This is a genomic window from Streptomyces sp. NPDC048644 (assembly GCF_043199105.1).
GTDB lineage: Bacteria > Actinomycetota > Actinomycetes > Streptomycetales > Streptomycetaceae > Streptomyces.
The window spans coordinates 57,672-170,575 of the sequence record NZ_JBICVO010000015.1; the positions used below are offsets into that span (position 1 = coordinate 57,672).

Annotated in this window: 100 protein-coding genes, 5 pseudogenes and 1 riboswitch (1 of these 106 only partly in view); of the genes and pseudogenes, 56 read left to right on the forward strand and 49 right to left on the reverse strand. The window is 71.8% G+C overall.

What is annotated here, in order from left to right; translation table 11 throughout:
- The first annotated feature begins 39 nt into the window (after positions 1–39).
- Entirely contained in the window at positions 40–1,827 is a 1,788-nt protein-coding gene (locus ACGFNI_RS27935; protein ID WP_393687436.1) for a DUF5691 domain-containing protein, read from the forward strand.
- A gap of 109 nt (positions 1,828–1,936) precedes the next feature.
- Here ACGFNI_RS27935 and ACGFNI_RS27940 read toward each other — a convergent pair whose 3' ends face one another.
- Positions 1,937–2,395, reverse strand: coding sequence for a cobalamin B12-binding domain-containing protein (locus tag ACGFNI_RS27940; RefSeq protein ID WP_393687437.1), 459 nt, complete (start codon positions 2,393–2,395; stop codon positions 1,937–1,939).
- Between the two features lie 418 nt (positions 2,396–2,813).
- On the opposite strand from ACGFNI_RS27940, the gene ACGFNI_RS27945 reads away from it, so the two are divergent.
- Both ACGFNI_RS27945 and ACGFNI_RS27950 read left to right on the forward strand, forming a co-directional pair.
- The gene (locus tag ACGFNI_RS27945) at positions 2,814–3,626 is read left to right on the forward strand and encodes an esterase/lipase family protein (RefSeq protein WP_393687438.1); all 813 of its coding nucleotides are present in this window, start codon (positions 2,814–2,816) and stop codon (positions 3,624–3,626) included.
- A gap of 259 nt (positions 3,627–3,885) precedes the next feature.
- Positions 3,886–5,601: a peptidoglycan DD-metalloendopeptidase family protein gene (locus ACGFNI_RS27950; protein ID WP_393687562.1), complete on the forward strand. Its 1,716-nt coding sequence runs from the start codon at positions 3,886–3,888 to the stop codon at positions 5,599–5,601.
- Positions 5,602–5,677: 76 nt separating this feature from the next.
- On the opposite strand, the gene pcrA is transcribed toward ACGFNI_RS27950, so the two are convergent.
- Positions 5,678–8,137: a DNA helicase PcrA gene (gene pcrA / locus ACGFNI_RS27955; protein WP_393687439.1), complete on the reverse strand. Its 2,460-nt coding sequence runs from the start codon at positions 8,135–8,137 to the stop codon at positions 5,678–5,680.
- Positions 8,138–8,436: 299 nt separating this feature from the next.
- Positions 8,437–8,621: riboswitch (cyclic di-AMP (ydaO/yuaA leader) on the forward strand.
- Positions 8,622–8,628: 7 nt separating this feature from the next.
- On the opposite strand from pcrA, the gene ACGFNI_RS27960 reads away from it, so the two are divergent.
- Complete coding sequence (locus ACGFNI_RS27960; RefSeq protein WP_393687440.1) at positions 8,629–9,813, forward strand: NlpC/P60 family protein; 1,185 nt, start codon at positions 8,629–8,631, stop codon at positions 9,811–9,813.
- Between the two features lie 211 nt (positions 9,814–10,024).
- On the opposite strand, the gene ACGFNI_RS27965 is transcribed toward ACGFNI_RS27960, so the two are convergent.
- The gene (locus tag ACGFNI_RS27965; RefSeq protein WP_393687441.1) at positions 10,025–10,378 is read right to left on the reverse strand and encodes a hypothetical protein; all 354 of its coding nucleotides are present in this window, start codon (positions 10,376–10,378) and stop codon (positions 10,025–10,027) included.
- 190 nt (positions 10,379–10,568) lie between these two features.
- Here ACGFNI_RS27965 and ACGFNI_RS27970 point away from each other — a divergent pair, with 190 nt between their 5' ends.
- Entirely contained in the window at positions 10,569–11,366 is a 798-nt protein-coding gene (locus tag ACGFNI_RS27970) for a GNAT family N-acetyltransferase (RefSeq protein WP_393687442.1), read from the forward strand.
- A gap of 27 nt (positions 11,367–11,393) precedes the next feature.
- Here ACGFNI_RS27970 and ACGFNI_RS27975 read toward each other — a convergent pair whose 3' ends face one another.
- The 4 genes from ACGFNI_RS27975 to ACGFNI_RS27990 all read right to left on the reverse strand — a co-directional run bounded on the left by ACGFNI_RS27975 (position 11,394) and on the right by ACGFNI_RS27990 (position 16,886).
- The gene (locus ACGFNI_RS27975) at positions 11,394–12,518 is read right to left on the reverse strand and encodes an alpha/beta hydrolase-fold protein (protein ID WP_393687443.1); all 1,125 of its coding nucleotides are present in this window, start codon (positions 12,516–12,518) and stop codon (positions 11,394–11,396) included.
- 223 nt (positions 12,519–12,741) lie between these two features.
- The gene (locus ACGFNI_RS27980; RefSeq protein WP_393687444.1) at positions 12,742–13,512 is read right to left on the reverse strand and encodes a LuxR C-terminal-related transcriptional regulator; all 771 of its coding nucleotides are present in this window, start codon (positions 13,510–13,512) and stop codon (positions 12,742–12,744) included.
- Between the two features lie 175 nt (positions 13,513–13,687).
- The gene (locus tag ACGFNI_RS27985; RefSeq protein WP_393687445.1) at positions 13,688–14,965 is read right to left on the reverse strand and encodes a PspC domain-containing protein; all 1,278 of its coding nucleotides are present in this window, start codon (positions 14,963–14,965) and stop codon (positions 13,688–13,690) included.
- Between the two features lie 157 nt (positions 14,966–15,122).
- Positions 15,123–16,886, reverse strand: a complete 1,764-nt coding sequence (locus ACGFNI_RS27990; protein WP_393687563.1) for a serine/threonine-protein kinase — start codon at positions 16,884–16,886, stop codon at positions 15,123–15,125.
- 310 nt (positions 16,887–17,196) lie between these two features.
- Between ACGFNI_RS27990 and ACGFNI_RS27995 the strand changes: the two genes are divergently transcribed.
- Together ACGFNI_RS27995 and ACGFNI_RS28000 are read left to right on the forward strand one after the other, a co-directional pair.
- Positions 17,197–18,756, forward strand: coding sequence for a PspC domain-containing protein (locus ACGFNI_RS27995; protein ID WP_393687446.1), 1,560 nt, complete (start codon positions 17,197–17,199; stop codon positions 18,754–18,756).
- Positions 18,756–18,962 carry a hypothetical protein gene (locus ACGFNI_RS28000; protein ID WP_393687447.1) on the forward strand — a complete coding sequence of 69 codons (207 nt, stop codon included), beginning with the start codon at positions 18,756–18,758 and terminating at the stop codon, positions 18,960–18,962. The genes ACGFNI_RS27995 and ACGFNI_RS28000 overlap by 1 nt, the downstream gene beginning before the upstream one ends.
- Positions 18,963–19,284: 322 nt before the next feature.
- Here ACGFNI_RS28000 and ACGFNI_RS28005 read toward each other — a convergent pair whose 3' ends face one another.
- Positions 19,285–20,835, reverse strand: a complete 1,551-nt coding sequence (locus tag ACGFNI_RS28005) for a hypothetical protein (protein ID WP_393687448.1) — start codon at positions 20,833–20,835, stop codon at positions 19,285–19,287.
- A 387-nt stretch (positions 20,836–21,222) separates the two neighbouring features.
- On the opposite strand from ACGFNI_RS28005, the gene ACGFNI_RS28010 reads away from it, so the two are divergent.
- Complete coding sequence (locus tag ACGFNI_RS28010; RefSeq protein WP_393687449.1) at positions 21,223–21,567, forward strand: hypothetical protein; 345 nt, start codon at positions 21,223–21,225, stop codon at positions 21,565–21,567.
- Between the two features lie 110 nt (positions 21,568–21,677).
- Here the strand turns inward: ACGFNI_RS28010 and ACGFNI_RS28015 are convergent, their stop codons facing one another.
- Together ACGFNI_RS28015 and guaA are read right to left on the reverse strand one after the other, a co-directional pair.
- Positions 21,678–22,553, reverse strand: coding sequence for a 2-hydroxy-3-oxopropionate reductase (locus tag ACGFNI_RS28015; protein ID WP_393687450.1), 876 nt, complete (start codon positions 22,551–22,553; stop codon positions 21,678–21,680).
- Between the two features lie 227 nt (positions 22,554–22,780).
- Positions 22,781–24,367, reverse strand: coding sequence for a glutamine-hydrolyzing GMP synthase (guaA, locus tag ACGFNI_RS28020; RefSeq protein WP_393687451.1), 1,587 nt, complete (start codon positions 24,365–24,367; stop codon positions 22,781–22,783).
- 252 nt (positions 24,368–24,619) lie between these two features.
- Here guaA and ACGFNI_RS28025 point away from each other — a divergent pair, with 252 nt between their 5' ends.
- Entirely contained in the window at positions 24,620–24,961 is a 342-nt protein-coding gene (locus ACGFNI_RS28025) for a chorismate mutase (protein WP_393687452.1), read from the forward strand.
- A gap of 384 nt (positions 24,962–25,345) precedes the next feature.
- A complete protein-coding gene (locus ACGFNI_RS28030; RefSeq protein ID WP_393687453.1) occupies positions 25,346–25,531 on the forward strand; it encodes a hypothetical protein in 186 nt (61 codons plus the stop codon).
- An 87-nt stretch (positions 25,532–25,618) separates the two neighbouring features.
- On the opposite strand, the gene ACGFNI_RS28035 is transcribed toward ACGFNI_RS28030, so the two are convergent.
- From ACGFNI_RS28035 to ACGFNI_RS28050, 4 genes are all read right to left on the reverse strand, one after another.
- Entirely contained in the window at positions 25,619–27,475 is a 1,857-nt protein-coding gene (locus tag ACGFNI_RS28035; protein WP_393687454.1) for a GMC family oxidoreductase N-terminal domain-containing protein, read from the reverse strand.
- A gap of 41 nt (positions 27,476–27,516) precedes the next feature.
- The gene (locus tag ACGFNI_RS28040) at positions 27,517–29,205 is read right to left on the reverse strand and encodes a succinic semialdehyde dehydrogenase (protein WP_393687455.1); all 1,689 of its coding nucleotides are present in this window, start codon (positions 29,203–29,205) and stop codon (positions 27,517–27,519) included.
- 170 nt (positions 29,206–29,375) lie between these two features.
- Positions 29,376–30,104 (reverse strand): hypothetical protein, encoded by a 729-nt coding sequence (locus ACGFNI_RS28045; protein WP_393687456.1) that lies wholly within the window; start codon positions 30,102–30,104, stop codon positions 29,376–29,378.
- Between the two features lie 30 nt (positions 30,105–30,134).
- Positions 30,135–32,165, reverse strand: a complete 2,031-nt coding sequence (locus ACGFNI_RS28050; RefSeq protein WP_393687457.1) for a protein kinase — start codon at positions 32,163–32,165, stop codon at positions 30,135–30,137.
- Between the two features lie 380 nt (positions 32,166–32,545).
- On the opposite strand from ACGFNI_RS28050, the gene ACGFNI_RS28055 reads away from it, so the two are divergent.
- The 3 genes from ACGFNI_RS28055 (at position 32,546) to ACGFNI_RS28065 (ending at position 35,853) form a co-directional block, all read left to right on the forward strand.
- A complete protein-coding gene (locus tag ACGFNI_RS28055; protein ID WP_393687458.1) occupies positions 32,546–33,649 on the forward strand; it encodes a hypothetical protein in 1,104 nt (367 codons plus the stop codon).
- A 306-nt stretch (positions 33,650–33,955) separates the two neighbouring features.
- Positions 33,956–34,618 carry a response regulator gene (locus ACGFNI_RS28060; RefSeq protein ID WP_393687459.1) on the forward strand — a complete coding sequence of 221 codons (663 nt, stop codon included), beginning with the start codon at positions 33,956–33,958 and terminating at the stop codon, positions 34,616–34,618.
- 2 nt (positions 34,619–34,620) lie between these two features.
- Entirely contained in the window at positions 34,621–35,853 is a 1,233-nt protein-coding gene (locus ACGFNI_RS28065) for a sensor histidine kinase (protein WP_393687564.1), read from the forward strand.
- A gap of 28 nt (positions 35,854–35,881) precedes the next feature.
- On the opposite strand, the gene ACGFNI_RS28070 is transcribed toward ACGFNI_RS28065, so the two are convergent.
- The gene (locus ACGFNI_RS28070; protein WP_393687460.1) at positions 35,882–36,256 is read right to left on the reverse strand and encodes an STAS domain-containing protein; all 375 of its coding nucleotides are present in this window, start codon (positions 36,254–36,256) and stop codon (positions 35,882–35,884) included.
- A gap of 435 nt (positions 36,257–36,691) precedes the next feature.
- Between ACGFNI_RS28070 and ACGFNI_RS28075 the strand changes: the two are divergent.
- Positions 36,692–37,264: pseudogene (locus ACGFNI_RS28075) on the forward strand (sigma-70 family RNA polymerase sigma factor); the annotation flags it as partial.
- A 131-nt stretch (positions 37,265–37,395) separates the two neighbouring features.
- On the forward strand, positions 37,396–38,964 hold the full coding sequence (locus ACGFNI_RS28080; protein WP_393687461.1) for a zf-HC2 domain-containing protein: 1,569 nt from the start codon (positions 37,396–37,398) through the stop codon (positions 38,962–38,964).
- A 57-nt stretch (positions 38,965–39,021) separates the two neighbouring features.
- On the opposite strand, the gene purU is transcribed toward ACGFNI_RS28080, so the two are convergent.
- Together purU and ACGFNI_RS28090 are read right to left on the reverse strand one after the other, a co-directional pair.
- Positions 39,022–39,930 carry a formyltetrahydrofolate deformylase gene (purU, locus tag ACGFNI_RS28085; protein WP_393687462.1) on the reverse strand — a complete coding sequence of 303 codons (909 nt, stop codon included), beginning with the start codon at positions 39,928–39,930 and terminating at the stop codon, positions 39,022–39,024.
- A 32-nt stretch (positions 39,931–39,962) separates the two neighbouring features.
- Positions 39,963–40,412: a hypothetical protein gene (locus ACGFNI_RS28090; protein WP_393687463.1), complete on the reverse strand. Its 450-nt coding sequence runs from the start codon at positions 40,410–40,412 to the stop codon at positions 39,963–39,965.
- Positions 40,413–40,592: 180 nt separating this feature from the next.
- On the opposite strand from ACGFNI_RS28090, the gene ACGFNI_RS28095 reads away from it, so the two are divergent.
- On the forward strand, positions 40,593–41,945 hold the full coding sequence (locus ACGFNI_RS28095; protein WP_393687464.1) for an ABC transporter substrate-binding protein: 1,353 nt from the start codon (positions 40,593–40,595) through the stop codon (positions 41,943–41,945).
- Between the two features lie 33 nt (positions 41,946–41,978).
- Here the strand turns inward: ACGFNI_RS28095 and ACGFNI_RS28100 are convergent, their stop codons facing one another.
- Positions 41,979–43,883, reverse strand: a complete 1,905-nt coding sequence (locus ACGFNI_RS28100; protein ID WP_393687465.1) for a hypothetical protein — start codon at positions 43,881–43,883, stop codon at positions 41,979–41,981.
- A 181-nt stretch (positions 43,884–44,064) separates the two neighbouring features.
- A complete protein-coding gene (locus ACGFNI_RS28105; protein WP_393687466.1) occupies positions 44,065–45,456 on the reverse strand; it encodes a transcriptional regulator in 1,392 nt (463 codons plus the stop codon).
- 468 nt (positions 45,457–45,924) lie between these two features.
- Between ACGFNI_RS28105 and ACGFNI_RS28110 the strand changes: the two genes are divergently transcribed.
- From ACGFNI_RS28110 to ACGFNI_RS28130, 5 genes are all read left to right on the forward strand, one after another.
- The gene (locus ACGFNI_RS28110) at positions 45,925–46,596 is read left to right on the forward strand and encodes a bifunctional DNA primase/polymerase (protein WP_393687467.1); all 672 of its coding nucleotides are present in this window, start codon (positions 45,925–45,927) and stop codon (positions 46,594–46,596) included.
- 132 nt (positions 46,597–46,728) lie between these two features.
- Positions 46,729–47,604 (forward strand): ABC transporter ATP-binding protein, encoded by an 876-nt coding sequence (locus ACGFNI_RS28115; RefSeq protein WP_393687468.1) that lies wholly within the window; start codon positions 46,729–46,731, stop codon positions 47,602–47,604.
- A complete protein-coding gene (locus ACGFNI_RS28120) occupies positions 47,601–49,220 on the forward strand; it encodes a transporter (RefSeq protein ID WP_393687469.1) in 1,620 nt (539 codons plus the stop codon). Before ACGFNI_RS28115 ends, ACGFNI_RS28120 begins: the two co-directional genes overlap by 4 nt.
- A gap of 106 nt (positions 49,221–49,326) precedes the next feature.
- On the forward strand, positions 49,327–51,552 hold the full coding sequence (locus ACGFNI_RS28125) for a hypothetical protein (protein ID WP_393687470.1): 2,226 nt from the start codon (positions 49,327–49,329) through the stop codon (positions 51,550–51,552).
- Positions 51,542–52,867: a hypothetical protein gene (locus ACGFNI_RS28130; RefSeq protein ID WP_393687471.1), complete on the forward strand. Its 1,326-nt coding sequence runs from the start codon at positions 51,542–51,544 to the stop codon at positions 52,865–52,867. The genes ACGFNI_RS28125 and ACGFNI_RS28130 overlap by 11 nt, the downstream gene beginning before the upstream one ends.
- A 67-nt stretch (positions 52,868–52,934) precedes the next feature.
- Here the strand turns inward: ACGFNI_RS28130 and ACGFNI_RS28135 are convergent, their stop codons facing one another.
- On the reverse strand, positions 52,935–53,375 hold the full coding sequence (locus ACGFNI_RS28135; protein ID WP_393687472.1) for a hypothetical protein: 441 nt from the start codon (positions 53,373–53,375) through the stop codon (positions 52,935–52,937).
- Positions 53,376–53,713: 338 nt separating this feature from the next.
- On the opposite strand from ACGFNI_RS28135, the gene ACGFNI_RS28140 reads away from it, so the two are divergent.
- Together ACGFNI_RS28140 and ACGFNI_RS28145 are read left to right on the forward strand one after the other, a co-directional pair.
- Positions 53,714–54,970, forward strand: coding sequence for a sensor histidine kinase (locus ACGFNI_RS28140; protein ID WP_393687473.1), 1,257 nt, complete (start codon positions 53,714–53,716; stop codon positions 54,968–54,970).
- Positions 54,955–55,602: a LuxR C-terminal-related transcriptional regulator gene (locus tag ACGFNI_RS28145; protein WP_393687474.1), complete on the forward strand. Its 648-nt coding sequence runs from the start codon at positions 54,955–54,957 to the stop codon at positions 55,600–55,602. The genes ACGFNI_RS28140 and ACGFNI_RS28145 overlap by 16 nt, the downstream gene beginning before the upstream one ends.
- 89 nt (positions 55,603–55,691) lie before the next feature.
- Here ACGFNI_RS28145 and ACGFNI_RS28150 read toward each other — a convergent pair whose 3' ends face one another.
- The 3 genes from ACGFNI_RS28150 to ACGFNI_RS28160 form a co-directional block, all read right to left on the reverse strand.
- Complete coding sequence (locus ACGFNI_RS28150) at positions 55,692–58,082, reverse strand: PQQ-binding-like beta-propeller repeat protein (protein ID WP_393687475.1); 2,391 nt, start codon at positions 58,080–58,082, stop codon at positions 55,692–55,694.
- Between the two features lie 166 nt (positions 58,083–58,248).
- Positions 58,249–59,121 carry an alpha/beta fold hydrolase gene (locus tag ACGFNI_RS28155; RefSeq protein WP_393687476.1) on the reverse strand — a complete coding sequence of 291 codons (873 nt, stop codon included), beginning with the start codon at positions 59,119–59,121 and terminating at the stop codon, positions 58,249–58,251.
- A gap of 769 nt (positions 59,122–59,890) precedes the next feature.
- Positions 59,891–60,583 carry a metal-dependent transcriptional regulator gene (locus ACGFNI_RS28160; protein ID WP_393687477.1) on the reverse strand — a complete coding sequence of 231 codons (693 nt, stop codon included), beginning with the start codon at positions 60,581–60,583 and terminating at the stop codon, positions 59,891–59,893.
- Positions 60,584–60,829: 246 nt separating this feature from the next.
- On the opposite strand from ACGFNI_RS28160, the gene ACGFNI_RS28165 reads away from it, so the two are divergent.
- Positions 60,830–61,588 carry an SIS domain-containing protein gene (locus tag ACGFNI_RS28165; RefSeq protein ID WP_393687478.1) on the forward strand — a complete coding sequence of 253 codons (759 nt, stop codon included), beginning with the start codon at positions 60,830–60,832 and terminating at the stop codon, positions 61,586–61,588.
- A 19-nt stretch (positions 61,589–61,607) separates the two neighbouring features.
- Here ACGFNI_RS28165 and ACGFNI_RS28170 read toward each other — a convergent pair whose 3' ends face one another.
- Positions 61,608–63,086 (reverse strand): PAS domain-containing protein, encoded by a 1,479-nt coding sequence (locus tag ACGFNI_RS28170; protein WP_393687479.1) that lies wholly within the window; start codon positions 63,084–63,086, stop codon positions 61,608–61,610.
- Between the two features lie 410 nt (positions 63,087–63,496).
- Positions 63,497–64,120 (reverse strand): pyridoxamine 5'-phosphate oxidase, encoded by a 624-nt coding sequence (gene pdxH / locus ACGFNI_RS28175; RefSeq protein ID WP_393687565.1) that lies wholly within the window; start codon positions 64,118–64,120, stop codon positions 63,497–63,499.
- A gap of 521 nt (positions 64,121–64,641) precedes the next feature.
- Between pdxH and ACGFNI_RS28180 the strand changes: the two genes are divergently transcribed.
- Entirely contained in the window at positions 64,642–65,739 is a 1,098-nt protein-coding gene (locus ACGFNI_RS28180; protein ID WP_393687480.1) for a citrate synthase 2, read from the forward strand.
- Between the two features lie 65 nt (positions 65,740–65,804).
- Here ACGFNI_RS28180 and ACGFNI_RS28185 read toward each other — a convergent pair whose 3' ends face one another.
- On the reverse strand, positions 65,805–66,419 hold the full coding sequence (locus tag ACGFNI_RS28185; RefSeq protein ID WP_393687481.1) for a TetR/AcrR family transcriptional regulator: 615 nt from the start codon (positions 66,417–66,419) through the stop codon (positions 65,805–65,807).
- The gene (locus ACGFNI_RS28190) at positions 66,407–67,222 is read right to left on the reverse strand and encodes an enoyl-CoA hydratase family protein (RefSeq protein ID WP_393687482.1); all 816 of its coding nucleotides are present in this window, start codon (positions 67,220–67,222) and stop codon (positions 66,407–66,409) included. Before ACGFNI_RS28190 ends, ACGFNI_RS28185 begins: the two co-directional genes overlap by 13 nt.
- A gap of 451 nt (positions 67,223–67,673) precedes the next feature.
- On the opposite strand from ACGFNI_RS28190, the gene ACGFNI_RS28195 reads away from it, so the two are divergent.
- From ACGFNI_RS28195 to ACGFNI_RS28205, 3 genes are all read left to right on the forward strand, one after another.
- A complete protein-coding gene (locus ACGFNI_RS28195) occupies positions 67,674–68,351 on the forward strand; it encodes a carbamoyltransferase N-terminal domain-containing protein (protein ID WP_393687483.1) in 678 nt (225 codons plus the stop codon).
- Between the two features lie 6 nt (positions 68,352–68,357).
- Positions 68,358–69,392: a carbamoyltransferase C-terminal domain-containing protein gene (locus ACGFNI_RS28200; protein WP_393687484.1), complete on the forward strand. Its 1,035-nt coding sequence runs from the start codon at positions 68,358–68,360 to the stop codon at positions 69,390–69,392.
- Positions 69,393–69,497: 105 nt separating this feature from the next.
- The gene (locus ACGFNI_RS28205; protein ID WP_393687485.1) at positions 69,498–70,160 is read left to right on the forward strand and encodes an HAD family hydrolase; all 663 of its coding nucleotides are present in this window, start codon (positions 69,498–69,500) and stop codon (positions 70,158–70,160) included.
- Here the strand turns inward: ACGFNI_RS28205 and ACGFNI_RS28210 are convergent.
- Entirely contained in the window at positions 70,141–71,331 is a 1,191-nt protein-coding gene (locus ACGFNI_RS28210) for a transcriptional regulator (protein WP_393687486.1), read from the reverse strand. The two genes, ACGFNI_RS28205 and ACGFNI_RS28210, sit on opposite strands and share 20 nt — an antisense overlap.
- 359 nt (positions 71,332–71,690) lie before the next feature.
- Between ACGFNI_RS28210 and ACGFNI_RS28215 the strand changes: the two genes are divergently transcribed.
- The 3 genes from ACGFNI_RS28215 to ACGFNI_RS28225 all read left to right on the forward strand — a co-directional run bounded on the left by ACGFNI_RS28215 (position 71,691) and on the right by ACGFNI_RS28225 (position 72,758).
- Positions 71,691–72,068: a DUF6415 family natural product biosynthesis protein gene (locus ACGFNI_RS28215; protein ID WP_393687487.1), complete on the forward strand. Its 378-nt coding sequence runs from the start codon at positions 71,691–71,693 to the stop codon at positions 72,066–72,068.
- A complete protein-coding gene (locus tag ACGFNI_RS28220) occupies positions 72,065–72,460 on the forward strand; it encodes a hypothetical protein (protein ID WP_393687488.1) in 396 nt (131 codons plus the stop codon). Before ACGFNI_RS28215 ends, ACGFNI_RS28220 begins: the two co-directional genes overlap by 4 nt.
- 85 nt (positions 72,461–72,545) lie before the next feature.
- Positions 72,546–72,758 (forward strand): hypothetical protein, encoded by a 213-nt coding sequence (locus ACGFNI_RS28225; RefSeq protein ID WP_393687489.1) that lies wholly within the window; start codon positions 72,546–72,548, stop codon positions 72,756–72,758.
- A gap of 443 nt (positions 72,759–73,201) precedes the next feature.
- On the opposite strand, the gene ACGFNI_RS28230 is transcribed toward ACGFNI_RS28225, so the two are convergent.
- The 3 genes and pseudogenes from ACGFNI_RS28230 to ACGFNI_RS28240 all read right to left on the reverse strand — a co-directional run bounded on the left by ACGFNI_RS28230 (position 73,202) and on the right by ACGFNI_RS28240 (position 75,664).
- Positions 73,202–73,726: a hypothetical protein gene (locus ACGFNI_RS28230; RefSeq protein ID WP_393687490.1), complete on the reverse strand. Its 525-nt coding sequence runs from the start codon at positions 73,724–73,726 to the stop codon at positions 73,202–73,204.
- A gap of 245 nt (positions 73,727–73,971) precedes the next feature.
- A pseudogene (locus ACGFNI_RS28235) lies at positions 73,972–74,889 on the reverse strand (AMP-binding protein); the annotation flags it as partial.
- Positions 74,890–74,968: 79 nt separating this feature from the next.
- On the reverse strand, positions 74,969–75,664 hold the full coding sequence (locus tag ACGFNI_RS28240; protein ID WP_393687491.1) for a hypothetical protein: 696 nt from the start codon (positions 75,662–75,664) through the stop codon (positions 74,969–74,971).
- A 5-nt stretch (positions 75,665–75,669) separates the two neighbouring features.
- Here ACGFNI_RS28240 and ACGFNI_RS28245 point away from each other — a divergent pair, with 5 nt between their 5' ends.
- Both ACGFNI_RS28245 and ACGFNI_RS28250 read left to right on the forward strand, forming a co-directional pair.
- On the forward strand, positions 75,670–76,407 hold the full coding sequence (locus tag ACGFNI_RS28245) for a hypothetical protein (protein ID WP_393687492.1): 738 nt from the start codon (positions 75,670–75,672) through the stop codon (positions 76,405–76,407).
- 11 nt (positions 76,408–76,418) lie between these two features.
- Entirely contained in the window at positions 76,419–77,798 is a 1,380-nt protein-coding gene (locus ACGFNI_RS28250; RefSeq protein ID WP_393687493.1) for a hypothetical protein, read from the forward strand.
- Between the two features lie 70 nt (positions 77,799–77,868).
- Here the strand turns inward: ACGFNI_RS28250 and ACGFNI_RS28255 are convergent, their stop codons facing one another.
- Positions 77,869–78,225, reverse strand: a complete 357-nt coding sequence (locus tag ACGFNI_RS28255; protein ID WP_393687494.1) for a hypothetical protein — start codon at positions 78,223–78,225, stop codon at positions 77,869–77,871.
- Positions 78,226–78,539: 314 nt separating this feature from the next.
- Here ACGFNI_RS28255 and ACGFNI_RS28260 point away from each other — a divergent pair, with 314 nt between their 5' ends.
- Genes ACGFNI_RS28260 through ACGFNI_RS28270 form a run of 3 tightly spaced genes read left to right on the forward strand, consistent with a single transcriptional unit; the run spans position 78,540 to position 79,790 of the window.
- Positions 78,540–79,268, forward strand: coding sequence for a GH25 family lysozyme (locus tag ACGFNI_RS28260; RefSeq protein ID WP_393687495.1), 729 nt, complete (start codon positions 78,540–78,542; stop codon positions 79,266–79,268).
- Positions 79,269–79,278: 10 nt separating this feature from the next.
- Positions 79,279–79,539 carry a hypothetical protein gene (locus ACGFNI_RS28265; protein WP_393687496.1) on the forward strand — a complete coding sequence of 87 codons (261 nt, stop codon included), beginning with the start codon at positions 79,279–79,281 and terminating at the stop codon, positions 79,537–79,539.
- Positions 79,536–79,790, forward strand: a complete 255-nt coding sequence (locus tag ACGFNI_RS28270) for a hypothetical protein (RefSeq protein ID WP_393687497.1) — start codon at positions 79,536–79,538, stop codon at positions 79,788–79,790. The genes ACGFNI_RS28265 and ACGFNI_RS28270 overlap by 4 nt, the downstream gene beginning before the upstream one ends.
- A gap of 62 nt (positions 79,791–79,852) precedes the next feature.
- On the opposite strand, the gene ACGFNI_RS28275 is transcribed toward ACGFNI_RS28270, so the two are convergent.
- Positions 79,853–80,329 (reverse strand): hypothetical protein, encoded by a 477-nt coding sequence (locus tag ACGFNI_RS28275; RefSeq protein WP_393687498.1) that lies wholly within the window; start codon positions 80,327–80,329, stop codon positions 79,853–79,855.
- A 23-nt stretch (positions 80,330–80,352) separates the two neighbouring features.
- A complete protein-coding gene (locus tag ACGFNI_RS28280; RefSeq protein ID WP_393687499.1) occupies positions 80,353–81,624 on the reverse strand; it encodes a helix-turn-helix domain-containing protein in 1,272 nt (423 codons plus the stop codon).
- A 166-nt stretch (positions 81,625–81,790) separates the two neighbouring features.
- Here ACGFNI_RS28280 and ACGFNI_RS28285 point away from each other — a divergent pair, with 166 nt between their 5' ends.
- The 7 genes and pseudogenes from ACGFNI_RS28285 to ACGFNI_RS28315 all read left to right on the forward strand — a co-directional run.
- A complete protein-coding gene (locus ACGFNI_RS28285; protein WP_393687500.1) occupies positions 81,791–82,198 on the forward strand; it encodes a DUF6415 family natural product biosynthesis protein in 408 nt (135 codons plus the stop codon).
- Positions 82,198–82,740, forward strand: a complete 543-nt coding sequence (locus tag ACGFNI_RS28290; protein WP_393687501.1) for an NUDIX hydrolase — start codon at positions 82,198–82,200, stop codon at positions 82,738–82,740. The genes ACGFNI_RS28285 and ACGFNI_RS28290 overlap by 1 nt, the downstream gene beginning before the upstream one ends.
- A gap of 56 nt (positions 82,741–82,796) precedes the next feature.
- Positions 82,797–83,009 carry a hypothetical protein gene (locus ACGFNI_RS28295; protein WP_393687502.1) on the forward strand — a complete coding sequence of 71 codons (213 nt, stop codon included), beginning with the start codon at positions 82,797–82,799 and terminating at the stop codon, positions 83,007–83,009.
- A complete protein-coding gene (locus ACGFNI_RS28300; RefSeq protein WP_393687503.1) occupies positions 83,009–83,215 on the forward strand; it encodes a hypothetical protein in 207 nt (68 codons plus the stop codon). The genes ACGFNI_RS28295 and ACGFNI_RS28300 overlap by 1 nt, the downstream gene beginning before the upstream one ends.
- A 164-nt stretch (positions 83,216–83,379) precedes the next feature.
- Positions 83,380–83,919: a CYTH domain-containing protein gene (locus ACGFNI_RS28305; protein ID WP_393687504.1), complete on the forward strand. Its 540-nt coding sequence runs from the start codon at positions 83,380–83,382 to the stop codon at positions 83,917–83,919.
- A gap of 61 nt (positions 83,920–83,980) precedes the next feature.
- On the forward strand, positions 83,981–85,084 hold the full coding sequence (locus ACGFNI_RS28310) for a radical SAM protein (RefSeq protein ID WP_393687505.1): 1,104 nt from the start codon (positions 83,981–83,983) through the stop codon (positions 85,082–85,084).
- Positions 85,081–85,197, forward strand: a pseudogene (locus ACGFNI_RS28315) (RNA-binding protein); the annotation flags it as partial. The gene ACGFNI_RS28310 and the pseudogene ACGFNI_RS28315, both read left to right, overlap by 4 nt.
- A 96-nt stretch (positions 85,198–85,293) precedes the next feature.
- Here the strand turns inward: ACGFNI_RS28315 and ACGFNI_RS28320 are convergent.
- The 9 genes and pseudogenes from ACGFNI_RS28320 to ACGFNI_RS28360 all read right to left on the reverse strand — a co-directional run.
- Positions 85,294–85,914, reverse strand: a pseudogene (locus ACGFNI_RS28320) (AMP-binding protein); the annotation flags it as partial.
- A gap of 124 nt (positions 85,915–86,038) precedes the next feature.
- The gene (locus ACGFNI_RS28325; protein ID WP_393687566.1) at positions 86,039–87,238 is read right to left on the reverse strand and encodes an acyl-CoA dehydrogenase family protein; all 1,200 of its coding nucleotides are present in this window, start codon (positions 87,236–87,238) and stop codon (positions 86,039–86,041) included.
- Between the two features lie 75 nt (positions 87,239–87,313).
- The gene (locus ACGFNI_RS28330) at positions 87,314–89,260 is read right to left on the reverse strand and encodes an acetyl/propionyl/methylcrotonyl-CoA carboxylase subunit alpha (RefSeq protein WP_393687506.1); all 1,947 of its coding nucleotides are present in this window, start codon (positions 89,258–89,260) and stop codon (positions 87,314–87,316) included.
- Positions 89,261–89,268: 8 nt separating this feature from the next.
- A complete protein-coding gene (locus ACGFNI_RS28335; RefSeq protein ID WP_393687507.1) occupies positions 89,269–90,867 on the reverse strand; it encodes an acyl-CoA carboxylase subunit beta in 1,599 nt (532 codons plus the stop codon).
- Positions 90,864–92,573, reverse strand: coding sequence for an acyclic terpene utilization AtuA family protein (locus tag ACGFNI_RS28340; RefSeq protein WP_393687508.1), 1,710 nt, complete (start codon positions 92,571–92,573; stop codon positions 90,864–90,866). Before ACGFNI_RS28340 ends, ACGFNI_RS28335 begins: the two co-directional genes overlap by 4 nt.
- Positions 92,570–93,388 (reverse strand): TIGR03084 family metal-binding protein, encoded by an 819-nt coding sequence (locus ACGFNI_RS28345; RefSeq protein ID WP_393687509.1) that lies wholly within the window; start codon positions 93,386–93,388, stop codon positions 92,570–92,572. The genes ACGFNI_RS28340 and ACGFNI_RS28345 overlap by 4 nt, the downstream gene beginning before the upstream one ends.
- 348 nt (positions 93,389–93,736) lie before the next feature.
- A complete protein-coding gene (locus ACGFNI_RS28350; protein WP_393687567.1) occupies positions 93,737–94,615 on the reverse strand; it encodes a DMT family transporter in 879 nt (292 codons plus the stop codon).
- Between the two features lie 521 nt (positions 94,616–95,136).
- Positions 95,137–95,424: pseudogene (locus tag ACGFNI_RS28355) on the reverse strand (hypothetical protein); the annotation flags it as partial.
- Positions 95,425–95,556: 132 nt separating this feature from the next.
- Entirely contained in the window at positions 95,557–96,087 is a 531-nt protein-coding gene (locus ACGFNI_RS28360; protein ID WP_393687510.1) for a flavoprotein, read from the reverse strand.
- 360 nt (positions 96,088–96,447) lie between these two features.
- On the opposite strand from ACGFNI_RS28360, the gene ACGFNI_RS28365 reads away from it, so the two are divergent.
- The 5 genes from ACGFNI_RS28365 (at position 96,448) to ACGFNI_RS28385 (ending at position 99,769) form a co-directional block, all read left to right on the forward strand.
- Positions 96,448–97,089 carry an HAD family hydrolase gene (locus tag ACGFNI_RS28365; protein WP_393687511.1) on the forward strand — a complete coding sequence of 214 codons (642 nt, stop codon included), beginning with the start codon at positions 96,448–96,450 and terminating at the stop codon, positions 97,087–97,089.
- A gap of 213 nt (positions 97,090–97,302) precedes the next feature.
- On the forward strand, positions 97,303–98,484 hold the full coding sequence (locus tag ACGFNI_RS28370) for a helix-turn-helix domain-containing protein (RefSeq protein WP_393687512.1): 1,182 nt from the start codon (positions 97,303–97,305) through the stop codon (positions 98,482–98,484).
- Between the two features lie 79 nt (positions 98,485–98,563).
- The gene (locus ACGFNI_RS28375) at positions 98,564–98,968 is read left to right on the forward strand and encodes a DUF6415 family natural product biosynthesis protein (RefSeq protein WP_393687513.1); all 405 of its coding nucleotides are present in this window, start codon (positions 98,564–98,566) and stop codon (positions 98,966–98,968) included.
- Entirely contained in the window at positions 98,965–99,363 is a 399-nt protein-coding gene (locus tag ACGFNI_RS28380) for a hypothetical protein (protein WP_393687514.1), read from the forward strand. The genes ACGFNI_RS28375 and ACGFNI_RS28380 overlap by 4 nt, the downstream gene beginning before the upstream one ends.
- Positions 99,356–99,769, forward strand: coding sequence for a hypothetical protein (locus ACGFNI_RS28385; protein ID WP_393687515.1), 414 nt, complete (start codon positions 99,356–99,358; stop codon positions 99,767–99,769). The genes ACGFNI_RS28380 and ACGFNI_RS28385 overlap by 8 nt, the downstream gene beginning before the upstream one ends.
- 465 nt (positions 99,770–100,234) lie before the next feature.
- Here ACGFNI_RS28385 and ACGFNI_RS28390 read toward each other — a convergent pair whose 3' ends face one another.
- Entirely contained in the window at positions 100,235–103,222 is a 2,988-nt protein-coding gene (locus ACGFNI_RS28390) for an FAD-binding and (Fe-S)-binding domain-containing protein (protein ID WP_393687516.1), read from the reverse strand.
- Between the two features lie 225 nt (positions 103,223–103,447).
- On the opposite strand from ACGFNI_RS28390, the gene serC reads away from it, so the two are divergent.
- The gene (gene serC, locus ACGFNI_RS28395) at positions 103,448–104,566 is read left to right on the forward strand and encodes a phosphoserine transaminase (protein WP_393687517.1); all 1,119 of its coding nucleotides are present in this window, start codon (positions 103,448–103,450) and stop codon (positions 104,564–104,566) included.
- Positions 104,567–104,751: 185 nt separating this feature from the next.
- Positions 104,752–105,231, forward strand: coding sequence for a PPOX class F420-dependent oxidoreductase (locus ACGFNI_RS28400; protein WP_393687518.1), 480 nt, complete (start codon positions 104,752–104,754; stop codon positions 105,229–105,231).
- Positions 105,232–105,258: 27 nt separating this feature from the next.
- On the opposite strand, the gene ACGFNI_RS28405 is transcribed toward ACGFNI_RS28400, so the two are convergent.
- The 4 genes from ACGFNI_RS28405 to ACGFNI_RS28420 all read right to left on the reverse strand — a co-directional run bounded on the left by ACGFNI_RS28405 (position 105,259) and on the right by ACGFNI_RS28420 (position 108,779).
- The gene (locus tag ACGFNI_RS28405) at positions 105,259–105,945 is read right to left on the reverse strand and encodes a DUF4232 domain-containing protein (protein ID WP_393687519.1); all 687 of its coding nucleotides are present in this window, start codon (positions 105,943–105,945) and stop codon (positions 105,259–105,261) included.
- 160 nt (positions 105,946–106,105) lie between these two features.
- Positions 106,106–107,098 carry a hypothetical protein gene (locus ACGFNI_RS28410; protein WP_393687520.1) on the reverse strand — a complete coding sequence of 331 codons (993 nt, stop codon included), beginning with the start codon at positions 107,096–107,098 and terminating at the stop codon, positions 106,106–106,108.
- Between the two features lie 131 nt (positions 107,099–107,229).
- Positions 107,230–107,595 (reverse strand): hypothetical protein, encoded by a 366-nt coding sequence (locus ACGFNI_RS28415; RefSeq protein ID WP_393687521.1) that lies wholly within the window; start codon positions 107,593–107,595, stop codon positions 107,230–107,232.
- Positions 107,596–107,672: 77 nt separating this feature from the next.
- Positions 107,673–108,779, reverse strand: a complete 1,107-nt coding sequence (locus ACGFNI_RS28420; RefSeq protein WP_393687522.1) for a helix-turn-helix domain-containing protein — start codon at positions 108,777–108,779, stop codon at positions 107,673–107,675.
- Between the two features lie 183 nt (positions 108,780–108,962).
- Here ACGFNI_RS28420 and ACGFNI_RS28425 point away from each other — a divergent pair, with 183 nt between their 5' ends.
- From ACGFNI_RS28425 to tgmC, 6 genes are all read left to right on the forward strand, one after another.
- Positions 108,963–109,382, forward strand: coding sequence for an ATP-binding protein (locus ACGFNI_RS28425; RefSeq protein WP_393687568.1), 420 nt, complete (start codon positions 108,963–108,965; stop codon positions 109,380–109,382).
- Positions 109,379–109,606, forward strand: coding sequence for a hypothetical protein (locus ACGFNI_RS28430; protein ID WP_393687523.1), 228 nt, complete (start codon positions 109,379–109,381; stop codon positions 109,604–109,606). The genes ACGFNI_RS28425 and ACGFNI_RS28430 overlap by 4 nt, the downstream gene beginning before the upstream one ends.
- A 41-nt stretch (positions 109,607–109,647) precedes the next feature.
- A complete protein-coding gene (locus tag ACGFNI_RS28435) occupies positions 109,648–110,100 on the forward strand; it encodes a hypothetical protein (protein ID WP_393687524.1) in 453 nt (150 codons plus the stop codon).
- A gap of 77 nt (positions 110,101–110,177) precedes the next feature.
- Positions 110,178–110,462 (forward strand): putative ATP-grasp-modified RiPP, encoded by a 285-nt coding sequence (tgmA, locus tag ACGFNI_RS28440; protein ID WP_393687525.1) that lies wholly within the window; start codon positions 110,178–110,180, stop codon positions 110,460–110,462.
- Entirely contained in the window at positions 110,462–111,436 is a 975-nt protein-coding gene (tgmB, locus tag ACGFNI_RS28445) for an ATP-grasp ribosomal peptide maturase (protein WP_393687526.1), read from the forward strand. Before tgmA ends, tgmB begins: the two co-directional genes overlap by 1 nt.
- Positions 111,433–112,620: an ATP-grasp peptide maturase system methyltransferase gene (gene tgmC, locus ACGFNI_RS28450; RefSeq protein WP_393687527.1), complete on the forward strand. Its 1,188-nt coding sequence runs from the start codon at positions 111,433–111,435 to the stop codon at positions 112,618–112,620. The genes tgmB and tgmC overlap by 4 nt, the downstream gene beginning before the upstream one ends.
- A gap of 139 nt (positions 112,621–112,759) precedes the next feature.
- Here tgmC and ACGFNI_RS28455 read toward each other — a convergent pair whose 3' ends face one another.
- Positions 112,760–112,904, reverse strand: the 3' portion of a protein-coding gene (locus tag ACGFNI_RS28455; protein WP_393687528.1) for a hypothetical protein. 92 nt of this gene lie beyond the right edge of the window; the window shows 145 of its 237 coding nt (coding positions 93–237); its start codon lies beyond the right edge, outside the window; it ends in the stop codon at positions 112,760–112,762.

Genomic DNA, 112,904 nt, shown 5'->3' on the forward strand with positions numbered 1-112,904 from the left:
CCGCCGCCCCGGTACGCCACACCACCCTGGAGGACCACCATGACACCCGCCCAAACCCCCACCACCACCAAAGCCTTCACCACCAACACCACCGGCGCGGCCCCGCCTTCGATCGTGCCTCCCTGGCCCGAGCTGGTGAGCGCCGCCCTGCTGGGGGCCGAGCGCAGGACCCCGCCCACGGCGGGGCGCGCCGGGCCGGCCGGGCTGCTGGACGCGGCGGCGCTGAGCACCGTCCGCCGCCGTGCCGCCCTGCGCCCCGCACCGGCAGGCGAACGCCCCCGGCGGGCCCCCGACGACCCCAGGCCGCCACTGCCGCAGGCCGCCCGCCGCCGCCTGGCGCTGCTGCTGGCCGACCGCGGCGGCAGCGGGAGCAGCCGTCGCGGCACCGCCCCCGACCTCACGGAACTGCTCCCCCAATGGCTCGCGGCAGCCGGCGAGCACGGCTACCGCGCCCCCGAGGCGCTGCTGCCCGCACTGCTCGACGCGGCCCGGGGCCGTACCGACCTGCGGCCCGCCGCACTCGCGCTTGCGGGCCCGCGCGCCCTGTGGCTGGCACGCCTCAACGACGACTGGAAGTTCGCACTGCGGGGCATCGGGGGCGGCCCGGGAACGGTCGGCGCCGACGGCCCACAGGATCTGCAACGCCTCTGGGACGATGGCCTGTTCGCGGAACGGATCGCCGTCCTGGCTGCGCTGCGCCGACGCACTCCGGACGCGGGCCGGCAGCTGCTGTCCCGCAGCTGGCCGAGCGAGCGGGCCGAGGACCGGCTGATGTTCCTCGACTCGCTGCGCGAGGGCCTGTCCACGGCCGACGAGGCGTTCCTGGAGCAGGCGCTGTCCGACCGCAGCCGCAACGTCCGCGCCACGGCCGCCGAACTGCTGTCCGCGCTGCCCGGTTCGGCGCTCGCCACAAGGATGGCCGCCCGCGCCCGCAGCTGCGTCGCCCTGGACCGCACGGCCACCCCGTCGGCCCCCGGCACCACGGCCGCGCCATCCGATCCGGTGATCGTCGTCGAGGCGCCGTACGAGTGCGACGCGGAGATGCAGCGCGACGGCGTCGTGGCCAAGGCGCCGTCCGGGCGTGGCGAACGGTCGTGGTGGTTCGGGCAGTTGGTGGAGGCGGCACCGCTGAGCGGGTGGGCCGAGCGGTTCGGAGGCCGGGAGCCGGCGGCGATCACCGCCCTGCCGGTGGCCGACGGCTGGCGCACCGAGCTGCACGACGCCTGGTGCCGCGCGGCGGTGCGCCAGCGGGACGCCGCGTGGGCACGGGCGCTCCTGGGCACCCCCGCCGCCCCGCTCCAGGGCGCCGAATCCGCGGCGGGCGGCTCGTCGCGTGATCCGGCGAAGCTGCTGGCCGTGCTCCCGGAGGGCGAACGGGCGCAGTGGGTGGCGGAGTTCATCGCGGCGCACGGCCTGGCCGACGCGTTCCGGATGCTCGGCGTCTGTGCCGTGCCCTGGGCCGAACCGCTGGGCGGAGCGGTCGTCGACGCACTGGACATCGCCCGGGACGCGGGCAGCTATCCGTGGAGTTTCAGCGGGGTGATGGGGCTGGCCGAGCGCTGCCTCGATCCGGCGGCAGCGGACCGGCTGGACATGCTCACGGCGGTCACGGACGAGCCGGAAGGCGCCTCACCCGGCTCCGTCGGCTACTGGTCCGAGGCGTTCCAGCGCCTGGTCGGCACCCTGCGTCTGCGCGCCACCATGCATGCCGAACTGGCCGCCCCCGCCCGGCTCGCAGCGCCGGCCGGAGCCGCCGAACCCGCCGGCTCCGACCACCCGCCGGGCACGGCCACCGGCACCAACACGGCAACCGACGCGACCGGATAGCGGACCGATGAGGAAGCCGAAGGTGACCGCCCGGTGGCGGGCAGGGGCAGAGCCCGGCCGACGGGCGCCCGTTGGGCACCGGCGGCAGGTGCGGCGCGCCGGCCCGGTCTCACACCGCGAGCGAGCGGACGTTCGCGGTCACCCACTCCACGATCGATGTGGTCGTGGCACCGGGGGTGAAGATCTCCGCGACCCCCTGCTCCTTCAGCGGGGCGATGTCCGCCTCGGGGATGATGCCGCCGCCGAAGACCTTGATGTCGTCCGCGTCGCGCGCCTTGAGCAGTTCGATGACCTTGGCGAAGAGCGTGTTGTGGGCGCCGGACAGGATCGACAGGCCGATGGCGTCGGCGTCCTCCTGGATCGCCGTGTCGACGATCTGCTCCGGAGTCTGGTGCAGGCCGGTGTAGATGACCTCCATACCGGCGTCCCGCAGCGCCCGCGCGATGACCTTGGCGCCCCGGTCGTGGCCGTCGAGGCCCGGCTTGGCCACCACGACACGGATCGGCCCCGTCGTGCCGGCCGTACCCTGCCCGCCCGCTTGAGTTCCGTCATGCCGCGCCACACCCATAACTGCCTCCAAGCCATGCACGGCACCCGTTGGGCGGTGCCGCCGAGCCGACAATCGATCGCGTGGCCGCCCGGTCCGGCGGCCACGAGTGAACGAACGTTATCGCCAGCATCCCGTACCCAGCCGTTTCGTGACATGCAGGGAGGGGGAAATCACACACGGGACACGTTCGCTACGCGCCGTGTTCCGCGGGACTTCACGCCAGGGCCGGGCGGCGGAGCCCCCGCGGGGGCGGCGCGAGGGAAGCCGCAGCCGAGCCTCCACACCGTTCCGCCTCCGCGCCGCCGAGCCGCGCGGACGCACCACCGGGCACGTGCACCCGCCAGGGCACACGCACCACAGGCTCACCCTTCGCCTTCGGCTTCCCCCAAGGGCATCCGGGGGCACGCAGCCTCCCCTGCCGCACGGGAGGTCGGCCATGGCCGCCACACCTTTCCCCTCCACACCGGACACCTGCCGCCTGATCCGTCCGCACGCCCTGTCGCTGCGCAGCGCGCTGACCGAACTGCTGGTACTCGCCGGCCACCTGGCCCTCTACCCCACCGGCATCACCCAGGAGCAGCCCACGCCCTCCACACCGGCACCCACCGCTCCCGCTCCCCCGCCCGTTCTCCTCCTCCACGGCTTCATCGACAACCGCTCCGTCTTCGTCCTCCTGCGCCGCTCGCTGCGCCGCCAGGGCCTGCGGCACGTCGAAGCGCTCAACTACTCGCCGCTGACCTGCGATCTGCGCAAGGCGGCCGAGTTGCTGGGCCGGCATGTGGCGGAGCTCTGCGCACGGACCGGACAGCCGCGGGTGGACATCGTGGGGCACAGTCTCGGCGGGCTCATCGCCCGTTATTACGTGCAGCGTCTGGGCGGCGCCGCCCGCGTGCGCACCGTCGTCACCCTCGGCACCCCGCACTCCGGCACCCGCGTCGCGCCGCTGCTGTCGGCGCACCCCCTCGTACGCCAGTTGCGCCCGGATTCCACGGTGATCTCGGAGTTGGCGCTTCCGGCGCCGAATTGCCCGACCCATTTCGTCGCGTTTTGGAGTGATCAGGACCAGATCATGGTGCCGCCCGCCACCGCACGAATCGATCACCCGGATTTGATCGCGCACAACGTGCAGATCTCAGGTGTCGGACATCTCGCGCTACCGGTCAATGCCTCGGTCGCTGCCGGAATACATGAGGTTTTGACCGTAAGGGAAGAGCCCGATCACGCCATGGACACCATTTCGGTGGCTTGAATTGGATGCCTTCCGGCAGGCAAAGGCATCTCGCTGACGACCCGTTGGCGGCTTATCGGCTGCCTTTCGGTGGCGTGATCCCGCGCTGACGTCGAACGGGCCTCGAACGCGACGCCAAGAGGAGGTGTGGCACCGCCGAAAGGCGGCCAAATGCCCGGCCCGGCCGAGCCGGAAACCCCCGCAAGATTGTCGCCGTCGTGTACCGCCGGGTACAGTCGCCGCTAATTCTCCTGCTGCCGAGGCGAAAGAGAAGCTGGTGGTGAACGACCGTCACCCGTCGGAGGCTCCCCTTCCGACCGGTCCCGCTCCGGACGCCTCGTATGCGCACTATCCGGCCTACGACTCCTACGGGCAGCAGCACACCGCTGCCGCGAACGGCTGCGCCGAATACGGCGGCGGCGACCCGCTCTTCGGCTCCCTCCCCGGTTCGTACGACACCGGGCAGTACGGCGCCGACCCCTACGCCACCGGCTCGTTCGGCACGACTCAGCACGGCGCGGCCCAGGGAGCGGAGTCCTACGGGGCCGACGGCACCGGCGGATACCCGGCGGGCGGCTACCCACCGGGCGGGTACGACACCGGCTCCTTCGACACCGGTTCCTTCCGGACCGCGTCCTACGACACCGGGACATACGGCACGGGCGCCTTCCCCACGGACACGTACGGAGCCGACGCCTACGGCCACGACTCGGCAGGCGCGCAGCCGGACGGTTCCGGCTACGACCCGTACGCCCACACCGCCTATGAGGCACCGGGCTACGACACCCACGGCTACGCGGCACCTGGCTACCACCCCAACGGCCAGGACACCGGCGGCTATCAGGCCGCCGCCCCCGCGGCATACGGCACCGGGACGTACGGCACGGGCGCCTTCGACACCACCGCCTTCGACGACGGCCTCGGCACCGGCGGGTACGGCACACCGGGCGAGGACGAGCCCCGGTACGACCACGGCACCGCCTACGGATCCGGCGCGTACGGGACCGGCGGGTACGAAGCCACCGCCGTCCAGGAGGCCATCGGCCACGACGCCACCGCGGTGTGGCCGACGGTGGACCAGGCGCCGACCGCGACCATCCCTGCCCAGGCGGGCCCGCCGCGCGACGACTCCGGACCGCCCGCGCCCGCCGGGCGCCCGCGCGGCGCATCGGCCGCGGTGGCCGAGGCGTTGACCCAGGCCACTCCGGTCGTCACGGCAGTCACGCCCGACGCCCCTGAGGGCCCCAAGGCCGTCCGCGGCCGGGGCCGCCGCCGCACAGCCAAGCGGTCGGCGCTGCTGACCGTCGCCGTACCGTCGGTCGCCGCGATGGGTGTCTGCGCCGTCGCCGCTGCTGCCGTCGGCGGGTTCGGCGGGGAGGAGAAGGACGAGGCGGCCAGCCAGGGCGCGCCGGACGCGGGCGGCGTCAAACCGTCCACGGCGAACAACAAGCTCGACACCCAGCTCGCCGGACTCAGCGCGGGCGCCGACGACTTCGCCGACCGGGCGAGCCGTACCCAGGAGCGGATCGACCTCAAGGAGCGGCAGGCCGCCGAGAAGGAACGCAAGGCGAAGGAAGCGGCCCGCAAGGAGGCCGAACGCCCGAAGTTCCTGCTGCCGGTCAAGCAGCACGGGCTGAGCGCCCTCTACGGCCAGGCCGGCGTCAACTGGATGTCCGTGCACACCGGCATCGACTTCCCGGTCGGCTACGGCACTCCCGTGATGGCCGCGACCGACGGCACCGTGCGCACCCAGTGGAACTCCGCGTACGGCAACATGGCGATCGTGACGGCGCCCGACGGCACCGAGACGTGGTACTGCCACCTCAGCAGCACCAAGGTCCGCTCCGGGTCGGTCAAGGCCGGCGATCAGATCGCGTACTCCGGCAGCTCCGGCAACTCCACCGGGCCGCACATGCACTTCGAGGTGCGCCCCGGGGGCGGCTCACCGATCGACCCGCTGCCCTGGCTGCACAGCCACGGCCTCAACCCGAACTGACCGGCCGCCCCGAACTGACCGGCCCCGCCCGGCCCGACGCCCTGACGGCGGCGGGCCGACGGAACGGCCGCGGGCTCTAGAGCTTCTGCACCGGCGCGTACCGCAGCAGCAGCCGCTTCGGCTTCTCACCGCCGAAGTCGATCGTCGCCTCGGCGTTGTCGCCGCTGCCCTTGACTCCCACGACCGTGCCGAGGCCGAAGCTGTCGTGGGTGACGCGGTCGCCGACGGCCAGCGCGACGACCTGCCGGTCGGACGAGCGCCGGGTCGCGAAACCGCTCGGCCCCTTGGCGCGCGAGGACGAGAAGCCGGAGCCCGTTCCTCCGCCGGAGCCGAAGCCGCCGGATGACAGCCCGCCCATCGAGGCGGACGGCGTCGCGGGCCCGGTGCGCTTCCAGTCGACGTACGCCTCCGGGATCTCCTCAAGGAACCGCGAGGGCGGGTTGTACGACGGCTGGCCCCAGGCGCTGCGCATCGTCGAGCGGGTGAGGTAGAGCCGTTCGCGGGCGCGGGTGATGCCGACGTACGCCAGCCGGCGCTCCTCCTCCAGCTCCTTGGTCTGGCCCAGCGAGCGCATGTGCGGGAAAACGCCGTCCTCCATGCCGGTCAGGAAGACGACGGGGAACTCCAGGCCCTTGGCGGTGTGCAGGGTCATCAGGGTGATGACGCCGCTGCCGTCCTCCTCCTCGTCGGGGATCTGGTCGGAGTCGGCGACCAGCGCGACCTGCTCCAGGAAGTCGGCGAGCGTGCCCGGGTTGTCCTCGCCGCGGTCCTGCTCGAACTCCAGGGCCACGGCGGCGAGTTCCTGGAGGTTCTCGATCCGGGTCTCGTCCTGCGGGTCGGTGGAGGTCTGGAGTTCGGCGAGGTAGCCGGTGCGCTCCAGGACCGCCTCCAGGACGGTGGCCGGTCCTGCGCCGGATTCGACGATCGTGCGCAGCTCTTCCATCAGCGTGTTGAAGCGCCGGACGGCGTTGGCCGAGCGGGCGGCCATGCCGTACGCCTCGTCGACCCGGCGCAGGGCCTGCGGGAAGCTGATCTTCTCGCGGAGCGACAGGGCGTCGATCATCGCCTCGGCGCGGTCGCCGATGCCCCGCTTGGGGACGTTGAGGATCCGGCGCAGCGGGACGGTGTCCTCGGGGTTGGAGAGGACGCGCAGGTACGCGAGGACGTCGCGGACCTCCTTGCGCTCGTAGAAGCGGACGCCGCCGACGACCTTGTAGGGCAGCCCGACCCGGATGAGGATCTCTTCGAAGACACGGGACTGGGCGTTGGTGCGGTAGAAGACGGCGACGTCGCCCGCCCTGGCATCGCCCGCGTCCGTCAGCCGGTCGATCTCGTCGGCGACGAACTGCGCCTCGTCGTGCTCGGTGTCGGCGACGTAGCCGGTGATCCTGGGGCCCTCGCCTGCCTGTGTCCAGAGGTTCTTGGGGCGGCGGTTCTCGTTGCGTTCGATGACGGCGTTGGCGGCGCTGAGGATCGTCTGCGTGGAGCGGTAGTTCTGCTCCAGGAGGATCGTCGTGGCGTTGGGGTAGTCCTCCTCGAACTGGAGGATGTTGCGGATCGTGGCGCCGCGGAAGGCGTAGATCGACTGGTCGGCGTCGCCGACCACGCACAGCTCGGCGGCGGACTCGGGCGGACCGACCAGCTCGCGCACGAGGGTGTACTGCGCGTGGTTGGTGTCCTGGTACTCGTCGACCATGACGTGCCGGAAGCGGCGGCGGTAGTGGGCGGCGACGTCGGGGAACGCCTGGAGGAGGTTGACGGTCGTCATGATGATGTCGTCGAAGTCCAGGGCGTTGGCCTCGCGCAGCCGCGCCTGGTACATCGCGTACGCCTCGGCCAGGGTCTTCTCGAAGCCGTCGGCAGCCGTCCCCGCGAAGGTCTCCTCGTCGATGAGCTCGTTCTTGAGGTTGGAGACCTTGGCGCTGAAGGACTTGGGCGGGAAGCGCTTGGGGTCGAGGTCCAGATCGCGGCAGACCAGGGCCATCAGGCGCTTCGAGTCGGCGGCGTCGTAGATCGAGAACGACGAGGTGAAGCCGAGCTGCTTGGACTCGCGGCGCAGGATGCGGACGCAGGCGCTGTGGAAGGTGGAGACCCACATGGCGTTCGCCCGCGGGCCGACCAGTTCTTCGACGCGCTCCTTCATCTCGCCCGCGGCCTTGTTGGTGAAGGTGATCGCGAGGATCTGGCCGGGGTGCACGCCGCGCGCGCCGAGCAGGTGCGCGATGCGGTGGGTGAGCACCCGGGTCTTGCCGGATCCGGCGCCCGCGACGATCAGCAGCGGGCTGCCGGTGTGCACCACGGCCGCCTTCTGGGCGTCGTTGAGCCCCTCCAGGAGGGCGGCCGGATCGACCGCGGGGCGGGCAGCGCCGTCGCGGTAGTACGCCTCCCGGGGCACGGGGGCGTCGAACTTCCCGTCGAAGAGGTCGTGCGGAACCTCCTCCGGGGCCGGGCCGTGCTCGTCCTCGGGAGGGGGCGGGGGGTGCTCGCCCTTCGGGCCGAGATCCGCCAGGAAGCTGTCGTCAAAGAGGCTGCTCATCGCCCACCGAGTCTAGGCGGCCCCACTGACATCCGGTCCCGAAGTCCGGGAACGGCCGCACGGGAAGCGTCCCGGCCGTGCAGAATCCGTTTCGGAGACGTGGAGCCGTCTTCACAGGAGCCGCCCCGAGGCTTCCCCGCACTGCCCGAAACCGACATCCAACGCAATCACCGTCGCCTCACCTTCAGGTCACGAAAAGGTTTCGGGCAATTCGAACATCAGCCTTCACAGGAGCCACACGAGTTGGCTACCGTGCTCGCTCGGGCAGCCCGCATCCCCGCGTACGACAGCGTGCGCACGGGTCGCCTCCGCCGAGTCCGGCCCTGCCCCTGGGCACCCGGAGCCGGGGACCCACCAGCACCACCGGGGTGAATCGATCGGTACGGCCGCCGCGCGCGGGCGTACGGACCGTAGGGCAAGCCTTCCGTCTGCGACACCGCCCGAACCCGACAGCTAACCCGGTAGGCGGTCCACGGAAGGAGTCGCCGGCCTTGGCGTCGCATCGCAAGCCGCGCACCCGCGTCCTCGCCTCACCCGGAAGCCGCCGCACGGCGGTCGGGATCACCACCGCAGCACTCGCCTCGGTCACACTGCTGTCGCAGTCAGCCGAAGCGGCCCCCAGGAGCCCCCGGCCGACCGTCGAAGAGGTCAAGAAGAACGTCGACGACCTCTACCGCCAGGCCGAGGTGGCGACCCAGAAGTACAACGCCGCCAAGGAGCACGCCGAGCAGCGGCGCGAGAAGGTGACCGAACTCCAGGACTCCGCGGCGAAGCGCACCGACAAACTCAACGCGTCCCGGCGGGAGCTGGGCACCTACGCCTCCGCGCAGTACCGCACCGGCGGCATGAGCCCGACCGCGCAGCTGATACTCGCCAAGGACCCGCAGCAGTTCGCCGACCGCAGCCACCTCATGGAGCGGCTGACCGGACGTCAGCAACAGGCGGTCGCCGACTACCAGGAGCAGCAGGCGGCGGCAGCGCACGAACGCGCCGAGGCCGTCCACAGCCTGGAACGGCTCCAGGAGTCCCAGACCTCCCTCCAGGAGTCCAAGCGGACGGTGCAGGGCAAGCTGACCGAGGCCCGGCAGCTGCTGTCCCGGCTGACCGCCCAGGAGAAGGCGCGGCTGGCCGAGCTGGAGCGCAAGAAGGAGGAAGCCGCCAAGCGCAAGGCCGACGACATGGCGCGCCGGCAGGCCGAGAAGGAACGCCAGGAGCACGGGGGCGACCGCGGGGGCGACGGCGGGTCCGGTGGCGGCTCGACAGACGGTTCAGACGGTTCAGGCGGCTCGGGCGACTCGGGCGGCGGATCCGACGACGGCACGTCCCTCACGAAGGCCAAGAAGGCGCTCGCCTTCGCCCGCGCCCAGATGGGCAAGCCGTACGTCTGGGGCGCGACGGGCCCCAACTCCTACGACTGCTCCGGCCTGACGCAGGCGGCATGGAAGGCGGCCGGGGTGAACCTGCCGCGTACGACGTGGGATCAGGTGAAGACCGGCGAGCGGGTGGCCACCAAGGACCTGCAACCGGGCGACCTGGTGTTCTTCTTCAAGGACATCAGCCACGTCGGGATGTACATAGGCGGCGGCAAGATGATCCACGCCCCGAAGCCGGGCGCCAGCGTGCGGGTGGAGTCGATCTACTACATGCCGATCTACGGGAGCATCCGCCCGGCGTAGGCCGTGTCGGGCCCGCTCCCCCGCGACACCTCGGTCGCGTCGGGACCGCTCCCCCCGCGACACCCCAGGAACCACCCGCAGCACCCCACGCACCACCCCCCACAGCACAGAACCGCGCGGCCCTCGGGCGGTCGGACGGCCGGAACGGCTGACGACGCGAGGGCCGCGCGGTTCACCGTGCGGCATACGGGGCGCAGCGGCCCCTGCGGGCTCAGGTCCAGAGCACCGCGATGAAGATGTTCACCATCGTGAGCAGGCCGACGGCGCCGAAGAGCGGCTTGGCGACCTTCTCCTCGTCACGCTTGACGTAGACCAGGCCCAGGATCACCACCAGGACGGCCAGCTTGATGCCGATCTTGATGTTGTCGACCGGGCTGCCCTGGGCCTGGTTCAGGCCGACCAGCACGATGCCGGTGACGAGCATCGTCAGCGCACCGTGCAGCATGGCGGGCACGAAGCGGGCCGTGCCCGCGCTCATCGCCTTCATCTGGGTCAGGAAGCCGCCCAGGAGGGAGGCGATACCGATGATGTGCAGGCCGACGAAGATGTTGATGACTACGTCCATGGTGCTGGATCGTAGCCCTCCCAAACCACGACCCATCGGGCAGGGCGCCCCGCCGTCGCACACCGCCGTGTGCTCCCCCGACCGCAGGACGCGGCCCGGTGGCAGCAGCCCGCAGAGCCGTCCCCGGACACCCGTGCCGGCCCGGAAAATACAGCTGAAGTCGATCATGGATGCGGCCTACGCTCGGCCCATGGCCCCCGCCACGGACTCCTCCCCGGCCCCCTCGCCCGCCGCACCCTCCGAACTCGCGCGGATCGTCGGCGTCTGGGCCGACGGCTGGGCGCGGGCCCGGCGGACCGCCGCGCCGTCTGCGGTGCCGGGCGGCTTCCGGATCGAGGTCGGACGGCCGCACCACATCGCCCGCTACGTCCTGCCGGCGGCCGACCCCGACGTGCTGGGCGAGCTGGCCCGCCGCATCGACGTGCCCGGCCTGTGGCTCAAGATCTGCGCACCGCGCGAGCGGGTCGAGCGGCTGCTGCCTCCTGGCTGGCAGCTCAGCGAGCCTCAGTACCTGATGACGACCACGCTGGGACCGCCCGGCGACCCCGCGCCGCCGCGCGGCTACCGCCTCAGCGTCCACCACGACGCGGACCGTGGCCTGATCGAGGCCCGGGTCCTGGACGGTACGGCCCCTGCGGCTCCCGCGGCCCGTACGGGAAGCCCGCATCCGGACCCTGATCCGACCCCGGAGGCAGCCCCGGATCCGGACCCGGAGATCTTCCCGGCAGGCGGTCTTGCCGCGCTCACCGACGGGGCGCCCGGTGCCCTGCGCGGACCGCGGTCGGTCGTCTTCGACATGATCGGCACGGCGGCCGGGCACCGCCGCAGGGGGCTGGGCCGGCTGGTGATGGCGGCGCTCGCCGGCCGCGCGGCCACGGCGGGCGCCACGCAGGGTGTGCTGGTCGCCAGCCCCGAAGGCCGTGCCCTCTACGAAGCCCTGGGCTGGCAGGTGCGCGCGCCGGTCACGGCGGCGGTCCGCCCGCGGTGAGACGGGGTCCTGGCCGCGGCCCCCGCCTCACGCGGTGACGTGTTGCGACAGCCAGCGGAAGATCTCGGGCACCTGCTCCCGCCAGACCACGCTCGTGTGACCACCGGCGTCCGAGGGGATCTGCCGCACGGTCACCGATGTCGGCGACTGCGCCAGCTGCCGCAGTCCGAGGCCCGCCTGGTACCCGTCGCCCGAGGCGCCGGAGACGTACAGCGCGGTGCGCGGCGGCTTTCCGGCCGCGTTGGCCGACTTCAGGATGTGCAGCGGGTTCGACTCGATGCGCAGCTTCGGGTCCTTGCCCGCGAGTGAACTGTGCTCGCTCGCCGGGTCGTTGTAGCCGGACATGGCGATCGCCGCGTGGTAGCGGTCCGGGTGCGACAGGGCGAGCTTGGCGGCGCAGTGGGCGCCCGCCGAGTAGCCGGCCAGGGCCCAGGAGCGGGAGTGGTCGGATGCCCGGAAGGTGTCGATGACCATCCGGCGCACGTCGACGGTCAGCCAGCTGTCGGCGTTGACCTTCCCCGGGATGTTGACGCACCCGGTGTCGGCGCCGGTGACGAGGTTGGTGCGCGGGGCGACCAGGATGAACGGCTTGACCTCGCCGTTCAGCATCATCGGGCGGAGCTGCTCGTCGGCGTTCAGGGAGCCGAACCAGGCTTTCGCCGATCCGGGGTAGCCGGGCAGCACCTCGACGACAGGGAACTTCGTGTTCCGGTAGGCGGGGTCGTGGTACTGCGGCGGCAGCCAGACGTACACCTCGCCGCTGACCCCGGAGATCCGGCCCTTGAGGTCGGTCATCTGGACCTCGGGGCCCAGCTTCGGGTCGTCGGCCGGCCGGAACGGCTGGACCTGGCGGGGCTCGTTCTTGATCTGCCGGCCGCCCAGCCCGTCGGGGCCGAGGTCCTGGGCGGCCTGCACGTGGCTGCCGGTGCCCAGCAGGTCGTCCCAGGTGTCGTAGAGGTTGTTCGCGTTGTTGACCAGGACGAAGACCAGCGTGATGGCCGTGACCTGGGCGAACAGCAGCATGACCAGGCGCAGGGCGCCGCGCGCCAGGCGCGGCCCTGGTATCCGTCCCCACAGCGCCAGCGGCAGCGCGACGGCGATCAGCAGCAGCACGACCGAGGTGAGAAAGAAGGGCGTGCCCGTCAGGCTCATCGGGATCTCGCTTCCAGGACATGTACGCGGCGACGGGGGCGTGGTTCCGGCCCCGGTGTCGGCAGCGGGCCTCTCCGCGCCATTAGATGGCGATCCGCGACGTCCTGGTTGCCCCTCTTCGAGCCCTTCTTTCCCGTGGGATGAGTGATCTCCGCCGCACTCGGCGGTCCGGGCCCGCGGGCCCGGACGTCCTCCCGGACGCGGCCCCGGCCCGCGAGGAGCCTCAGACCAGGCGGCGGGCGGTGGCCCAACGGGTCAGTTCGTGCCGGTTGGAGAGCTGGAGCTTGCGCAGCACAGCGGAGACGTGGGACTCGACGGTCTTCACGGAGATGAAGAGCTGCTTGGCGATCTCCTTGTAGGCGTAGCCACGGGCGATCAGGCGCAGCACCTCGCGCTCGCGCTGGGTGAGGCGGTCCATGTCCTCGTCGACGGGCGGGGCGTCGGTGGAGGCGAAGGCGTCGAGAACGAAGCCGGCCAGCCGCGGGGAGAAGACCGCGTCGCCGTCGGAGACCCGGAAGACCGCGTCGACCAGGTCCTTGCCGGTGATGGTCTTGGTGACGTAGCCGCGGGCCCCGCCGCGGATGACGCCGATGACGTCCTCGGCCGCGTCGGAGACCGAAAGGGCCAGGAAACGGACCGGGCGGTCGGCGTCGGCCATCATGGCGGCGCTGCGGCGCAGCACCTCGACGCCGCCGCCACCGGGGAGGTGCACGTCCAGGAGGACCACCTCGGGGCGGGTGGCGGTGATGACCGTGACGGCCTGGTCGACATCGGCGGCCTCGCCGACGACCTCGACGCCGGTGCGGTCGGTCTCGCCGATCTCGGCCTGCACGCCCGTACGGAACATCCGGTGGTCGTCGACCAGGACGACCCGCACGGTCCGGCCGTCGGCCGCCCCGCCGCCGGCCGGCTCGCCGAGGGACGCGGGCCCTGCCGCCTCGCCCTGGGGAGCGCCGTCGCTGTTCGCGGCCTGCTGTGCGCCGTCGCTGTTCATCTCGTCCGTCCGTCCATCGGGGTCTGCTTCGTCATCATCGCGCGGCGCGGGCCGCCGTGTCGTGCCCGGTGCGTGCCGCCGCACGGTTCCTGCCGTACGGCGGTCCGGCGGCGCGACGGGCCGCCTGGCCGGGAGCGGGCGGGGCCGCCGGGGCGGGGGCCGCGTGGTGTGGTGGTCATTCGGCGCGCTCCATTTCCAGTTCGACCTCGGTGCCGCCCCCGGGGACCGACCGCAGCCGGGCGGTGCCGCCGTGGCGTTCCATCCGTCCGATGATGGATTCGCGGACGCCCATCCGGTCCTCGGGGACCGCGTCCAGGTCGAAGCCGGGCCCGCGGTCGCGCACCGAGACGAAGACCGTGCGGCCCTCCACCTCGGCGAACACCTGCACCGCGCCGCCCTCACCGCCGTATTTGGCGGCGTTGACCATCGCCTCGCGCGCCGCCTGCATCTGGGCGCCCAGCGCCTCGTCCAGCGGGCAGTCGCCGACGACCACGACGTCGATCGGGACGCCGTGGTGGTCCTCGACCTCGGCCGCGGCGGTACGCACCGCCTCGGCCAGGGTGGCCGGCTCCTCGTCCTCCTCCTTGCCCCGGCCCTCGGGCTTGTACAGCCAGGCCCGCAGTTCGCGTTCCTGGGCGCGGGCCAGCCTGGCGACCTCACGGGGGTCGTCGGCGTTGCGCTGGATGAGGGTGAGGGTGTGCAGCACGGAGTCATGGACGTGCGCGGCGACCTCGGCGCGCTCCTGGGCGCGGATGCGCATCAGCCGCTCCTCGGAGAGGTCCTGCATCATCCGCACGAGATAGGGGCCGACCAGCAGCGCGATGCCGACGACCACGGCCAGCGCGGCCTGCAGGACCGAACCGAGGTACGCCACCGAACCCTGGAGCACGACGATGCCGGTCACGCCGACGCAGACCAGCACCACTCCGGCCGCTCCGCGCAGCACCGGAAGCACGCCCTTGCGGCGGCCCATCTCCAGCCACTGCGCGCGGCGCGCGTTGTCGGCCTGGCGCCAGACGAGGGCGACACCGGCGGCGATCAGCAGGACCGGCCAGAGATAGCCGTTCCCCCAGCCGAGCTGGAATCTGGAGGCGACGACCAGGGCGCCCGCCAGGAGTGCGATCAGCGCGAAGACCTGGCCCTTGTCGGGCTTGCGGGACAGCAGCCTGCGCGGCTCCCCGGCCGCCGGCCGGCGCTCCTCCACGCCGCCGACACCGAGCGGGACGAAGAACCAGAAGGCGGCGTAGAGCAGCGCGCCGATGCCTTCGGTCAGGAAGAGGGCGACGAAGACGACCCGGACCCAGGAGACCGGCAGCCCGAGGTGCCCGGCGAGGCCGCGGGCGACACCGCCGAGCATCCGCCCGTCGGCGCTGCGGTAGAGCTTGCGCACGGGCGGCTCGGGATCGGGCGCCGGAGCGTAGCTCGTCCCGGCGCGCGGCGGGGCTGTGGTCATGTCACCGATCGTCACACGCGGCGGGTGCCCGCGGCATCAGGGTCGACCCTGAAGCGACCCCTGAGGTTTTCTGGGGCCTTGAGTTCTCTCCGGCGCCGGCCGACGGGCCGGGCCACCGGGTGAGCCCACCAGGTCGCCCGCCGGTCGGCCCGCCGGCTCAACTCGTCGGATCGCCCTTACGGAAGCCGTCCTTCACCTGGGAGAACAGCTCCCGGTACTTCGCCCAGTTGGCGCTCGGCGCGGAGACGTAGATCGCGTACTCCTTGTTGCCCTCGCGGCCGAACCCGAGGTCGATGCCGCGGTATTCGCGGGCCCGGCCCTGGAAGGTGAACTCCCAGATCGCGGCGGGGTCACTCTGGAAAACGGTGTCCTGAAGCCGCTTGCGCTCGTAGCTCGGGTACGCCTTCTTGAGGTCCACCTCGACGTCCTTGAAGTGCTGCACCTGGTCGCCCGATGAGAAGTCCAGGACGCTGATCGTCAGCTGCGCGAGTTCGGCCTGCGAGATGTAGACGATCTGCCGGCCGCCGTCCTTGACCTGACGCTTCCAGCCGTCGGGCACCGGGAACGAGACTCCGAGCGCCTTCTCCTTGACTCGGTGCATCCCCTCCGGGAGGGGCGGCGGCGGCCCGATGGTGCTGCCCGGCGCGCCGGACTGTGCCGGGGTGGTGTTCCCCTCGGCCTGCGAGGAGCCGTCGTTGTGGTGCAGCACGTACCAGGCGCCGCCCGCGCCGCCGCCGCCGACCACCAGCACGCCGACAGCACTCCAGGCCACGACGCGACCGCGGCGCTTACGGGGCGGCCGGGCCGTCGTGATGACGCCCGTGCGGTCGTCACCGGACGGCGCGACCGCGGCGCCTCCCGTACCGACCGGAAAACCGGCAGGTGCCGGGCCAAAACCTGTGACCTCGCCGGTACCTGGCGCTCCGGTGCCCAGGGGGGCACCCGTTCCCGTGACGGCCTCTCTTCCCGTGCCGGTATGCGGGGCCGCACCGGGGGGCGTGCCGGTACCGGTACCTGTCCCCCCGGCCACGGGCCCGGTGCCGGTGTCCGTCGAAGTGACGGGGTGGGTGAGGGACTCGGATCCGGTGTCCGGTTGGGCCGCGCCGCGACCGACCGTGCCCATGGCCAGCGTCGGCCGGCTGATCGGCGCGGTCTCCGCTTCCGCCTCGGCCGCCCGCAGGGCCTGCTCGGCGACCTCGGACGTCGGCCGGTCACCTGGCTCCTTCGCGAGCAGCGCCTCGATCAGCGGCGCCAGCGGCCCGGCGTTGCGCGGCGGCTCCAACGGGTCGACGGCGATGGCGTAGGCGGTCTCGACGGCGGTGCTCTTCCGGAACGGCGGTCGCCCCTCGACCGCCTGATAGAGCGTCGCGCCCAGCGCCCACAGGTCCGACGCGGGCCCCGGGGTGCCGCCCTTGACCCGTTCGGGCGCCAAGTAGTCGATGGATCCCACCAGCTCGCCGGTCTTGGTGAGGGTGGAGGTGCCGCTGGCGACGGCGATCCCGAAGTCGGTGAGCACGACCCTGCCGTCCTCGCCGAGCAGGACGTTGCCCGGTTTGACGTCCCGGTGCAGCACTCCTGCCGAGTGGGCGGCCCGCAGTGCGGCGATCATGCCGCGGCCGATGCGGGCGGCTTCCCTGGGCGAGACCGAACGGTCCTCCCGCGCCGCCTCCTTGATGGCGTCGCCGAGCGTCGACGACGGCACGTACTCCATCACGATGCACGGCAGCCCCGCGTCATGGACGACGTCGTGCACGCCCACCACATTGGGGTGGTTGATGCGCGCCGCGGCCTGCGCCTCACGGGTGGTGCGCTCGTGGCGCATGGCCAGTTCGTCCGCGTCCAACTGGGGCGAGACGTGCAAGCGCTTGACGGCGACCTGGCGCCCCAGGACTTCGTCCCGGGAGCGCCAGACGGTGCCCATGCCGCCCTGGCCTATCCGCTCGACCAGGCGGTACCGCCCGGCGACCAGTCGCCCCTCGTCCACCGACGCCGCCTCCGTCACCGCACGCCCCTTCGGAAACCCGTACGTATCCAGGGCGCAACGATAGTCGCCGGACTCGGCCAACTGATCTCCGCCCGCCTCCCCAAGACGCAGATCGGCACCGCTCCCGTTCCCGCTCGGGGGATATGCGAACGCACGGGGGATATCGGGGATCCTCAGGGCCGATCTCAGGGATCTGCCAGGGTTCCCACGGATGCCGGAGTTCCACGGCTCTTGTCACCATGGGTCCATGAACGATGCAGCCCACGCCGAGGATCCGGCGCCGCCCGGCGCCGACGGCACCACCACCCCGCCGCCGGCGCCGCTGCGCCGAAGCCGGCGGCAGAAGGTGGTCGCCGGGGTCTGCGGCGGCCTCGGCCGGCAGTGGGATCTCGACCCGGTGATCTTCCGGATCGTGCTGGCCGTGCTCTCCGTCGCGGGCGGCCTCGGGCTGATCGTTTACGGCTTCGCCTGGCTGCTCATCCCGCTCGAAGGCGAGGTCGAGAACGAGGGCCGCAGGCTGCTCTCCGGCCGCGTCGAGGGCTCGGCGCTGACCGCGCTGCTGTGCGCGCTGCTCGGCTGCGGCCTGTTCCTGACGACGGTCGGCAAGGGCAGCGTCATGTCCTTCGCCATCATGCTGACGCTGGCGGTGGCCGGTTCCGCCTACTGGTCGCGCAAGCGCCACGCGGAGGGCGACGGTCCGGAGTCGATGGACGCGGCGAGCGCCCAGACCGTCGCCGACGCACCGCCCGAGACCAAGGCCCCGCCCACGCCGAACGCCCCCTCCTGGTGGCGGGATGCCCGCCTCAAGGAAACACCGGCCGGGGTGGACTATCTCTGGGGGCCCGAGCAACCCGGTCTGGACATCACCTACGAGTTCGAGCACGGCTCCGGCACAGAAGCCGCCGCAGGTCAGCGCGGTCCCGGAGCCGGAGGCCGCGGCGCGTCCGGGACCGCGCCGCGGCGCAGGGCGCGGTCCGGTCGCCGGATCGGGGGCCGGGCGTTCCTGACGGCCCTGCTCGCCGGTACGGGCACCGGCCTCGCGGTCGCGCAGCACGACCACTTCGCCCAGGCGTTGCAGGCCGGACTGGCGTGCTCGCTCGTCGTGTTCGGGCTGTCCCTGGTGCTGAGTGCCTGGCTGGGGCGCGCCGGAGGCGGCACGGTGTTCATGGTCGTGCTGACGTCCGCGCTCCTGGCGGTGTCGACGGCGCTGCCCGACACCATCAGCCCCGACTGGCAGAACCGTCATTGGACCCCCACCAGCATCTCCGCCGTCCAGCGGCATTACGAACTCGGCTCCGGAGAAGGCAGGTTGGACCTCAGCGCCCTACCCGTCAAGGACGGCCGTACGGTCCGCACCGGCGCGGAGGTGGGTGCGGGCCGCCTGGAGGTCACGCTCCCTCCGCAGGTGACGGTGACCGTGCGCATCTCGCTGGGGGTCGGCGATGTCCGGCTGCCGGGCGAGGCGACCGACGACATCCACATCTCGGCCGGGGCGCGGGACCGGACGGTCGCCCTGCCCGCCAGCGGCCTCAAGAAGGGCGAAAAGCCGCACGGTTCCCTCGTCCTGGACCTCCGGGTCGGCGTCGGCCAGGTGGATGTCCGCCGCGCACCCCAGGTGCCCGCCGCGCCCCCGGCGCCCGCCGCCCCCTCAGCGCCCGCCGCACCTCCGCCCGCCGCACCTCCGGCGGCCACACCGGGCACCGCCACCCCGTCGGTGTCCGCCGCCCGCATATCGTCCGCCACCGTTCCGCCGACCGGGACGCACCCCGCCACGACCGACCCGGCCCAGCAAGGAGGCCACTCGTGATGCGCCATCCCTTCGAGCCGGCCAACCTGGTCGCCGGCCTGACCGCCACGGCCGTCGGCACCGCCTACGCCCTCGACGCCGTCGGCCTCTGGCATGCCCCAGGCCCCTGGCTCTTCCTCGCCATCCCCGCCGGGCTCCTGGCCTCCGGCATCACCGCCGCCGCCTGGGCCATCGCCCGCCGAAGACACACGGACAGCCGGCCGTAGGACCTGGCCGCGGGTCTCCGCCGCCTGCGGCGGGGCCGTCGTGCCATCCGGCCGCCGAACACCGACCAACCGAACACCGAACACCGAACACCGAGGCCACACAGCCGGAAGGTCAACGGCCGCCGCCGCACCGCGACCACACCGCCACCTCACCACGACCGGCCAACCGGCCGACCGGCGCCGACCGGCCCCGACCGGCCCCGACCGGCCCATCGGAACGCCTCCCGCACCGCCCCAAGTCCGGCCGTCACACCCACCGCTGGGCATCACTCCCGCCGCAAATCCCCCACCCACCTCAAGACCTCATACCCACCGCAAAGCGTCACTCCTGCACCTCGATGACGTACGCGTCCGTCTCCACACCAGCCGCCGTGACGACCCGGATCTCCACCCGTCCCGGTTCGACATCGGCCGGTACCGGGACGGTCAGCGTCCCGTCCGCCGGATTGGCGAAGCCCCCTGGCACCGGCACCAGGGGGACCGGTACGTGCACCGGCCCGATCCGTACGACCACTTGGGCCAGCCGGTCCGGGGTCCTGGCGCCTGGCGGGAGGAAGCCGGTGCCGCGGATCTCGATGTCGTCGCCGGTGCGGATGGGCGCGGCGAGATCGCCCAACTCCCGTGCGCGGACGACGGACAGGATCACCGGCCGGCCGCCCTCGGCGCACTTGCCCGCCAGATAGCCGACGGCGGACACGGCCACCAGGAGGACCGGGCCCCACGACAGCGACGGCAGCACGGTCGCGGGGCCGACGGCCAGGGTGGCCAGCGCATACGCCGCGACCGCCGCGTTCACCACCAGGTACTGGGCATCGGCCAGGCTGCCCCGCCCCGCGTCGTCGGCCAGCAGGTCCACGGCACAGGGGCAGGAGGCGGCGGGCTTCTGCAGCCGTCCGGTGCGAATCCGCGCGCCGACCACGACGCGCGCCGTCACCGCGACCCCGCACACGACGGCCAGAACGAGCAACACCGGTACGGCGAGCGGCAGTTCAAAGCCGGATGACACGATACGGCCCATCGACCACCCACCGGCCCCGGCACCGACCTCGCCCCCTCCCCCAAGCCCGACACCGGCACCGATACCGGCACCGGCACCGGCACCAGAAACAGCCCCCGCCCCCTCCAGCAACACCCGCACCCCCGCCACCAGCACCGCGTACACCGCGATCCCCAGCCACCCCGCCGCGACCGCCCGCGACGTCGACAGCCGCCGGTCCTCCCCCACGAGCGGCGCCAGCACCCCGCCGTGCGCACGGTGCCGCCAGGCCGTCGCCGTGAGGCCGAGTGCCGTCACGACGGCGGCGATCAGCCCCGCCGTGCGGTGCACGGTCCAGCCCGTCCCGATGGCGGTCAGCGCCTGCCCCAGCAGCAGCGCGGTGACGCCGCCCCACACCACGGCCAAGGTGCCGCGGCGTACGGACACCAGCCAGCCCGACTCCGTCCCGGCACTCCTATCCGCCAACGCGCGGGCGGAAAGGGACAGTTCATCGGACACCCACTGCCGTGCGGCTCCCGCCGAGCGGGCGAGCCCGGCCGGCACCCCGCGGCCCGCGGCGAACTCCTCGCGCAGCGCCACGAACGCGGCGACCGCATGCCGGTGCCCGGCGCGGGCCCCCTGCGGACACCGCCCGCACCGGCACCCGGCGCCCGCACCCTCCGGCCCGCCGCCTGGCCCACCGGGCGGTTCGCCGCCGAGCGCACCCGTCACCCCGCCCGCCACATCAACCGCCACTGCACTACCGCCCGCCACACTCGCTACGACACTCACGCCGACGCCGACGCCGACGCCGTCACCGGCCCCACCGGGGCCCGGCGTCCGCATCCACGGGCGGCGCTCCCCGGCACCGGGCATCGGCAGCGGCACCGTCGTCACGTCAACTTCTCTTATCCGAAGGGGAATTGTGCCGCAGAAACCGGAGCCCACCATCGAACGTCCAGCTGATGGGCGGTGGCGACGCGCCCCGGAGCATTGACACCCCGGCTCCGCCCCAGGCCAGAGCCCCGCCCCTGGATGCCGGGCAGGTCGCCGCGCCGCCCGCCGCACTCCAACTCCCCGCCCCCGCCGGAACCTCCACGTACCTAGGGCTTCAACACTCGCCCGCCACACCCGATACTGCGTCCCCCGGCCGCCAACCGGCGCGACCGCCCTGGGCGAGGCACCGGCCCTGCCCCTGGCCTTAACCCTGACCCCGCCCCTGACGCTGACCCCGTCCCCAACCCTGACCCAGACCCAGACCCCTGCACGGTGGAGGTGGCCGAATTGACGAAAGATCCGCTGATGTACCTCGCGCGCCGCGACGCGTACGCAGCCTTCCTCACCGCGAGCGACGCCGAGGGCGCGGTGATCTGGCGCCGCCTGGAAGGCCGGTACGACGACAAGGAGACGGCACTGGCCGCCACGCGGGACTCGTACGCCGCGACCCAGGCCACGTTCAACGTGCTGGACGTCGAGGGCGTGGGCCCCGTCGAACAGGCCAGGGCGCTGATGGAACACCTGCGCGCGTTCCACCGGCTGAACGAGGTGCCGGACGCCGCCTGGAGCGCCTACACCGCCGCGCGGGCCGACTTCGTGACCGCCGCCCGCGCGTTCCTCACCCGCAACTAGACGAGTAAGCCCGAAGCCGTGCCTGCCTGGCGGAGCCCGCCCGACGGGTCACCGCGGCATCACAGCATCACGACGCACCACCCGCCCCACCCTGGAGCCCCCGAAGCAGATCACCCACCACTGAGCAGTTCCACGCCGCGCAGCAGCGCCGAGTGGTCCAGGGCGCCGTCGCCGCGGGCCACCGCAGAGGCGATCAGCTGGGCCGCGACCGAGCCGGCCGGCAGCGGGACGCCGGCCGCGCGGGCGGCGTCGGTGACGATGCCCATGTCCTTGTGGTGCAGTTCCAGCTTGAAGCCGGGGGTGAACTCCCGGTGGCGGAAGTTGTCCTTCTTGCGGGCCAGCACCGTGGAGCCGGCCAGCCCGCCGCCCAGGACCTCCAGGGCTGCCTCCAGGTCGACGCCTGACTTCTCCAGGAAGACCACGGCTTCGGCGACGGCCTGGAGGTTGACCGCGACGATCAGCTGGTTGGCGGCCTTGACGGTCTGGCCCGCGCCGTGCGGACCGCAGTGCACCACCGTCGTGCCGACCGCGTCGAAGAGCGGCCGTGCGGCATCGAAGTCGGCCCGCTCGCCGCCGACCATGATCGACAGCACCCCTTCGGCGGCGCCCGCCTCACCGCCCGACACCGGCGCGTCCAGCACCCGTACGCCCTTGCCCGCCGCGGCCTTCGCCAGCTCGACGGAGGTCTGCGGGGTGATCGAGGAATGGTCGATCAGCAGCGCGCCCGCGCCGGCGTTCTCCAGGATGCCGTCCGGCCCGTACGCCACGGCCTCGACCTGCGGGGATGCCGGAACCATGGTGATCACGACGTCCGCCCCGCGCACCGCGCCGGCGATCGAGTCCGCTTCCCTGCCGCCCGCCGCGACCAGCGCGTCCGCCCGCCCGGGGCTGCGGTTCCAGCCGCGCACGTCGTGCCCGGCCCTGGCGAGGTTCACCGCCATCGGGCTGCCCATGATGCCGAGGCCGATGAATCCGATCGTGCTCATGCCGCGCCACTCCTCACCCGTGCGGGCACCATTATTTCCGCATGCCGGATTCACGATGCCGCGATATGGAAAGTCATTTCCGGGTCATCATGCGGCGCGGCCCCCCTCCCGTCAATCGCCGCCCGCCGCGCCCCGCAAACGCGCCGACGCCGCCGCTCCGGGAAGAGCGACGGCGTCGGCGTCAGGCTGCGGGGAGTACCGGCGGACCAGCGGGCCGGTTCAGCGGGTCACTCCCACTCGATGGTGCCCGGCGGCTTGCTCGTGACGTCGAGGACGACGCGGTTGACGTCGGCGACCTCGTTGGTGATGCGGGTGGAGATCCGCGCCAGTACGTCGTACGGCATCCGGGTCCAGTCCGCGGTCATCGCGTCCTCGGATGAGACCGGGCGCAGCACGATCGGGTGGCCGTAGGTGCGGCCGTCGCCCTGGACGCCGACCGAGCGGACGTCGGCGAGCAGCACGACAGGGCACTGCCAGATCTGCCGGTCGAGACCGGCCGCGGTCAGCTCCTCGCGGGCGATGGCGTCGGCCTCGCGCAGCAGGTCGAGCCGCTCCTTGGTGACCTCGCCGACGATCCGGATGCCCAGGCCGGGGCCGGGGAACGGCTGGCGGTGGACGATGGCGTCGGGCAGGCCCAGCTCGGTGCCGACCATCCGCACCTCGTCCTTGAAGAGCTGCCGCAGCGGCTCGACCAGCTCGAACTCGATGTCGTCCGGCAGGCCGCCGACGTTGTGGTGCGACTTGATGTTCGCGGTGCCGGTGCCGCCGCCGGACTCGACGATGTCCGGGTAGAGCGTGCCCTGCACGAGGAAGGCGACGGACTCGCCGCTGGCGCCTGCCTCGGCGACCAGCTCGGCCTGGGCCTGCTCGAAGACGCGGATGAACTCGCGCCCGATGATCTTCCGCTTCTCCTCGGGCTCGCTGACCCCGGCGAGGGCGTCCAGGAAGCGGGCCTCGGCGTCGACGACCTTCAGCTGGACGCCGGTGGCGGCCACGAAGTCCTTCTCGACCTGCTCGGACTCGCCCTTGCGCTGGAGGCCGTGGTCGACGTAGACGCAGGTCAGCTGGTCGCCGATGGCCTTCTGCACGAGGGCAGCCGCCACCGACGAGTCCACGCCGCCGGACAGCGCGCAGATCGCGCGCTTGGTGCCGACCTGCGCGCGGATCGCCGCGACCTGCTCCTCGACGACGCTGGTGGTCGTCCAGTTCGGCTCGATGCCGGCGCCGCGGTAGAGGAAGTGCTCCAGAACCTGCTGGCCGTGCGTGGAGTGCATCACCTCGGGGTGGTACTGCACGCCGTAGAGCTTCTTCTCGTCGTTCTCGAAGGCGGCGACCGGTACGACGTCCGTGGACGCGGTGACGGTGAAGCCCTCGGGGGCGGCGGAGCAGGCATCGCCGTGCGACATCCACACCGACTGCTCGGCGGGGGTTCCTTCGAAGAGGGTGGAGGCGGGGCGGGAGACGGTCAGCGGGGTGCCGCCGTACTCCCGTGCGCCGGTGTTGTCGACGGTGCCGCCGAGGGTGGTGGCCATCAGCTGGAAGCCGTAGCACATGCCGAAGACCGGGACACCGGCCTCGAACAGGGCACGGTCGACGCTGGGGGCGCCTTCGGCGTAGACCGACGAGGGGCCGCCGGAGAGGATGATCGCCGCGGGGTTCTTCGCGAGCATCTCGGCCACCGGCATGGTGGACGGGACGACCTCGCTGTAGACCCGGGCCTCGCGGACACGACGGGCGATGAGCTGGGCGTACTGCGCGCCGAAGTCGACTACGAGGACGACGTCCGGGGCGGCGGCAGGGGGTGCTGATGGCACTTCGGCGGCCTTCCGGCGGTGTGGAGCAGGGGTTGGACTTTCGATTCTAACGGGCTCATACTGAGCGCCATGTCCAAGCAGCTGACCTTCGTCTTTACCTATGGCACCGGCCCGGCCGGCTGCCATGGACGTGCTGCTTGATCCACCACTGACAAGCGACTTCCCAGGCGCCCCGGGCCGACAAGGCCCGGGGCGCCTGCGCTGTCCGGACCACGATCGGCTCCGGGGGCCGCACACCCCAGGAGACAGGCAATGAGCACGGACCTCGGCACCGCGACCGTCCCCGGCACGAACAGCACCGCCACCGGCCCCGGCGTCCCCGCGGCGGAGACCGGCGCCCGTACGCCCGAGGCGGCCGGCGTGATCACCGGCGCCCGCGGCCGGATCGACGATCTCGACGGCCGGATCATCGGCCTCGTACAGGAACGGATGGCCGTATCGGCCGTCATCCAGCGCGAGCGCATCGAGTCCGGCGGGCGGCGGGTGAACCTCTCCCGCGAGATGGAGATCCTCGACCACTACCGCGGCCAGCTGGGCAAGCCCGGCACCGCACTGGCGATGACGCTCCTGGAGCTGTCCCGCGGGCAGATCTGACCGCCGCCGCACCCCCCGGGGACGGCCGCGCGGGGCGTGCAGCGGCCCCGCGCGCCGGGCGCAGCGGGCGGATCTGAGTTCGGTTGGCCTCTCACCCGTACGGCGCGTGACCGGCCGCTGAACGGCTTCGTTGTTCCCGGTGCCACGCCAGCCAGGCGCGGCCTGCAGGACTACGCGTAGACGCCGCCCCACGGGCGGACTGCCGGAGCGATGAGACGCCGGCCGCTTGCCGCGGCACGCGTCGTGGGACCTCGCCCCGGTGTTGTGACCGGTCAGCAGGGGACAGCAGCCCGGTCGCATCCGATGGGGTGGTCGGTCCTGGGGACGCCCGGGACCGACCGCATCCGTCGAAACGGTTGCGCCGCACGAGGCGCATCCACCACGATGCTTGACGCAGCACCCGGCCCGTCCGGCGTGGGCATCACCACCGCCATCGGCTCCACCACCGGCCCCCGCCGACGCGCTCCGCACAGCCCGCTCGACCCGCGCGCTTCGTACGAGTGCGACGCGCGCCCCCAAGCCAGCGGCGCTACCCCCCAGCGCCGCCCCTCGGTGCCGGCGCTGCCCTGACGCCGGTACCGAAAGCCAAGGGCCCCGTGGCCGTCCGCACTCCCCCCCTCGCGGACGGCGTACCGGGGCCCTTCGCTCTGTCCCGTGCTACTCAGGATCGGCCTTGGGCGGGACCGCGGGTACGGGCAGGAACGGCAGGTTCAGCGCACCGAACGCCTCATCGGGGACGGCGGGGCAGACCGGCCGGACCGGGGGCAGCCGCCGGTACGCCGCTCCCGGTGACGGCCGCGGGTCCGGTTCGCCCTTGTTCGGCCAGAACGACATCGCACGCTCGGCCTGCGCCGTGATGGTCAGGGACGGGTTGACGCCCAGGTTGGCGGAGACCGCGGCGCCGTCGACGACCGAGATGCCCGGGTGGCCGTAGAGGCGGTGGTAGGGGTCGATGACGCCGTGTTCCGCGTCCTCGCCGATCGGGCAGCCGCCCAGGAAGTGGGCGGTCAGCGGGGTGCCCATCAGCTCGCCGACATTGCTGCCGGGGAAGCCGTTGATCTCGTCGGCGATGACCGTGGCCGCTTCGTACGCCTCCGGGATCTGCTCGGGGTTGGGGGCGCCGTGGCCCTGCCTGGCGGTGAGCAGGCCCTTGCCGACGCCGCCCGGTTTCCGGTACGTCGTCAGGGAGTTGTCGAGCGACTGCATGACGAGGCCGATGATGGTCTTCTCGGACCAGCGGTGGTTGGAGACCGAGTGGAGCAGCAGCATCGGGTGCCGCACGCACCGCCCCGCCCAGGACAGGGCGCGCCTGCCGCGGCGGGCGGCGAGCGGTACCTGGAGGATCGACATGGATCCCATCGCGTTGGATCCCTTGCCGTAACGCACCGGCTCGATATGGGTGTTGGCGTTGGGGTGGATCGACGAGGTGATGGCGACGCCGCGGGTGAAGTCGGCCTTGGTGCCGTACTTCTTGCGGTAGCGGCGGTCGCTGGTCTGCGCGCCCACCAGCGCCTCGGAGTTGGTGCGGGTCAGTTCGCCGAGCTTCGCCGAGATGCCGGGCAGCAGTCCGCTGTCCTTCATCCTGTGCAGCAGCGTCTGGGTGCCGTAGGTGCCGGCGGCGATGACGACCTTGCGGGCGGTGAAGGTGCGGGCCCTGCCCCTGCGCTTGTCGTCGGTGGGGAGGGTGGCGAGGGCGTAGCCGCCCCGGGAGTCGTCGGTGACGGTGACGACCGAGGTCATGGGGTGGATGACGGCGCCCGCCCGCTCGGCGAGGTGGAGGTAGTTCTCGTTGAGGGTGTTCTTGGCGCCGTGCCGGCAGCCGGTCATGCACTCGCCGCACTCGGTGCACGCCGTGCGGGCCGGACCCTTGCCGCCGAAGTACGGGTCGGGGACCTCGCCGCCCGGCGCCGCCTTCGCCGTCCCGCTCCCGTCCTCGTCGGTGACGGCGTCCCGTCCGTCGCCGAAGAAGACGCCGACCGGCGCGCGGTGGAAGGTGTCCCCGACACCCATCTTCTCGGCGGCGTCCTTGAGGTGGATGTCGGACGGGGTCATCGTCGGGTTGAGCCGCACCCCCAGCATCCTCTTGGCCTGGTCGTAGTAGGGCGTCAACTCCGCCTGCCAGTCGGTGATGCGGCCCCACTGCGGGTCGTCGAAGAACGCTTTCGGGGGCACGTAGAGGGTGTTGGCGTAGTTGAGCGATCCGCCGCCGACGCCGGCGCCCGCGAGGACCATGACGTTGCCGAGCAGGTGGACGCGCTGGATGCCGTAGCAGCCGAGAGCCGGTGCCCACAGGTAGTTGCGGAGGTCCCAGGAGTTCTTCGGCAGCGTCTGCCGGGTGAAGCGGCGGCCGGCTTCGAGTACGCCCACGCGGTAGCCCTTTTCGGACAGCCGCAGGGCGGAGACCGCGCCGCCGAAGCCGGAGCCGACGATCAGGACGTCGTAGTCGTAGGCGCGGTCGTCGTGGTCCCGTCGCGGCTCCGGGGCCTGGTTTCGGGCAGAGTTCTCCTGCGGCACTGGCGCTCCTGAGTTCTCGGTGGGCTCGGTCCCCGGCCGTGTCAGCGCAGCCGGAAAGCCTTCAGCGCGCGCAGGCTGCTGTTCATGAACCGGGCGTACTTCTCGTCGGTCATGCCGAAGGACGGGGCGAGCGGCATCACCCGCTGGTGGGCGACGGTCTGCGCCTCGGTGTATTTGAGGATGCCATCCGAGCCGTGGCGGCGGCCCAGGCCCGAATCGCCCATGCCGCCCATCGGGGACTGGGCGCTGCCGTACCCGGCGGCGTACGCCTCGTTGACGTTGACCGTGCCGGTGCGCAGCCGGACGGCGAGGGCGCGACCGCGTCGGCCGTCCTTGGTCCAGACGCTCGCGTTCAGGCCGTACGGCGTGGCGTTGGCGAGGGCGACGGCCTCGTCCTCGTCGCTGAAGCGGTAGAGGGAGACGACGGGGCCGAAGGTCTCCTCGGCGCAGACCGACATCGGGGCCTGGACGCCGTCGAGGATGGTCGGCTCGTAGAAGTAGGGGCCGATGTCGGGGCGTGCGCGCCCGCCCGCGACGACTTCGGCGCCCTTGGCGACGGCCTCGTCGACGTGCCGGCTGACGGCCTCCAGCTGGCGGGCGCCGGCCAGCGAGCCCATGTCGGCCCCGTAGGCGAGGGAGTTGCCGAGCCGCATGGCCTTGGTGCGGGCGGCGAAGCGCTGGAGGAAGTCGTCGGCGACGGACTCGTGGACGTAGAGCCGCTCGATGGCGACGCACAGCTGTCCCGCGGACGAGTAGCAGCCCCGGACGGCTCCGGCCGCGGCCTTCTCCACGTCGGCGTCGTGCAGCACCAACATGGCGTTCTTGCCGCCGAGTTCGAGCGAGGCACCGACGAGCCGGGCCGCCGCACCCTGGGCGACCTCGCGGCCGGTGCGGGTCGAGCCGGTGAAGGAGACGTAGTCGGCGTGCTGGACGACGGCGGGGCCGACGACCGGCCCTTCGCCGATCACGACCTGCCAGACGTCCTCCGGCAGCCCGGCCTCGATCAGCTGCTCACGGGCCCACAGCGCGGTCAGCGCGGTCTCCGTGTCGGGCTTCGTGACCAGCGCGTTGCCCGCGACGAAGGCCGGCAGGGCGTCGCCGACGGACAGCTCGAACGGGTAGTTCCACGGGGCGATCTGGCCCACGACCCCACGCGGCTGGCGCAGTTCGGTGACCTTGGTCAGGGTCGGCACGACGCCGGTGTGGCCCTTGGGCCTGAGGTAGGCGGGGCCCTTGCGGCCGTAGTGCCGGGCGGCGACGGCGACGGCCTGCACCTCTTCGTGGGCGTGCAGTCTGGCCTTGCCGGTCTCCAGCTGGATGAGGTCGAGCACCTCGGCCTGACGGCGCAGCATCAGATCGTGGAACCTGAGCAGGACCGCGGCCCGCTGCTTGACCGGGACCTTCGCCCAGAGCTCCTGCGCGGCGCGGGCCCGCTCGAAGGCGGTGGCGACGTCCTCGGGGGTGGACTCGGGCAGGTCGGCCAACTTCTCGCCGGTGAACGGCGCGTGGTTGGCGGTGCGTCCGCTGCCGACCACGCCACGGGTGAGGCGGGCGGCCACCTCAGGGGTGACCACGTCGGCCGCGGTACGGGTACCGGCCGCCGCGGGCATGACCGGATTGCCGTCGGCAGGCGCCACCGGGGGCTCGGTGGCTATGGAGGCTGCGGGTGCATCGGCGGGCGCTTCGGCAGCGGGGGATGCGGCTGTTCCGGTGTCCTGCGAGTCCGTCATGTCGGCGAGGGTATTCCTCCCCGGACGCTTTGTGTACCCGGCAGTAACGGGTTTTCGCCCACCGGGCATTCCGCGCCAGCGATTGCTGGCCGCATCGCCCCTCGTCAGCGACGATACCGGCCGGATCGGCGACGATCGGGAAGTGTCGGCAGGCGCACACCGACGCCGGATCAGCGGGCCCTGCGCGCCCCGTCGAGGCGCAGGCTCTGCCGTGCGCCCCGGAACACCGTGAGGCCGTCCCGTTCGGCCGCCGCCTCCTTCGGCATCTCCACGTACAGGTCGTAGGCGGCGCCGCTCCGGGTGGCGATGAGCAGTTGCAGCCGCCGGGTCCTGGTGCGGCTCTGCGGGGTGAAGGTGTACGTGGTGTCCAGCAGCGCCGCTTCCTGGCCGTGGAACCGGGTCCTGGAGGCGTGCACCACGGCGTCAGGCCAGTAGCCCTTCAGCTTCGCGGTCTGCCGTGCCGCCCACGCGGAGAGCCGCCGCGGGCGCGCGGCGTACGCGGTCAGGCGCAGCCGGTTGGTGTCCTTGCCCGGCACGACGTACTCGACGATCCGGCTGCCGCGGCGGCGGTAGACGGCGTCCTGGTCGTCGTGCACGACGGTGCGGTACGCGGTCGGGACGGCCAGCCGCGCCCGCAGCTTCCGCTCGTGGTGGACCTTCCAGTCGATGACCATCGGGGCTTCCGGCGTCGGCGTGCCGGTGCCGGTGGGCGGTGCCGGAGGGTGCGTGTCCCCGGGGGCGGCCTGTCGTGGCCCCGCCGCGAAGGGGCCCGCGAGCCCGAGCAGCGCCCCTGCCGCTGCGGCAACCACCATGCCGCCCAGCGCCGCCCCGACGAGGCGCCCGCGCCGGGTGAGGCGGGTGCGGCGGGCGTGCCTGACTCCCTTCCCCGAATGCGTCATGGCCGCATCATGCCAGCCCCTGGTGGCGGCTCAGCGCCGGCCGCCGCCGGAGCCGGGAGCCAGCCGCTGGAAGGTGTCGACCGCGGTGTCGAAGTGACGTTTGGCCGCGGCGCGTTGCCCGGCCGGGGCGGATATCCGCACGTCGTACATCGTGCCGTCCTCGTCCCAGCTGAGGTCGTAGGTGTGCCACGGCCCACCGTCCTTCGGGCCGCCGTCCCAGACGAACTCCCAGAGCGCCGCGGGATATCCGTTGTGCGTGGTTGCGGTGACCTCGCCCGCGCGGTAGCCGGGGTAGTGGGCGGGGCCCTGCGCGTCGGCGGCACGCAGCTGGCCGAGCGGGCCGCCCGCCGTCGGCTTCCGGGCCTGGACGCCGAGCAGGAAGCGCCGCCCCGCCGAGTGGTAGGTGACCCGCGGCTTCTCGTAGGAGCGGGTGAAGCCATCGGGTACGGCGAGGGCGAAACCCTGCGGGTCGCGGACGATGCGGTAGCCGTCAGGTGCCCTGGCGGTGACGGTGGGGCGGGGCGGGCCGCCCGGTGTGGCTGCCGGGCGGGTGCCGGGCGCCGACGGGGAGCGCCCGGTGTCGTCCCCGTTCGAGAGGAGGGCGACGATGCCGGTCACCGAGCCGAAGAGCACGACCGCCGTGAGCGCCAGGAGCAGGACGGTGCGGGTGCGGCCGGTGTGCGGGCGGGCCGCGGCGGCCAGCGCGCGGTCGGCGAGCGGAACTCCCGGCGCGCGGGCGCCCGTTCGGCCTCCGGAGCGTCCTGTGGGGACGCGGTGGTGGGGGGCGTCGCGGGCGTCCGGAGGGGTGTGGTCCTGGGGTGCGGGGCCGGCCGGGGCGGGGGTGAAGGGCGGGCCGTCCGGTAAGGGGCGGGCGCTCGCCGGGGTGCGTCGGCTCGGCGGTTCCTCGCTCGGCGGATGGCCGCTCGGCGGGCCGTCGTTCGGGCCGTACGGTGGGCCGTCGTTCGGGCCGTCGTGCGAGGGGCTGTGCGAGCCGTGGCCCGTGATCGGGGGTGTACCGGTGGGGTGCGGGGCGGGCGAGGCGCCCGGGGCCGGTATGGGGGCGGCGGGGGCCGGGGCGGGGTTGAGGTGAGGGTCGGGGTCGGGGTCCGGCTGTCGGCTGGATACGGCCGTGGCCTCGGGCTCGCCGCCGGGGGCGAGGCCGGCGCCGTGCCCCCGGAAACCCCCGAGGCCGAGGCCGTGACGGTGACCGTGGCCGCGTTCCGGGGCCCGGCCCGAGTGCAGATAGCCGCGCAGCAGGCGGTCGGTCTCGGCCGCGTCGAGGCGCTGCGCGGGGTCGCGTTCCAGGAGGCCGCGGACGACGGCGAGCAGGGGCCTGGCCGCCTCGGGGATGTCGATCTCGTCGTGGACGACGGCGTGCAGGATGCCGCCCAACGAGTCGCGGCGGAACGGGGATTCACCGCTGAGCGCGGCGCACAGCAGGACGCCGAGCGACCACAGGTCGGCCTCGGGGCCCGTGCCGTGGCCCGCCATCCGCTCGGGCGCGGTGTACTCCGGCGAGCCGACAAAGCCGCCCGACTCGGTCAGCGTCGCCACCCCGGGGACCTGGGCGATGCCGAAGTCGGTGAGCACGATCCGTCCGGTGCCCGGCTCCATCAGGACGTTGGCGGGCTTGACGTCGCGATGCAGCACCCCGCGCGTGTGGGCGGTGCGCAGCGCGCCCAGCAGGGCGACGCCGATTCTGGCCGCCTCGCGCGGTGCCACGGGCCCGCCCGTGGACAGCCGGTCGGCCAGCGAGGGGCCCTCCACCAGCTCCATGACGATCCACGGCCGGCCGTCCTGCTCGACGACATCGTGCACGACCACCACGTTGGGGTGCTTGATCCCGGCGACCGTACGGGCCTCGCGCATCGCCCGCTCGCGCTGCACCTGCGCCTCCGGATCGCCCACCCCGTCGTCCAAGTGCAGCTCTTTCACGGCCACTTGGCGGCCGAGCAGTTCATCGGCCGCGCGCCACACCGTTCCCATGCCGCCGCGTCCCAGCCGCTCGGCCAGGCGGTAGCGGCCCGCGATCAGCCGGCCCTCACCCCCGAAGCTCCCCATGCGGCCATCTTGCCCCACCGGCTTCCGCCGCGGCCCCGGTTGGCCGCTATCGCACCCGCCCCGCGTCCCGTTCGCGTCCCGCCGCCGTCCCGCTCCCCTTCCACGGCCGTTCCATCCCTCCCCGTGAGCGTCCCGGACCCGTCCCCATTCCGTTCCGTTTCCGCGTCACCGTCTCCCATTTCCCGCCCCGCGATGCCCCGTTCACGTCCCGCAGTGCCCCACTTGTGTCCCAGCGGCATCCCGTTCCCGTCCCGTTCCGGTACCGAACGACACACGGGCGGGAACCTCCACCGCCACTCCCACCGTCCTTGACACAGTGAAGCTGCGGTACGGGACGGTCCGGTACCCGGGTCGGTGCAGGCGGAGCGGGGGTCTCGGTCATGGTGATGCAGGACGGTGGTGCGGTGGACGTCCGCCCCGGGCCCGACGCGGGACACGCGGCCCCCGAACACCGCGACAGCTACCGCGTGGCCGGCCTGAGTCTGGCCCTGTACGGCCTCATCCTGGTGGGCTGGACGCTGAGCGATTTCGTCCAGGGTGACGGCACCGTCTGGGACTTCCTGGAGGAGCTGTTCAACCCGAGCGGTACCGGCCCGGTGCCGATGCTCGGCCCGTACGAATGGGCGCTCGCCGTCGCGTTCCTGACCGTCGCCGGGCTGGTGCTGGCCCAGCGGCAGATGGCCAGATCCGCCGCGATGCTGCTCGCTCTCGTACTGCTGGCGATCTCGTTGCGTGAGGGGGTGGGCCTGTTCGACGCCGGATACCGCACCCAGTACGGCGCGAATCCGCTCGGCGGCTGGATGCTGGCCACCTGCGGCATCGGCCTGCTGACGGCGCTGGTCGTCCTGGGCGCGCTGGTCCCGGCGGGCGAGCGCGGCGGACGCGCGGCGGGCGCCCAGGCGCCCCCCGTGTCCGAGTACGTGGACGGGGGCCCCGGCTCGGACGACGGCGTCGGGCAGGTCGCGGACGAGGGCCCCGTCAGGTGGCGGTGCCGCCCTTCGCAGATCTGCGGGGTGCTGTTCCTGGTGATGGGGCTCACCCAGCTGGCGTGGCTGGTGTACGGCCTGTTGCCGCCCACCACCGACCCGGGCCGCTCGCTGCGCGGCATGTTCGACGCCTCGGCCGTCGGACCGCTGCGGATCTCCTTGACGGCCGAGTTCACCACGCCTGGCACGGTGCTGGCGCTGCTGGTGCTCGGGGTGCTCGCCTACCGGGGGCGCCGGGATGTGCGGGGCGCCCAGATGCTGTTCGCCGCGGTGCAGCTCTACCTGACGGTGCGGGATGTGGTGTCGCTGGCGGTGACGGACTTCTTCAACCGGTCGCTGGAGACGACGGCGGGCGCGCTCTCGCTGGCGACGACGGCGTACGGCCTGGCGGCGATGACGTCGGTGGTGGTGCTGTCCACCGTACGGTGCGGTCCGTACGGCGGCGCCCGAGGAGAAGCGTTCCTGGCCGCGACCACGGGGCGGCTCGGCAGCCGGTGAGCCGCCCGCGTGCGGGCCCGGTGCGCGCACACCAGTGACGGCCGTCGCGTGTGGGGGTCGCGGCGGCCGTCACTGTGAACTGCAACGCGTAGGGGGCTTGTGGCCTCGTCAGTGGTGCAGCATGAGAGGCACTCTGCCCGTGAGCGCCACCGGGGGGCATCGTCCGCAGGTCGCGGGCTCACCCCCGCCGGTCGGCGGGGGTGCGGGGCCGCCGGATGGCGGGCCGGTGCCGGGATGCGGGCGGAGACGGGCGGGGCAGGGTGGCTCCGCTCGCCTCGGAACAGTGCGATGAGAAAGGGGCGGCCGGTGATCCGTGTCGCTGTGGTGGACGATGAGCGGCTCGTCAGGTCCGGGCTGCGGATGATTCTGGGGACCGCCCCGGACATCGAGATGGTCGCGGACTGCAGCGGCGCCGACGCCGTCGGGACGGTGCGCAGCAGCGGGGCCGAAGTCGTCCTGCTCGACATCCGGATGCCGGACGTGGACGGCCTGACCGTGCTGCGCCGGCTGCGCGCGGCCGAAGCGCCCCCGGCCGTCGCGATGCTGACCACCTTCGACGCCCAGGAGTACCTGACCGCGGCGCTGCGCGAGGGCGCGGACGGCTTCCTGCTCAAGGACTCCGATCCGGAGCAGCTGGTACGGGCCGTGCGCACCCTGGCGGCGGGCGGCAGCGTGCTGGATCCCGGCGTGACCCGCGCGGTGATCGGCGGCTATCTGACCGCCGAGGACCAGGTGGCCGCCGCGCAGGCCGTGCGCGCGCTGACGCCACGGGAGTCGGAGGTGCTCGCGCTGCTCGGCGAGGGGCTCGGCAACGCCCGGATCGCGGACCGGATCGGGCTGGCGCCCAGCACGGTCAAGGACCATGTCCGGGCGCTGCTCGCGAAGTTGGGCGGGATCAACCGCATCCAGGCCGCGATCGTCGCCGACCGCGCCGGGCTGGTCTCCGGGATACCCCGAGGGACGTGCTGACGATGGCGGAACCGGGGGCTTCCGAGGCCGCGCCCTGGCCGCGGCTGAACGGCACGGGACGGGCGGCGCGGTGGCTGCGGCGTACCGTCCCGGTGGCGGTCCCGATGCTGCTCGCCGTCGTCGACGCGCTGCTCGTCAACGGCCTCGAACTCCTCCTGGAACTGGCCGTTTCGCTGGTCGCGGCAACCGCGCTACTGCTGCGCCGCCGCTTCCCGCTGCTGGTGTTCCTCTTCACGCTCCCCGGGCTCTACATCGGCTACATCTGGTTCGCGCCGATGATCGCCCTCTACACGCTCGCCGCGCGCCGGCCCGGCCGGGTGCGGCTCGGCATCTGTGCGGCGCTGCTGATCGCGGCGCACTTCTTCCCGTATCCGATGTCGGACCTCGAACCGACCGCGTACCGCGAGAACACGCTGGTGCTGATCGACGCCTGCGTCACCTGCGCGGCGCCGATCGCGCTGGGACTGCTGGTCCGCACCCGCCGTGAACTGGCCGTGCGGGTCGAGGACCTGACCCGCAGCCTGCGCCGCGAGGACCGGCTGCTGGCCGACCGGGTGCAGGCGACCGAGCGCGCCAGGCTGGCCCGTGAGATGCACGACGTGGTGGCCCACCAGGTCAGCCTGATCAGTCTCCAGGCGGGCGCCGTGCAGGTCAGCACCGGGGACGAGGCGGCCCGCGCGGGCGCCAGGACGATAAGGGAACTGTCCGTGCGCACCCTGGAGGAGCTGCGGCACATGGTGGGTGTGCTGCGGGCGGCGGGCGGCACGGAGGAGACCGGCGGGCCTGCGCCGCAGCCCGATCTCGCCGAACTGCCGCGGCTGATCGAGATGAGCGGTCTTGCGGTGACGTACGAGGGCGGTGTGGTGGCGGGTTCGGGTGGTGCGCACGGTGCGAAGACGGTGGAACGGGCGGCGTTCCGGACGGTCCAGGAGGCGCTGACGAACGTCCGCAAGCACGCGCCGGGGGCACGGGTGCGGGTGCGGGTGGATCCGGTGGAGGGCGCGGGCCCGGAGGGGGCAGGTGCGGCGGACGGTCCGGGGCCCTGTGGTCTGCGGGTGGAGATCCGTAACGGGCCGCCGGACGAGACGGCGACGGCACCCGCACTGCCCGGGGGCGGGCACGGTCTGGTGGGGCTGCGCGAGCGGGCGCAGAGCCTCGGCGGCACGCTGGAGACGCGGCACACGTCCGAGGGCGGCTTCGTCGTACGGGCGGAATTCCCGTACGGGCCGGGGTGAATCCGGCTGCGGGGTCCTGGCCTGCGGGTCAGGCGGAGAGCGGTGCGGCGGTCTCGTCCACGGCGGTGTGCAGGTCGGGGTAGACCTCGAAGAGCCGGCGGACGCCGAGCGCGGCGAGCACACGGTTGACGTGGGAACCGTCGACGGCGCCCTGGGCGGGGAGGATCAGCCGCAGCCGGCCCTGGCACGACCGCATCAGGCGGCGCGCGGCGATCAGCACGCCGACCCCGCTGGAGTCGCAGAACCGCACGTCGGAGAGGTCGAGCACGACGCTGCGCCGGCCATCGGCCACCGCGTCGTGCACGTGCTGGCGCACCGCGGGCGAGGTGACCAGGTCCATTTCGCCGGACACTTGGAGTACGGCCCACCGGCCCTGTTCGTCTTCTGCGACCTTCAACGACACGCGCTCGAAGCCTTTCGCTCGCTTTCGGACCGGATGCCCCCGGATGTATCCGGAACTCACCCTTCCCCGGCTCGACTGCCCGGCCTCTCTGCCCTGAAACACTGCGGGTGCCGGGCGCACTGGGCCGTTCTCCCGTAAGGCTATGCCCAGGGCCGGGTCACCCTTCGCCAGATTTCGGTCACACCCGGGTAACGCATTACTCAATTGCGACAGGAACGATCCGCTTCGCTCTCCGGGGAACGGGAATTACCACCACAAAGTGACGACTCCCTTACCATCAGCGCCCGTCCGCCGGAGGGGTTTGCCGTAAAGGAGCATGCGTTGTCGGACCCTCGGACTACATTCGATGGCACGGCTGGGACACGGTTGACCGCGCGGGAGCGGAGTCGGCCGCGTGACGGCAGCAACTGCGGTGACCGACAGGGAGGGGGTCCGATGGGAAAGGACGCACCGCCGCGCTGGGACAGGCGGATGCAACAGCGGCTCGCTCGCGGTGAGGCGGCTGCGCTCGGCGAGCTGTACGACCGCTTCGCCTCTCTGGTGCACAGCCTCGCCCACCGCGTCCTGGCCGACGAGGACGCCGCCGACCGCATCACCCGCGAGGTCTTCGGCTACATCTGGGAGCATCCCGACTCCTACGACCCCAAGCAGGGCTCGCTGCGCTCCTGGGTCGCCACACTCACCCAGCACCAAGCCGTGCTCCGGCTACGGCAGGCCGAGGCCGAGACGGCCCGCGACGGCGGTGCCGACGCCCCCGCACCTGCAGAGATAGAGCAGAAGATCCGCGAAGCCTCCACGGCCGCCCGCGCCGACTACATCGTCACGTCCATGCCCGCGCCGCTGCGCGACGCCCTGGAGCTGGCCTACTTCCAGCGCAGGAACTACCGCCAGACCGCGGCCGACCTCGGCGTCACGGAGGACGAGGCGCGGCGCAGGCTCCGGCTCGGCCTGCAACTGCTGTCGACGGCCCACAACCACCAGGCGGTCCCGCCGGGGCCGTCGCGCGCCTCCCTGCCCTCCCCGTCGTCCCGCCCCTCCCAGCCGCCGCAGAGCCGCACCACGCCGTGCCGTTCCCAGACGGCACCGTGCACCGGGCCCGGCAGCGCCCCGCCACCCGGCGCCGACCCCGGACGGTCGCTTTGAACGGCCCGGAGGAGTACGACGGCTACGACCCGGAGGAGCGCGCAAGCTACGGCCGGCAGGAGCCGGACGGCGCGCATCCCGGCGAGGCGCGTGAGGACACCCGTGAGACCGGCGACGACCACGAGACGCACGACGGCCGCGAGACGCACGCCCCGCGCCGGCCCGGCGCACCCGGCCGCCCGTACCCCTCCGGGGGCCGCGGCGCACCGGGACCGGCCGCCAGACCCCGGATACCGGCACCCCGCACGGCGGCCGAGGACCGCGGCCCGCTGCCCGACGTGCCGCCCGCGTCCGGTGCCGCTCCCGGTGCCGCGGACGCTGCGGCGCGGCCAGGAACCGCCGGGCCGTGGGGCGACACCCTCGGGAAGCCCGGCGGTGCCGCCCGCCCGCAGGACGATGCGGCCGGGCCCGGGAGCGGGCACCCGCAGCAGCCCGACACCGCGCCCGTGGAGTCCGAATTGCCGCACCGGGTACTGAAATCGCTGCTCGGCGCCTGGGCACTGGCCGCCTGCTCGGCCGAGGAGACCACCGCGGTCGAGGCCCATCTGACGGACTGCGCCTCCTGCGCCGACGAGGCGCTGCGGCTGCGCAACGCCGTCGGCCTGCTGCATCCCGCCGACAACCTCGACCTCGATCCGCTGCTGCGCTCGCGGGTCCTGGAAGGCTGCCTGGGCCGCCGCCCGGCCCGTATACCCGTCCCCGAGTGGGCGGCTCCGTACGACGCGGAGACCGCCAAACTCGACGCGCTGTTGCGGGACATGGGCGAGGCCGAGTGGCGGGCGCCGGTGCGGCTGCGCTGGTTCGACGGCGAGCGGCCGGCGGCCCGCGAGACCACGGTCGCCGGGGTGATCGGGCATCTGATGGCGGTCGACGGCATGGTCGCCACGGCGCTCGGTCTCGCCGACCCGCTCGGCGCCGCCGCCCCTCCGGGCAGGGCGGGGCCCGCCGACCGCACGCAGACCCTCTGGCGGACGACGGACGGGCGTCCCGCCCCGCAGGAGACCCGCGAGCCCTGGCGCGAGCAGAGTCACGCCCTGATCAGAACGGCGTCCTTCGTCGGCCGCAGGGCGAGTGAACTGGCCGTCTCCTACGGCGAGTTCGGGCTGCCGCTGCGGGACGCGTTCCTGGACCGCGCCTTCGAGTGCTGGGTGCACGCGGGCGACATCGCGGAGGCGGTGGACTATCCGTACCGGACCCCGGCCGCCGGGCATCTGCACCACCTCGTCGACCTCGCGGCCCGGCTGCTGCCCAGCGCGCTGGCCGACCGCAGACGCGCCGGTCTCGCGGCGCCGCCGCAGCGGCTGGTCGAGGCGGGCGCCCCGGGCCGCACGCTCCATCTGGAGGTCGAGGGTGACGGTGGCGGGCACTGGTACATAGCGCTGGACTCCCCCGCCGCGCTGGGCACGCCGGACCGCACCGTCGCCCATATCGCGCTGGACGGCTCCGAGTTCTGCCAGCTGGCGGCCGGCCACATCTCCCCGGATGAGGCGGCGGCAGGCCAGTACGGCGAGCGCGAGGCCATCCGGGACGTGCTCTTCGCGACCGCGTCACTCTCCCGGCTCTGAGCCGGAAACGCCGTCCCGCCGCACCCCGGCGGGACGGCGGTCGGGCCCGCCCAGGACCTACGCGAAGACGACCGTGCGGGTGCCGTTGAGCAGCACCCGGTGCTCGCTGTGCCACTTCACCGCGCGGGCCAGCGCCTGGCACTCGACGTCGCGGCCGATCGCCACGAGCTGGTCGGGGGTGACGCCGTGGCCGACCCGCTCGACCTCCTGCTCGATGATCGGGCCCTCGTCGAGGTCGGCCGTCACGTAATGGGCCGTGGCACCGATGAGCTTCACACCGCGGGCGTGCGCCTGGTGGTACGGCCTGGCGCCCTTGAAGCTCGGGAGGAAGGAGTGGTGGATGTTGATGATCCGGCCGGACAGCGCCTGGCACAGGTCGTCGGAGAGCACCTGCATGTAGCGGGCGAGCACGACCAGCTCGATCCGCTCCTCGCGGACCAGCTCCAGCAGCTCACCCTCGGCCTCCGCCTTGGTGGCCTTGGTGACCGGAATGTGGCGGAACGGGATGCCGTACGAGCCGACCAGCTCGGCGAATTCCGTGTGGTTGGAGACCACCGCGGCGATCTCGACCGGCAGCGCCCCGATCCGGGAGCGGAAGAGCAGGTCGTTCAGGCAGTGCCCGAACTTGGACACCATCAGGACGATGCGCATCTTCTCCTCGGCCCGGTGGATCTGCCAGTCCATCCGGAAGGAGTCGCCCACCGCGGCGAAGCTGGCGCGCAGCTTCTCGACGTCGGTCTGTGCGTCCCCGCTGAAGTGCACCCGCATGAAGAACAGGCCGGTGTCGCGATCACCGAACTGCTGACTGTCCTCGATGTTGCAGCCCGTCATGAACAGGTAGCTGGAGACGGCGTGCACGATGCCGATTTTGTCGGGGCAGGACAGCGTGAGGACGTACTGGTGGATCAAGCCGTCCCGATCGTGGGGACCGCCGGTACCGGGTGTGGTGGACTGCGACTCGCTCATGACCTCATAGGGTCGCACACCCGGGCGGCTGCTCAGGCCGGGGCGCCGGCTCCGTGGGTCATCAGGGCCAGCACCTCAAGCGAGTGCGGCGGCGCGTCCGGATCGTCACCGTCGACCGCGGCCAGCCGGACATGCGCCTCGCGGGCCGCGCGTACCGCCTCGGGCCAGGCGTGGTGCTCGACGTACGCGGTGACCGGCGCGTCCGGCCCCACCTGGTGCATGATCCGCAGCACCCGCAGCACGGCGACGTCCACCAGGGCCGCTTCCTGGGTGTCCCGGAAGATCGTGCCGACGTATTTGTCCGCCGACCAGTTGTCCAGCCAGGTGTCCTCGACGAGCCGGTAGACGGCGTCGGTGACGTCTCCGTACCCCGGGCGGCCCGCCAGCCAGGTCTCGCGCTGGAAAACGGGGTCGGAGAGCATGTGCAGCGCGGAGCGCACATTGCTGCGCCAGCGCCACCACGGCATGTCGTTGAGTGGCATGGCGCCCATGGTGGTCGAGCGACGGCCGCGACGGGAAGACTTCTCCGAACCTTGCACAGTATTCGATCGTACGTTCCGCGCAGTGGATCATGCGCATCCCCCCGGAGTTCACCTCGACGTCACCGTCCGTTGACCCGACGTCACTCAGGCGTTCCGGGCGGGCCGGAAGGCTCCCGCTACATGACCGGACGGCGACGCCCTTCCCCCCGCCCCTCCCCGCACACCTCCTCCGCGGCCCGCGCCTCGATGGTGGCGTGCACGGCGGTCATCGCGTCGCTGCTCTCGGGCTGCGGCTCCCTCCCCGGCGCTTCGGGGGCGTCCGGGGAGAAGGAGCCGGTCACGGTGATGACCTGGGCGCCCGAGGGCACCGACACCACCAACATGCCCGGCATGCCGGCCATGGCGCAGACGTATGCGCGCTGGGTCAACGCCGACGGCGGCATCGCCGGCCACCCGCTGAAGGTGCTCACCTGCAACGACGGCAACGACTCGGCGGGCGCCACCCGGTGCGCGCAGCGCGCGGTCGACCGGGGCGCGGTCGCCGTCGTGGGTTCCTACAGCCAGTTCGGCCGCTCCTTCATCTCGCCCCTGGAGGTCAAGGGCATCCCGTTCATCGGCGGCTACGGCGCGTCGGACGAGGAGTTCGAGAGCCCGCTGTCCTATCCCGTCAACGGCGGCCAGGCGTCGCTGCTCGCCGGGAACGGCCGCCAGTTGGCGAGCAACTGCGAACGCGTCGCCCTGGTGCGGCCCGACACCATCCAGGGCGACCAGATGCCCTCACTCCTCAACTCCGGCCTCCAGCAGGGCCACCGCGCCCCGGTCACCGACATACGAGCGCCCGAGGACGGCACGGACTACGCCACCGAGGTGCGGCGGGCACTGGACGACGTCGGCGCCGACCCGGCCGTGTACGGCACCGCGCGGAACGGCGGCGAAGCGCCCGGCTCCTGCGTGACGGCCTCGCTCGGCGACCACACCGACGCCTTCTTCGACTCCTTCAGGCGGCTCCAGGAGGAGCGCCCCCAGGTGCACGTCGCCTCCGTGCTGGGCAGCGTCGGGCAGTCGCTGGTGAACCGTACGGGCGGCAGGTCGGGGCCGTTGGAGGGCGCGTACCTCACCGGCTGGTACCCGGTCGCCAGTGACCCGCGCTGGAATCCGATGCGCAAGGTCATCAACGACCACGCCTTCGGCGACAACCGCATCGACCCGGCCGACCAGGGTGTCCAGACGACCTGGATCGCCTACACCGTGCTGCGCTCCCTGGTGGAGCAGCTGGACGCGAAGGGCATCGAGGAGATCACCTCGCCCGCGCTCCAGAAGCTGCTGGACCGCGGCGACCACGCCATCGACACCGGCGGGCTGACCCCGAAGCTGCGCTGGCAGGCCGACGACATGCTCGCCGTCCAGGACTTCCCGCGCATCGTGAACGGCATGGTGACGTACCAGACCGTGGCGGACGGGCAGGTGCTCGCCGCGTCCGACGGGTTCGTGAACGTCACCAGGACGCTGGAGCGGCGCCGCACCGACCTCTGAGGCAGCGGGCGGGCGGCGCGTCCTGCCGCCGGATCAGAGATCGCCGGGCTTGCGCGCCGTCAGCCCGTACTTCTGCGCGATCGGGTTCCAGATCTTGGCCGCCTGCTCCTTGGACTTGGTCGCGGTGCCACTGGCCGCGGTGGCCTGCGCGGTCTGCTTGGTGTTACGGGCGTGGCCCTTGTGGCAGCCCTTCTTGCCGCCGACCTGACCGGCCCAGGCCGCGTAGTGGTTGTCGGCTGCGGCGGACGACTTCCACGCGGAGGTCAGCGCCGCGGTCAGCTCCGCGTGCTGCGGGATCTTGTCGACGGGCAGCTGCTGGAGCCGGGTGACCAGGTCGTTGCGCTGGGCCGCCGCGGACTTCAGGGCCTTGGCCGACTCGCCGAGCTTGTCGCAGCCGCGGATGCTCTGGACCGCGTTGACCACGGCGGAGCGGCTGTTGTTGCTGTCGCCGAGCAGCGCGTCGAGCTTCTTGGCCTGTTCCTGCGCCGGGTCGACGGTCGGCTTCGGCTCCGGCTTCTCCTCGGGTGCCTGCTCGGACGAGCCGCCGGTGTCCTTCTTCTTCGCGGCCTCGGCGCTGTCGCCGCCGCTGAGCGCCCAGCCGACGCCGAGCCCGGCGCCCGCCAGCACGACGACGATGATGCCCACGATCGCGACCGGGGCCAGCCGCTTGCGCCGCCCGCCCGACCCGTCGTCGTCATACGAGGGCTGCGGCTCGTAACCGCCGCCCTGCGGGGGGAAGTTCTGCGGCGCGTATCCCTGCTGCCCGGGGCCCGGCCGGCCGTACGGCGGCGGGGCCTGGTCGTCGAAGCGCGGCAGCTGGGCGGTGGCGTCCGGTACGTCACCCGGACGGCCCGCGGTGCCGGAATCCGTGCGGAAGAGCCCGTCGAACTCGGCGGGTGTCGGGCGGTCGGCCGGGGCTCCGGGCGGTGCGCCGAAGGGCGCGGCGGGCGGCGGGGCGCCGGGGCCGACCGGCGGGATCAGCTGCGTCGCCTCGGAGCCGTCCGGCGCACCGGCCGGCGGCTGCGGGGGCTGCTGCCCGTGGCCGGTCACGCGGTTCTTGGGCGGCTTGACGCTCCGCAGCATCTGCGTGGATTCGCCGGGGGTTTCGGGCCGCGCGGAGTTCTCGGGCGGCAGCGGCGCGGCGCCGGGCGGGCCGCCGTGCGCGCCGACGGGCGGGATGAGGGCGGTCGCATCGGCGTCGCCCGTGGCGGGCGGCATCGGGGCGGCGGGCTGCGGGGCGGCCTTCTCCAACTGGCCCGACGGCGGCTGCTGCGCCGCGTGCGGCTGCTGAAGCTGTTGCGGCTGTCCGTACGGCTGTTGCGGGGCGTACGGCTGCTGTCCGTAGGGCTGCGGCGGCTGCTGTCCGTAACCCTGTTGTCCGCCGAAACTCTGCTGTCCGCCGAGTGACTGCCCCTCGGGCGGCAGCGCACCGGACGGGGCCGCGCCTGGGCCGCCCTGCGCGGGCATCCCCTGCGTCCCGAAGGGAGGTATCAGGGCGGTCGCCTCGGCGTCGCCCGCGGCGGGCGGCATCGGGGCGGCGGGCTGCGGGGGTATCTGCGTCCCGGGCGCCTGGGGCTGCATCGGGGCCTGCGGCGGCATGGCGGGCGGCAGGGGCGGCGGGTCCGCCTGCAACGAGGGGAAGGCCATGCCCTGCTGGGGCTGCTGCGGCTGCTGGTACGGCTGCTGCGGCTGCGGCGCCCGGCCGTAGTCCTGGCCGTATCCCTGGGACTGGCCGTGATCCTGGGCCTGCCCCTGGCCGTACGGCTGCTGGGGGGCCTGCTGGTCGGGGCCCCAAGGCTGGCCCCAGGGCTGGCCGGCCGGCGGTGCGGCCTGCGGGGACGGCACCCACGGCTCACCGTTGGCGGGCAGCACCACACCCTCTCGCGCGGGACCGGCCGCAGAATCCTGCGGGTCGTGACCCTGTCCGCTCTGCGTCACCGGGACTCCTACCCTCTGCTGACCTACGGAATCGTCGGCTCACGCTACCGGGTCGCAGCAACGTTCGACCACGTCCCCTGGTCACCACCCCGCCCGCCCGGGGCGTCACGGGCCCGGCTCGCGTGGTGGGAACGGGCGGCCGGGCCCCGGGCGGTACCGCCCGGCCCCGGCCCGCCCCGTGTCATGCCACCGCGCGCAGCTCCAGCCGGGCGCCGAATTCCCTCACCACCGGCTCGTCCCGGTACGGTTCGAGCCGCTGCTGGAACTCGTCGAGGTACTCCGTGCCGCGGTGCGAGCGCAGCCCGCCGAGCAACTCGACGGCCCGGGTGGCCGTTTGGCAGGCCAGCTCGACCTCGCGTTGCTGCACCTGGGAGCCGGCCAGCAGGACGAGTCCGATGGCGCGGCGGCGGGCCCGGCCCGGCGGATGCCCGTCCAGCGCCTCCTGCGCGCGGGCGCCTGCCGCGGCGGCCTGGCCCAGGTCGCGGTGGCAGTGGGCGAGTTCATCGGCCAGATACGCCGGGGCGAAATGCCGGATCCAGTCCGGATCGTCCCCGGAGTCGGGTTTTCCTTCGGCGCATTCCATCGCGGTCAGCGCGTGCGCGGCGACCGCCTGGAAAGCCCGGCCGTCCCCCATCAGCGCGTGCCCGCGCGCCTCCGCGGCGCAGAACATCGCCTCGGCGCGCGGCGTGACCTGCCCGCGCGCGCCTTCCTGAGCGGCCCGCGCGAGCTGGGAGATCTCCCGCGGGTTGCCCAGTGACGCGGCGAGGTGGCTCATGCTCGCGGCCAGCACGTAGCCGCCGTAGCCGCGGTCGCCCGCCGCCTGCGCCAGGCGCAGCGCCTGGATGTAGTAGCGCTGGGCGAGCCCGGCCTGGCCGGTGTCGACGGCCATGTAGCCGGCCAGTTCCGTCAACCGCGCGACGGCGGCGAACAGTTCGCGTCCGACGGATTCCCGGTACGAACCGGCGAGCAGTCCTGACACCACGCTGTTGAGGTAGTGGACGACGACCGGCCTGACGTGTCCGCTGCCGAATTGGTGGTCGAGTTCGCCGAGCGCCGTGGTCATGGCGCGTACCGCTTCGACGTCGGCGAGCCCGACCCGTGCCCCCGCGCTGCGGGCGACCTGGGCGTCCGCACCGCTGATCAGCCAGTCACGGCTGGGTTCCACGAGCGCGGACGCCGCGACCGTCGAGCCGCTGAGGAAGTCGCGGCGGCCGACATCGCTGCGCCACAGTTCGCAGACCTGCTCGATCGCGCCGACCACGGTCGGCGAGAACTGGAGCCCCACACCGGACGCCAGGTTCTTGCCGTCCGCCATCCCGATCTCGTCGATGGTGACCGTGCGGCCGAGCTTGCGGCCCAGCGACTCGGCGATGATGGCCGGGGCCCGGCCGCGCGGCTGCTGTCCGCGCAGCCAACGGGCCACCGAGGTCTTGTCGTACCTCAGGTCGAGGCCGTGTTCGGCGCCGCACATGTTGACGCGGCGGGCGAGCCCGGCGTTGGAGCAGGCGGCTTCCTGGATGAGCGCCTGCAGCCTCTCATTGGGCTGCCGCGCGACGAGTGGCCTTGCGGCCATGCTGTACCCCCTGTTGCTGCTGCGCGTTCACCGTCGAACGCCATTGACCCCGATCAATTCCCCACAGATATCCCGGATATCCGAGACACACCGGATACGAGCGATAAGTGTGATGCGAGCGATGCCCGGGATGTACGGGGCTCCCCTGCCCCTGCCGCATCCCGCGCGAGGTGCTCGCTCGGTGCCGGCTCGCGTACCTGCCGCGGTGGTGAACGATGAAAAGAGGTGGTGGCGCGCGGTGTTGCGGGATTTCGACGCCGCCGCGGCGCCCTGGGTGCGGCCCTGGTGCACGGCGCGGCTGCCGCCGGGCGGCCCCTCCGCCCGGCACGCGGGTGGCTACCCGCTTCCGGTGTCACTCCCGCATACGCGCCCCCACCGGTGCTCCCATGCGCCCCACGTGCACAGACGATGCGCCGGGAGGAGCACGTTTCGCCGTAACCCTTGGCGTCAAGGAGAGTTGACCCCGGTGTGAACAAGACCATCGGAGTCACCGAAGCCGTACAGATCCCGACGCAGCGCGGCGAGCAGCTGCCCGACATCGCGGCGCGGTACGCGGAGGACCGGCATTGGGACGTGTTCGCCGGTGCCTGGCTGGAGGACAACGGCCGGTCGCTGCGGTGCTCGTGCGGGGCCACCGACTGCGCGGCGCCCGGCGCGCACCCCGTCGCCGCCGACTGGGCGGGCCAGGCCAGCGGCAGCGCTCCCGCCGTCCGCCGGATGTGGGCGAAGGAGCCGCGGGCGTCGATCCTGCTGCCGACGGGCCGTTCGTTCGAGGCGCTCGACGTGCCGGAGACCGCGGGCTGCCTGGCGCTGGCCCGGATGGAACGGATGGACGTGCCGCTGGGCCCGGTGACCCGCACCCCGGGGCGCCGGATGCTCTTCCTCGTCCTTCCCGGTGCCGGGACGAAGGTGCACTCGCTGATCCGTGGCCTGGGCCGCCAGCCGGCCACGCTGGATCTGATCTGCCGCGGCGAGGGCGAGTACATCGCGGCGCCGCCGACCCGTATCGGGGCGCACGGCGCGGTCCAGTGGGCGCGGCGCCCCACATCGGCCAACCGCTGGCTGCCGGACGCCGAGGAGCTGATCAGCCAGCTCGCCTACGCGTGCTCGCGCGACGGGTCGGCCGGCCCGGCCCGCTGAGCCCCTGACAGCGCCCCCGTCCACCTGTAGCTGCGGGCGCAGGCTCCCCGGCCCGAGCACCACCCCGCCCGTATCGTGGGACGCCGACGGGGGCACGTACGGCCCCTGCGGGGACGTCGAAGGGCGGGGCCGGTGACGAACGAGCCGGAGCAGAACACGGGGCGGGCCGAGGGCGACGGGGGACGGGCCGGTGCGGCGCCAAGTGGTGCGGCGGGGCGAACCGGTGGCGGCACGACCGCGCCGCCCGCCGTACGGATCCAGGGCCTCACGAAGCGGTTCGGCACCCAGGTCGCCGTCGCCGGCATCGATCTGACGCTGCCGGCCGGCCGGTTCATCGGGCTCGTCGGGCCCAACGGCGCCGGCAAGACCACGACGTTGTCGATGGTGACAGGGCTGCTGCGGCCGGATTCCGGGCAGGTCGAGATCGGCGGGCACGACGTCTGGCAGGACCCGGTGGCGGTCAAGTCCCGGATCGGGGTGCTGCCCGAGGGGCTGCGGCTCTTCGAGCGGCTGTCGGGGCGCGAACTCCTTGGCTACATCGGGCGGTTGCGGGGGCTGCCCGGCGACGAGGTCGACAAGCGTGCGGCCCAGCTCCTTGACGTACTCGATCTCTCCGGCTCGCAGAACAAGCTGGTCGTCGACTACTCGACCGGTATGCGCAAGAAGATCGGGCTGGCCGCCGCGCTGCTGCACAACCCCGAGATCCTCTTCCTCGACGAGCCGTTCGAGGGTGTCGACCCGGTGTCGGCGCAGACCATCCGCGGCGTCCTGGAGCGCTACACCTCATCCGGGGCGACGGTGATCTTCTCCAGCCATGTGATGGAGCTGGTCGAGTCGCTGTGCGACTGGGTGGCGGTGATCGCCGCCGGACGCATCCGGGCGCAGGGCACGCTCGCCGAGGTACGCGGCGAAGCCCCCTCGCTCCAGGAGGCGTTCCTCGAACTGGTCGGCGCCGGCCGCAGGCGTGCCGGGCAGAACCTCGACTGGCTGGGTGGCGGCGCCCGATGAGCACCGAATCCCTGACCGGAGGACCGGCGCTCACGCCGCTGTTCGTCCGGCTGAAGCTGTCCCTGCTGCGCAACGGCCTGCGGCAGTCGCCCGGCCGTACCGCCGCCTACATCGCGTCCATCGTGGTCGGCCTGCTGTTCGCGGCGGCCGTGGTGGTGGGTCTTGTCGCGCTGCGCGGCAATGCGCACGTCGGCGCGCTGGCCGTGCTGCTCACCGGGATCCTCACCCTGGGGTGGGCGGTCATGCCGCTGTTCTTCCCTTCCGGTGACGAGACGCTGGACCCGACGCGTCTTGTGATGCTGCCGCTGCGGCCCCGGCCGCTGATCGTCTCGCTGCTGACGGCTTCGCTGGTCGGTATCGGCCCGTTCGTCACCCTCGCGCTGACGGCGGGTGCGGCCGTTGCGGTGGCCGACGGCACGGTCGCCGCGGTCGTCGCGGTGCTCGCCGTGGCCCTGGTGGTGCTGGTGTGCGTCGCGCTGGCGCGGGCCGTCGCGACGGCATCGGTGCGGCTGCTGACCAGCCGCAGGGGCCGCGATCTCGCCGTGCTGAGCGGCCTGTTCATCGCGATCGGCGGCCAGGGTGTCAACATCGCCGCCCAGAAGCTGGGGAGTCCGGACGGGCTGTCCGTACTGGAGCCGCTGGGCGACGTGCTGCGCTGGGTGCCGCCGGCCTCGGCGGTGAGCGCCGTCGAGGACGCCGGGCACGGGGCGTACGGCCGGGCGGCGGCGGGGCTCGCGCTGACGGTGCTGGCGCTGGTGCTGCTCCTGTGGTGGTGGCAGCGGACCCTGACCACCCTGATGACGTCCCCCGATTCGTCGACCCTCCAGGCCGTGGAGAAGGACAGCGGGCGGGTTTCGGACGGCAAGGTGCGCGGACCTGCCCGGCTGCTTCCGGGCGGCCGTACGGGCACGGTCATGCTGCGGACGCTGCGCTACGCGTGGCGCGATCCCAAGTCGAAGATGTCCTGGGCGACATCGATCGGCGTGGGTCTGCTGGTGCCCGTGGTGTATTCGGTGCAGGGGAACGGCTCGATCTACACCGCGTTCTCGGCGTCCGCGCTGCTCGGCATGCAGATGTACAACCAGTTCGGGCAGGACACCTCGGCGTTCTGGATGGTCGCGTCGGCCATCGCCACGCCGCGGGACGCCTATTTGGAACTGCGGGCGCGCGCCCTCGCGTTGAGCCTGGTGGCGACGCCGTACGTGACGCTGGTCGTGATCGGCACCGCGGCGTTCCTCGACGACTGGTCCTCCTTCCTGGAGGTCTACGGCCTGTCGCTGGCCCTGCTGGGCGCGCTGGTGGCGACGGGCGCGCTCTCATCGGCGCTGTTCCCGTACTCCATTCCGTCCGAAGGCAACAAGAGCGTCGCGCCGGGGCAGGCGTCCATCGCGTGGTTCAGCCTGTTCGGCGGCGTGCTGGTGGGCACGGTCCTGAGCCTGCCGCTGCTGGCACTGACCATCTGGCTGCACGTCGCGGGGAAGCACGACCTGTTGTGGGTGCTGCTGCCGATCGGTGCGCTCTACGGCGTGGGGGCCGCGCAGTTGGGGCTGCGGGTGGCGGCTCCCCGGGTGGTCAGGCGGCTGCCGGAGATCCTGGCCGCGGTCAGCAAGGGCTGAGCCGTTCCGGCCGGGGCGGCGGGCGCATCCGGCCTGGCGGCGGGGCGTTGCCGGGAAGTTATCCACAGGCTCGGGCGGGTGTCGGACGCGGGCGGTAGCGTCATGTGTGTCCGAACGAGGGGTGGTGGGGGCCGTGCGGCGATGTGCGGGTGTGCTGGTCATGGGCTGGCTGGCGGTGCTGTTGGCCGGCGGTGCGGCCCACGCCGCGGGTCCTGCCGCCGGGGCCCAGGCGCGGGCCTCGGCGGCCGTCACACCCTCCGCTGACGCGCCGCCCGGCAGGACCGCGTACGTCGCCGGGCAGCTGCGGAAGAACCCGGTCTACATCAGCGACCAGATGCCTCGCGAGGTCCCCCGCTCGACCGCCCCCGATTTCGCCGCGCAGGCCAAACGCCTGGGCGTCCCCGTGTACGTCATGGTGATGCCCGACGCGGCGCTGAGCGTCGACGGCGCCGGGTTCATCGCCGGGGTGCACGACCGGCTGGGCCGCGCGGGCCTGTACGTGGTGGTGAGCGGCCCCGGAATGCCGCAGGTACAGACGTACGGCGTCGATCTGCCCGGCGCCAAGGACGCCGCCCGCGCGACGCTCTACGGCCTGTCGTACGACGCCACGCCACGCGAGTCCTTCCACTACTTCGTCGACGTGCTCGCCTCAGGGAAGGCCCACGAGCGGTACGTGGCCGCCCGCGCCGAGTACGGCGGCGACGACTCGTCCGAGCCGCCGAAGCTGCACATCGGCCTCACCGACCGCAGGAACCAGAGCTTCGTCTCGGGCATCGCGATCACCGGAATCCCGCTCTCCGCCCTGCTCGTGGTGGGATACGTCCGCCGCAGGAGACGGCTGCGCCACACGCCCGCCGCCGCGGAGCGGATCCCGGCGGCGCGCGGCGGACGGGGACCTGCCGCGTCCGGTGTCACCCTGCGCAAACCGGGCGCCGCGGACGGCAAACCAGGCGCCGCGGACGGCAGGCCGGGCCGCGGGCCGGCGCCCGCCACGCAGCCGGACCGCGGCCGGACCGCCAGGTGGGCCCGCGCCTCGACCGCCGGACTCCTGCTGGCGGCGCTCGCCCTCTCCGGCGCACTCGCCTTCACCGCATCGCAGGTCTTCGACGAGCGCACATCCGGGGACGGTTCACACCCCACCGCCGCCGACATGAGGGCCCGCACCGACCGGGTGGCCGCCGGGCTGCGCCGCGACCCGCTCTACACCGATCCGGAGAGCGAACCGGTGCTCGGCACCGCCGAGCGCGCCCGGCTGCGGGAGCATCTCGTCGCACTGCACGTCCCGGTGCTGATCGCGGCGGTCCCGAGCCTGTCCGATGACGAATCGGGCGGCGACGCCGAGCTGTTCGCCAAGTCGCTGCACGACCGGCTGCGCCGGGACGCCGTGCTCGTCGTCGCCGACCCGCTGTCCGGCTCCATCGACGTCGCCAACTACGGCGCACCGGTCAGCACCCCGTACCTCGACAAGCGCCCGCAGTACCTCTCCTTCACCTCGTCCGAAGACCACGCCCTGGGCTCCCGGCTCGACAAGCTGCTCGGCTACGTCGCCAAGTCCCCGCCCGCCGAGGCGGGCAGCGTGCCGTATGCGCCGGAGCCCGCCGATGACCCGGTCGATGAGCAGGCGCTGCCCGGCCTGTTCGCCACGGACTTCGGCCCCGGGCTGCTGATCGGCGCACTCCTCGCGGTCGCGGTGCTCGGACTGGTGGCGCTGGGACGGATGGCGGGCGGCGTCATCGTCCGCCGCGTCGGGCGCCGCGCGGGTTCCGCCGCGGCGCCCGGCGCGCCGACGCCGCCCGATGCACCCGACGAACCCTCGACGGCGTGGCTGCGGCGCACCGCCAGGCAGGAGGTCGACGCTCTCACCGCCGCGCTGGAGACCGTGTCCGGGCTGCCCGAGCGGTCCCGGCGCCAGGCGTGGGAGTGCCTGGACGCCGCGGCCCTGCTGATCGACGGCGACAGCGACGGCCGGATCGACGCGGATGCCCCACCGGCCTCCCTCGCCTGCGCCATCGCGCTGGCCCTGGCGGGCCGGGCGGCCGTCGCGGGTCCGGCCGCCCCGCAGCAGCTGTGCCACCGCAACCCGCTGCACGGCGTCGCGCACGGCACCCGCCGGATACGCCCGCCGGGCAGCGGCCGGGCCCGCTCGCTGCCGGTGTGCGCGGCGTGCCGCGGCGTCCCGGGGAAGGTGCTGCGGCTGGGCCCCACGCCGGACGCGGGCCGGGCCGGCCATGTCCCGTATTCCGCCGTCCCCGGGCCGCTGGCCGCGCTCGCCGACGGCACAGGAATCGATCAACTCACCCGCGATGTACGGGAGTACTTCGGTGTTCACTGACCCCCGCCACCACCCCGCGCGGCCCGCGGCCCCGCACCGCGTGCGGCCCGCCGTGCGCCGTCCGCTGCGTACCGCCGCCGCGCTCGCCGTCGCGTCGGCGTCCCTCGTCTGGTGCGCGGCGGCCCCGGGGGCAGCCGCCGAGAGTCCGGGGCAGAAGATCGCCGAGGCGCTGCGCACCTCCCCCGTCTACGTCGATCCGTCACTGGCGTCGGCGGTCGGCACGGCCGAGCAGAAGAAGCTGGCCGCCCGGATCCGCGGCACGAAGCTGCCGATCCGCGTCGTGCTGGTGCCGCTGGTCGAAGGGGACAGCTGGGGCGGCGATCCCGGACAGCTTGCCGACGTGGTCCACGACCGGATGGGCAACGACCCGGCCATCATCATCACGCTCGGCGAGTTGCACGACGACATCGCCGCCAAGGAGTGGCCGAGCGGCGCGCATCAGGCCGAGCGGGCCGCCTCCGCGGTCTTCCATCAGGACGACATGGACCACGCGGGCACGGCCCGCCGGATCGAGCGCGCGATCGACATCATCGAGGCGGGCGACGGCGAGAAGGAGTACGAGAAGGCCATCGCCGACCTCAACTCCCCCGGCGCGCCTGCCGACGGCAAGGAGGGCACGGGTGCCCGTTCCTCCGGTTCGCCCGTCACGCGGATACTCACCCTGGTGGCCGGGCCGCTGCTGCTGATCGCCGCGGCCGGGCTGCTGTTGCGGCGCCGTTCCCGGCTGCGGGACCTGTCCACGCCGTTCGCGCTGCCGCGCTCGGTGTTCGCAGCGGCCCGCCGTGCCGACGAGTCCGGACTGCGGGACCGCGCCGCCGAAGAAGTGGTGCGGCTCGGCGAGGAGGCGCGCGCCGCCCGGGGCGAGCCGACGGCCATCGAGCGGGCCCTAGACGCCTATGCGGCGGCCGGCACGGTGCTGGACCGCTCGCGGGGCGTGCCGGACCTGGCCGGGGTGTTCGCGCTGATAGCCGAGGGCCGGGCGGCGCTCGCGCACGACCAGGACCCGCTGCCGCTGTGCTTCTTCCACCCGCTGCACGGCCCGGCAGCCCGCCGCATACCCTGGCGCCCGCTCGGCCGCCGCGAACAGCTGCGGGTGGCCGCCTGCGAGGGCTGCATACGCGCCGTACGGGCCCGCCGCGCCCCGGAGGTCCTCACGGACCACGCCGACGGCCGCCCCGTCCCGTACTTCGAGGCCCCCGCCGACCGCAGCCTCTGGGCCGCCACCGGCTACGGCTCGCTGCTCGCCGCCGCGCCCACGGAGGATTCCCTCACCGCCCGGGTCCAACGCGGCGACTTCACCCGGACGTTGGGGTAGCGGCGGCCGACGGCGCGTGCGCCCGCGGCCGGAGCGGTCCCTCGTCCGGTCCCGACGAACCGAGGGGTCAGCGTGACGTGGCGAAGGCGGCACGCAGTATGGATCCGTTGACGAGGAAGGCAGTTGCGGCGAGGGCGAGGGCGCAGGTGGCCTGCGCCACGGCGAACCACGCCGGGCAGATACCGGGGATCAGGTCCACGGCAACGATCGCGAGCGGCATGACGACCGAGATGATGCGCACCCGCTGGTAGGCCCACCGCGCTCCCCGTGCGGCGAGGACGGTCAGCCAGTAGGTCACCGCGGCGCTCGCGAGCACTCCGGCGGACCGGCCCCAGAGGAACGAGGTCACCGGGTGCCCGGTGAGCGCGAGGACGGCGACGGTGATGAGGACTGCGGCGCTGAGCGCGCCGTAGACCGCGACGAGCATCTTCGCCTTGCCGAAGGCCCGTTGGGTGTGCGGCCGGCTGAGGTGGTCGGTCCCGGTCTTGGTGTGGCTGACGGTTTCCATGTCTCTGTCTCTCTCATCCCTGGTGATCTTCGGTGTGGCATCGACGTTAGGAATCCCGTGGACGGCGCGGTATGGGCGTGGACGTACGGGGTGGTGGGGCCAGACCCACTACTGAGCCGATCCGTGGGGTGGCGGGCTCGGAGCGGTGCAAAGTGGTTTCACCGAGCCGTACCGGCCGGACCGGCAGGACCGGCCGGACCGGCGCACCGGCAGGACCGGCCGGACCGGCGCACCGGCAGGACCGGCCGGACCGGCGCACCGGCAGGACCGGCCGGACCGGCGCACCGTGGAAGGCACGAGTGCCAAGGGGCCGGGGTGATGAAGGAGAAGGAAGGGTCATGCGACAGATGAGGTCGTGGGTCGCGGATGCCTGCGTGGGATTCGTGCGCGGGTGCGTGCTGGCGGTCGTCAGCATGCTGATCCCGGCCGTGTGGGTCGCCGCCGTGGCGCTGCCGGTCCGGTGGCTGGGAAACCCGTGGTTGTGCATACCGACGTTCGTGTGGGCGTCTCTGGGCACGTTCGCCCTGTCCCGTGTGGTCTGCCGGGTGTTCCGTTCCCTCGTCGCGAAGTGGCAGGGCACCGTCATTCCCGCCGGATACCGGCAGGCTCCGCCGGTGGTGCGGATGTCCACCGGGTACTGGTGGAACGGTTTCTCCTACTCGCGCAGCAGCCGGGACGCCCACCGGGAGCAGCGGTGGCGGCTCCGCTGGAGCGACCCCGCGACGTGGCGTGATCTGCGGTTCACGGGGATCGCGCCGGTCACCGTGGGCGTGCTCGCGGCCGTCCCGCCGGCCGGGGTCGTGGCGGCGGTCATCGGGTTCGCCCAGCCGACGCTCTCCATGCGTCTTGCCGGGGCGCTCTGCCTGGCCGTGTCCTTCGGCTGCGCCCCGTACGCCTGGCGGTCCGCCGGGCCGGTGGCCGTCCGCTTCCTGGGCGCGTCGTCCGCGATGGCGCTGGCGGACCGGGTGGACGAACTGACGGCCCAGCGCGCGGACACGACGATCGCGCAGGCCGCCGAGATCCGCCGGATCGAGCGGGACCTGCACGACGGAGCGCAGGCCCGCCTGGTCGCGCTCGGGCTCTCCTTGGCGACCGCGGAGAAGCTGCTGGAAACCGACCCCGACCAGGCCAGGGCGCTGATGCGGGAGGCGCGGGCGGGCGCCGCCACATCACTGACCGAGCTGCGCGAACTGGTCAAGGGCATCAACCCCCCGGTGCTGAACGAGCGCGGACTCATCGACGCCGTGCGCGCCTTTGCCCTGGACAGCCCGCTCGAAGTGACGGTCAGCGCCGATGTTCAGCTGCGGGTGGACCCGCCGATCGAGTCCGCCGTGTACTTCGGCATCGCGGAACTGGTGACCAACGCGGTCAAGCACGCGCAGGCGACCCGGGCGGGGATCGCCATCTCCCGGGACGGCACCGGCATCGTCGTCGACATCGAGGACGACGGCCGGGGCGGGGCCTGCGTGCGAGCCGGTGGCGGACTTGCGGGGCTGCGCCGCCGCCTCGCGGTCTTCGACGGCACCCTGGAGGTCACCAGCCCGGCAGGCGGGCCGACTCACGTGAAGATGGTGGTGCCATGCGCATCGTTGTAGCGGAAGACCTCTACCTCCTGCGGGACGGGATGGTCCGCCTCATCGAGGCGTACGGACACCAGGTGGTGGCGACGGCGGCCACCGGACCCGAGACCCTCGACGCGCTGCTGACCTGGCGGCCTGACGTGTCCCTCGTCGACGTCCGCATGCCGCCGACGCAGTCGGACGAGGGACTGCGCGCGGCGCTCGCCGCCCGCGGCCAACTCCCGGGACTGCCGGTCCTGATCCTCTCTCAGCACGTCGAGCAGCTCTATGCCCGCGAGCTGCTGGCCGACGGCGCCGGCGGCATCGGCTATCTCCTCAAGGAGAGTGTGTTCCACGCCGATCAGTTCATCGACGCACTGGAACGCGTCGCTGGTGGCGGGACCGCCATGGACCCGGCCGTCATCGCCAAACTGCTCTCCAGCGGACCGTCGAACCGGCGGCTCGGGCAGCTCACCGAACGCGAGAACTCCGTGCTCGCCCTCATGGCCGAAGGGCTGTCCAACCAGGCCATCGGCCGGCGGCTCTTCCTCAGCGAAAGCGCCATCAGCAAGTACACCACCTCGCTGTTCGGCAAGCTCGGCATCACCGACGACGACAACAGCAACCGCCGCGTCCGCGCGGTCCTCGCCTACCTGAACGAGCCCTGACGCGCCTGCCGGACCCGGTTCCGGGCCCGGCAGGCCGCGCGGCCCACGAACGAGAAGGCCGGGCGCCCGCCCTCACGCGGCGCCCGCCCTCACACCGCGGGCAGCCCGTAGATCTCGTCCCCATGGGTGGCCAGCAGGCGCCTGCCGGATGCGACGACGTGCCACTGCTCCATGTTCCCTGCGCCGTCGTTGTAGTGCCAACGCGCCTTGCCGGTCATGGGGTTGAACGCGAAAATGCCGCCGGCGTCGTCGTACGAAGCGCCGTAGAGGGTGTCGCCGACCCGCACGAACTCCGTGGGTGCGCGGCGCGCGCCGACGTCCTCGCACAGCCACAGCTTCTTGCCGCGCGCCGGGTCCACCGCCCAGACCCCGCCACTGTGGTCACCGGCGTAGAGCACGCCGCCGACCACCATCGGCTGGTAGAAGCTGAGCCGCCCGGCCGAGGAGAGCGACCAGGCGTCCTTGCCGTTGGCGAGGTGTACGGCCCGCAGCCGTTCGCCGCCGAGGAAGATCCGCTGGGCGTGTACGGCGGGGCGCCAGGCGATGTCGTCGCCGATCTTCCTGGTCCACAGCTGCCGGCCGTCGGCGGCGTCCCGCACCGTCACGTTCTTGCGCCCGTCGGTGTAGACGAGCCGGCCGCCCGCCACGACACCTTCGAGGTCGTAGTCCTGGGTGCCCTTGTCCCGCGGCTTCTTCCAATCCACCTTCAGGGAGCGGATGTTGATGGCGGCGATGGCGGTGAGGTGGACGGTGGTGTCCTCGGTGCGCACCTGCGCGATGACGTAGATCCGCTGCTGATCGGCGGCGAGGATGCGCTGGACGGTCAGGTCGCCGCCGAGCCGGCTCCGCCATGCCTCCTTGCCGGTGCCGGGGTCGAGGCCGATGACGTCCCCGTCGTATTCCGTGCTGACGAGGAAGAGTTTGCCGTCGGCGAGGATGAGCGGGGCGCCGGCCGGGGCCACGCCCTTGCGGGTCCATACGGCCTTGCCGTCGGTGGCGCGGCGGGCGACGAGCGGGTCGCCGCTGATGAGCAGCAGACCGTTGTGTGCGAGGAGCGGCAGGTCGCTGCTGATGCTGTCGGTCTCGGCGGTGCGGTGCCACAGCACCTGGGGGGCCGTGCCGGGCGGCGGGGTGGTGAACTTCTCCGCCTGCGCGTCGCCCGCCGGGGCGCTGCCCGGCCCCTTGGCCGGGTCGTCGGACCTCGCGGTCAGTGCCCACACGCCGCCACCGCCGACGACGGCCACTCCGGCAGCGGCGGCTGCGGCGAGCCCGAAGAAGCGCCGTCGGGACGGCTGCGCGGCGCCGCCCGCGGTGTCGCCCGTGGGGCTGCCGGTGCCGACGGCGGTGGCCGCGTACGCGGGGAGGGCGGGGGTCGGCGCGCCGCTGCCGTGCCCGCCGTCGTGCCCGTGCCCGCCGCCCGCGGTGCCGTACGCGCCCGGGGCGGTGCCCGGCCCCGCCCCCGGCCCCGCCCCCGCCCCCGATCCCGTTCCCCCGCTCGCGCCCCCGCCGAACACATACGTCGGCGCCGAGCCGAATCCGGGCGGTGCCGCCGGGGCGGCGCCCTGGCTCGGTGCCGGTGTGCCGTGCTCCGGGGTTTCCAGGTCGAGGATGCGGGCGGCGTGCGTGGCGATGGTCGAAGAGACGGCGCCCGGCAGCCAGTTGGCGAAGGCGGCGCCGGTGCCGTCGGGGGCCAGCGCCTCCCGCACCTGCGCGGGGGTAGGGCGCTGCGCGGGGTCGCGGTGCAGGCAGGCGGTCACGAGGTCGATGAGGTGGCCGGGGACTCCGGTGAGGTCCGGCTCGCCGTGCACGACTTGGTAGAGCACCGCCGCCGGGGTCGTGTCGCCGTACGCGGTGCGGCCGGTGGCGGCGTAGGCGAGCACCGCACCGAGGGCGAAGATGTCGCCCGCCGTGCCGACCGGCTGTCCCAGGGCCTGCTCGGGCGGTATGTAGCCGGGTGAGCCGACGACCACGCCGGTCTGCGTCATGCGGTCGCCGTCGACGGCGCGTGCGATACCGAAGTCGATGACCCGCGGGCCGTCGGCCGCCAGCAGCACGTTGGACGGCTTGAGGTCGCGGTGCACGAGGCCGACGGCGTGGATGTCGGTGAGCGCGGCGGCGAGCCCTGCGCCCAGGGCGCGGACGCTGTGTTCGGGCAACGCGCCGTGTTCATCGATGACTTCGGTGAGCGAGGGGCCCAGGACGAAGGCGGTGGCGAGCCAGGGCAGCGCCGCCTCGGTGTCGGCGTCGACGACGGGTGCCGTGTAGCGGCCCGACACCGCGCGGGCTATCTCGACCTCCTGCCGGAACCGCCCGCGGAACGCGGTGTCCTGGGCCAGGTCGGGCCGTACGACCTTGACCGCGACGGTGCGTCCGCCGGCCGACCGCGCCAGGTAGACCCGGCCCATGCCACCCGCGCCGATGCGGCCCAACAGGCGGTACGGCCCTAGGGATTGCGGGTCGTCCGGAAGCAAGGGGTCCATCGGGTGGCCTTCCACGTCGGTCGGTGAGGGCGCGGCAGTGTGCGTCACACCGCGCCGCGGGTGACCGGCGCACCGGAGCAGTGCATCGTAACGTCGGCCGAAATCCGGGCCCCCCTTGGCTCGAAACGGCGGCGGGGCGCGGGGACTTCCGCGCTCCCGCCGCCCCTCACCCCGGCACGGCCGCGTGCAGGAACGGTTCTACGGCCCGGCGCCACGCCTCGGGCTGTTCCCAGGGCAACAGGTGCCCGGCGTCGGGTATTTCGGCGTAGGCGCCGCGCGGCAGCACCCGGACCATCTCCTGGGCCTCGGCCCGGCCCAGCTCACCGTCCAGACCGCGGACGACGAGGCTGGGGCAGCTGACGTGCGCCAGCTCCTCCCAGTGGGCGTCGTGCACCCAGCTCTCGCGGACGGTGAGCATCTGCCGCCGGGAGAAGACGGGGCGCCAGCCGTCGGCGCTCTCGGCCATCACCTCGGCGAAGAACTCGCCGCGGGCCGGCCGGGGCCGCTCCAGCGTCGGGTCCTCCTCGCCGAACCAGGTGCGGACGTCCGCGAGGGTGGTGAAGGGCAGCGGCCAGGTGCCGAACCACTCGGTCCATTCGCGTTGCGAGGCCGCGCCGAGCGCGGAGGCCCGCATGTCGCAGATGACCAGGGCGCTGACCAGGTCGGGGCGGCGGGCCGCGAGCTGCCACGCCGTCAGCGCGCCCATGGCGTGGCCGATGAGGGTGACGGGCGCGAGGCCGAGCTGTTCGATGGCGGCTATCGCGTCGTCGACGTAGGCCGCGCGGTCGAAGGGGCCCTCGGGCGGCTTCTCGCTGCGGCCGTGGCCGCGCTGGTCGAGGCCGACGGGGCGGTGCCGCGCGCTCAGCCAGCGGGCGGTGCCGGCCCAGTGCGCCGCGCGGCCCATCAGGCCGTGGAGCAGCAGTACGCCCGGCCGCTGTTCGGTCTCCTCCAGCCCGCCGCCGGTCTTGGGCGGGTCGGTGAACTCCCAGGCCGCGAGCTGCACGCCGCCGGCCCCTGTCACATCGATGCGCCGCACCATGTGCCCTGGCACCCCCAATCGTCCGTTGAGCAGCCCCACACTATCGAACCCTTATTCGAACACGGCGGTCTCGTACGCAAGTCCCCTCGTTCGGGTGACAGCGCTCAGGGGTAGACGGAGCCCGCCCAGGGGAGACAGCTACAGGGAGGCGGGCCCTACCGGGAAGGGGGCCCGTCCCGCAGGACCCTGGGAGCTCGGGGCTCCGGGTCTTGACGGGGGAACATGGGGAGGCGGGGCCTCGGCTGCTCGCAGCGCCGGGGCCCCGTTCACACCCCGGCACCGGACACCGCACCCCGGCCTCCGGATCCGGCGCGGCACATCCCCGACGCGACACAGCACCCCGCACGCGCGGCGGACCCGGTGACCGCATCCACGCTCCTCCCCGTCTCCGGAGAACGAAGCGCGCGACCGTCGCACCCCGTACGCATCCCGCGCGTACGGGCCCGGCCGCTCTGCCGCCCCGCCTCACGTCCCGGTGTCCCACACCCCGCGCACCGGCGCCGGTGCGCGCCCGTGCCTGACACCACCGTCCGCACCCCGCGCGCCGCCGACACCACCCGAAGGGGCCGTACCCCGACGCAGAGGTGCGTCGCGTCAGACTGGCACGCCGTTGACGCCACCGCTCGGATTCCCACAATTTCGTTCACCGTTCACCTGCGACACAGCCCGCCGAACGGCGCGTCGGCGCAGCTCAGCGGGCTGATGAGGAAGCGGAAGGATTTTGTGGGAAAACGAGGTGGAAAGCGGTGACCGGCCGGGGCCGGCCGCCTCAGCGCTTGGCGACGAAGACGTGCGCGGCGATCTCGGAGTCCAGCTCGGCGGCCTCGCCGCTGCTGCCGACCAGCACTCCGGCCGGCGACTCCGTCACGCTCACCACCGCGCCCGGCTGCACCCCGGCCCGCCGCAGCGTGTACATCAGCTGGGCGTCCGCCTGGATGGGCTCGCCGATCCTGCGCACCACGACCGTCTTGCCGTCGGGCCCGGCGTCCAGGTCCATCAGGCTGACCATGCCGGCGTCCAGGAACGGATCCGCCTCCGACTGCTCACCCAGCTCCTCAAGCCCCGGAATGGGGTTGCCGTACGGCGATTCCGTCGGATGCCGCAGCAGCTCCACGACGCGGCGCTCGACCGCCTCGCTCATCACGTGCTCCCAGCGGCACGCCTCGGCGTGCACCTGCTCCCATTCGAGCCCGATGACGTCGACGAGCAGGCATTCGGCGAGGCGGTGCTTGCGCATCACCCGGGTCGCCAGCATGCGGCCCTCTTCCGTCAGCTCCAGATGCCGGTCGCCCGCTACGGACAGCAGGCCGTCCCGCTCCATGCGCGCCACGGTCTGGCTGACCGTCGGGCCGCTCTGTTCGAGTCGCTCCGCGATCCGGGCGCGCATCGGGACCACGCCTTCCTCTTCGAGTTCGAGGATGGTGCGGAGATACATCTCCGTGGTGTCGATCAGTCCGGACATGCGTGCCCCTTGATGTGTCGTGCGGTGGCCCTGAACTCAATTCTGACGCATCCCACCGACAACGGTGCCGTCCCGGCCGTCCGCGGACGTCGCGCCCGTATTGACAGGGCACTGGTCCAGACCGCAACGTGATCCGCGCCACGTGTGCCCCTCGGGTGTCGCGGGCGAGAATCCATCGACTTTTTCGACGAAATTCGGCGCGATACGGCGAAATTCGACGAAATCCGACGAGAGAGGCCCGCGGGAATGGCTGAGAGTGACCGGCTTGCCGGGCAGTACTTCGATGCCGCGATCGATCTGTTGCGACAGGTGCGCGACGAAGAGGGTACGTCGATCACGGCCGCCGGGCGACTGATCGCCGACACCGTCGAGGCGGGCGGCCGGATCTTCTCCTTCGGCGCAGGCCACTCCTCGCTCCCCGCTCAGGACACCGTCTACCGCGCGGGCGGCCTCGCCGTCATGAATCTGCTGTCCGTGCCCGGGGTGGTGGGCGTGGACGTCCGCCCGGCGACGCTCGGCAGCGCGCTGGAGCGGGTGGACGGCCTGGCGGGCGCCGTCCTGGACACCAGCCCGGTGGAGCCGGGCGACGTCCTCGTGATCATCTCGCTGTCCGGGCGCAACTCGCTGCCCGTCGAGATGGCGATCAACGCGCGCGCCCTCGGCCTGAAGGTCATCGGCCTGACCTCGGTCGCGTACGCGGACACCACCAAGTCGCGGCACGTATCCGGCAGTTACCTCAAGGACCACTGCGACATCGTGCTGGACAGCCGGATCCCGGTCGGCGACGCGGAGTTGACGCTGCCGGACATCGAGGCGCCGTTCGCGCCCGCCTCCACGGTCGTCACCAGCGCGATCATGCAGGCGGTGGTCGCGACCGCGGCCGGCGAACTGGCCGAGCGGGGCATCGAACCGCCGCTGCTGCGCTCCGGGAACGTCGACGGCGGGCACGAGTGGAACGGCCGGGTGATGCGCGAGTACGCGGACCGGATCTACTACCGGCACTGAAACGGCGGGCCCGGCCCCCTCAGCCCGCCCCCGCCAGGTCCAGGGCCGCGGCGATCCGGGCGGCGACCTCCTCGGCGTAGGAGGCGTCCGCGCGGTCGAAGGGGCGGCGGGCGGGGGTCCGCAGGAACGTCGCGACACCCAGGGTGCGGCCCCGGCTGCGCAGCACCACGCACAGCCCGTGCACCGAGCCTTCCGGCCATTTCCGGTCCGCGGCCCAGCCGTCGTCCGCGTCGTGCCCCGCGCTGGTACGGACCGAGCCGCGCCGCTCGTGCGCCTGGGCGGCGGGGTGCCCCTGCGGGTACGCGACGGGCAGGCCGGGCCCCGGCAGCGCCAGGCAGGGGCCGGGCGATCCGGCCGGGGACGCCAGGGCCCGCACCAGCCGCGGCGGGCCGCCCGTCCGGTCGGCGCCCCCCTCGGGGCCCCCGTCGGAGGCGTCCAGCGGGCCGCCCGCGGCGGCCCCGTCCGGCTGTGCCAGATCGACCAGGCCGTGGTCGGCGAATCCGGCCAGGGCGTAGTCGAGGTGGACGGCGGCTGCCTCCACCGGGTCGGGGCATTCGGCGGCGGCCCGGCCCGCGCGGTGCAGTTGCTGCGAGCGGAAGCGGAGCAGGGCGCCGTCCCTTTCGGCCTGTTTGATGTCGGTGATGTCCTGGAAGAGCCAGGCGACGCCGAGCGGCGACGGTTCCTCGCTGAGCGGCGACGCCAGCCGGACGAAGCCGCTCCGCCAGCACCTGCGGGGGCGTTCGGCCTCCGCCGAGCGCAGCGTCACCCACAGTTCCGCGGGGTCGGGCGGCGCGCCCTGGGCGAGTACATGCTGCACCGCGCCCTCCAGTTCCTCGACGCCCTGCGACAGCAGTTCGCCCAGCGGCCGGCCCAGCAGCGCCGTGCGGCCCGTGCACAGGGCGCGGGCGGCGCGGGCGTTGACGGCGGCGGGCCGCAGGTCGGCGTCGACGAGGACCACGCCCCAGGAGGCGTCGTCGAAGAGCGCTTCACTCAGGGCGATGGAGCGTTCCAGGTCGATCTGGGTGCGGACCTCGCTGAACGCGCAGTAGATGCCGACGGCGCGGCCGTCGTGGCCACGGACGGCCGATGACTGGGTGCGGACCAGGACGCGGTGCCCGTCCTTGGTCAGCAGGGCGTATTCGTGGACCTGGCGGCCCGGGGCGCGCAGAGCCGCCAGGAGGCCGGACTCGACCTCGCCCGCGTCTTCCTTGCGGACCGCCCAGCCGGTCAGCCCCCGGCGGCCGACGGCTTCGGCCGCCGTCCAGCCCAGGATGCTTTCGGCCTCGCGGTTCCAGTGGGTGACCGTGCCGTCGGCGCCGAGGGCGATCAGGGCGGTGTCCATGCCCTCCAGGAGCGCGGCGAGGAGCCCGGAGTCGTCGCCGTACAGCCGATTCCCTGGGTCCGTGCCGGATGGCGGGAGCTGCGGGGCGCCTTCCGGCGGGCCGCCCGGCGCGGTCCCGGAGCGGTGTTCCGCCGAGGAAGCGGACGAAGCGGTCACTGGAAACCCCCTACGAACGCGGTCGCACGTGCTCACCGCGGCTCATTCAACTCGAACGTGACCCAGCCCACATCCGATTCGCGGAAATCGTTGCCGGTGGGAAATTCGGTTGTGGCGGTGCGGGCGCGTTCCTAGGGTGGTGAGCACACGAGAAGGGAGGTGGTTCGGAAGATGATTTCGCACCGGACGCGTGAGGTGGCTGCGGGCTAGGTCCCGTCGCTTCACCCAGTGCAGCGCCGGACCGCGCATACTGCAGATGCGCAGCCGGCCCATTCCCAGCAGTCACCCGACCCGCGGGCTACCGGTTCGTCCGACCGGTCCTTCGCGCCTCATGGCGCGGGGGAAGCAGCCCGCGGGTCGTCTGCGTGTACGGACGGCCCCAGGCACTCACCCGGGCCGTGCCCCCGCCTTCAGGGCGCCAGGCGCTCGATGGCCCAGGTCCCGCCGGTGCGCACGTACCGCAGCCGGTCGTGCAGCCGGTTCTCGCGGCCCTGCCAGAATTCCACCGTCTCGGCGGTGACGCGGTAGCCGCCCCAGTGCGGCGGCGCCGGCACCTGCTCGCCCTCCGGGTAACGCGCCGCCAACTCCTCGTAGGCGTGCTCCAGTTCGGCGCGCGAGGCGACGGGCGAGGACTGATCGCTGGCCCAGGCGCCGAGTTGCGAGCCGTGCGGCCGGGAGCGGAAGTAGGCGGCGGTCTCGTCCCTGCCGATGCGGGCGGCGGTGCCGATGACGATGACCTGGCGGGCCAGCGGGTGCCAGGGGAAGAGCAGCGAGATGTGCGGGTTCTCGCCGAGTTCCCGGCCTTTGCGGCTGGTGTAGTTGGTGAAGAACACGAAGCCGCGGTCGTCGAACGCCTTGAGCAGGACGGTCCGTGAGCTGGGCCGGCCCGCCGCGTCGGCGGTCGAGACGACCATCGCGTTCGGCTCGTGCAATCCGGCCGCCGCCGCGTCCTTGAACCAGCGCGCGAACTGCTCGTGGGGCTCGGCCGCGAGGTCGGGCTCGGTGAGTCCGTCGGCGCGGTACTGGGCGCGCATGGACGAGGGATCGAACGCGGAACGGTCTTCGGGAGAGGGCGCGTCGGCGGGGTGCACGGCCCTCATCTTGCCGTATGGGTCCGCGTACCGGCAGGCCGCGAGGGGGAAAGTCTGCCCCTCGTCGCTCAGGCGTAACCCTCCCGTCGGCGAATCGATCAGTGTGCCGGACGTCACGCTTCCCCGCAGGTGGGGAACCCGCCAAAATCGAGGGGCCGCACACTGTGGACTCCGGACATCGACCACTATCGTGTCCGGGCCGGGTACGCGTCGCGGCCCCGGAGAGCCACCCGTCGGCCCACCGCCTGAGACACCGCACGACACGCACAGCGCCCATGGGCCGTCCCCCCTCGGGCGGAACCGTCGCGTCATCCTTGCCATCGCCGGGCATCCCCGGGGTGACCGGTGCGGACCGCGAGCTGCCAGGCGCAGCCGCGTAACCGCACCGGCGCCGCAGACAGATCCGACCGCACGGCAGCCGGTCACCACGGCCGTTTGCCGTCCCCATCTTGAGGAGCCGCCTGATGTCCGACTTCGTACCCGGACTTGAGGGAGTCGTCGCGTTCGAGACGGAGATCGCCGAACCGGACAAGGAGGGTGGTGCGCTGCGCTATCGCGGGGTCGACATCGAAGACCTCGTGGGGCACGTGACGTTCGAGAAGGTCTGGGGCCTGCTGGTGGACGGGGCGTTCACCCCGGGGCTGCCGCCCGCCGAGCCGTTCCCGATTCCCGTGCACTCCGGTGACATCCGGGTCGATGTGCAGTCGGCGCTCGCCATGCTCGCGCCCGTGTGGGGCCTGAAGCCGCTGCTCGACATCGACGAGCGGACGGCGCGCGACAACCTCGCGCGCGCCGCGGTGATGGCCCTGTCGTACGTGGCGCAGTCGGCGCGCGGGCAGGGCCTGCCGATGGTGCCGCAGCGGGAGATCGACAAGGCGGAGACCGTCGTGGAGCGCTTCATGCGGCGCTGGCGCGGCGAGCCCGACCCCAAGCACGTCGCGGCGGTGGACGCCTACTGGACGTCGGCAGCCGAGCACGGCATGAACGCCTCGACGTTCACCGCCCGGGTCATCGCCTCCACCGGGGCCGATGCCGCCGCCGCGCTGTCCGGGGCGGTCGGTGCGATGTCGGGCCCGCTGCACGGCGGGGCGCCGTCGCGGGTGCTCGGGATGATCGAGGAGATCGAGCGGACCGGCGACGCGGCGGGCTTCGTGCGCAGGGCGCTGGACAACGGCGAGCGGCTGATGGGCTTCGGCCACCGCGTCTACCGTGCCGAGGACCCCCGGGCGCGGGTGCTGCGGCGGACCGCCAAGGAGCTGGACGCACCCCGTTTCGAGGTGGCCGAGGCGCTGGAGCGGGCCGCGCTCGACGAGCTGCACAACCGCCGCCCCGACCGGGTGCTGGCCACGAACGTGGAGTTCTGGGCGGCGATCGTGCTGGACTTCGCCGAGGTCCCTGCGCACATGTTCACGTCGATGTTCACCTGCGCCCGCACGGCGGGCTGGAGCGCGCACATCCTGGAGCAGAAGCGCACCGGGCGGCTCGTACGGCCGTCGGCGCGCTACGTCGGCCCCGGTGCGCGCGACCCGCGGGAGATCACCGGCTACGACGACCCCCACTGACGGCGGCGGCGCGCGGGGCTCGCCAACAGGCGGGCCCCGCACGCCGGTTCAGCCCAGCGCCCGGTTCAGCCCAGCGCCTGGTCCAGCAGCGCGCCCCACTGCGCCACGACCCGCTCGCGCCGTGCCGTGTCGTCGCTGAGCAGCGTGGCGAGCCCCAGCCCACGAGCCATGTCCAGCAGCCCCTGGACGGTCTCCCGGACGCCGGGTACGGATTCGTCCACGCCGAGGAGTTCCACGGCGATGCGGTGGGATTCGCGGCCGACCCTGGCCTCCAGTTCGGTGACGCGGGGGCGCAGCTGTTCCTCGTCGGAAGCGGCGACCCAGAGGTGCAGCGCGGCCCGGAACAGCGGCCCCGTGTAGAGGTCGACGACGGCGGCGACGACGGCCTTGCGGTCGACGGCGCCCGCGGCCCGTTCGGGGAAGAGGTCGCGCAGCGCCTGCGAGCGTTCCTCGGCGACATATTCGACGGCGGCGGTGAACAGGTCCTCGCGGGTGGGGAAGTGGTGCTGGGCCGCGCCCCGGGAGACGCCGGCCCGCTCCGCGACGACGGCGACCGTGGAGCCCGCCCAGCCGTGCTCCGCCAGGCAGGACACGGCGGCTTCCAGCAGCTTGCGCCGGGTGGCGCGGCTGCGTTCCTGCTGCGGTGCCTTGGCGCTGCGCGGCGTGTTCAACGCGCCCATCGCGGGGCCCTCCGCTCCAGGAAGGCGGTCATGCCCTCGCGGGCCTCTTCGGACCCGAAGAGCCGCGCCGACTCCTCGGCCAACGCCTCGGTGTCCCGGTCGAACGCCCGCAGCACCTCGGCCGTGACCAGCTTCTTCGACGCGGCGAGCCCCTGCGGCGAGCCCTTGCGCAGGCCGTCGATGACCGGCGCGAGCCCCGCGTCGACGTCGTCAGGAGCGAGCGTCACCAGACCGATGCGGGCCGCTTCCGCCGCGTCGAACCGTTCGCCCGTCAGGTAGTAGCGCCCGGCGGCGCGCGGGTCGAGGCGCGGCAGCAGCGGCAGCGAGATGACGGCGGGCGCGAGCCCGAGCCGCGCCTCGGTGAACGCGAAGGTGGCGGCTGGACCTGCGGCCGAGATGTCGCAGGCGCCGAGCAGCCCGAGCCCGCCGGCCCTTACGTGTCCCATGACGCGGGCGACGACCGGCGTGGGCAGCTCGACGAGGGCCCGCAGCAGCCGGGCCAGGCCCAGCGGCGCGGACGTCGCGGCGGGCGCGGTGGCCTCGGACAGGTCGGCGCCGGCGCAGAAGGTGGTGCCGGTGTGGGTGAGGACGACGGCGCGGGTGGCGTCGTCGGCGGCGGCCTCGTCCAGCGCCCGGCGCAGCTCGCCGACCAGCCGGGCGGACAACGCGTTGCGGTTGTGCGGCGAGTCCAGGGTGAGGGTGGTGATCCCGCGGTCGCGGGCGACCCGCACGAGCGGTCCGCCGCCCGCTGCGGCGTTCTCGGCCGCTGCGGCGTTCTCGGCGTCGGTGGTGGCGTCGGTCATCAGACCCCAGAACTCCTTTCCCTGGCGCGCAGTTCGCGGCGCCCTCGGAGCGAGCGCAGGCTCGGCGGCCTTCCGAGGGTGACAGCGACAGGGAGAACAATCAAGCGCGCTTGCATGGTTCATCGGTCGGGGCGACGGGTGGTTCGGGGCCGGCCCGCGGGGCATCGGGAACGGCGCTCCGTCCGGACAGCTGCCGACGGCCGACGCAATCGCCATCCGCCCGTTGTCCAAGGCCGAACGAGCAAGAGGCGCCGATCCCTGGCAGGTTGAATGACGCGAAGTGACTCGCGTGACGTCAGTGACGAATGCAACGAAGGCCGAGCTGCTTTCCCGGCAGCACGGCAGGAAAGCTGATGGAGAGCACGGTTTTTGTGCAGTGCCGCCAGGGCAGCATCACCGGCAGCCCCACCTTGCGGACACTTCAGGTCCGAGTCAGCCGTATGCGCATGCCATGAGAAAGGGCATTGCTTTGCTGATCTGCGGTATCAAGGTTTCACATGACGGCGGCATAGCGGTAATCGACGGAAACCGCCTGCTCTTCAGCGTCGAGGCAGAGAAGATCGACAACTCCCCACGGTACAGCCCACTGGGAGATCTCCGCCGGGTGCCGGACATTCTCAGGTCCGAGGGTATGGAGCCCGAGGACATCGACCGCTTCGTCGTGGACGGTTGGCGGACGTCCGCCGAGAACCCGTGGACCGTATCCACGTCCAAGGACGGAGAACCAACGTTCCTGCCCGTAGCGCCCTACGTGGACGGTCCCCTGTCAACCGACCCTCTGCACCGCTACACCTTCACCGCACACGATTTCAGCAAGAGAACTCCCGGCTACGCCAGCTACCACCATGTGGCGAACCACCTGCTCGGCGCCTACTGCTCCAGCCCTTTTGCCGCGCAGAGCCATGACACTCTCGCCCTTGTGTGGGACGGCGGCATTACGGCCAGGCTGTACGAGATCACGCCGAAGCAGGGGTCCGTCAGGCTCGTGGACCGTCTACTGCCCTTCCGTGGCAGGCTGTTCTCTCTCTTCTGCTCCAACTTCGGGCCATTTCGCGCGACCACCCCGCATGTTGACCACGAAGCGGAGAAGCGGCATTCCCACTCCGTCCCCGGAAAGGCAATGGCCTAAACGGCATTGGGCAAGGTCGCGGAGGACGCACTCCAGGTTCTCGACGCCGCCCTTGGCGGCATGTCCGAGGCAGCCAGGGAGAACAGTACCGCCCTGGACCGAGAGCTGATCGCCGCGCGCGAGCGTCTCTTTCCCGGCATGTCGGATGCCGACCTCATCGCGACCTTCCAGGAGTATCTTGGCCGCGCTCTCGTTTCCGCCCTCTCGGCCGTGGTGCGCGGCAGGTACAAAGGCCGATATCCGCGTCTGGTGATGGCCGGCGGCTGCGCTCTCAACATCAAATGGAACTCGGCGATCCGGGCCACCGGGCTCTTCGATGAGATCTGGGTTCCGCCGTTTCCCAATGATTCCGGCGCTGCTATCGGCACCGCCTGCTGCGAGATGGCGCACAGCACGGAACACCGCTCTCTCGCCTGGGACGTCTACAGCGGTCCACGCCTCCAACGGGACGGGGCCTTGCCGGAAGGATGGCAAGTACGAGACTGCGACGAACGCCAACTGGCCGAACTGCTGCACACCGACGGGTCACCTGTCGTCGTCCTCTCCGGCCGGGCAGAGCTGGGGCCAAGGGCACTGGGCAACCGCAGCATCATCGCTCCCGCCACCGACGCCGGAACCAAAGACCTGCTCAACGCGATGAAGGATCGGGAAGCGTATCGCCCCGTCGCACCGGTCTGTCTGGCGCACCGGGCCGGTGAGGTGTTCGATCCGGGCTGCGACGACCCGTTCATGCTCTTCGACCACCGCGTACGTCCACAGTGGGTGAAGCGCATTCCGGCGGTCATCCACCTCGACGGCACTGCGCGGCTGCAGACGATCAGCGCCGCATCGAACAGCGCCACCGCGCGCATTCTCACGGCCTATGAGGAACTGACCGGCATCCCCGTCCTGTGCAACACCAGCGCCAACCACAACGGACGCGGCTTCTTCCCGGACATCGCGTCGGCCGCCGCATGGGGCCGCGCCCGGTACATCTGGTCGGACGGCCGCCTCTTCATTCATCCGGAGCAGGCCGGCAAGTCATCGCCTTCCCGACCGTGAGAGAGGCACGCCGGGCATAGATGCAACCGCCCTGGGCGCGGGCCGGCTCGGCTCAGCCTGGCCGAGCCGGCGTCCGTCATCAGACCCCCTCAGTACAGTGTCGCCATGATTCGCGCTGTGGTCTTCGATGTCGGTGAGTGCCTGGTCGACGAGACACGGGAATACGGAACCTGGGCGGACTGGCTGGGCGTTCCGCGCCATACCTTCGCAGCGATGTTCGGTGCGGTCATCGCGCAGGGGCGGGATTACCGGGAGGTCTTCCAGGAATTCGCTCCGGGCTTCGATCTCTACGCACAGCGCCAGGCACGCGCGGACGCCGGCCGGCCGGAGCACTTCGATGAGAGCGACCTGTATCCGGACGTACGGCCGGCGCTTGCGCAACTCAGGGCCGCCGGCCTGTGGTTGGGCATCGCGGGCAATCAGACCGTACGGGCAGGCGGCATCCTTCGCGAATTGTTCAGCGACGATGTTGACCTGATCGGCACATCGGACGACTGGGGCGCTGCCAAGCCCGATCCGCTCTTCTTCGAACGGGTCGCCGACGCCGTCCCGTTCACAGCGGACGAGATCCTCTACGTCGGCGACCGGGTCGACAACGACCTCAGGCCAGGGGCCACGGCCGGGATGCGCACGGCACTGATTCATCGGGGCCCGTGGGCGACGATCCAGTGGAATACGGCCGAGGCTCGTGACCTGCCGACGTTCCGCATCGCATCGCTGATGGACCTGCCCGAGGCCATCACGAAGTTCAACGGGCAAGGGCGCTGACTGTCGTGGCCCATGCGTAGAGGCGTTCGTCCAGGTCCCGCACGCACTGCTCGTGCTGGTGGGCAGCCAACGCCCTGCGCACCTCCCGAATCCGGTCCATGCCTGTCGCGTACCAAGTGACCGCCAGCTGGTCGAGGGCGAGGCAGGCATATCGGCAGGCGTCTTCAGCGTGGTGGGCCGCGGCCTCAACGGAGGCCAAGTCGCCGTAAATAACCGTCCGTTGCTTGTCCTCAGCCCTTGGCAAATCGTTCAGGGCGTCGAGGAGGGTTGTGCGCGCTTGGGGAAGATGTCCCGCCTTCAGCTGTGTGTTGCCCTTGAACGCCGCGAGCCGTGCGGGGCTGAACCAGTCCAACCACGTCGGTGTCGGGTGCTCCGAGCCCGCCGCAAGCGTGTCTTCGGCGTGCCTGATCAAGTGCAGGGCGGTGCGCGGGTTGCCGCAACGGGTCTCGCACTCGGCCTCCACGGCGTCGAGCCACGCCCACAGTTCGGCGGAAGCCGGACCGCGGCGGGCATACGTACGGGCAGCCACCATTCGCTCCAGCGCGGCTTCACGATCGCCCGCCCACCCGGGAATGAACGCAGTGTGAGCGAGAATCGCGGACCCGAGCAGGACGTCATCCGCCTCTCCTGCTGCCTGAAGAGCCCGGAGCAGGGTGGTACCGGCGTCCTCAATCGCTCGGAGATCGAAGAACTCGATGCGCCCGCCGAGCAGCCACGTCTCGGCGAGGGCCGCAGCTACGCCGCGGCGCGTCCGGCCTCCGGTCTCGGGGAGCAGCGCGCAGCCGAGGTCGGCATGGGCGATGACTGCCGGGTGAAGCGTGGCGGGGGACACCGACCAGTACAGGCGCCGATGCGAACGGGTAACGGTTTCGTAGTCGGCCGCCACTGACGGGGGCTGCATGGGTGCGGCGGGCTGGGACGGGACCGCAGAACGGCGACTGCTCACAGTCCGGGCCGCTGAGGCGAAGGGACGCTGTGCGGCGGGTCGATCGCGGCCGGGTGGCGGGACAAAACCGAGTGCCTCCATGTCCTGTCCGGTGAGATCCGTGAGCCGCTGCTGCAAATCCGGGTGCGGCCACGGCGGGTCGGCGGACTCCCAGCGACGGACCTGTCGCACGTCGACACCGATGGCCTCGGCGAATGACCTCTGGGACGGGTAACCAGCCGCCATGCGAGCGGACTTCAGACGGGTATTTCCTGCGGGCCGTGGCACTGCTGCACCTCCATGACGGCGTTTTTGACAGTGTCGCGCCGAAGTCCCTACCAGGCCAGCATTCCCCCCTTCGGGGCCATAAAAGTCCTCTTTGCGGCAGCCAAAAGACCTCTGCAAGTCCTCGTCTCAGCTGACCAGCATGACGATTCTTGAAGCACGTTGACCACCACTGGAACAACAGCGAAACAGGTGCCGTATGCCGTCAACCCGAAGCCCTTCCCCCGCTCTTGGCTGCGCGCTCTCCGTGGCAGCCGTCAACTGGAGGGCGGTTCGCACAGAGCAGTCCAGTGATCCGGAGTGCGGGCGGTGACCCGGCCATGACTGCCGATCACGCCGAGCGGGTCGACGCCGCTACAGCAGAGATGACGGCCTCGATCGATTCCCACACCATCGGGAAGTCCATCGCGCGAGCCCGCGCGTTGAGTGTCACAGCACCCAGCCGACATGAACTCCTGGAAATCGAGGAGCTGTTACGGGAACACATTGCTTCGCTCCTGCTTGCCGTGCAGGCCACGGCGGACAAGCGCTGGGGCGTGGGTATCGAGCGATCTCGGCGCATGCGCCGGTTGAAAGGTATCCGCACCCAGTCCGAGCGGGGCCTCGGCCCAGGCCGGCTCTCGGCCCATGTTCAGATCAACCAGCTGGCGCGGGACTGCCAGTGGCTCCTGTCTCTGCACACGGGTGACGCCCCGTGACAGATCCCCTCTTCGCCTACGTCTACGACCGGACCGCCGCCCACCGTTCCCGACGCCTCCTGGACCAGCGCCTCCTGGGCTGCCGGAACACCGCCGAGCGGTACGGATGGCAGGTCGTCGGCGTCTGGATAGACCGCGGGGCCGACGCCCTGCGCGAACTCCCGGCACAGCGGCCGGAGTTCCTGAAACTCGTGCGGCAGCTGACGGCCGACGGGCGTGCACTCGGCCGACCCGTGGTGTGCCTGGTGCACAACTGGGACCGCCTCAGCGCCGACCATGCCGTCCGCCCCGCGTTCCAGCGCCACATCGCGGGCGCCGGCGGCCACACCGCTACGACGTTCGAGGAGTCCGACCGGCGCACCCTCAACACCTTCACCAGGAGACATCCGTGACGGATGGCGCGAGCTTTCGCAGCCGGACCTGTGGGATCGGCGCGTGAGCGACAACTCAAGTACACAGTCAGGAAAGGACTTTCCCATGACCACCCCCGAACACTGCGACACCTGCGGCACCACCGAAGGCGTAGCGGAGGTCTACCAGCACGCGGCCTCCGGACCCGGCTGGGAACTACCGCTCTGCGAGCCCTGCGCCCGCACCCCGCGTCAGTCGCCTCTCCATGTTCCCGAGGCACACCCACGGGCCGCGCGGGCCGACGCCTTCCGCGTCGGCAACCGGGGAGGCGCCAGGTGACCGTCTCCGAACGCTGCGATTGCGGTTCCGCCCGGGGCCTGCGTGACGTCTACATCGACACCGCGTCCGGGCCGTGCATCATCCGCACCCTCTGCGGCCACTGTGCGCCCGGACCGAGCACGCTGGGCTCCGCCCCCAGGAGCATCGGCGGGCACCCGCCACCCCACGACCCGAAAGCCGGCCCCGGCGCGACCGCCGGCTGAACAGACCGCCCCTGTACCGGCACATACCGGAACAGGGGCGGATCCCTCTATGCGCGCCGCATTCCTCCGGCCCTACCGAACATCACGCTCGATGGCCTCGAAGATGTCCGAGTCGGTTTCCTTCTGCCAGTCCGGAAGGTGCGGCCGGTCGGCGACGTAGCCGGGTTTCGGGTCCTCGAAGTGCCGGTACATCTCCGGCCGGGCTTGCGAAGTGGGCTTCCTCGCTGAGACCGAGAAACCTCAGGAGCGGAGAGAAAAGAGGTTTGTCGCGTTGACGTCGGAGCAAATCCAGCCCCAACCGCTGAAGGGCGAGTCACCTTCGTGTCCAAAGTAGCAGGCGTTACCCGTCACTCCGAAGGAAAGTTTTGGACCGGAGAATCCGATGGTCAGGTCGGCTTTGGCGACCGCCATACCGGGATGGATCGTGATGTGCGAGTTGACGCTTGAGAGGTAGAAGCCGGAGGTTTCCAGTCCGTGGCCGAATACCTTGGGCGTGAACGTAAGCTTCGCCTTCCAGTTGTCGCCACCTTCAAGTTCTGCCGCCACGGCCACAGAGAGAACGCCAGGGACGACGGTCAGGTCGTATCCCGGCGCATCGCTTGCTGCCGATATGTTCTCCACCGTTGGGGTCAAGTTTTCGCTCTTCAGGACCTCTGTGTACCTGTCCTGGAGTTCTTCGGGGGCCATTCCCGTCAGTGAGGAAACTTCGGTCCAGTCCGGCGGTTCGTCGCTTGCACGGCCGCCCTTGGGGTGCTCGGTTGACATTTTCTGTCTCCCTTTTTTGTCGGTCCGGCAGGAGTTCCTCGCTCCGTGAGCACTAAGACATCGGCCTGGAGCTGGATGCGAGGAACACTCCCAGTCGTACACCCCGAGATTGCACTCCATGCGGGCTTCCCCGTGATTGGCCGACTTCATCTGCATCACTTCGGCCAGCGCTCTGCCAGCACTCGGTCAGACGTACGATTCAAGCTCGTTGGAGTCGAAGTGCAGCACCGGTTGGGGTCACCCCCTCACCCCCCAACCCTCCTGTCCCGCTCCCTCAGTTCCCGTCGCAGGGTCTTCCCCGTCACCGCGCGCGGCACCACCTCGGTGAACTCCACGCGGCGGATGCGTTTGTACGGGGCGACCCGGTCGGCGGCGTAGGCGATGACCTCGTCCGCGCTCAGTTCGGCGCCCGCGCGGCGCACGACGTATGCCTTGGGGAGTTCGTTGCCGGCCTCGTCGGGGACGCCGATGACGGCGGCGTCGGTGATGTCGTCGTGGGTGAGCAGCAGGGCTTCCAGTTCGGCGGGGGCGACTTGGTAGCCCTTGTACTTGATGAGTTCCTTGACGCGGTCGACGACGTGCAGCCAGCCGTCCTCGTCGGTGCGTCCGACGTCGCCGGTGTGCAGCCAGCCGTCGGGGGTGATCATGGCGTCGGTGTCGGTGGGCCGGCCCAGGTAGCCCTTCATGACCTGGGGGCCGCGCAGCACGATCTCGCCGCTGTGGCCGGGCGGCAGGTCCTCGCCGGTCTCCAGGGAGACGATGCGCATCTCGGTGTTGGGGAGCAGCTTGCCGACGGCTCCCGGCGGGGCGTTCTCGGTGCCGCGCGGCACGACGTGGCTGCCGGGTGACAGTTCCGTCATGCCGTACGCCTGGAGGACGGGTGGCAGGCCCAGGCGGCGGGAGCAGGCGGCGGCCAGTTCGGCGTCCAGGGGTGCGGCGGCGCTGACGAGGTACTCCAGGGAGGAGAGGTCGTAGCGGGCGACCAGGGGGTGTTTGGCCAGGGCGAGCACGATGGGGGGTGCGACGTAGACGGCGGTGATGCGGTGTTCGGCGATGGCCGCGAGGAACTGTTCCAGGTCGAAGCGGGGCAGGACGACGACGGTTGAGCCGTTGCGCAGCGGGGCGTTCATGAGGGAGGTGAGGCCGTACAGGTGGGTCAGTGGTTCTAAAGGGACTGCGAGCGTTGGGCTCCCTCCCTGCGCGAGTCGCGGATTCGGAGAGTGGCAGCGGGCGCGGAAGCGATCAAGCGCGCCTACGTGATTTCTGCTCTAGCGGTCCGCGGCCCAAGGGTCGGGCTCCCACACGGGGGTGGAACTCGTACGCGCGCACAAGGCGCCAACGGGCGCCATCGTCGCTCTTGCGGCTGGTGATCACTACGCGCCGGAGCAGCTGACGCAGTACCGCGTTCCTCTCGATCGGCTGGAGGGTTTCCCACTCGGCGACCAGACCAACAACCAGCGGTCGGAAGTGCTCACGCGTTGGTGTCGCCTCGACCGCGGCAAGCGATTGCATACGCTTGACGAGATCGCCCTTCTTTCCGGCCAGTTGGTCACGCACTCTGGCGAAGGTGTCCGCCGGGTACTTCTCGGGATCCATTGCGTGGTCGGTTACGAGCCGGTCGAGGGCCGCGTCGACCTTCGCCAACTCGACCTGCATGCGGGCCCGTTCTACTGCTGCACTGACCCGCGGATCAGCCGGTGAGGTTCGCTGGTGTGGTACCGACGGCGCGTTGTCGACACCTTCGGCCGCGTCCCTCTCAAGCCATTTCCGTACCTCATGTTCGACCTCGTCGCGCCGGACGTACAGACCTGCACCGCATGCCTCCTTGCCCTTGTTCTTGTGGTTGAAGCAGACGAATGTATGGCCGCGAAGTTGTTCGCTGTTGGAGCCGCGTCCGGATCGGGCAACGGCAGTTCCATGGCAGTCGCCGTGGCGCATGCGTAATGGCCGCGATCCCGCAGGATCTGCTCGACCGGATCCGCGTGCTCGAACGGCAGGTGCGCGAACTCACCGGCCGCGCACAGATGCGCCCGGCGCTGAACCGCATCACGCATGGCGCCGTCGTGATCGGCGAGGGCGGAAGCCTCGACGTGCGCTCCCCCGGCGGCGCGCAGATTCTCGGGGTGGGCCAGTTCGCCACCGGCCGCTACGGCGTCAGCATGGCGCGCGAGGACGGCACCGGTACCGCGCTGGAAGTCGGCGGCAACAGCACCAGCGCATCACAGATGTTCCGCGCTTTCGCCCGAGGCAGCTATCCGGACCCGATCGTCATGGATGACGCCTATGCAGACGGGTACCTCGGCCGACCGTGGGTGCCCATCCCCTGCGCCCCGTTCATGCCGATCGCCAGCGATGACGACGTTGCCCTGCACTCCGGGCTCATGCTCGCCCAGCACAAGGTGTTGCACGTGAACATGCAGATCACCGGCCCCGCCGGCACCGGCGCATCGGTATCGCTCAAGGTCGCCGGCGAACGGCTCACGAAGACGTGGACGCTGGCCAGCGCCGCCACCGGCCGGGAGATCTCCGAACGCGTCTCCCTGCCCGCCGCCGACTTCCCGCACGGCTCCGAGGCCGCGGTCACCGTCTGGGCCCGACGTACCTCCGGCACCGGCACAACCACTTTGCGCGTGCGCGGCATCTGGGGCGTCAACACCACCACCGACACCGAAGCAGACTAGGAGCGCCCCGCATGCTCCCCGAGGGCATCCCCACCATCACCGTCACCGGCCGCTACCTCTCCCCCGACGGCCGCCCCCTGTCCGGCTCCGTCACGTTCCGCGCGCCCGCGCAGCTCACGTTCCCGGCCGCTGACGTCATCGTCGGCGGCCCCGTCGTCGCCCAGCTCGACGCACAGGGACAGATCAGCGCCGTGCTGCCCGCCACGGACGCGCCCGGCATGATCCCCGACGGCTGGTCGTACACCGTCACCGAGTCCCTGTCGGGCATCCCCGCAGGCCGCTCGTATCAAATCCTCCTGCCGGCCGAGACGCCCGAGGTCGACCTCGCCGACGTCGCGCCGACCGACCCCGCGAAGCCCAACTACGTCGCCGTGCGCGGTGATTCCGCGTACGAGGTGGCCGTCGCTGCCGGATTCGAGGGCACCGTCGCCGACCGGCTCGGCTCCCTAGTCGGCGCACCGGGGCCGCGTGGGGAGACCGGCCCGGCGGGACCGCGCGGCGAGCAGGGACCGACCGGCGCAGACAGCACCGTCCCCGGCCCGCCAGGAGAGACCGGCCCCCGCGGCGAACCAGGACCGCAGGGCGACCGGGGCACCCCCGGACCACCCGGCGCCGACGGCGTGCCGGGGGCGGACGGCCGCGACGGTGCTCCCGGCCTGGTGCAGTCCGTCAACGGCCACGCCGCGGCCGAGATCACCCTCGCCGCCGCCGACATCGGCGCGCTCGCCACCGCGACCCGCGGTGCGCCGAGCGGCGTCGCCTCCCTGGACGCGGCAGGCAAGATCCCCGCCACGCAGCTCCCGGCCGTGACCGCATCCCTGCCCGGTACCTGGCTCCCCGACGACTACGGCCTGAAGGCGTGGGCCTACGACCTTTCCGCCAACTCCCGCACGCCCGGCGACATGCCCTCGGAAGCCGGCCGCCTCTACCTGGCCGCCGTCCCGCTTCGCACCGCCGAGACGATCACCAAGGCAGCCATCCAGGTAATGGGCTACGACAAGCCCAACAGCACCGTCACGGCCGCTTATCTAGGGATCTACGACAAGAACCTGAAGCGGGTGGCAGCCACCGCCAACGTCACGGCGCAGCTCCCCGAGACGCACAACGCCGGTGGACAGCTCGCCGTCTTCAACCTCGCTACCGCGGTCGCCCTACCCGCGGGCAGTTACTACGTAGCGATTCTGATCAAGGGCACCGGAACCACGGTGCCCTACATCGCGGCAACCAACTGGGGCTCCAGCGCGACGACATCGGGCGCAAAGCCGATCGACATCAACGGCGTCTACCGATGGCTACAGACCACCTCGACGACCCTCACCACCTTGCCGGCCACCCTCACTCTCGGCGGCATGACCGACGGCCAGACCTGCTACTGGGCCGCCATCGGCTGAACTACTGCTGCAAACGCCGATGCCCAACCCGACATGGTCAGCCGGGCTGGGCATCGGGGGTTCTCGGAGGCTAGACGTATTCGAGCAGCCAGTCGACGGGGGCGTTGTCCACGACGTCGGTGGAACTCTTCTTTACTCGCCCGATGCTGATCTTCTGCACATGCACGGGAAGCTTTTCGGCGACGCGAGGGCCCGCCGCCGTGATGTCCCAGTTCTTGACCACAGTCCAGGTTCCCCCGTCGTGGTAGGCCACCCTGAGCCGTACGTCTGCCCAGTCGCAGGCGAAGCTGAGGTAACCGTCACCCCACACTGGAGTCTGGTTCGGGTTCGGCGAGGCCAGGACGATGCCGTACTTGTAGTGAATGAGCCCGCCCGACTCATTGATCATGAATCCATGGGGAACCTCGCCGAGCTGGAACTGAGCCATCGGTACTCCTTCTCTGCCCGGAGCCCGGGACCGCTCATCGAGCGATTCCGACCGCCGGAGACTAGGCAGTGCACCTGCGAGCAGCGATCTCCCCAGGTAATTCTGAAATTACTTTCCTCACACGGAATTTGGCGGAAATCCCATAAACATGTCTGTTTACAGGCGTTTGTAGGCACTTCGGCCCCACCTCCCAATCGAACCCGGCGCAAGCGTTCGAGTCGCCACCGCTTCGGAACCGCCTGATCCACCACATCTGCAACTCACGCCCCGGCACGGCGCCGCGGGCGTTTTCTCATGCCAGGAAGGCACACCACATGACCGTAAGAGGCGTCGACGTCTCCTCGTACCAGCCGAGCACCTACTCGACCAAGGGGCTCGACTTCGTGTTCGCCAAGGCGACCGAGGGCACCTCGTACATCAACCCCCGCATGACTGCGCAGGCCGCCCACGCGCGCCGTAATGGGCTGGTCGTCGGCTTCTACCACTTCCTGCGGCCGGGGGACATGGCCGCCCAGGCGCGGTACTTCGTCGAGAAGTGCGCGAGTGTCGAGGGTGACCCGCTGTTCGCCGACTGGGAAGACTCCGGCGTTTCGTGCGCGCAGAAGGACGCGTTCCTCGCCGAGGTGAAGCAGCTCCGAGGGGAGACACACCGCGTCGGCCTGTACTGCAACCAGTACTACTGGCTCCACAGAGACAGCACCGGCAACGCCGGGGACGCCCTGTGGATCGCGGATTACGTCACCGCCGGCGCCCCCCGGATCAAGGCGCAGTGGACGTTCCACCAGCACACCGACCGGCCCCTCGACACGAACCTCGGCCGGTTCGCTGACCGGGCCGCGCTGCGCAAGTGGGCGACCGGCAGCCCGACGGCACCGAGCAAGCCGGCACCGAAGCCGAGCACCACCTACACCGTGCGGGCGGGCGACACCCTCTCGGGCATCGCCGCCCGGTACGGCACCACCGTGGACAAGCTCGCCGCGGCGAACGGCATCGAGAACCCGAACCTGATTCGGGTCGGGCAGTCCCTCGAGATCACGAAGTAAGGAACCTTCCATGTCCGACGCCGCTCGTCGCACGGTCCGCACCATCGTGCAGACGGCCGTCGCCCTGGCCGTCCTGCTGCCCGCCATCGTTGACGCCGCCGGCATCCCGGCCTCGCTGCCGTGGGTCGCCGGGTCACTCGCCGTCGCTGGTGGCCTCGCCCGCGTCATGGCCCTGCCGGCCGTCCAGGCCCTCATGCCCGGATGGCTGCGCGCCGAGCCGCACACGGAAACCGAACCGCGCGCTGTCAACCGTGCCCGGGGCACCGAGTGACCGAGCCCAACCCGTCCGACGTTGCCCTCGAACTGGAACGCCTTCGACGCTCCGTCGAGGTCGGATTCGCCAAGACCGACGGCGCCCTCGCGCTGCTCGTACAGCGCAGCGACCAGACTGACGCCCGCCTCGCTGACCACGAACAGCGGCTTGACGGCCTCGAACGCGCTCGGTGGCCGCTTCCCTCGGTGGCCGCTCTGATCGCCGTCGTTGGCCTCGTCGTGTCCCTCTGGCAAGTAGCAGTCCACTGAACAGGCAGCCCCGCACCGGCTTTTGCCGGGGCGGGGCTGCTTTTTGTCGTTCTGGAGCACTGCTAGTCACGTGTTGCCCCGTCCGGCCAGATCACCTCGACCGGTACTCCGGTACTTCGCGCGTAGGCCACTACATCCGCCGTGCCGCCATATCCCCGGGCCGGTTGGCCGTCCCACACGGCGATGAGCCGGTCAACCAGCCCTACGAGAATTTCGCTTCCGCTCATGTGCGCTTGCGAGGTCGAGTCGCGCACGCCCGTGTGATGTACCTCGGTCGCCTGCACGAGCAGCGCGTCATAGGTGGCGTGATGCGATTCAGGTAGGCCGGCGCGGTATTCCTCAGCCGGAACGACGACCTCGATCCTGCCACCGCGGTCGAGAACAGCCTCGGCGAACCACGCGTCAGGGCCATCAGCAATGCACGACACCCCGCATAGATCGTTCGCGTGGTACACCTGCAATGCGGTGTCGAGGCTGTCGCGGACTTGCTGTTCAAGCTGGGCGGACAGTCCACGGTGTCCGGTAATTCCCACACGCACAGTCCAGATCCTTTCGTCTTGGGTTACAGGAATACGCCGTACAGCCGATCGTCAAAATCGCGTACGACCTTGGGCGGGGTGGCTCCGGAGAACGAGCGGCGCAATGCCCGTGCTCGCTCAACAATCCGCCCCGACTGGTAGCGCAATCCGACTTCCAACGCCCGTGCCGCCAAGGTGAATGCACCATCGAGCCGCCCTGAAACCATGTGCCCGGACGCCACGTCGAGCATGAGAAGCGCGCGCTGCTTGTCGTGGCCTGATGCCATAACGGCCGCCGAGGAGTCCTGTGCGCCGGAAATCCATCGGGGCAGCCCGAGAAGCGCACCGCACGAGACTCGCGTGGCTGCGACCTTCGCCTCGGTAAACGAGAACACCCACGGCCACGGTGGCGCCCCCTCCTGCTCGATCCGCTCCGCTTTCCGTGCCGCCGCCGCCAATGCCGTATCCGCCTGATCGGCATCGCCGGCCGCAGCGTGCGCCAAAGCCTCGACGCCAAGGAGCCACGCATCCGCAATGGCGGGAAGACCCGGCCCGAGCTGTTTACGCGCCGATCGCGTGAGGCTGAGCCCCTGCGCGGCGTTCCCCGCGTATGCCTCGAATTGCGCCAAGCTGCCCAACTGGTATGCCGCGAGCAGCGAATTACCCCCACGCCGCGCGGCCTTGATCGCTGATCCGTACCACGTGCGGGCCGACCCATAGTCGCCCATGTCCCAGTGCAACCATCCGGCCAAGCTCGCCACCTCACTCCCCACCGCAGCAAGCCGTCCCCGCTCATCCTCGCTCTCCGCGTTCTGCGCAATGACCTGTGTCAACCGCAGGTGGGACAGCACCGTTTCCGCGAGTTGTCGGGACGGCGTCGACCCGTCCAATCGGCGAAAAGCCGTCGTGGCCACGCGCAACGTAGCCGCCTGCCCGCTCTCGGCCGCGCGTGCCTGCCGAACAGGCGCCTTGGAAACCGCAGGCGATGCTGCAACCGCAGCGGCCCCGACGAGAAGGCTGCGCCGTTCCACGTCATTTCCCGTTCCATCCCTCCTTGCAGCCATCACCGCCGTGTGATCGGCCAGACCAACAAGGTGCGGAGGGATCTGAAGATGGCCGGCCATCTGCGCCAGTTGCGCTGTGTCATACGACCTCGCGCCCCTCTTTTCCAGACGCGAAACTGCTGACTGACTGGCCCCGCACGCCTCGCCGAGCTGGCGCTGCGATAACCGGGCATCCACTCGGGCAAGCCTGACTACCCGGCCGTAGTCGCCCATACGCGATGCTTCACGGATCGCGGCCTCGGACCAGTTCACGGGCCCTCCCCCCTTAGTACGCGCCATTAGTACGCGCCATCAGTGCTGGATGCAGCACCGGTATGCGCGAAGCGAATCGTTCTATGCAGCCTGCGGGTTGTTCGTAGGCGCCCCAGCATGCCCGGCAGTTGAGTGAATGCACTACCCGAAGCCGGGAGGGAAACGCATGATCGACAACCGCGCGAAGCAGCCCCCCTGCTTCCAGCGATCCGGCTCACCGCGCGAAGCAGCCATGCTCAACGCAGGGGCCCGCGACGCCGCCGCCTTCGACTGCGACCGCGCCCTCGCTCCGCACCAGCAGATGCCGCCGCCCGACGAAATCGCCGACCTGACGGCCCGCCTCACGGCACACTGCACGGCACTGGCCGACGCCCTGAACTCCCAGGACCCGGCCTCGCTCACACCGCGCACCAGCATCGCTCTGCGCGACTGGGCCGCCCTGCGCGAAGGCCCCGGCGCCGGCGCCTTCGGAACCTGGCTTCATCTCCGCGCCGTGGCCCGTACCTGCCGGGTACTGCTCGACCACGGCCGGACGAACGCCCTCTCAGCGGACCTTCCCGATTGGGGCCTCTGATGACCATCGAGGCGAGCGCCATCACCCGCGAACTGACCGACTACCTACGCGAACACCCCGACGAGCTGAGCCAGTTGCTGCCGCTGTACGACGCTCTGCGTGACCACGCCCAGCGCGAACGCTGCCCGCACGACGGACGGTGCCCCGAGGTGACGGCCGGTGCGCTCCTGCTCAACGAGCACGGCCACGTCCTCATACTCCGCCACGGCGGCGGCTGGGCCTTCGGCGAGGCCACGCCCGAACCGGGCGACAACTCCCTCCGACAGGCCGCGTACAGCGTCCTGCGCGAGTTCGGCGGGCTCCAAGAAGCGTGGGCCCTGCCGTCCGCCGAGAGCCCGGTAATCATCGACGTCACACCCCCGCACCGGAAAGACACACGCCCGCGGCTCCGCGTCGGCTTCCGGTACCTGTTCGCCACCCACACCAGTGCCATCGCCCCCGCCGTCATGAACAGCGGCCTGGCGCGCTGGGTTCCGCTGGACAAGGTCAACAGCCGGATAGCCGCACGCCTACGCCCCCACATCGCCACCGTCTGTCTCTAGCTGCCCCGCCACCGGTGTCGGGGCTTGAGCCCCGGCGCCGCGGGTGAAAGGACGCCATGACCGCCCCCGACCGCTGCGACACATGCGGCACCACCGACAACGTCACCGTGACCTATCAGCACGCCGCCTCCGGCCCCGGCTGGGACCTCGCGCTCTGCGCAGCCTGCGAGATCACACCGAAGCAGCCGCTGAGGGACAGGACGATCGAGGCGCACCCCCGCGCCGGCCGCGCCGACGCCTTCCGCGTGGGCAACCGGGAAGGTGCCTGATGACCGTCTCCAACCGCTGCGACTGCGGCTCGGACTGGAACCTCCGCGACGTCTACATCGACACCGCTTCCGGGCCATGCATCGCCCGTACCTACTGCGGCGACTGCGCCCCCGGACCGTCCCGGCTCGACACCGTGCCCGGCTCCGCCGACCCCCTGCTCCCCACCTCCCCTCAGACTCCCCGCCACGTCACCCCCGAGGCGTAGCGGGGCGGTCGGCCGCCGCGCGAAACGACGAGGCCGGCCGCCTCATGGGAAGGTGCCATCACCCGTCCAGCCCCTTGGAGATCACTCCGAGCTGTGCCGCGCGCCGTCTCCCCGCGCGTCGGGCGGTCGTTCACACCTCAGCGACACTCACCGAACGGAGACTCATGGCAGGCATTGAGTACGAGGCGAAGGCCCTGGATGTCGACCCCGTGAAGACTGCCCGGCTCATCATCGACGCCGGTGGAGTCCAGCAGGGCGAATCCCGGCTCATGCGCCGATACGTGTACGACACCGTCCCGGCAGTCCCCGGGCGGTGGGTCCGGCTGCGCGACACCGGCGCCGGCATCACCCTGTGCGTCAAGCAGATCTCAACGGACGCGGTCGACGGCACCCATGAGACCGAGGTCACTGTCGACTCGTTCGAGGAAGCAACCGCGCTCCTCGGTCTGGTCGGCCTCACACCGCGCAGCTACCAGGAGAACCGACGCACCTCCTACACGCTCGGCAGTGTCCGCCTGGAACTCGACGAGTGGCCCCGCATCCCGCCGTACCTGGAGATCGAGGCGGACAGCGAGGCACAGGTCTGGGACACGGCCGCCACGCTCGGCATCGACCGCGAGCGTCTGACATCCATCAACACCACGAAGGTCTACGGGCTGTACGGCATCGATCTGGACTCCATTTCCGACCTGCGGTTCGAGTAGGTCGGCGTCCGTTACTACCGGCCGGGGCGCACGGCCCCGGCCGGTACGGAGAGGGGGCACCATGCACGATCCCAGGAACCTACCGGTCGAGGTCAGGCCGGACCGCACCCTACGCGTGAAGATCATCGACGCGTGTGGGCTCGCCTGCTCGTTCTGTCACAACGAGGGCACCCCCGTTACCACCGACAACGCGGAGCGGTCCGCCGGTGCGTTCACCGGCACACCCGGGCGGTCTGGTCGGGTGTCCATCTATGTGAAGACCAACGGCGCCAGCTTCCTGCCGGCCCGCATACCCGCCGACTCGGATTTCGCCCTGGCGCTCGCCGCGGTCCGCGGCAGCCTGCCCACCAACGAAGTCCACTTCACCGGCGGGGAACCCACGCTCCACCCCGAGTTACCCGGCTTGATCCGTATCGCACGGCGCCTCGGCCTGACCGTCGGACTCACCTCGAACGGCGAGAACGGCGCAGCCGTCATCCCGGAAGCCGCAGCCGCTGGCCTCGACCGCATCAACCTGTCGGTGTTCGGCACCACACCCGAAGAACTGGCCGCGGTCCAGGGCCCGCGCCTTGCCTCCCCGAAGCTCGCGGCCCGCAAGCTCGCCGCCCTCGATGCCACGATCGAGACGGCGACCGCTCACGGGGTCAAGGTGTCCGCGAACATCGTCATCCCCGACCGCAGCCACGTTGAACACGTGCTCCGCATCATCGAGCAGCACGGCCGGGCCGTCGTGGTGCGGATGCTCGTTTCGCTGGAGGACGGCGGCACCTCGCTCGCCGCCATGCAGGAAGTCGTCGCTCACCTCGGCGCGACACCGGTCGGGCGCATCGTCACGGCCGGAGCGTCGGATCAGCGGGTGCGCTACCGCTTGCCGGACGGACGGACGCTGTACGCAAAGAGCATCCGCCCCGTGCGCCTGCCGGAGACGTGCGCCGACTGCCGGTTCAACAACCCCGACGACTGCCAAGAGGGGTACTACGGCGTCCGCATGTACCGGGCCACCGACGGACCGTTCATGGTCGGCGTGTGCATCCAGCGGATGGACCTGTGCGTCACGCTGGGCGAATTCGTCATGAGCCAGCGGTGCCGGGAGGTAGCCGCCTTCCGGGACGACGAAGCGGCGCGGCTCACGAAGCTGTACGCGGTAAGGACCACGGCAGGATGAGCGCCGCTCGCGTCCGTGAGCCGAACCTGTACCGCCGGCACTTCGACCTCGTCGCCGCGGGCGAGAAGTCGATCGAGGTCCGGGTCAAGAACCCCCACCTCGGCGCCCTCGCAATCGAGATCGAGCTGCTTACCCCCTGACGATGCACTGAGGTGGAAAAACGGCAGCACCGCAAGTACCCGGTCGCCGGGGCCGCTGGAGATGAGGCTGTCGAGCTGGGCGAGGTTGGTGGCGATGCTGCGGTGGGTGAGCATCACGCCCTTGGGGGTGCCGGTGGTGCCCGAGGAGTAGGGGAGGACGGCGAGGTCCTGGGCCGGGTCGATGGTGACGTCGGGTTCCGGTGCGGTGGAGGCGAGCAGGTCGAGGAGGGAGCGGTGGCCTGCGGCGCGGTCGCAGACGAAGATCTCGGTGATGCCGCCTGCCAGGTCGGCGGCGGCGCGGGCGGTGTCGAGCAGGGCGGCGACGGTGACGATCCAGCGGGCGCCGGAGTCCCCCAGCTGTTTGCCCAACTCCTCGGCGGTGGCGAGCGGGTGGACGGTGGTGACGGCGGCGCCGCAGCGCGAGGCGGCGTAGAAGACGGCGGGGAAGGCGAGGCTGTTGGGGCTGTGCAGGGCGAGCACGTCGCCCTTGCGGAGTCCGGTCTCGGCGAGGGCGGCGGCGATCCGGCGGCTGTGGTGGTCGAGTTGGGTGTGGCTGAGGGTGGTGCCGTCGGTGCCGTCGATCAGCGCCGGGCGGTCGCCGTGTGCGGCGGCGCGCCCGAGTACGTAGGAGTGGATCGGCTCTTCCACGGGGGTGATGGCGGGGTACTCGCTGTGGAATACGTGGGACACCGTGCTGGGTCCTTCCCCTGGGGTGGCGGGAGCGGGCGCCGGCGGGCCGGCGCCCGGGGGATGCGCGCCAATACAGCGGATCTCGGTACGACTACAGCGGATCTCCGTACGACTACAGCAGATCTCAGTACGACTTGGGCAGCCCCAGGGACTGGTGGGACACGTAGTTGAGGATCATTTCGCGGCTGACGGGGGCGATGCGGGCCACCCGGGCGGCGGTGATCAGGGACGCCAGGCCGTACTCCTGGGTCAGGCCGTTGCCGCCGAGGGTGTGGACGGCCTGGTCGACGGCGCGTACGGCGGCCTCACCTGCGGCGTATTTGGCCATGTTGGCGGCCTCGCCTGCGCCCGCGTCATCGCCCGCGTCGTAGAGGTGCGCGGCCTTCTGCATCATCAACCGGGCGAGTTCCAGGTCGATATGGGCCTGCGCGAGGGGGTGGGCGATGGCCTGGTGGGCGCCGATGGGCTCCTTCCAGACCTGCCGGGTGCGGGCGTAGTCGACGGCCCGTTCGAGCGCGTAGCGGCCCATGCCGAGGGCGAAGGCGGCGGTCATGATGCGCTCGGGGTTGAGGCCGGCGAAGAGTTGCAGCAGCCCGGCGTCCTCGTCGCCGACCAGCGCTTCGGCGGGCAGCCGCACGTCGTCAAGTGTCAGCTCGAACTGCTTCTCGGGGGCGGCGAGTTCCATGGCGATGGGGCTGCGGCCGAAGCCGGGGGCGTCGCGCGGGACGATGAAGAGGCAGGGCTTGAGGCGGCCGGTCTTGGCGTCCTCGGTGCGGCTGACGATGAGGGTGGCGTCGGCGATGTCGACGCCGGAGACGAAGACCTTGCGGCCGTTGAGTATCCAGCCTCCCCCATTCTCGGCTCCGCTCGAACGGGAGGTGCCCCCTTCATCACGTCGGGCGGTGGTGGTGATGCGGTGCGAGTTGGATCCGGCGTCGGGTTCGGTGATGCCGAAGGCCATTTTGCGGCTGCCGTCGGCGAGTCCTGGCAGCCAGGTCCGCTTCTGTTCGTCGGTGCCGAAGCGGGCGATGACGGTGCCGCAGATGGCGGGTGAGACGACGAGCATGAGGAGGGGGCAGCCCGCCGCACCCAACTCTTCGAGTACGAGGGAGAGTTCGGCGATGCCGCCGCCTCCGCCGCCGTACTCATCGGGGAGGTTGACGCCGAGGTAGCCGAGGCCCGCGGCCTCGTTCCACAGGTCGTCGGTGTGCTTGCCATCGGCGACGACGCGGGTGAAGTACTCGCGTCCGTAGCGCTTGCCGAGCGCGGCGACGGCGCTGCGCAGGGCGCGGTGTTCCTCGGTCTCGATCACAGGGTTGCTCATGGCGTTGCTCATGGCTGCTCCATCTGTGCGGTGGGTGAGGGGCGCGGGCACACCCCGAGAGGCGCGCGGCTGTGGTCAGTCGGCGACGACGGCCAGGAGGGTGCCGACCTCGACCTGCGTACCGGCCGTGACCGGCAGGCTGGCCAGGGTGCCGGCGGCGGGTGCGGTGATCTTGTGTTCCATCTTCATGGCCTCCAGCCACAGCAGCGGCTGCCCGGCTTCGACCGCGGCGCCCTCGGCGAGTCCCGGCGCGATCCGGATGACGGTGCCCGGCATCGGCGCGAGCAGCGAGCCGGGTTCGGCGCGGGCCGTGGGGTCGGGAAAGCGGGGCAGCGCGGTGAAGGCGTGGGCGCCGGTAGCGGTGTCGGTGTGGACCCGGTCGCCGTAGCGGGCGACGGTGAACTCCCGTCGCAGTCCTGCCACTTCGAGGACGACGCGGTCGGCGGCGAGGTCCAGCAGGCGGACGCCGGGGAAGTCGTCGGCGTGCAGCCCCGCGCGGTCGATGCGGTAGCGGATCTCGTGGGTGGCCGCGTCGCCGCCGTCGCCCGCGTAGCTCTTGGACTGCGGCTGCGAGGGGACGTTGCGGAAACCGCCGAAGCGGGAGCGGCCGTGCGCGTCGGCGAGTGCGGCGGCGAGCGCGGCGAGCCGTTCGCGGGCGGCGCGGTCGGTGTCGCGGGCGGTGAGGGTGGCGAGGTGGCGCTCGTAGAAGCCGGTGTCCAGGCCGGTGGCCGCGCTGAACTCGGGGTGCCGCAGCGAGCGGACCAGCAGGTCGCGGTTGGTGACGGGGCCGTGGATGCGGGCCCGTTCCAGGGCGTGCGCGAGCTTGCGGACGGCTTCGGTGCGGGTCGGCGCCCAGGCGATGACCTTGGCGAGCATCGGGTCGTAGTGCGCGGTGACGGTGTCGCCGTCGGTGACGCCGGAGTCGAGGCGGACAGCGCCGGGTACGGCCAGCCGGTGCAGGGTGCCGGTCTGCGGCTGCCAGCCTGCGGCGGGGTCCTCGGCGTAGAGGCGCGCCTCGACGGCGTGGCCGCGCGGCTGCGGCGGCGCGGCGTCCAGCGGCTCGCCCTGGGCGACGCTCAACTGGAGCGCCACCAGGTCGAGCCGGTAGATCTCCTCGGTGACGGGGTGCTCGACCTGGAGGCGGGTGTTCATCTCCAGGAAGTACGCCCGGCCGTCGGCTGACACCAGGAATTCGACGGTTCCGGCGCCGCGGTAGCCGATCGCGCGGGCGGCCTGCGCGGCGGCCTCGTGCAGGGTGTGGCGCAGCGCGTCCGGGAGCCCTGGCGCGGGGGCTTCCTCGATGACTTTCTGGTGGCGGCGCTGGAGGGAGCAGTCGCGGGTGCCGAGGGTCCAGACGGTGCCGTGCGCGTCGGCGAGTATCTGCACCTCGACGTGGCGTCCGCCGACGACGTACGGCTCGACGAACACCTCGCCGTCGCCGAACGCGGCGGCGGCTTCGGCCCGCGCCGCCGCCAACTCTCCTTCCAGTACGTCCAGTTGCTCGACGATCCGCATGCCGCGCCCGCCGCCGCCCGCCGCCGCCTTCACCAGCAGCGGCAGCTCGGCCTCGGTGGCAAGCGCCGGGTCGACGGGCGCGAGGAGCGGCACGCCAGCCGCCGCCATCAGTTCCTTGGCGCGGGTCTTGGACGCCATCGCCTCGATCGCGGCGGGCGGCGGGCCGATCCACGTCAGCCCGGCGTCGGCGACCGCGGTGGCGAAGGCGGCGTTCTCGGAGAGGAAGCCGTAGCCGGGGTGGACGGCGTCGGCGCCCGCGTCCAGGGCGGCCTTCACGACGAGGTCGCCGCGCAGGTAGGTGTCGGCGGGCGCGTCGCCCGGCAGCCGTACGGCGGTGTCGGCTTCCCTGACGTGCGGGGCGCGGGTGTCCGCGTCGGAGTGCACGGCGACGGTGGCCAGGCCCAGCTCCCGGCAGGTGCGGAAGACCCGGCGGGCGATCTCACCGCGGTTGGCGACGAGGACACAGGTCAGCAGGGCGGGGGTGGCCGCTGGGGACGAAGTGGTCATGTGCTGCCTCACATCCGGAAGACGCCGAAGCCGCCGCGCGCACCCTCGACCGGGGCGGTGTGCACGGCGGACAGGCACAGGCCGAGGACGGTTCGGGTGTCGCGGGGGTCGATGACGCCGTCGTCGTAGAGCCGCCCGGAGAGGAACATCGGCAGCGACTCGGACTCGATCTGCTGCTCGACGATGGCGCGCAGCCCGGCGTCGGACTCGTCGTCGTAGGGCTGCCCCTTGGCGGCTGCCGAGGCGCGGGCGACGATGGACAGCACGCCGGCCAGCTGCTGCGGGCCCATGACGGCGGATTTGGCGCTCGGCCAGGCGAAGAGGAACCGCGGGTCGTAGGCACGGCCGCACATGCCGTAGTGGCCGGCGCCGTACGAGGCGCCCATCAGGACGCTCAGGTGCGGGACCTTCGAATTCGACACCGCGTTGATCATCATCGCGCCGTGCTTGATGATGCCGCCCTGCTCGTATTCCTTGCCGACCATGTAGCCGGTGGTGTTGTGCAGGAACAGCAGCGGAATGTCCCGCTGGTTCGCCAACTGGATGAACTGGGCGGCCTTTTGGGACTCCGCGCTGAACAGCACGCCCTGCGCGTTGGCGAGGATGCCGACGGGGTAGCCGTGCAGGGTGGCCCAGCCGGTCGTCAGGCTCGGCCCGTACAGCGGCTTGAACTCGTCGAAGTCGGAGCCGTCGACGATCCGGGCGATGACCTCGCGCGGGTCGAAGGGCGCCTTGAGGTCGCCGGGGACGATGCCGAGCAGTTCCTCCTCGTCGTACTTCGGCGGCTCGGCCGGGGGCGGATCGGCGTGCGCCTTGCGCCAGTTGAGGCGGGCGACGACGCGGCGGGCCCGGCGCAGCGCGTCCGGCTCGTCGAGCGCGAAGTGGTCGGCGAGTCCTGAGGTGCGGGCGTGCATCTCGGCGCCGCCCAGCGATTCGTCGTCGCTCTCCTCGCCGGTCGCCATCTTGACCAGCGGCGGGCCGCCGAGGAACACCTTGGCGCGTTCCTTGACCATGATGACGTGGTCGGACATGCCGGGGACGTACGCGCCGCCCGCGGTGGAGTTGCCGAAGACGACGGCGACGGTCGGGATGCCGGCCGCGGAGAGCCGGGTGAGGTCCTTGAAGAGCGCCCCGCCCGGGATGAAGATCTCCTTCTGGCTGGGCAGGTCCGCGCCGCCCGACTCGACGAGCGAGACGACCGGCAGCCGGTTGGTGTGGGCGATCTCGTTGGCCCGCAGCGCCTTCTTCAGCGTCCAGGGGTTGCTTGCACCGCCGCGTACGGTCGGGTCGTTGGCGGTGATCAGGCACTCCACGCCCTCGATGACGCCGATACCGCAGACCAGCGAGGCGCCCACGGCGTAGTCGCTGCCCCAGGCGGCGAGCGGGGAGAGTTCGAGGAAGGGGGTGTCGGGGTCGATGAGCAGTTCGATCCGCTCGCGGGCGGGCAGTTTGCCGCGCTTCCGGTGCCGGGCGAGGTACTTCTCGCCGCCGCCCGCGAGCGCCTGCTCGTGCGCCTGACCGACATCGGCCAGCTTCGCGAGCATTTCCGTACGGCGTTCCGCGTACTCGGCGCCCGACGGGTCGAGCGCGGTCCTGAGCAGGGTCACAGCAGAGCCTCCGGTATGTCCATGTGCCGCGAGCGCAGCCACTCCCCCACGGCCTTGGCCTGCGGATCGAAGCGGGCCTGCGCGGCGACGCCGTCCCCCAGCAGCCCTTCGACCACGAAGTTCAGCGCCCGCAGTCCGGGCAGTACGTGCCGGTCGACCGGCAACCCGGCCGTCTCGGGCAGCAGTTCACGGAAGGTCTCGACGGTCAGCGCATGCGCGAGCCACCGCCACGCCTCCTCGGTGCGGGCCCACACGCCGACGTTGGCCGAGCCGCCCTTGTCCCCGCTGCGCGCCCCGGCGACCAGGCCGAGCGGCGCCCGCCTGGTGGGCAGCGCGGCGGCCGGCGGCTCGGGCAGCGCCGGGTCCGCGAGCCGCGCCAACTCCAGTGATTGCGGTGCTGGTTGGATAGAAATGTGCCGTCCGTCGGGCAGCACCGCGGTGTGCGTCACCTCGCCCGCGTCCACCGCCACCGCTTCGAAGACGCCGTACGGGGCGCCCTTGCCCGGTGGCGCGGTGACGTGGAAGCCGGGGTAGCTGCCCAGCGCCAGTTCGACGGCGGCGCCGCTGACCACCCGGCCCACCGCTTCCGGGTCGGTGTCCCGCACCACGAGCCGCAGCAGCGCGCTCGCCTCCTCCTGTACGTCCGCGTCGTCGCGGTCGGTGCGGGCCAGCGTCCACCGCACCTCGGCTGGCGGCTTCGGCGCCGCGGCGAGTGCCGCCGCCATCTGGTCACGGACGAGGTGGGCCTTGGCATCCACGTCGAGCCCGGTCAGCACGAACGTGACCTCGTTGCGCCAGCCGCCGATCCGGGTCAGCCCTGCCTTCAGCGTCGGCGGCGGCGCCTCCCCGCGGACTCCGCCGATCGCGACCCGGTCGGGCCCGTCCTCGTGCAGCCGTACGGTGTCGAGCCTGGCCGTGACGTCCGGGCCCGGGTAGCGCGCGCCTGCCGTTTCGTAGAGCAGTTGGGCGGTGACCGTGCCGGTGGTGACGGCGCCGCCGGTGCCCGGGTGCTTGGTGATCACCGCGCTGCCGTCGGCGGCGATCTCGGCGAGCGGGAAGCCGGGCCGCCGCACGTCGTGGGCGCCGAAGAAGCTGTAGTTGCCGCCGGTCGCCTGGGTGCCGCACTCCAGGACGTGGCCCGCGACGACCGCGCCCGCCAACGCGTCCAGGTCCTGCGGCCCCCAGCCGAAGTGGGCCGCCGCCGCGCCGCTGACCAGCGCGGCGTCGGTGACCCTGCCGGTCACCACCACATCGGCGCCGGCCCGCAGACACGCGGCGATCCCGCCGCCGCCCAGATAGGCGTTGGCGGTCAGCACCCCCTCGCCCCACCGCGCGCCGTCGCCACCGGCCAGCAGATCATCGCCCTCGACGTGCGCCACCCGCACCGGCACCCCGACCCGGTCCGCCAACTCCCGTACCGCGTCGGCGAGTCCGGCCGGATGCAGCCCGCCCGCGTTGGTGACGATCCGTACGCCGCGCTCGACGGCGAGCCCGAGCCCGTCCTCCAACTGCCGCAGGAACGTCGTCGCGTAGCCGCGGTCCGGGTTCTTCAGGCGGTCCCTGCCGAGGATCAGCATGGTCAGCTCGGCGAGGTAGTCGCCGGTCAGTACGTCCAGCGGGCCGCCGGTGAGCATCTCGCGCACCGCGTCGAACCGGTCGCCGTAGAACCCGGAGGCGTTGCCGACCCGCAGCACCGCGCCGCTCATGCGCTGCCGCCCGCGGCCCGGCTGCGTCCGGCCCCCGGCGCCCTGCCCTTGCCCGGCGGCCCGGCGAACGCCTGCGCGATGCCCAACCACCGCTCGGCTTCGGCACCTTCGGCCCGTACGTCCGGCACGTCGTTACGGTGTGCCCGCTGCGTGACCAGCAGGCAGAACTCCAGCGCGTCGCCGGTCACCCGCTGCCCCGCGTCCTCGGGCCCGTACGTCCACAGCGTGCCGTCGGGCGCCCGCAGTTCGACGCGGAACTCCTCGGCCGGCGGGTCGAGTTGATGAGCCGCGTAGGAGAAGTCGCGGGCCCGCACGCCGATCCTGGCGACGTGCCGCAGCCGGGCGGTGGGGGTACGGGTCACGCCGAGCGCGTCGGCGACGTCCTGGCCGTGCGCCCAGGTCTCCATCAGCCGCCCGGTGGCCATCGACGCGACGCTCATCGGCGGCCCGAACCACCCGAGTTTCGCGCCGTCCGGCCGCCCGCCGAGCGCCCGCAGCAGCGCCTCGCGCCCCTCCCGCCAGCCGGCCAGCAGCCGCTCGGGCCGCTGCCGCGCACCGGCTTCGGCGCCCTCGTCGACGAAGGTCAGCGGCGACTGGAGTGCCACCCGTACGGCATCGGCGAAGGCGTCGGGGTCGGTGGCGGAGAGCAGCGCCTGCCGGTCGGTCCAGGCCAGGTGCGCGATCTGGTGGGCGAGCGTCCAGCCGTCGGCCGGTGTGGGGTCCGCCCACCGCTCGGCCGGGAGGTCAGCGACCAGGGCGTCCAGCTCCTCGCTCTCGTCCCTGAGATCCGCCAGAACGGCGCCGGGATCGGACACGCGACACTCCCCTCGTCGGCCCGTATGCCGCGACGGCGGGGCCTGGATGACTGCGGATTCGTGCGGTGGCTGCCCGCCGGGGACGCGGGCGGGTGGTGCCCGGAGCGGCGGCGGTGCCTGCGGTGCGGCTCCGAGCCTGGCAGCGACCGCAGAAACAATCAAGCACGCCTGCATGATTTTTCGGCCGACTCGGGGGCCTGGTTCGGCCGACTCCGGGACCGGTTCGGCCGACTCCGGGGCCTGGTTCGGCCGACTCCGGGACCGGTTCGGCCGACTCGCACCGGAACGCGCCGGAGGGCGGGGGCGTCGGCCCTTGGACCGTCCGTCCCCGCCCTCCCGGGTCTCCGATCAGCCGCGCGAGGCGCTGCGCACCGCCCCCACACTCGCGATCACCACGAGCCCGATGGCGACGATCTCCGCCCAGCCCAGCGCCTGGTCCAGGACCAGGAAGCCCGCGGTGGCTGCGGCGGCCGGCTCCAGGCTCATCATCACGGCGAAGCCGGAGGCCGGCAGCTTGCGCAGGGCGAGCAGTTCCAGCGTGTAGGGCAGCACCGACGACATCAGGGCGACGGCCGCGCCCAGCCCGATGGTGACCGGATTGAGCAGCGCGGCCCCGGCGCCCGCGATGCCGAGCGGCAGGCTCAGCACCGCAGCGACGGTCATCGCCAGTGCCAGCCCGTCGGCCTGCGGGAAGCGCTGCCCGGTACGCGCCGACAGCAGGATGTACGCGGCCCACAGCCCACCGGCCGCCAGCGCGTACCCGGCACCTGCCACGTTCAGCCCGTCGAAGCCCTCGCGCCCCAGCAGCACCACGCCGCCCAGCGCCAGCGACGCCCACACCAGACTCAGCAGCCGCCGTGAGGTGGCCACCGACAGGATCAGCGGGCCCAGGAACTCCAGGGTGACCGCCGCGCCCAGCGGGATCCGGTCGATCGCCTGGTAGAAGAGCGAGTTCATGCCGACGAGTGCGACGCCGAAGGCGAGCACCGTGGCCCAGTCGCCGCGCGAGTGGCCACGCAGCCGGGGACGGCAGGCGATCAGCAGCACCAGCGAGGCGACGACAAGACGCAGGGTGACCACCCCCAGCGCCCCGGCCCGCGGGAAGAGCAGCACCGCAACCGACGAACCGAACTGCAACGAGACGATCCCGCCGATCACCAGCGCCACCGACCCGAACCTGCCACGCCCACCACCGGCTGCGGCGCCCGCCGCCGCCTCGGCCGTCATCACCTCGGGCGAGGCGGGCACCGGATGCGGCAGGCCCTCCGGCGCCGGGCCGCTGCGGGCCGCCGAAGCGGTGGATCCGGAAGCGGTGGAAACGGATGCGGATGAGGGCGGGAGGGCGCCGTCGGATTCGAGCGGTGAGGGATTCACCCCACCCACGCTACGGGCCGCCATCCGGTCCGTGAAATGGGGTTTTTCCTGCCTGGACCAGGAGCTAGGCGCCCGCCTGTCCGACGCCCCACCGGTACCCGCCGTACTCGCCTGACGCGACGGCCCCGGCCACCGCGACTGCCCGACCTGCTCCGGCTGGCGCGTGAGGTGATCGGGGAGGAGAGGCGAGGTGGCGCGGCCGACTACGGCTCGGGGCCAGCGAGCTGTGGAGCCCGCGGCCTCCGGAGCCGTAGATGTATCGGCACCGGGGGGCGTGGGGGGAGAGGGCGTCCCCGCGTTCGCGGGGCCCACGCCGTATCCCTGGGCGTGTGGGCCTGGGGCCACGGACCATCCCCGCATCCGCGGGGCCCATTTCACCGGCACCATGGTCGGCGTCTTCTTCGCGGGACCATCCCCGCACTCGCGGGGCCCATCAGGCTGATGTCGTGCAGCGCGTTGGCGGCACGGGACCATCCCCGCACTCGCGGGGCCCACACTCCCTGACCTGTGACTTTACTCGCGCCCCACGTCATTTTCCTCCAGTTGCGGCGCGGCTTCCCCCTCCCCCAACCCTCCGCCAGCACCTCCGCAAGATGGCGGGCCCGGCGCCCCGTGAGCTGGTCGAGCTGGGTGCGGCAGGAGAAGTCGTCGGCGAGGAGTTCGGCATGGGCGGTGGCCGCTTCCGGCCGTAGGGGCGCTGACGGGACTTGCCGCACTGCTGCTGACCGCGTACGAGATCACTGCGCGGTCAGCAGGTAACAGCGAGCCCGCCAATTCCGGTGGGCCCGCCGCTATCACTGCTGGAAAGCGCCGATCTTGTCCAGAGCGAGGTGCCAGGGGAAGGGGCGCTTCTCCCTGGGTTGGTTGGGCTCAAAGCCTCCAGGCCCGTACAGCACGCTCACCCCGGCGCCTCGCAGTGTCGCGATGGACCGGTCGAACTGTGGGCGCTGCACGTAGGCCGCATTGACGCACGGCATCGCCGTCGTAGGAATGCCCTTGCCAATCGCCTCGGCCGCCACCCCGACGACGAAATGGTGCGTGAGGCCAAGAGCCCAGCTGTTCATTGAATTGAAGGTGACGGGCGCGAACAGAATGCCGTCGGCCGGCGGCCAAACGTCGCCGGAGCCAGGGGCCTTGTACTCGGAGCGCACGGGATGACCGGTCAGCTCTTCAAGGGATTCGATGTCATCGGCGAGCCATTGCGCGGCCATGGGGGTCAACCCCACGCACACATCGATCTCCTGCTCCTGGAGGCGGCGCACGACGTCCGGAAGGCCGTGGACCGGCGGGGCAGCGGACCCGAACAGATACAGCACCTGCGTCATGCGGCCATCACAGCACACGCAACTGCCCCCGATCCGGGTCGGATCGGGGGCAGAGGCACTGCACCCGCCTGCGTCGCGCGGGTATGTTCCAAGGGCTGCAAGGAACGGAGACCGTTATGCCGTCTCCAGGCGAAGATCACGTGCGCGCTCGCATTCGGCGCGAGCGGAAACGCGCCCACCTCACACAGCGCGGGCCGGCGGCCCGGATCCCCTTACTCGTACCGTTCGCCGAATCGGGTCAAGTGCGGCGCTGGGACGGCAAGTGACGAATTTCTGGCCGCTGTTGCCAGCTACCACCGGCCGGGTTTACGTGGTCATCCACCGGATCCCGATGCGCGGCACGACGCATAGGGTGCCCACATGATTCGTGCGGTAGCCCTCGATGTCGGAGAGACCTTGATCCGCGATGACCGCATCTGGGGGGCGTGGGCCGACTGGCTCAACGTCAGCCGCCACACGCTGTCCGCCCTCGTCGGGGCGGTGGTCGCGCAGGGGCGGGACAACGCCGACGCGGTGCGTCTCATCCGGCCCGGTATCGACATCGAGGCCGAACGCGCCGCGATGGAGCAGGCCGGTTACGGCGAGGCTCTGGACGAGTCAGACCTCTACCCTGACGTGCGCCCGGCGCTTGCCGCGCTCCAGGGCGCCGGGGTGCGCGTCATCGTCGCCGGAAACCAGTCCGCCCGCGCGGGCGGTCTGCTGCGTGCACTGAGCCTCCCTGTGGACGCGGTGGCCACGTCCGGAGAGTGGAGGGTGGCCAAGCCGGACCCCAAGTTCTTCGCCCGCGCCGTCGAGCTGGCCGGTGTTCCCGCCGGCGAGGTGCTGTATGTCGGCGATCACCCGCAGAACGACATCGCGCCCGCGCGCGAGGCCGGCCTCCGCACCGCACACCTCAGGCGCGGGCCGCTCGGGCACCTCTGGGCGGATACCGCTGAGGCGCAGGCCGCGGACTGGCGGCTGGACGGTCTGGCAGAGCTGGTGGACGTGGTCCGGCTTCAGTGAGCGTCAACTGGGCGTCCCCGCCTGCGCGATGCTTCAGATCCGCCTGACCCAGGCTGATCCCGCCCGCGTTGCTGCTGACCGCGTACGAGATCGCTGCACGCTGACGGTCACACGCGAAGCTGGCCCCCACGGGGATACGTGGGGGCCGTTCGCTGTACCGGCAGGCAAGGCTGCGGAGTACCGTTCTGGTGTCGAGTCAGAACGGAGTCCAGTATGCCTGCCATCCCGTCTGAGCACACCGGCGCGCGCGTAGCGCGCCTCCGCAGTATCCACCATCTGACGCAAACCGGCCTCGCCCAGCGCGCCAACGTATCGACCTCGCTCGTGAGCAAGGTCGAGCAGGGAAAGGCGCCCGCGAGTCCGGCGTTCATCGGAGCAGTCGCCCGAGCCATGGGCCTCTCGACGGCTGACATCACCGGGCAGCCGTACATAGAGGAACTGCGCGCCGACCAGATCGACACCCTCATTCAGCCGATCCGGGAAGCGCTGGACATCTACGACCTCGGCGCCGACCCGGAGGTCCGGCCTCGACCCCAACTCGCCCTGGAAGCAGCCGCAGACCAGCTGTGCGCGACGGTCCGCGACACGAACATCAAGGCCGCGGCGACCGAGTTGCCCGCGCTTCTCCACGAGGCCACGACAGCCGCGTATCTGGAGTCGTCGACCGAAATATGGCGCACGTTGGCGTCTCTGTACCGCACGGCGTACGACATCGCCACGAAACTCGGGTATGCCGACCTCGCCACGCTGGCCCTGGACCGGCTGGATTGGGCCGCGGTCCGCGCCTCGGACCCGGTTTTGGGGACGCTCCGCCAATACCTGCGGGGGTTGGCCTACCTGCGGGCCGCGCAGTACACCACCGGCAAACGACTGGTCGGCATGGGGTTGCGGACGGTGGAGCAGGCGGATGCAGGGCTCCTGCGGGACGTGGTGACCGGCCAACTGCACTTGGGTGCGGCGATCCTCGCGGCCAGGGACAAGCGGGAGCACGACGTCACGGGACACCTCGCTGAGGCGCAACGCATCGCGGATCGCACAGGCCCCGCTGAGAAAGAGCTGTGGGTGAGCTTCGGACCGGCGAACGTTGCTCTTCACCGTGTGGCGGCGCTGGCCGAGCTGGACCAGTATGCCGAGGCGGTGCGGGCAGCCCGCGGCGTCGATCTCAGCACATTGCCACCGTCACGTGTCGGCCACCACCACGCCGACGTAGCTCGGGCCGAGATGTGGTCCGGCCGGCCAGAGGATGCGTATGCGTCGTTGCGGCGGGCCCGCAGCGTGGCGCCACAGCAAACTCGGTACAGCCCTGTTGTGCGACAGACCATGGAGGATCTGACATCGCACTACCGGTCGGTACCTGACAGCTTCTCGAACTTCGCTCACTGGATCGGCATGTAGATACGCCCTGTAAGCCGTTGGCCCCAACTATCAACCATCTTTGATAGTTGGGGCCTTTGCCTGTCGCCACTCTGAGGGTGTGAGGTACGCCACCACCACCGGGGAGCCGATGATGCAGACGCATCCACCAGAGCCCGAGTCGCTACAAATCGAGTCCTACCCGGTCGACGCGGAGACCATCACCGCGACGATCGACGAGGCCCGCGCACTCCGTGGACTGGCAGCAAAGGCCGGCGACCTGGACATCGTTGCGACGACGCTGCGCGGGCACATCGCCCTCCTCCTCCCAGAGATCCGTGGCGTTGTCGACCGCCTCTGGCACGGGAGTATCGAGACACACCGTCTGACGGCCCGCCTGGACGGCATCGAGAACCAGGCCAAACAAGCCCCAAGGCCCGGCACGCTGGCCGCACATGTCCAGGTGCAGCAGCTCGCCCGCGACTGCCAGTGGCTGCTGGCCCGGCACACGGGCGGTGTCGCATGACGGCCCCTCCGCGCGTCTACGTCTACGACCGGACCGCCGCCTACCACTCCCGACGGCTGCTGGACCAGCGCCTGTTGGGCTGCCGGAACACCGCCGAGCGCTACGAGTGGGAGGTCGTCGGCGTCTGGATGGACCTCGGCCTCGACGCAATGACCGAACTCCCCTCCGAACGACCCGAGTTCATGCGACTTGTCCGGCAGATGACCGCCGATGGGCACGTGTTCGGGCGGCCGGTGATGTGCCTGGTGCACAACTGGGACCGCCTCACCACGGACAACTCGATCAGGCCGGCCTTCCAGCGGCACGTCCTCGGCGCAGGCGGTCACACCACCACCACGTTCGACGAGTCGGACGCACGCGCCCGGGACACGTTCGTGGGGAAGCGCCTTGCCTGACCGCAACTCTCCGCTCTGTCAGACCTGCGGCACCGACGAAAGCACCTACCAATTCCCCGAGCGGGGCGACTTCCCGGCCCGGTGCCTGTGCCTGCCCTGCGCCTTGCGGAGCGCGGACCCCCACATCCCCGAGGACGTCGTGGCCGGCGCCGTCGCCTGGGTCCACGAAGCGGCAGCCGAAGCCACCGGCCGCTGCGACACCTGCGGCACCACCGAAGGCGTCACCGAGACCTACCAGCACTCCGCCTCCGGCCCCGGCTGGGACCTCATGCTCTGCACGAACTGCGAAATCACCCCACAACGGATGTTGCGGGACAGGACCGTCGAGACGCACCCCCGCGCCAACCGCGCCCACGCCTTCCGCGTGGGCAACCGCCCGACCAGCGCCGAAGGGACCACACCGTGACCTGTTGCCGATGCCAGAAGGCAATCCGGGCCTCTGAGCGGTACCGCGAAATCGTCCACGACCGGCCGACGGGGGGCGCCCTGGTCCAGTACGCCCATGAGCGGTACTGCAAGCCGACGGCAATGCAGAAGAGGTCGCCATTCGACGAAAGGGGGCCCCTGCCCCGGGAGTTGTAGCACCGCTCGGTCCGAGAGCCCGCAGCTCCGCCCCTCTGGCTGCCGCCCCGCGCCCGATGACGGCTCCCTTCGGGCGCGGGGGCGGCGCCGTCAAACTCACGTGACGCTGCCGCGGCGGCCTTTCTTCCGAGGCTGCTACGTCCCGGCACCTGGGGGCATCCCCGCGTCCGCGGGGCCCACTACAGCGCCACCGAGTCCTCGGCCTCGGTCAGCGGACCATCCCCGCACCCGCGAGGCCCACACTCCCCGACCTGCAACCCTACTCGCGCCCCACATCATTCCCCTCCAGTTACGGCACGGCTCCCCCCTCCCCCAACCCCTCAGCCAACACCTCCGCCAAATGCCGCCCCCGCCGCCCCATGAGCTGTTCGAGCTGTGTACGGCAGGAGAAGCCGTCGGCGAGGAGTTCGGCGTTGGCGGGGGCTTGGCGGACGGCGGGGAGGAGGCGGTCTTCGGCGCAGGCCACCGAGACGTCGTAATGGCCGCGTTCGAAGCCGAAGTTGCCTGCCAGGCCGCAGCAGCCGCCGGTCAACTCGCCGTCCAGGCCCGCGCGTTCGCGCAGTCGTCGTTCGGCCGCTTCGCCGAGTACCGCGTGCTGGTGGCAGTGCGTCTGGCCGACGGCCGGGCGGTCGATGCGCGGTGGCTGCCAGTCGGGGGCCAGCTCCTCCAGGGCCTGGGCGAAGGTGCGGACGGAGCGGGCGACGCGGGCGGCTCTGGGGTCGTCGGCGAGGAGTTCTGGCAGGTCGGTGCGGAGTGCGGCGGCGCAGCTCGGTTCGAGTACGACGAGCGGGCGGCCGTCGGCGAGCAGCGGGTCGAGTACGTCGAGGGTGCGCCGCATGACGGTGCGCGCCTGGTCGAGCTGGCCGGTGGAGACGTAGGTGAGGCCGCAGCAGAGCGGGGAGCGGCGGCGGGGCAGGGGGAGGGGGCGTGCGCCTTCGGCGCGTGGGGGTGTGGTGGGCGGCAGCAGGGGGCGCAGTCCGGCCGCTTCCAGGACGCGGACCGCGGCCCGGCCGACTTCCGGGGAGAGGTAGGTGGTGAAGGTGTCCGCCCAGAGGAGCACCGTACGGGCCGGGGTCGCACCGCTTGTGCCCTCCCCCGAGGTCGCACCGCTTGTGCCCTCCCCCGAGGTCGCACCGCTTGTGCCCTGCTCCCCCGCTCCCGCCCGCCTGCGCCGCTGCCACCAGCGGGTGAAGGGGTCGGTGGCGAGTGCGGGGATCGGGCGTTCGGCGGCGATGCCGGCCAGGCGTTTGGCGGGGGCGGCCAGTGGTGTGCGGGCCAGGGCGTTGAGCACGGGTGCCGCGGGCGCCGCGGCGTGCAGCCACTGCGGCAGCCTGCCCATCGCGTAGTGCGCGGCGGGCCGCAGCCTGCCCTCGTAGTGGTGGTGCAGGAACTCCGCCTTGTAGGTGGCCATGTCCACCCCGACCGGGCAGTCGCTGCGGCAGCCCTTGCAGGACAGGCACAGGTCGAGCGCGTCGCGCACCTCTTCCGAGCGCCAGCCGTCGGTCACCACCTCGCCCGCCAGCATCTCGTGCAGCAGCCGGGCCCGGCCGCGGGTGGAGTGCGTCTCCTCGCCGGTCGCGCGGAAGGAGGGGCACATGACGTCGGACGCGCCGGAATGGGCGGATGTGGTGCGGCACTTGGCGACGCCGACGCAGCGGCGCACGGCGGCCGAGAAGTCGCCGTCGTCGTGCGGGTAGCCGAACTCGACGGGGACCGGGCGGCGGGGCAGTACGTCGAAGCGGAGGTTGTCGTCCAGGCGTGCGGGCCGTACCAGCATGCCGGGGTTGAGGCCCGCCGACGGATCCCAGAGCGTCTTGAACTTGCCGAAGACACCGACGAGTTCGTCGCCGTACATCTTCGGCAGGAGTTCGGCGCGGGCCTGCCCGTCGCCGTGCTCGCCGGAGAGCGAGCCGCCGTGGGCGACGACCAGTTCCCCCAGGTCGTAGGAGAAGGCGCGGAACTGCCTGATGCCGGTGTGGCTCAGCAGGTCGAAGTCGATCCGTACGTGGATGCAGCCGTCGCCGAAGTGGCCGTAGGGCGTGCCGCGCAGGCCGTGCTGGGCGAGCAGGGCCCGGAAGTCGCGCAGGTACGGGCCGAGTCTGGCGGGCGGCACCGCGCAGTCCTCCCAGCCCGGCCATGCCTCGCTGCCGTCCGGCATCCTGGTCGCGGTGCCGGACGCGTCCTCGCGCACCCGCCACAGGGCCCGCTGCCCGGCAGGTTCGGCGACCACGGTGTGATCGGTCAGTCCTTCGGCCGCCGCCCGGCACAGCGCTTCGGCCCGCGCCACCGCTTCGGCGCGGCTCGCGCCGCCCATTTCGACGAACAGCCAGGCGCCGCCCTTGGGCAGCCCCGCCGCGTCGCCCACCAGGTCGGCCGCCATGCCTTCGACGGTCAGCGGTCCGTGCGGCAGCAGCGTGTGCGCGGCCTCGGCCGCCGCGCTCTCGTCGGGGTAGCCGAGCACCGCGAGCGCCCGCGCGGCCGGGGGTTCCACCAGCCGTACGGTCGCCTCGGTCAGCACCCCGAGGGTGCCTTCGCTGCCGGTGAGCGCCCGCGCCAGGTCGGTGCCGCGTTCGGGGAGCAGCGCGTCCAGCGCATAGCCGGAGATCCGCCGCGGCAGGTCGGGGTAGCCGGTGCGCAGCAGTGCCAACTCCTCGGCCACCAGGGCCCGCACGCCGTCCCGAAGGCGCGGCGGCAGTCCGGTGGGCGCACCACCGGCGTCCGTGCCGCGCCCGGCCCGCACCTCTTCCCCCGCGTACGTCAGCAGCTTCAGCGCCTCGACGCTGTCGGCGGTGGTGCCCCAGGCGACGGAGTGCGAGCCGCAGGAGTTGTTGCCGATCATGCCGCCGATGGTGCAGCGGCTGTGGGTGGACGGGTCGGGCCCGAAGGTCAGGCCGTGCCGCCCGGCCGCCGCCCGCAGGTCGTCGAGCACCACGCCGGGCTGCACGACGGCCGTCCGCGCCTCGGGGTCGAGCGACACGATGCGCCGCAGGTGCCGGGTGAAGTCCAGCACCACGCCGACGCCGGTCGCCTGCCCCGCGATGCTCGTCCCGCCGCCGCGCGGCACCACCGGCACGCCGTGCGCCCGGCACACCCGCAGCGCCGCCGCGACGTCATCGGCGTCCCGCGGCGCGACCACCGCCTCCGGCACCCGCCGGTAGTTCGACGCGTCCATCGTCATCAGCGCCCGGTCGGCCGCGGCGAAGGAGACCTCCCCCCGCACCGCCGCCGCCAACTCCTTCTCCAGTTCCCGCCTCTGCGACTCCGTACGATCAGCCATGCCCCCAGCCTGCCCACTGAGCGGCCTTCTTGGCGCCACGGCGTGCCCGGTTTCCGGATCGGGGCCGGGCGGCGGCGTACGGGTGGCAGCGGAAGAGGTCCGATGGATCGTGGGCGGTCTTGACGGCGGGCGCCACGCGAAGGGCCCGCCCCTCCCCCGGACCGATCCATCTCATCCGCTGGACGCGCCGCAGGAGGCCGGGACGGGACGGATTAGGCTGCGTCCGTGGCTGATATCCAGATTCCCGCTGACATCAAGCCCGCCGACGGACGCTTCGGCGCGGGCCCCTCGAAGGTGCGTACGGAGGCGCTGGCCGCGCTGGCCGCCACCGGAACCTCCCTGCTCGGCACCTCCCACCGCCAGGCCCCGGTCAAGGACCTGGTCGGCAAGGTGCGCGACGGCGTACGCGACCTCTTCCAGCTGCCCGACGGCTACGAAGTCGTCCTCGGCAACGGCGGCTCCACCGCCTTCTGGGACATCGCGACGCACGGCCTGATCGAGAACAAGTCCCAGCACCTCTCGTTCGGCGAGTTCTCCTCCAAGTTCGCCAAGGCGGCCAAGCTCGCGCCCTGGCTGGCCGACCCGACCGTCATCTCCGCCGACCCGGGCTCGCACCCGGAGCCGCAGGCCGAGGCGGGGGTGGACGTCTACGCGTTCACCCACAACGAGACCTCGACGGGTGTCGCCGCCCCGATCCGCCGTGTCGCGGGCGCCGACGAGGGCGCGCTGGTCCTGGTCGACGCCACGTCCGGCGCCGGCGGCCTGCCCGTCGACATCGCGGAGACCGATGTCTACTACTTCGCCCCGCAGAAGTGCTTCGCCTCCGACGGCGGCCTGTGGATCGCGGCGTTCTCCCCGGCGGCCCTGGAGCGCGCCCGCGCCGTGCACGCCTCCGGCCGGCACGTCCCGGAGTTCTTCTCGCTGCCCACCGCGATCGACAACTCCCTGAAGAACCAGACGTACAACACCCCGGCGCTGTCCACCCTCTTCCTCCTCAACGAGCAGCTGGAGTGGATCAACGGCCAGGGCGGCCTCGACTGGTCGGTGGGCCGCACCGCCGCCTCGTCGCGCACCCTCTACGGCTGGGCCGACGGCTCCAAGTACGCCACCCCGTTCGTCACCGACCCGGCGAAGCGCTCGCAGGTCATCGGCACCATCGACTTCACCGACGAGGTGGACGCGGCGGCGGTCGCCAAGGCCCTGCGCGCCAACGGCATCGTCGACACCGAGCCCTACCGCAAGCTCGGCCGCAACCAGCTGCGGGTCGCGATGTTCCCGGCCGTCGACCCGGCCGACGTCGAGGCCCTGACGGCCTGCATCGACCACGTCATCGAGCAGCTGTAACACCCGGCACTCCGGCACCGGTAACCCCGCAGGGCCCCGGCGAGCGCGTCACCGTACGCACCGCCGGGGCCCTGCGCCGTCCGTACACACCCACCGGGAGCCGCCCGCCACCGCCACCGCTACCGCCGCCCGAACGGACCCGCCACGGCAGGACGTACCGGCCGGGATATGCCTGTATGGGAGGTATGACCACTCCGACGGACCCCGACCTCGCCGCCTTCGTACGCCAGGCGACGGTCCTGCTCACCACGTTCAAGCGGGACGGCACGGGCGTCGGCACCCCGGTCAATCTGTCCGTCGACGGCGACCACGCCTACTTCCGCACCGCCGGTTCGACGTGGAAGGTCAAGCGGCTGCGGAACAACCCCGCCGCGGAGATCTGCGCCTCCACCCGGCGCGGTCGCCCGACAGGGCCGACGTACACCGCGCGGGTGCGGCTGATCGACCCGGCCACCCGGGAGTACCGGCGCGCCGAGCGCAGCCTGACCCGCAAGTACCCGTTGCTGCACGGCCTGTTGGTACCGCTCATGCACCGCGTCAAGCGGGAGCAGACCCTCCACTACGAGCTGCGCCTGACCGGCCTGAAGGAACCCCAGGACGAGCCGGGCGGCGGGCCGAGCGACCAGGACTCCGCCCGGTGGGACGACGAGGGCGGCGCGCTCTGACGACCGCACCGCCCTGCCCCGCGTGCCTCAGCTGCCGTCGCCCTCGGTGAGCGCGCCGACCAGGAACTCGTTGCCGCACACCCGCACACCGGATTCGGCGCGGGCGGTCATGGCCTCCTTCGAGCCGGGCGGGTACGCCTGCACCAGCGACGCGCTCTCCCAGCAGCCGCCGTCCTTCATGCCCTCGTTCACCGTGTGCAGATCCGCGTGCGCGGACGCGCCTGCGGCCAGGGTGACGGCCTGCCCCGCGGCGCCTTCGCGGGCGGCGGGCTTGCCGATGGCCTGGCCGTCCTTGGCGAGCAGGGCGACGCCGGGGAAGCCGCGCAGGGTGCAGCTCTGCTTGCCGGTGTTGGTGAAGTTCAGCGCGTAGTGGATGTTCCCTGCGCCCGCGTCCGCCCGGCCGAGCGCCATCCGCAGCGCGGTGGCCGTGCAGCGCCCCGACGAGTCGTCCTGCGACGCGGCACTCCGGGCCGCCACCGAGCCATCGGACGACGAGGCCGCGTCGCCGGACTTCCCGTCGTCGGCCGCCCCCTGGCCGCCCGTGTTCTGGCCGCCGGACGTGTCGGACGCCGCCGCGCTCGACGACGACGAGGCGCCCTGGGTGTCCGAGCCACCGATGTCACAGGCGGTGAGGCCGAGGCCGGCAGCGGCGGCGAGCGTGAGGGCGGCGGTGGTACGGACCGGGCGGAGGAAGGTGCGGGTACGGTGCGACATGGTTCAGCAGTTCCTTATCCGTGGGGGGCGGCCTGCGGGCGCCGTAGCTGTGGGGGCGGGCATTCATCACAGTGCCCATCCCCGCTGGCGTCCCACTAACAGCGCGCTAACACCCGGCTGCGCGGCATCCCGTCCCTCCAGCGGCGCTCCGCCCGCCCCCTCACCTCCGCCGGAACAGCCGCCGCAGCCCGACGACCACGACCGTGGCCAGCACGAACACCAGCCCGGCCTTGACCACACCGGGGCTCAACGACGCATCGTCCCCCGCACCCGTCTTCCCGCTGTCCTTCCCGCCGCCCGCGTCGTCCCCGGCCGCCGATTCCGGAAGCTGCTCACCGCTCAGCCCCACCGGCTGCACCTCGCTCCCGTTCCCCTCGGAGCCGAACATCAGCGTGCGCCCGTCCGGGGTGAAGGTCACCGACTCCCCCTGCTGCTGGATCGGTACGCCGACGCTGCCGATGTCCTTGGGACGGCCGTCCTGCCAGCGGTAGATGCGGGCACCGAAGTAGCTGCGCATCACCAGCCGGCTGCCGTCGGGCGAGAACGCACCGTCGGTCACCCACAAATCAATCGGCGCGACCTTGCGGAAGACGTTCGTACCGGACGTGCTCAGCCGCTCAGGACCGGCGTAGAGGGCGCCCCCGCCCCCCTGCTTCTTGCTCGCGATATAGACCCGGCCGGTCTTCGGGTGCACCATCAGCGCCTCCGCGTCCCGCGGCCCGTCGGCGTACTTCACGTCGAACTGCGCGGCGGTGACGGTGGCGTCCCGCAGTTCCTTGGGCTCGGGGAACCGGTAGATCCAGACGTGATCCCACTTCCCGCCGAGGTTGTCGCCGATGTCCCCGACGTAGATGTTGCCGTCAGGACCGACGGATATCGCCTCGACGTCCCGCGGGTCACCGATGCCGCGCATCGTGATCCTGGCGACCGTGCGCCCGGTCTTCGCGTCGACGCCGTAGACATACGGTCCGTCGTCGCTGTCGTTGTGGGTCCAGTAGACCCCCGGGTGCGCACGGCTGGCGGCCAGCCCGCTGGACTCCGTGATCCGGCTGTCGCCGATGGTGAACTTGTCCGGCTCGTCGGCGACCGCCGGTGTGACGGCCACACTCATCAGAACCCCCGCGGCACCGGCCGCGCACAGTAGCGAACGCATGGGCCAAGAGTGCCAGCGGCGGCCGGGGGGCGCGAACGTGGGCGGGGCGGGCGCTGGGGTGGACCTTGATCACGCCCGTGATTCGGCGTCTCCGCCCGGCCCCGGCTCCCGACGGCGAGCCTCCCGCCCCCTCAGCCCAGAAACTTCTCAATGGCTTCGAAGATGTCCGCGTCCGTTTCCCGTTGCCAGGACGGCAGTTCCGGCCAGTCGGCGACGTATCCGGGCTTCGGGTCACCGAAGTGCTTGAACATCTGGGCCGTCCAGCACGTCGCGACAAAGCGCCCCTTCTGCTCACGGGACAACCGCGAGGCATGGCCGTCACTCAGCTCGACGAACTGGGCCACCTGCTCATACACGGCACCTGCGGCCTGCCGCTCCCAATCCGGGGTTTCCTCCCAAGGCGTCACGTAACCGCTCTTCGGCTCACCCGGGAAGTGCGCCCGTACACCGGCAATCCACGTCTCACGAAACAGTCGCGCGCCTTCGTGCTGCGGCATGTCTACCCCTCTCGTCACGTCATTCTCAGTGCGCTGATCTCCGCGCGGCGAAATACCCCGGGAATTCCGTCGCCTGCTCAGGCTTCGATCTCCCCCATGAGCATCCTCAGCGTGAGCGAGTGCTTCTCCGGCGGAAGCGCCTTCATCGCCGCACGGCCGTACGCGACTCCCCCCGCCTTGTCACCGGACCGGGCGAGCATGAGCCCCCTGTGCATTTCCAGGTGCGTGCGGAAGCGCGGCAACTCCGGGGGCACTTCACGGGCCGCCGCGTCCTGTGCTTCCACCGCAGTCTTCTCATCACCGAGCCGCGCGGCCAGTAACGAGGTGAAGACCGACATCCGCCAGTACGGCACGGCATAGTCGGAGGTCTGCTCGTAGGACGCGGCCGTGTCGAAGACCCGCCGGCCGTCGTCCAAAAGCCGCCGCGCAGTGACGTCCTCTCCCCGGATCGCCGCCGCATGAGCCTTCCCCATGATGGCGTTGAGCAGGCCGAGGGACGGTTTACCGCTGATGGCCATGGCCTGGTCGCCGAACATGTCGGCCACCCCCAGCGAGGCCCCCTCGTAGCCAAGAGCGATGGCGGCTCGCCCTCGTACCCAGACCCGCGCGTCGTCATCGCCGGACCGGTCCGCCGCCTGTGCCGCCATCCGGTACCAGTTGACGGCCTTCGAGCCGTCGCTTCCGGGAAAGGTCTTCGCATACAACGTCATCAACCGCGAGGCGACGGACCACAGCCGCTTGTCATCCAACTGCTGCTGAACGACCACGAGTTCCCCGGCCACCCGTCGTTGAATGTCTCCGGCCCCCAGCGACATGTAGTCGGTGCCGTACGTCGCGAGCCTGCCCTCCCAGTCGTCCGCGCTGGGTCCTCCACCGAGGCGGGCAGCGAAGCCGGAGGTGAGGAGGTCGGATGCCACCACAGGCGCTATGGCCGTGGCAGCCGCGTTGAACAGAAAATTACGTCGATCCACTTCACCCTCAAGTACCGCTAGCGGAACGTCCAGCAGAGATGACAAGCACGCCAGGTAAAAACGGCTCGGTGTGCACTTCCCACTCTCCCAGCGCCGACTGATGTACTCGCGCGTCAGATTGGTGCCGTACCGCTCATTTATCTCGTCCGCCAACCTGCCTTGGCTCCATCCTCGCGCCTTCCGCAGGTCGTGAATCAAGTCCCCAATGGCCATGACCCCAGAGTGCCACTAGATGTGCCACTGGGGCGCTACAGCGCGTGCCTCGATAGTTACAGCATGGCCAGGTCGACCGCCCTCTCGCCCGGCGTCCACGACTTCGCGGCCTGTTGGAGCGTAGTCGGCCCATCCCCGAGATAGCCGACTGTTCCACCACTCCGGAGGGAAGAGCGCGTGCCCATGACAGCAACAAGATCAACGGCGATCGGAGTGCCGGGTTACAGCCAGACGTACCCTCGCGAGGCAGCGTCACCGAGTAGAGCCCGCCGATTGGCATCAACAGCCCTGCGCACGTGGGACCTTGAGCGCTTAACGGCCGACTCCGAACTGGTCGTAACCGAGCTGGTGAACAACGCCGTCCAACACGGCACCGGCCACTCCCTACGGGTCAGCATCAAACGGATCGCCGCACCGCGCGTACGCATCGCCGTGACGGACAGGTCGCTGCACCTGCCCGTCGTGCGGCACCCGGACGCCGAGGAGGCGGCAGGCCGAGGGCTGCTGCTGGTTGCCGCCCTGTCGGCTCGCTGGGGAACCGACATTCGAGGGTGGGGCAAGGTCGTATGGGCCGAACTGTGCCTGATGGAAGGCACGTTGTGAGCGACGAGCACTGCGACGGCTCTCCGGAACACTCGCGGCCGACGGCCCCCGGAGTCGGCGACGAAGTGGAGTACGCGCCCGGCCTCCTGGCCATCGTCACGGACATCCGCCGAGGTGTCCCCTACCTCCGGTCCGGCCCCCGCCAATGGCCCGTGCACGACCCGGCCGCACTGCGCGTGAAGCGGTCCCGTGAGCGGCGGATCTCGGAGGGGGACGTCTGGTGATCCACCCGCGCACCCCATCCCCCAGGAAGCAGAACCGGGCCATGCCCCTTCTCACCCCGGAGGAACTTGAGCGCGCGGCCACCGATCCCGCCTACGCCACCCGGCTCGTCCATCACCTCATCGCGACAGGCCGGATCACCCCCACCTGCGACGAACAGCCCTGCCTCACCCCGGAACAGGAGGACGCGGCACGTGTCGCCGTCGGCGGAGGACCGGAGGACAAGGACGACAAGGACGACAAGGGCGACGAGGAGGGCAAGGGGGGCGAGGAGTACGTGGGTGCGTCGCGCTGCGTCCTGTGGCCGCGCCATTCCCGATGGCACTACGCGGTCGTGCGCCACCTCGGCCCCGACACCCTGTGGGTCAAGTGGAACGGCCCGTTCAGCGAGCTGCTGGCCCTGCCCGACTGCGACGCCATCAACGCCGTCGGAGAGTGCTGCAACCACTTCCGACTGCATCCGGGCCCACACAACTTCCCCAGCGCCATGGCGTAGCCACCGCAACCCCAAGGCTTCCGCCCGGTTCCGGGCGGCCCGCACCGCCACCCCAACCGAACAGGAAGGTCAGCTCCATGACCATCGCAGTCGAATCCCCCTCACTCAACGGCAATCCGCAAACCGCCGGCCTCCGCCCGTGGGGTGCCGGGCGGCTCGCGCCGTACCCGGCCACCGTGCGTCGCCCGCACACCACCGTCACCGTCGATCCCGCTACGCAGCTCGGCGTGTTCCGCGACCGTGCCGGCCACGTCATCGAGATGGGCAAGCACGGCACCAGCTCCGGCACCGAGACCTCCACCATCACGAACTCCGACTCCGCACCCGACCAGGGCCACGACCAGGACAGTCAGCAGGACTGATGACGCTGACGACCTCGGTCGAAGAGAGGCCGGTCCTGGTGGCCACCGAGGCGGACGACGTCACCGCCGACATGGTGATCACCCAGCTCAACCGGCGAAGCGTGCCGGTGGTCAGGTTCAACCCCGCCGACATCGGCGCGGGCCTGACAGTCTCGGCTCTGTTCGGTACCTGTCCGGCCCCGGTGGCCGGACAGGTCCGTACCCCGTCGAGAACCACCGACCTGGCCCAGGTGCGGGCGGTGTACTGGCGTCGCCCCGTCTGGCCCGCCTTCCCGCATCTGAGCGATGACGACGCCCGGTTCGCCGCCGCGCAGGTCCGCTACGGGCTCGGGGGCATCCTCTACGCCCTCAACCGTCCGCTGTGGGGCAATCACCCGCTCCTCAACACCGCCGCCGACCACAAGCCTGCTCAACTCGCCCTGGCCCAACGGATGGGCCTCACCGTGCCACCCACGCTGGTCACCAATGACCCGGACGAGGCACGGGAATTCATCGCCTCCCACGATCAGGTGATTCACAAGACGCTCCGGTGGACCCCGTACGAGCGCGAGGGAATCCCGGTCACCGGGTGGGCGGAGCCGGTCACCGCCGCCGAGGTCGACGACAGTGTGCGCGTGACGCCGCACCTGTTCCAGGCCCGCGTGGACAAGGTCGCCGACGTGCGGGTGCTGGTAGTCGGCCGACAAGTGTTCGCCGTACGCATCGATTCCGACCTGCTGGACTGGCGCAAGGACTACAGCGCCCTCACCTACACCGTGGAGCACCTGCCCGACCGGGTTGACGCGGCGCTTCCTGCCTATCTGGAACGTCTCGGCCTGGCCTCGGGGAGCTTCGACCTCGCTGTGGACCGCGCGGGGGACTACTGGTGGCTGGAGTTGAACCCCAACGGCCAGTGGGGGTGGCTGGAGACGGAAACCGGCCTTCCGATGTCCTCCGCTTTCGCCGACCTGCTGACACAAGGAGATGGCTCGTGAACGACTCCGCCCCCGAGCGCCGCCGCCTCGCCGGACTGCTGGCACAGAACGGCGTTCTCACGTCCCCGTGGCTGCGCGCGGCCGTCGAGACCGTACCGCGCGAACTGTTCCTTCGCCCCGGCGTGTTCCTCGACGAAGGCGGCGCCTGGCTGCCCGTCACCGCGGTCGGCACCGATCCGGCCGCGTGGCTGAAGACCGCGTACAGCTACGACACCCTCACCACCCAGCTCGACGGGCACCTCACCGCCGACCAGGTCAGTGACCCCGTTCGGGGTGTGCCCACGTCTTCTTCCACCAACCCGGCCACAGTGGTCGGCATGATCGAGACCCTGGAGGTGGACGCCGGCCATCGCGTACTGGAGGTCGGTACGGGCACCGGCTACTCCGCGGCTCTGATGTGCCACTACCTCGGTGAGGACAACGTGACCACGGTCGAGGTCGACCCCGAGGTCGCGGCCCGCGCGGACACCGCATTGGAAACGGCCGGGTTCTCGACGTGGACCGTTACCGGCGACGGCCTCCTCGGGCACCCCCGCCGCGCACCGTACGACCGAGTGATCGCCACCTGCGCCGTCCGCCGCATCCCGCACACCTGGATCAGGCAGACCACGCCGGGCGGGATCATCCTGGCCACCGTCGGCTCCTGGGGCTACGGCACCGGCCTGGCGAAGGTCACCGTGGGCGATGACGGCACCGCCGAAGGCCGGATCACCGGCCGCTCCTCCTTCATGCAGGCGCGGTCCCAGGCCGTCGTACCGGTGTCCGGGGACCTCTCCGCCCGCACGGCCCATGCCGACAGCGAGCGGGCGGCGAAGGTGCCTCCCACCGTGCTGGACGAGTGGATGCCCGCCTTCATCGCCCAGCTCGCCGCGCCGGGGGCACACCTCGTCCGTGCCGCTCGGAGCGACGGGACCAAACTCCGGTACGTCTTCGACCCGGAGCGCGAATCCTTCGCCGCCTTCACCCTTGACGGCGACAGCGACGGCGACGGCGACGGCGACGGTTGGAGCGTCCGCCAGGGCGGGCCCGTGGCCCTGTGGGACGACATCGAGCGAGCGCTGACCGCGTGGCATGCCGCCGGACGTCCCGACATCACTGCCGTACGGTTCCACATCACGGCCAGGTCCCACACGTACTGGATCGAGGGCAACCCATCGCTTCGCTGGCAACACCGCCTCGCCTGACCGACGGCGAGGCGACCACGCCAGCCCCTGGCACGAGCCGAGCCGAAGGGCGGCCCCGGCCCGTCACTTCCTCACAGCACGACGGCGGCTCCCCTGGCCCCGGGGGGGCGGAGGAGCCGCCGTCACCTGCCTCCAGGACTCAGGAGTAGAAGATGACCATGCTGCCGGGGCCGTCGGCCTCGCAGTGGTCGATGGTGACGTGGTGCCCCACCGCCCTGTCCAACTCCTGCTGGGTCTGGTCGGTGTGGCAGTCCGTCTGGTAGTTCCCCTGCGTTTCCATGGTC

Coding starts and splice junctions, on each gene's coding strand:
- ACGFNI_RS27935 (WP_393687436.1), top strand. CDS start 40: ATGACACCCGCCCAAACCCCCACCACCACCAAAGCCTTCACCACCAAC.
- ACGFNI_RS27940 (WP_393687437.1), bottom strand. CDS start 2,395: ATGGGTGTGGCGCGGCATGACGGAACTCAAGCGGGCGGGCAGGGTACG.
- ACGFNI_RS27945 (WP_393687438.1), top strand. CDS start 2,814: ATGGCCGCCACACCTTTCCCCTCCACACCGGACACCTGCCGCCTGATC.
- pcrA (WP_393687439.1), bottom strand. CDS start 8,137: ATGAGCAGCCTCTTTGACGACAGCTTCCTGGCGGATCTCGGCCCGAAG.
- ACGFNI_RS27965 (WP_393687441.1), bottom strand. CDS start 10,378: ATGGACGTAGTCATCAACATCTTCGTCGGCCTGCACATCATCGGTATC.
- ACGFNI_RS27970 (WP_393687442.1), top strand. CDS start 10,569: ATGGCCCCCGCCACGGACTCCTCCCCGGCCCCCTCGCCCGCCGCACCC.
- ACGFNI_RS27975 (WP_393687443.1), bottom strand. CDS start 12,518: ATGAGCCTGACGGGCACGCCCTTCTTTCTCACCTCGGTCGTGCTGCTG.
- ACGFNI_RS27980 (WP_393687444.1), bottom strand. CDS start 13,512: ATGAACAGCGACGGCGCACAGCAGGCCGCGAACAGCGACGGCGCTCCC.
- ACGFNI_RS27985 (WP_393687445.1), bottom strand. CDS start 14,965: ATGACCACAGCCCCGCCGCGCGCCGGGACGAGCTACGCTCCGGCGCCC.
- ACGFNI_RS27990 (WP_393687563.1), bottom strand. CDS start 16,886: ATGGGCACCGTCTGGCGCTCCCGGGACGAAGTCCTGGGGCGCCAGGTC.
- ACGFNI_RS27995 (WP_393687446.1), top strand. CDS start 17,197: ATGAACGATGCAGCCCACGCCGAGGATCCGGCGCCGCCCGGCGCCGAC.
- ACGFNI_RS28000 (WP_393687447.1), top strand. CDS start 18,756: ATGCGCCATCCCTTCGAGCCGGCCAACCTGGTCGCCGGCCTGACCGCC.
- ACGFNI_RS28015 (WP_393687450.1), bottom strand. CDS start 22,553: ATGAGCACGATCGGATTCATCGGCCTCGGCATCATGGGCAGCCCGATG.
- ACGFNI_RS28025 (WP_393687452.1), top strand. CDS start 24,620: ATGAGCACGGACCTCGGCACCGCGACCGTCCCCGGCACGAACAGCACC.
- ACGFNI_RS28030 (WP_393687453.1), top strand. CDS start 25,346: ATGCTTGACGCAGCACCCGGCCCGTCCGGCGTGGGCATCACCACCGCC.
- ACGFNI_RS28040 (WP_393687455.1), bottom strand. CDS start 29,205: ATGACGGACTCGCAGGACACCGGAACAGCCGCATCCCCCGCTGCCGAA.
- ACGFNI_RS28045 (WP_393687456.1), bottom strand. CDS start 30,104: ATGACGCATTCGGGGAAGGGAGTCAGGCACGCCCGCCGCACCCGCCTC.
- ACGFNI_RS28050 (WP_393687457.1), bottom strand. CDS start 32,165: ATGGGGAGCTTCGGGGGTGAGGGCCGGCTGATCGCGGGCCGCTACCGC.
- ACGFNI_RS28055 (WP_393687458.1), top strand. CDS start 32,546: ATGGTGATGCAGGACGGTGGTGCGGTGGACGTCCGCCCCGGGCCCGAC.
- ACGFNI_RS28065 (WP_393687564.1), top strand. CDS start 34,621: ATGGCGGAACCGGGGGCTTCCGAGGCCGCGCCCTGGCCGCGGCTGAAC.
- purU (WP_393687462.1), bottom strand. CDS start 39,930: ATGAGCGAGTCGCAGTCCACCACACCCGGTACCGGCGGTCCCCACGAT.
- ACGFNI_RS28090 (WP_393687463.1), bottom strand. CDS start 40,412: ATGCCACTCAACGACATGCCGTGGTGGCGCTGGCGCAGCAATGTGCGC.
- ACGFNI_RS28095 (WP_393687464.1), top strand. CDS start 40,593: ATGACCGGACGGCGACGCCCTTCCCCCCGCCCCTCCCCGCACACCTCC.
- ACGFNI_RS28105 (WP_393687466.1), bottom strand. CDS start 45,456: ATGGCCGCAAGGCCACTCGTCGCGCGGCAGCCCAATGAGAGGCTGCAG.
- ACGFNI_RS28120 (WP_393687469.1), top strand. CDS start 47,601: ATGAGCACCGAATCCCTGACCGGAGGACCGGCGCTCACGCCGCTGTTC.
- ACGFNI_RS28135 (WP_393687472.1), bottom strand. CDS start 53,375: ATGGAAACCGTCAGCCACACCAAGACCGGGACCGACCACCTCAGCCGG.
- ACGFNI_RS28140 (WP_393687473.1), top strand. CDS start 53,714: ATGCGACAGATGAGGTCGTGGGTCGCGGATGCCTGCGTGGGATTCGTG.
- ACGFNI_RS28145 (WP_393687474.1), top strand. CDS start 54,955: ATGCGCATCGTTGTAGCGGAAGACCTCTACCTCCTGCGGGACGGGATG.
- ACGFNI_RS28150 (WP_393687475.1), bottom strand. CDS start 58,082: ATGGACCCCTTGCTTCCGGACGACCCGCAATCCCTAGGGCCGTACCGC.
- ACGFNI_RS28155 (WP_393687476.1), bottom strand. CDS start 59,121: ATGGTGCGGCGCATCGATGTGACAGGGGCCGGCGGCGTGCAGCTCGCG.
- ACGFNI_RS28160 (WP_393687477.1), bottom strand. CDS start 60,583: ATGTCCGGACTGATCGACACCACGGAGATGTATCTCCGCACCATCCTC.
- ACGFNI_RS28165 (WP_393687478.1), top strand. CDS start 60,830: ATGGCTGAGAGTGACCGGCTTGCCGGGCAGTACTTCGATGCCGCGATC.
- pdxH (WP_393687565.1), bottom strand. CDS start 64,120: ATGCGCGCCCAGTACCGCGCCGACGGACTCACCGAGCCCGACCTCGCG.
- ACGFNI_RS28180 (WP_393687480.1), top strand. CDS start 64,642: ATGTCCGACTTCGTACCCGGACTTGAGGGAGTCGTCGCGTTCGAGACG.
- ACGFNI_RS28185 (WP_393687481.1), bottom strand. CDS start 66,419: ATGGGCGCGTTGAACACGCCGCGCAGCGCCAAGGCACCGCAGCAGGAA.
- ACGFNI_RS28190 (WP_393687482.1), bottom strand. CDS start 67,222: ATGACCGACGCCACCACCGACGCCGAGAACGCCGCAGCGGCCGAGAAC.
- ACGFNI_RS28195 (WP_393687483.1), top strand. CDS start 67,674: ATGAGAAAGGGCATTGCTTTGCTGATCTGCGGTATCAAGGTTTCACAT.
- ACGFNI_RS28205 (WP_393687485.1), top strand. CDS start 69,498: ATGATTCGCGCTGTGGTCTTCGATGTCGGTGAGTGCCTGGTCGACGAG.
- ACGFNI_RS28210 (WP_393687486.1), bottom strand. CDS start 71,331: ATGGCGGCTGGTTACCCGTCCCAGAGGTCATTCGCCGAGGCCATCGGT.
- ACGFNI_RS28215 (WP_393687487.1), top strand. CDS start 71,691: ATGACTGCCGATCACGCCGAGCGGGTCGACGCCGCTACAGCAGAGATG.
- ACGFNI_RS28225 (WP_393687489.1), top strand. CDS start 72,546: ATGACCACCCCCGAACACTGCGACACCTGCGGCACCACCGAAGGCGTA.
- ACGFNI_RS28230 (WP_393687490.1), bottom strand. CDS start 73,726: ATGTCAACCGAGCACCCCAAGGGCGGCCGTGCAAGCGACGAACCGCCG.
- ACGFNI_RS28240 (WP_393687491.1), bottom strand. CDS start 75,664: ATGCGCCACGGCGACTGCCATGGAACTGCCGTTGCCCGATCCGGACGC.
- ACGFNI_RS28245 (WP_393687492.1), top strand. CDS start 75,670: ATGGCCGCGATCCCGCAGGATCTGCTCGACCGGATCCGCGTGCTCGAA.
- ACGFNI_RS28250 (WP_393687493.1), top strand. CDS start 76,419: ATGCTCCCCGAGGGCATCCCCACCATCACCGTCACCGGCCGCTACCTC.
- ACGFNI_RS28255 (WP_393687494.1), bottom strand. CDS start 78,225: ATGGCTCAGTTCCAGCTCGGCGAGGTTCCCCATGGATTCATGATCAAT.
- ACGFNI_RS28260 (WP_393687495.1), top strand. CDS start 78,540: ATGACCGTAAGAGGCGTCGACGTCTCCTCGTACCAGCCGAGCACCTAC.
- ACGFNI_RS28265 (WP_393687496.1), top strand. CDS start 79,279: ATGTCCGACGCCGCTCGTCGCACGGTCCGCACCATCGTGCAGACGGCC.
- ACGFNI_RS28285 (WP_393687500.1), top strand. CDS start 81,791: ATGATCGACAACCGCGCGAAGCAGCCCCCCTGCTTCCAGCGATCCGGC.
- ACGFNI_RS28290 (WP_393687501.1), top strand. CDS start 82,198: ATGACCATCGAGGCGAGCGCCATCACCCGCGAACTGACCGACTACCTA.
- ACGFNI_RS28295 (WP_393687502.1), top strand. CDS start 82,797: ATGACCGCCCCCGACCGCTGCGACACATGCGGCACCACCGACAACGTC.
- ACGFNI_RS28300 (WP_393687503.1), top strand. CDS start 83,009: ATGACCGTCTCCAACCGCTGCGACTGCGGCTCGGACTGGAACCTCCGC.
- ACGFNI_RS28305 (WP_393687504.1), top strand. CDS start 83,380: ATGGCAGGCATTGAGTACGAGGCGAAGGCCCTGGATGTCGACCCCGTG.
- ACGFNI_RS28310 (WP_393687505.1), top strand. CDS start 83,981: ATGCACGATCCCAGGAACCTACCGGTCGAGGTCAGGCCGGACCGCACC.
- ACGFNI_RS28325 (WP_393687566.1), bottom strand. CDS start 87,238: ATGAGCAACCCTGTGATCGAGACCGAGGAACACCGCGCCCTGCGCAGC.
- ACGFNI_RS28330 (WP_393687506.1), bottom strand. CDS start 89,260: ATGACCACTTCGTCCCCAGCGGCCACCCCCGCCCTGCTGACCTGTGTC.
- ACGFNI_RS28340 (WP_393687508.1), bottom strand. CDS start 92,573: ATGAGCGGCGCGGTGCTGCGGGTCGGCAACGCCTCCGGGTTCTACGGC.
- ACGFNI_RS28350 (WP_393687567.1), bottom strand. CDS start 94,615: ATGACGGCCGAGGCGGCGGCGGGCGCCGCAGCCGGTGGTGGGCGTGGC.
- ACGFNI_RS28360 (WP_393687510.1), bottom strand. CDS start 96,087: ATGACGCAGGTGCTGTATCTGTTCGGGTCCGCTGCCCCGCCGGTCCAC.
- ACGFNI_RS28365 (WP_393687511.1), top strand. CDS start 96,448: ATGATTCGTGCGGTAGCCCTCGATGTCGGAGAGACCTTGATCCGCGAT.
- ACGFNI_RS28370 (WP_393687512.1), top strand. CDS start 97,303: ATGCCTGCCATCCCGTCTGAGCACACCGGCGCGCGCGTAGCGCGCCTC.
- ACGFNI_RS28380 (WP_393687514.1), top strand. CDS start 98,965: ATGACGGCCCCTCCGCGCGTCTACGTCTACGACCGGACCGCCGCCTAC.
- ACGFNI_RS28390 (WP_393687516.1), bottom strand. CDS start 103,222: ATGGCTGATCGTACGGAGTCGCAGAGGCGGGAACTGGAGAAGGAGTTG.
- ACGFNI_RS28400 (WP_393687518.1), top strand. CDS start 104,752: ATGACCACTCCGACGGACCCCGACCTCGCCGCCTTCGTACGCCAGGCG.
- ACGFNI_RS28405 (WP_393687519.1), bottom strand. CDS start 105,945: ATGTCGCACCGTACCCGCACCTTCCTCCGCCCGGTCCGTACCACCGCC.
- ACGFNI_RS28410 (WP_393687520.1), bottom strand. CDS start 107,098: ATGCGTTCGCTACTGTGCGCGGCCGGTGCCGCGGGGGTTCTGATGAGT.
- ACGFNI_RS28415 (WP_393687521.1), bottom strand. CDS start 107,595: ATGCCGCAGCACGAAGGCGCGCGACTGTTTCGTGAGACGTGGATTGCC.
- ACGFNI_RS28420 (WP_393687522.1), bottom strand. CDS start 108,779: ATGGCCATTGGGGACTTGATTCACGACCTGCGGAAGGCGCGAGGATGG.
- ACGFNI_RS28425 (WP_393687568.1), top strand. CDS start 108,963: ATGACAGCAACAAGATCAACGGCGATCGGAGTGCCGGGTTACAGCCAG.
- ACGFNI_RS28435 (WP_393687524.1), top strand. CDS start 109,648: ATGCCCCTTCTCACCCCGGAGGAACTTGAGCGCGCGGCCACCGATCCC.
- tgmA (WP_393687525.1), top strand. CDS start 110,178: ATGACCATCGCAGTCGAATCCCCCTCACTCAACGGCAATCCGCAAACC.
- tgmB (WP_393687526.1), top strand. CDS start 110,462: ATGACGCTGACGACCTCGGTCGAAGAGAGGCCGGTCCTGGTGGCCACC.